The sequence below is a fragment of the Comamonas sp. FUJ_7 genome (genome assembly GCF_057369555.1).
Map to the genome: position 1 here is coordinate 1 of NZ_JBXXZI010000010.1, position 96,252 is coordinate 96,252.

83 protein-coding genes, 3 tRNA genes and 4 pseudogenes are annotated in these 96,252 nt (G+C 58.8%); 49 read left to right on the top strand and 41 right to left on the bottom strand.

Features of this window, described 5'->3' with window-relative positions; genetic code table 11:
* Together AC2I9W_RS14670 and AC2I9W_RS14675 are read right to left on the bottom strand one after the other, a co-directional pair.
* Nucleotides 1–305 (bottom strand): annotated as a pseudogene (locus AC2I9W_RS14670) (transposase); the annotation flags it as partial.
* A gap of 233 nt (nt 306–538) precedes the next feature.
* On the bottom strand, nt 539–913 hold the full coding sequence (locus AC2I9W_RS14675; protein WP_486410669.1) for a RidA family protein: 375 nt from the start codon (nt 911–913) through the stop codon (nt 539–541).
* A gap of 394 nt (nt 914–1,307) precedes the next feature.
* Between AC2I9W_RS14675 and AC2I9W_RS14680 the strand changes: the two are divergent.
* A pseudogene (locus AC2I9W_RS14680) lies at nt 1,308–2,327 on the top strand (Bug family tripartite tricarboxylate transporter substrate binding protein).
* Nucleotides 2,328–3,132: 805 nt separating this feature from the next.
* Here AC2I9W_RS14680 and AC2I9W_RS14685 read toward each other — a convergent pair.
* The 3 genes from AC2I9W_RS14685 to AC2I9W_RS14695 all read right to left on the bottom strand — a co-directional run bounded on the left by AC2I9W_RS14685 (nt 3,133) and on the right by AC2I9W_RS14695 (nt 8,194).
* Complete coding sequence (locus AC2I9W_RS14685) at nt 3,133–3,960, bottom strand: SMP-30/gluconolactonase/LRE family protein (RefSeq protein ID WP_486410670.1); 828 nt, start codon at nt 3,958–3,960, stop codon at nt 3,133–3,135.
* Nucleotides 3,961–4,035: 75 nt separating this feature from the next.
* The gene (locus AC2I9W_RS14690) at nt 4,036–6,162 is read right to left on the bottom strand and encodes an oxidoreductase (RefSeq protein ID WP_486410671.1); all 2,127 of its coding nucleotides are present in this window, start codon (nt 6,160–6,162) and stop codon (nt 4,036–4,038) included.
* Nucleotides 6,163–6,178: 16 nt separating this feature from the next.
* Nucleotides 6,179–8,194 (bottom strand): 2,4-dienoyl-CoA reductase FMN-binding domain-containing protein, encoded by a 2,016-nt coding sequence (locus AC2I9W_RS14695; protein ID WP_486410672.1) that lies wholly within the window; start codon nt 8,192–8,194, stop codon nt 6,179–6,181.
* 153 nt (nt 8,195–8,347) lie between these two features.
* Here AC2I9W_RS14695 and AC2I9W_RS14700 point away from each other — a divergent pair, with 153 nt between their 5' ends.
* Together AC2I9W_RS14700 and AC2I9W_RS14705 are read left to right on the top strand one after the other, a co-directional pair.
* Nucleotides 8,348–9,121, top strand: coding sequence for a 3-alpha-hydroxysteroid 3-dehydrogenase (locus AC2I9W_RS14700; protein ID WP_486410673.1), 774 nt, complete (start codon nt 8,348–8,350; stop codon nt 9,119–9,121).
* Nucleotides 9,122–9,273: 152 nt separating this feature from the next.
* Complete coding sequence (locus tag AC2I9W_RS14705; RefSeq protein WP_486410674.1) at nt 9,274–9,648, top strand: steroid Delta-isomerase; 375 nt, start codon at nt 9,274–9,276, stop codon at nt 9,646–9,648.
* A 212-nt stretch (nt 9,649–9,860) separates the two neighbouring features.
* Here the strand turns inward: AC2I9W_RS14705 and AC2I9W_RS14710 are convergent, their stop codons facing one another.
* Nucleotides 9,861–10,772 (bottom strand): bifunctional GNAT family N-acetyltransferase/nucleoside diphosphate kinase regulator, encoded by a 912-nt coding sequence (locus tag AC2I9W_RS14710; protein WP_486410675.1) that lies wholly within the window; start codon nt 10,770–10,772, stop codon nt 9,861–9,863.
* 319 nt (nt 10,773–11,091) lie between these two features.
* Entirely contained in the window at nt 11,092–11,904 is an 813-nt protein-coding gene (locus AC2I9W_RS14715) for an enoyl-CoA hydratase (protein WP_486410676.1), read from the bottom strand.
* Between the two features lie 109 nt (nt 11,905–12,013).
* Between AC2I9W_RS14715 and AC2I9W_RS14720 the strand changes: the two genes are divergently transcribed.
* From AC2I9W_RS14720 to AC2I9W_RS14785, 14 genes are all read left to right on the top strand, one after another.
* Complete coding sequence (locus AC2I9W_RS14720; RefSeq protein WP_486410677.1) at nt 12,014–12,805, top strand: SDR family oxidoreductase; 792 nt, start codon at nt 12,014–12,016, stop codon at nt 12,803–12,805.
* 18 nt (nt 12,806–12,823) lie between these two features.
* Nucleotides 12,824–13,777: a Zn-ribbon domain-containing OB-fold protein gene (locus tag AC2I9W_RS14725; RefSeq protein WP_486410678.1), complete on the top strand. Its 954-nt coding sequence runs from the start codon at nt 12,824–12,826 to the stop codon at nt 13,775–13,777.
* A 16-nt stretch (nt 13,778–13,793) separates the two neighbouring features.
* Nucleotides 13,794–14,900: an acyl-CoA dehydrogenase family protein gene (locus AC2I9W_RS14730; RefSeq protein ID WP_486410679.1), complete on the top strand. Its 1,107-nt coding sequence runs from the start codon at nt 13,794–13,796 to the stop codon at nt 14,898–14,900.
* A gap of 15 nt (nt 14,901–14,915) precedes the next feature.
* On the top strand, nt 14,916–15,332 hold the full coding sequence (locus AC2I9W_RS14735) for a MaoC family dehydratase (protein WP_158392390.1): 417 nt from the start codon (nt 14,916–14,918) through the stop codon (nt 15,330–15,332).
* Between the two features lie 31 nt (nt 15,333–15,363).
* A complete protein-coding gene (locus AC2I9W_RS14740) occupies nt 15,364–16,536 on the top strand; it encodes a lipid-transfer protein (RefSeq protein ID WP_486410745.1) in 1,173 nt (390 codons plus the stop codon).
* Between the two features lie 15 nt (nt 16,537–16,551).
* Nucleotides 16,552–17,733: an acyl-CoA dehydrogenase family protein gene (locus AC2I9W_RS14745; protein WP_486410680.1), complete on the top strand. Its 1,182-nt coding sequence runs from the start codon at nt 16,552–16,554 to the stop codon at nt 17,731–17,733.
* Nucleotides 17,734–17,793: 60 nt separating this feature from the next.
* The gene (locus tag AC2I9W_RS14750) at nt 17,794–19,635 is read left to right on the top strand and encodes a long-chain-acyl-CoA synthetase (protein WP_486410681.1); all 1,842 of its coding nucleotides are present in this window, start codon (nt 17,794–17,796) and stop codon (nt 19,633–19,635) included.
* Nucleotides 19,628–20,695 (top strand): MBL fold metallo-hydrolase, encoded by a 1,068-nt coding sequence (locus tag AC2I9W_RS14755; RefSeq protein WP_486410682.1) that lies wholly within the window; start codon nt 19,628–19,630, stop codon nt 20,693–20,695. The genes AC2I9W_RS14750 and AC2I9W_RS14755 overlap by 8 nt, the downstream gene beginning before the upstream one ends.
* A gap of 12 nt (nt 20,696–20,707) precedes the next feature.
* On the top strand, nt 20,708–21,901 hold the full coding sequence (locus AC2I9W_RS14760; RefSeq protein ID WP_486410683.1) for an acyl-CoA dehydrogenase family protein: 1,194 nt from the start codon (nt 20,708–20,710) through the stop codon (nt 21,899–21,901).
* 161 nt (nt 21,902–22,062) lie between these two features.
* The gene (locus AC2I9W_RS14765; RefSeq protein ID WP_486410684.1) at nt 22,063–23,190 is read left to right on the top strand and encodes an acyl-CoA dehydrogenase family protein; all 1,128 of its coding nucleotides are present in this window, start codon (nt 22,063–22,065) and stop codon (nt 23,188–23,190) included.
* A gap of 2 nt (nt 23,191–23,192) precedes the next feature.
* On the top strand, nt 23,193–24,905 hold the full coding sequence (locus tag AC2I9W_RS14770; protein ID WP_486410685.1) for a class I adenylate-forming enzyme family protein: 1,713 nt from the start codon (nt 23,193–23,195) through the stop codon (nt 24,903–24,905).
* Nucleotides 24,906–25,208: 303 nt separating this feature from the next.
* Nucleotides 25,209–26,588: a DUF1329 domain-containing protein gene (locus tag AC2I9W_RS14775; protein WP_486410686.1), complete on the top strand. Its 1,380-nt coding sequence runs from the start codon at nt 25,209–25,211 to the stop codon at nt 26,586–26,588.
* A gap of 22 nt (nt 26,589–26,610) precedes the next feature.
* On the top strand, nt 26,611–28,122 hold the full coding sequence (locus AC2I9W_RS14780) for a DUF1302 domain-containing protein (protein ID WP_486410687.1): 1,512 nt from the start codon (nt 26,611–26,613) through the stop codon (nt 28,120–28,122).
* Nucleotides 28,123–28,193: 71 nt separating this feature from the next.
* A complete protein-coding gene (locus AC2I9W_RS14785; protein WP_486410688.1) occupies nt 28,194–29,303 on the top strand; it encodes a dienelactone hydrolase family protein in 1,110 nt (369 codons plus the stop codon).
* 189 nt (nt 29,304–29,492) lie between these two features.
* Here AC2I9W_RS14785 and AC2I9W_RS14790 read toward each other — a convergent pair whose 3' ends face one another.
* The 3 genes from AC2I9W_RS14790 to AC2I9W_RS14800 are packed head-to-tail and all read right to left on the bottom strand — an operon-like array spanning nt 29,493 to nt 33,441.
* Complete coding sequence (locus AC2I9W_RS14790; RefSeq protein WP_486410689.1) at nt 29,493–29,951, bottom strand: nuclear transport factor 2 family protein; 459 nt, start codon at nt 29,949–29,951, stop codon at nt 29,493–29,495.
* Entirely contained in the window at nt 29,951–32,437 is a 2,487-nt protein-coding gene (locus AC2I9W_RS14795; protein WP_486410690.1) for an efflux RND transporter permease subunit, read from the bottom strand. Before AC2I9W_RS14795 ends, AC2I9W_RS14790 begins: the two co-directional genes overlap by 1 nt.
* Nucleotides 32,434–33,441: a WD40/YVTN/BNR-like repeat-containing protein gene (locus AC2I9W_RS14800; RefSeq protein ID WP_486410691.1), complete on the bottom strand. Its 1,008-nt coding sequence runs from the start codon at nt 33,439–33,441 to the stop codon at nt 32,434–32,436. The genes AC2I9W_RS14795 and AC2I9W_RS14800 overlap by 4 nt, the downstream gene beginning before the upstream one ends.
* A gap of 212 nt (nt 33,442–33,653) precedes the next feature.
* Between AC2I9W_RS14800 and AC2I9W_RS14805 the strand changes: the two genes are divergently transcribed.
* From AC2I9W_RS14805 to AC2I9W_RS14815, 3 genes are all read left to right on the top strand, one after another.
* Nucleotides 33,654–34,868 (top strand): thiolase family protein, encoded by a 1,215-nt coding sequence (locus tag AC2I9W_RS14805; RefSeq protein ID WP_486410692.1) that lies wholly within the window; start codon nt 33,654–33,656, stop codon nt 34,866–34,868.
* 4 nt (nt 34,869–34,872) lie between these two features.
* Complete coding sequence (locus AC2I9W_RS14810; RefSeq protein WP_486410693.1) at nt 34,873–35,817, top strand: bifunctional OB-fold nucleic acid binding domain-containing protein/MaoC family dehydratase; 945 nt, start codon at nt 34,873–34,875, stop codon at nt 35,815–35,817.
* A gap of 564 nt (nt 35,818–36,381) precedes the next feature.
* Complete coding sequence (locus AC2I9W_RS14815) at nt 36,382–36,591, top strand: hypothetical protein (protein WP_486410694.1); 210 nt, start codon at nt 36,382–36,384, stop codon at nt 36,589–36,591.
* A gap of 294 nt (nt 36,592–36,885) precedes the next feature.
* Here AC2I9W_RS14815 and tesG read toward each other — a convergent pair whose 3' ends face one another.
* From tesG to AC2I9W_RS14840, 5 genes are all read right to left on the bottom strand, one after another.
* Complete coding sequence (gene tesG, locus AC2I9W_RS14820) at nt 36,886–37,923, bottom strand: 4-hydroxy-2-oxovalerate aldolase TesG (RefSeq protein ID WP_486410695.1); 1,038 nt, start codon at nt 37,921–37,923, stop codon at nt 36,886–36,888.
* A gap of 15 nt (nt 37,924–37,938) precedes the next feature.
* Nucleotides 37,939–38,862, bottom strand: coding sequence for an acetaldehyde dehydrogenase TesF (gene tesF, locus AC2I9W_RS14825; protein WP_486410696.1), 924 nt, complete (start codon nt 38,860–38,862; stop codon nt 37,939–37,941).
* Nucleotides 38,863–38,868: 6 nt separating this feature from the next.
* The gene (gene tesE / locus AC2I9W_RS14830) at nt 38,869–39,663 is read right to left on the bottom strand and encodes a 2-hydroxyhexa-2,4-dienoate hydratase TesE (protein WP_486410697.1); all 795 of its coding nucleotides are present in this window, start codon (nt 39,661–39,663) and stop codon (nt 38,869–38,871) included.
* Between the two features lie 6 nt (nt 39,664–39,669).
* On the bottom strand, nt 39,670–40,509 hold the full coding sequence (locus tag AC2I9W_RS14835) for an alpha/beta fold hydrolase (protein WP_486410698.1): 840 nt from the start codon (nt 40,507–40,509) through the stop codon (nt 39,670–39,672).
* Between the two features lie 78 nt (nt 40,510–40,587).
* A complete protein-coding gene (locus tag AC2I9W_RS14840; protein WP_486410699.1) occupies nt 40,588–41,565 on the bottom strand; it encodes a flavin reductase in 978 nt (325 codons plus the stop codon).
* 289 nt (nt 41,566–41,854) lie between these two features.
* Here AC2I9W_RS14840 and AC2I9W_RS14845 point away from each other — a divergent pair, with 289 nt between their 5' ends.
* From AC2I9W_RS14845 to AC2I9W_RS14885, 9 genes are all read left to right on the top strand, one after another.
* A complete protein-coding gene (locus tag AC2I9W_RS14845; protein ID WP_486410746.1) occupies nt 41,855–43,042 on the top strand; it encodes an acyl-CoA dehydrogenase family protein in 1,188 nt (395 codons plus the stop codon).
* Nucleotides 43,043–43,149: 107 nt separating this feature from the next.
* The gene (locus tag AC2I9W_RS14850) at nt 43,150–44,880 is read left to right on the top strand and encodes an FAD-dependent oxidoreductase (RefSeq protein WP_486410700.1); all 1,731 of its coding nucleotides are present in this window, start codon (nt 43,150–43,152) and stop codon (nt 44,878–44,880) included.
* A 10-nt stretch (nt 44,881–44,890) separates the two neighbouring features.
* Entirely contained in the window at nt 44,891–46,630 is a 1,740-nt protein-coding gene (locus tag AC2I9W_RS14855; RefSeq protein WP_486410701.1) for an FAD-binding protein, read from the top strand.
* An 87-nt stretch (nt 46,631–46,717) separates the two neighbouring features.
* On the top strand, nt 46,718–47,785 hold the full coding sequence (locus AC2I9W_RS14860) for a 2Fe-2S iron-sulfur cluster-binding protein (RefSeq protein WP_486410702.1): 1,068 nt from the start codon (nt 46,718–46,720) through the stop codon (nt 47,783–47,785).
* 3 nt (nt 47,786–47,788) lie between these two features.
* Nucleotides 47,789–49,411, top strand: coding sequence for a FadD3 family acyl-CoA ligase (locus AC2I9W_RS14865; protein WP_486410703.1), 1,623 nt, complete (start codon nt 47,789–47,791; stop codon nt 49,409–49,411).
* A gap of 100 nt (nt 49,412–49,511) precedes the next feature.
* Nucleotides 49,512–49,587, top strand: a tRNA-Gly gene (locus AC2I9W_RS14870).
* Between the two features lie 99 nt (nt 49,588–49,686).
* Nucleotides 49,687–49,775, top strand: a tRNA-Leu gene (locus tag AC2I9W_RS14875).
* A 232-nt stretch (nt 49,776–50,007) separates the two neighbouring features.
* Nucleotides 50,008–50,637 carry a DUF6806 family protein gene (locus tag AC2I9W_RS14880; RefSeq protein WP_158392336.1) on the top strand — a complete coding sequence of 210 codons (630 nt, stop codon included), beginning with the start codon at nt 50,008–50,010 and terminating at the stop codon, nt 50,635–50,637.
* Nucleotides 50,638–50,713: 76 nt separating this feature from the next.
* Nucleotides 50,714–51,301, top strand: a complete 588-nt coding sequence (locus tag AC2I9W_RS14885; RefSeq protein ID WP_486410704.1) for a YgjP-like metallopeptidase domain-containing protein — start codon at nt 50,714–50,716, stop codon at nt 51,299–51,301.
* On the opposite strand, the gene murI is transcribed toward AC2I9W_RS14885, so the two are convergent.
* From murI to AC2I9W_RS14900, 3 genes are all read right to left on the bottom strand, one after another.
* Nucleotides 51,302–52,198 (bottom strand): glutamate racemase, encoded by an 897-nt coding sequence (gene murI / locus AC2I9W_RS14890; protein WP_486410747.1) that lies wholly within the window; start codon nt 52,196–52,198, stop codon nt 51,302–51,304.
* A 122-nt stretch (nt 52,199–52,320) separates the two neighbouring features.
* A complete protein-coding gene (locus AC2I9W_RS14895; RefSeq protein WP_486410705.1) occupies nt 52,321–52,863 on the bottom strand; it encodes a hypothetical protein in 543 nt (180 codons plus the stop codon).
* 108 nt (nt 52,864–52,971) lie between these two features.
* Nucleotides 52,972–53,550, bottom strand: a complete 579-nt coding sequence (locus AC2I9W_RS14900; protein ID WP_486410706.1) for a hypothetical protein — start codon at nt 53,548–53,550, stop codon at nt 52,972–52,974.
* A gap of 965 nt (nt 53,551–54,515) precedes the next feature.
* Here AC2I9W_RS14900 and AC2I9W_RS14905 point away from each other — a divergent pair.
* From AC2I9W_RS14905 to AC2I9W_RS14940, 8 genes are all read left to right on the top strand, one after another.
* Nucleotides 54,516–57,491, top strand: coding sequence for a monovalent cation/H+ antiporter subunit A (locus AC2I9W_RS14905; protein ID WP_486410707.1), 2,976 nt, complete (start codon nt 54,516–54,518; stop codon nt 57,489–57,491).
* Nucleotides 57,491–57,856: a Na+/H+ antiporter subunit C gene (locus AC2I9W_RS14910; RefSeq protein WP_158392324.1), complete on the top strand. Its 366-nt coding sequence runs from the start codon at nt 57,491–57,493 to the stop codon at nt 57,854–57,856. The genes AC2I9W_RS14905 and AC2I9W_RS14910 overlap by 1 nt, the downstream gene beginning before the upstream one ends.
* Nucleotides 57,853–59,673, top strand: a complete 1,821-nt coding sequence (locus AC2I9W_RS14915) for a monovalent cation/H+ antiporter subunit D (RefSeq protein WP_486410708.1) — start codon at nt 57,853–57,855, stop codon at nt 59,671–59,673. The genes AC2I9W_RS14910 and AC2I9W_RS14915 overlap by 4 nt, the downstream gene beginning before the upstream one ends.
* On the top strand, nt 59,670–60,170 hold the full coding sequence (locus tag AC2I9W_RS14920; protein ID WP_486410709.1) for a Na+/H+ antiporter subunit E: 501 nt from the start codon (nt 59,670–59,672) through the stop codon (nt 60,168–60,170). The genes AC2I9W_RS14915 and AC2I9W_RS14920 overlap by 4 nt, the downstream gene beginning before the upstream one ends.
* Nucleotides 60,167–60,445: a K+/H+ antiporter subunit F gene (locus tag AC2I9W_RS14925; protein WP_486410710.1), complete on the top strand. Its 279-nt coding sequence runs from the start codon at nt 60,167–60,169 to the stop codon at nt 60,443–60,445. Before AC2I9W_RS14920 ends, AC2I9W_RS14925 begins: the two co-directional genes overlap by 4 nt.
* Nucleotides 60,442–60,870 (top strand): monovalent cation/H(+) antiporter subunit G, encoded by a 429-nt coding sequence (locus AC2I9W_RS14930; protein ID WP_486410711.1) that lies wholly within the window; start codon nt 60,442–60,444, stop codon nt 60,868–60,870. The genes AC2I9W_RS14925 and AC2I9W_RS14930 overlap by 4 nt, the downstream gene beginning before the upstream one ends.
* 53 nt (nt 60,871–60,923) lie before the next feature.
* The gene (gene crcB, locus AC2I9W_RS14935; RefSeq protein WP_486410712.1) at nt 60,924–61,301 is read left to right on the top strand and encodes a fluoride efflux transporter CrcB; all 378 of its coding nucleotides are present in this window, start codon (nt 60,924–60,926) and stop codon (nt 61,299–61,301) included.
* A gap of 216 nt (nt 61,302–61,517) precedes the next feature.
* On the top strand, nt 61,518–62,396 hold the full coding sequence (locus AC2I9W_RS14940) for an LOG family protein (protein WP_486410713.1): 879 nt from the start codon (nt 61,518–61,520) through the stop codon (nt 62,394–62,396).
* A gap of 111 nt (nt 62,397–62,507) precedes the next feature.
* Here the strand turns inward: AC2I9W_RS14940 and AC2I9W_RS14945 are convergent.
* The 9 genes and pseudogenes from AC2I9W_RS14945 to AC2I9W_RS14985 all read right to left on the bottom strand — a co-directional run bounded on the left by AC2I9W_RS14945 (nt 62,508) and on the right by AC2I9W_RS14985 (nt 69,452).
* Nucleotides 62,508–62,992, bottom strand: a pseudogene (locus AC2I9W_RS14945) (DUF2199 domain-containing protein).
* A 48-nt stretch (nt 62,993–63,040) separates the two neighbouring features.
* A complete protein-coding gene (locus tag AC2I9W_RS14950) occupies nt 63,041–63,658 on the bottom strand; it encodes a DUF938 domain-containing protein (RefSeq protein WP_486410714.1) in 618 nt (205 codons plus the stop codon).
* A 54-nt stretch (nt 63,659–63,712) separates the two neighbouring features.
* On the bottom strand, nt 63,713–64,105 hold the full coding sequence (locus AC2I9W_RS14955; protein ID WP_486410715.1) for a hypothetical protein: 393 nt from the start codon (nt 64,103–64,105) through the stop codon (nt 63,713–63,715).
* Nucleotides 64,106–64,756: 651 nt separating this feature from the next.
* Nucleotides 64,757–65,125 (bottom strand): hypothetical protein, encoded by a 369-nt coding sequence (locus tag AC2I9W_RS14960; RefSeq protein ID WP_486410716.1) that lies wholly within the window; start codon nt 65,123–65,125, stop codon nt 64,757–64,759.
* 247 nt (nt 65,126–65,372) lie between these two features.
* Nucleotides 65,373–65,564, bottom strand: coding sequence for a hypothetical protein (locus AC2I9W_RS14965; RefSeq protein ID WP_486410717.1), 192 nt, complete (start codon nt 65,562–65,564; stop codon nt 65,373–65,375).
* Between the two features lie 637 nt (nt 65,565–66,201).
* Nucleotides 66,202–67,755 carry a fumarate hydratase gene (locus tag AC2I9W_RS14970; RefSeq protein WP_486410718.1) on the bottom strand — a complete coding sequence of 518 codons (1,554 nt, stop codon included), beginning with the start codon at nt 67,753–67,755 and terminating at the stop codon, nt 66,202–66,204.
* Nucleotides 67,756–67,910: 155 nt separating this feature from the next.
* Entirely contained in the window at nt 67,911–68,228 is a 318-nt protein-coding gene (locus AC2I9W_RS14975) for an EAL domain-containing protein (protein WP_486410719.1), read from the bottom strand.
* Nucleotides 68,188–68,697, bottom strand: a complete 510-nt coding sequence (locus tag AC2I9W_RS14980) for an EAL domain-containing protein (RefSeq protein ID WP_486410720.1) — start codon at nt 68,695–68,697, stop codon at nt 68,188–68,190. Before AC2I9W_RS14980 ends, AC2I9W_RS14975 begins: the two co-directional genes overlap by 41 nt.
* Nucleotides 68,664–69,452 carry an MHYT domain-containing protein gene (locus AC2I9W_RS14985; protein WP_486410721.1) on the bottom strand — a complete coding sequence of 263 codons (789 nt, stop codon included), beginning with the start codon at nt 69,450–69,452 and terminating at the stop codon, nt 68,664–68,666. Before AC2I9W_RS14985 ends, AC2I9W_RS14980 begins: the two co-directional genes overlap by 34 nt.
* A gap of 508 nt (nt 69,453–69,960) precedes the next feature.
* Between AC2I9W_RS14985 and fumC the strand changes: the two genes are divergently transcribed.
* Entirely contained in the window at nt 69,961–71,352 is a 1,392-nt protein-coding gene (gene fumC / locus AC2I9W_RS14990; RefSeq protein WP_486410722.1) for a class II fumarate hydratase, read from the top strand.
* Nucleotides 71,353–71,425: 73 nt separating this feature from the next.
* Here fumC and AC2I9W_RS14995 read toward each other — a convergent pair whose 3' ends face one another.
* From AC2I9W_RS14995 to AC2I9W_RS15010, 4 genes are all read right to left on the bottom strand, one after another.
* Entirely contained in the window at nt 71,426–72,628 is a 1,203-nt protein-coding gene (locus AC2I9W_RS14995; RefSeq protein WP_486410723.1) for a multidrug effflux MFS transporter, read from the bottom strand.
* An 84-nt stretch (nt 72,629–72,712) separates the two neighbouring features.
* Complete coding sequence (locus AC2I9W_RS15000) at nt 72,713–73,192, bottom strand: MarR family winged helix-turn-helix transcriptional regulator (RefSeq protein WP_486410724.1); 480 nt, start codon at nt 73,190–73,192, stop codon at nt 72,713–72,715.
* Nucleotides 73,189–73,350, bottom strand: a complete 162-nt coding sequence (locus AC2I9W_RS15005; RefSeq protein ID WP_486410725.1) for a hypothetical protein — start codon at nt 73,348–73,350, stop codon at nt 73,189–73,191. Before AC2I9W_RS15005 ends, AC2I9W_RS15000 begins: the two co-directional genes overlap by 4 nt.
* Nucleotides 73,351–73,381: 31 nt before the next feature.
* A complete protein-coding gene (locus tag AC2I9W_RS15010) occupies nt 73,382–74,077 on the bottom strand; it encodes a DUF3334 family protein (protein ID WP_486410726.1) in 696 nt (231 codons plus the stop codon).
* 124 nt (nt 74,078–74,201) lie between these two features.
* Between AC2I9W_RS15010 and AC2I9W_RS15015 the strand changes: the two genes are divergently transcribed.
* Nucleotides 74,202–74,717, top strand: coding sequence for a hypothetical protein (locus AC2I9W_RS15015; RefSeq protein WP_486410727.1), 516 nt, complete (start codon nt 74,202–74,204; stop codon nt 74,715–74,717).
* Between the two features lie 95 nt (nt 74,718–74,812).
* Here AC2I9W_RS15015 and proX (AC2I9W_RS15020) read toward each other — a convergent pair whose 3' ends face one another.
* The 6 genes and pseudogenes from proX (AC2I9W_RS15020) to AC2I9W_RS15045 all read right to left on the bottom strand — a co-directional run bounded on the left by proX (AC2I9W_RS15020) (nt 74,813) and on the right by AC2I9W_RS15045 (nt 82,031).
* On the bottom strand, nt 74,813–75,868 hold the full coding sequence (gene proX, locus AC2I9W_RS15020) for a glycine betaine/L-proline ABC transporter substrate-binding protein ProX (RefSeq protein WP_486410728.1): 1,056 nt from the start codon (nt 75,866–75,868) through the stop codon (nt 74,813–74,815).
* Between the two features lie 107 nt (nt 75,869–75,975).
* Nucleotides 75,976–77,031: a glycine betaine/L-proline ABC transporter substrate-binding protein ProX gene (gene proX, locus AC2I9W_RS15025; protein ID WP_486410729.1), complete on the bottom strand. Its 1,056-nt coding sequence runs from the start codon at nt 77,029–77,031 to the stop codon at nt 75,976–75,978.
* A gap of 89 nt (nt 77,032–77,120) precedes the next feature.
* Entirely contained in the window at nt 77,121–78,176 is a 1,056-nt protein-coding gene (gene proX / locus AC2I9W_RS15030) for a glycine betaine/L-proline ABC transporter substrate-binding protein ProX (RefSeq protein ID WP_486410730.1), read from the bottom strand.
* A gap of 31 nt (nt 78,177–78,207) precedes the next feature.
* Nucleotides 78,208–79,455 carry a glycine betaine/L-proline ABC transporter permease ProW gene (gene proW, locus AC2I9W_RS15035; RefSeq protein WP_486410731.1) on the bottom strand — a complete coding sequence of 416 codons (1,248 nt, stop codon included), beginning with the start codon at nt 79,453–79,455 and terminating at the stop codon, nt 78,208–78,210.
* Nucleotides 79,456–79,470: 15 nt separating this feature from the next.
* Nucleotides 79,471–80,766: a glycine betaine/L-proline ABC transporter ATP-binding protein ProV gene (gene proV / locus AC2I9W_RS15040; protein WP_486410732.1), complete on the bottom strand. Its 1,296-nt coding sequence runs from the start codon at nt 80,764–80,766 to the stop codon at nt 79,471–79,473.
* 719 nt (nt 80,767–81,485) lie between these two features.
* Nucleotides 81,486–82,031: pseudogene (locus AC2I9W_RS15045) on the bottom strand (YqhA family protein).
* A 496-nt stretch (nt 82,032–82,527) separates the two neighbouring features.
* On the opposite strand from AC2I9W_RS15045, the gene acs reads away from it, so the two are divergent.
* On the top strand, nt 82,528–84,519 hold the full coding sequence (gene acs / locus AC2I9W_RS15050) for an acetate--CoA ligase (RefSeq protein ID WP_486410733.1): 1,992 nt from the start codon (nt 82,528–82,530) through the stop codon (nt 84,517–84,519).
* 123 nt (nt 84,520–84,642) lie between these two features.
* A complete protein-coding gene (locus AC2I9W_RS15055; RefSeq protein WP_486410734.1) occupies nt 84,643–85,101 on the top strand; it encodes a LapA family protein in 459 nt (152 codons plus the stop codon).
* Between the two features lie 104 nt (nt 85,102–85,205).
* Here the strand turns inward: AC2I9W_RS15055 and argG are convergent, their stop codons facing one another.
* The 4 genes from argG to AC2I9W_RS15075 all read right to left on the bottom strand — a co-directional run bounded on the left by argG (nt 85,206) and on the right by AC2I9W_RS15075 (nt 88,380).
* Nucleotides 85,206–86,543: an argininosuccinate synthase gene (argG, locus tag AC2I9W_RS15060; protein ID WP_486410735.1), complete on the bottom strand. Its 1,338-nt coding sequence runs from the start codon at nt 86,541–86,543 to the stop codon at nt 85,206–85,208.
* Nucleotides 86,544–86,648: 105 nt separating this feature from the next.
* Nucleotides 86,649–86,966, bottom strand: coding sequence for a pyrimidine/purine nucleoside phosphorylase (gene ppnP / locus AC2I9W_RS15065; RefSeq protein ID WP_486410736.1), 318 nt, complete (start codon nt 86,964–86,966; stop codon nt 86,649–86,651).
* Between the two features lie 149 nt (nt 86,967–87,115).
* Complete coding sequence (locus AC2I9W_RS15070) at nt 87,116–87,892, bottom strand: glycine zipper 2TM domain-containing protein (RefSeq protein ID WP_486410737.1); 777 nt, start codon at nt 87,890–87,892, stop codon at nt 87,116–87,118.
* Between the two features lie 125 nt (nt 87,893–88,017).
* Nucleotides 88,018–88,380, bottom strand: coding sequence for an ArsC family reductase (locus AC2I9W_RS15075; RefSeq protein ID WP_486410738.1), 363 nt, complete (start codon nt 88,378–88,380; stop codon nt 88,018–88,020).
* Nucleotides 88,381–88,480: 100 nt separating this feature from the next.
* On the opposite strand from AC2I9W_RS15075, the gene folC reads away from it, so the two are divergent.
* The 8 genes from folC (at nt 88,481) to AC2I9W_RS15115 (ending at nt 96,169) form a co-directional block, all read left to right on the top strand.
* Nucleotides 88,481–89,806 carry a bifunctional tetrahydrofolate synthase/dihydrofolate synthase gene (gene folC / locus AC2I9W_RS15080; protein ID WP_486410739.1) on the top strand — a complete coding sequence of 442 codons (1,326 nt, stop codon included), beginning with the start codon at nt 88,481–88,483 and terminating at the stop codon, nt 89,804–89,806.
* Nucleotides 89,807–89,862: 56 nt separating this feature from the next.
* A complete protein-coding gene (locus tag AC2I9W_RS15085; RefSeq protein ID WP_486410740.1) occupies nt 89,863–90,777 on the top strand; it encodes an SPOR domain-containing protein in 915 nt (304 codons plus the stop codon).
* A gap of 24 nt (nt 90,778–90,801) precedes the next feature.
* Complete coding sequence (locus AC2I9W_RS15090) at nt 90,802–91,299, top strand: CvpA family protein (protein WP_486410741.1); 498 nt, start codon at nt 90,802–90,804, stop codon at nt 91,297–91,299.
* A gap of 50 nt (nt 91,300–91,349) precedes the next feature.
* Nucleotides 91,350–91,550 carry a hypothetical protein gene (locus AC2I9W_RS15095; protein ID WP_486410742.1) on the top strand — a complete coding sequence of 67 codons (201 nt, stop codon included), beginning with the start codon at nt 91,350–91,352 and terminating at the stop codon, nt 91,548–91,550.
* Entirely contained in the window at nt 91,495–93,003 is a 1,509-nt protein-coding gene (gene purF / locus AC2I9W_RS15100; protein ID WP_486410743.1) for an amidophosphoribosyltransferase, read from the top strand. The genes AC2I9W_RS15095 and purF overlap by 56 nt, the downstream gene beginning before the upstream one ends.
* A gap of 297 nt (nt 93,004–93,300) precedes the next feature.
* A complete protein-coding gene (locus AC2I9W_RS15105) occupies nt 93,301–94,515 on the top strand; it encodes an O-succinylhomoserine sulfhydrylase (protein WP_486410748.1) in 1,215 nt (404 codons plus the stop codon).
* Between the two features lie 105 nt (nt 94,516–94,620).
* Nucleotides 94,621–96,030 (top strand): glutamate--tRNA ligase, encoded by a 1,410-nt coding sequence (gltX, locus tag AC2I9W_RS15110; protein ID WP_486410744.1) that lies wholly within the window; start codon nt 94,621–94,623, stop codon nt 96,028–96,030.
* 63 nt (nt 96,031–96,093) lie between these two features.
* Nucleotides 96,094–96,169 (top strand) — tRNA-Ala (locus tag AC2I9W_RS15115).
* The last annotated feature ends 83 nt before the right edge of the window (nt 96,170–96,252 follow it).

Below are 96,252 nucleotides of genomic sequence, written 5' to 3' on the forward strand. Positions count from 1 at the left end.
TCAGGATAGTGCTCTCATCAGGCGTGGCACTGCCATGACAGGCTAGCGAATTCCCGAAACAAGGGCATGTCATGCAGTGCTTCTTCCATCGCTGGATCGCTGAGGTTGAACCACTGCTGCATGAAGTGAATGCGTAGCAGCATCTCCACAGGAAATGGAGGCCGCCCTTTGCGACCTTCAGGTGCATATGGCGCAATCAAGTCCACCAACTCTTGCCATGGAACGACTTGCTGCATCTGCTCCAGGAATTCGCGTTTACGTGTTTTTTTGGTGGAAAGGTTCAGGCCAAGATCAAATTGCTGCATAGGCCGGGATGCTGCCGCACCCGGCACGCATGTGCAAGCACATGCGTTGGGGACTTATGCAGAGGTTCCTTAAGCTCGACCTCATACTAAGTAAGTTCATCCTCCAATCAGACCGAAATGCGTCAGCTTTCAACGATAACCGAAGTAGCAAGGTGTCCAATTGGAGTGGTGAGCTGTCCACGAAATATTGGAACGGGTGTCCACATAAAGTGAAATCTGCAGCCGAGCAGTTCTTACTGCGCTGGCGAATAGGCTTGTGCTTCGATCTCTACGCCTACGCCGAATGCCAGTTTGGCCTCCACGGTGCTACGCACTGGGTATGCACCCTCTTTGAAGTAGGTGCGGTAGACCTCGTTAAATCGCTCAAAATTTCCAAGATCGCTCAACCAGATGGTGGTTTTAATGACCTGATCCATTGAACTTCCTGCTGCTTGTAGGCTGCTGGAAATTGTGGACAACACAGCATGTGTTTGTGCTTCGATGCTATCCAGCAGTGGTTTGCCATCTTGCAGCGGAATTTGCCCCGACAAAAATACGAAATCACCAATACGGATTGCCTTGGAGATAGGGAATGCTGCCGGGCCTTGGAAATATTCTATGGATTTCATACGGTGCTCTAAGCTGAATGCACCGGACTAATTTCGACATCTCTACGGTATGCCTGCGGAAGTCCGACACGGATTTAAAACGCTGGATTGTAAGATAATTTGCATATATGCAAAAACTGGCTATCATCCCGCACAGCTGATTTTTAAAAGCTAGATTGCTCGGCTTGAGTCGGCACTCCGTGCATTTCCCTGCTCATCTAGAGAGTGCGCATGGCACACCCGACGAGCATTAGGCTGGTCTGATATTTGCATATATGGAATTTTGCTGTGTACAAAAGTCACCAATAAGAGTGATCACTAAGCTTTATCAGGTAACACACCCGATGCGATTCATTCGCGTATTCGGGGCGTTTTGAAACTCTTCGGGATTCAAGGATTCAATATGAAAAAAGCGATGCATGTCCTTCACACGACATCGACTCGTCCACGCATCGTGGGTCGCGCACTGGCAATTAGTCTGGCGTCTGCCGCGAGCTTTTCGATAGCAACAACAGCGCACGCGCAAGAGGTGGCTTGGCCACAAAAACCCATCCGTTTGATTGTTCCCGCTGCGGCTGGCGGCGGCTCAGACAACATCGCTCGGATATGGGCAGATTGCATCGGCATGAAGGTAGGTCAACCCGTTGTTGTCGACAACCGAGGTGGTGCATTCGGCATTCCTGCGATCCAGGCGCTAAAGCAAGGGGCTGCAGATGGCTATACCTTGTTCTTTGCTGGCATGTCGCACTTTGCTATCACGCCGTATATCTATGCTAAACAGCCGTACTTCCCAGAAAAGGACTTTGAACCCATTTCTTTGCTGGTGACCGCTCCCTACATTCTGGCAACGAACCCCAATTCCAAGATTTCAGCTTTTGGTAATATTCCCAAAGCATCTCAGGCAACAGACGGCGGCTAGAATTTCAGTTCACCCGGCAATGGCTCGCCTGCACACTTGATGCAAGCTATTTTGTCCGCCAAGATGCAGACGAAATTTACCCACGTACCGTTCCAGGGGGAGCCTGCAGGCATTACCGCTTTAGCGGGCGACCAAATTGACCTCGGCTTGTTTGTGGCAAGCACTGCTTTGCCGCAAGCCGTAGCCGGAAAAATCAAACCACTGGCGGTGTTTGGCGAAAAGCGGATGCCTGAGATTCCCAACGTTCCAACCATTAATGAAGTTCTGGATGCGCCAGAGCTTTCCCGTGGCAGCTGGGGTGCTATTGTTGCGAAAAGCGGAACGCCTAGCGCCATCGTTAACAAGCTGCACGAACAAACCCAGCAGTGCTTGCAAGATCCTGCGTTAGTCAAACGATACGAAGCAGCTAAGCAAGTCGTAATTCTGGGGCCAGTGACTGAGCTGAAGAAGTACGCTGACCGTGATACAGCGATGTGGAAGCCCATCATCCAAAATCTTGGTGTGCGTAACGAGTAATTTCTGCACTCCCATAAAAATACCGGCTGAAAGCCGGTATTTTTATGGCGTCCTTAGTTTGTAGCGTTCTTTGCGTTAGCGTCAGCTTGAAACGTGTTTGAGTGGTGATGCCTCGACGCCCCCACATATTTGAACCGCACAGAACTTTGGAGTCCGATGAGGCCATTTAGCTGGTAGTGCATCAGTGTCTGCGCATAGACTGATGGCGTAAGCCCTCCAAGCGATCTCTTAGTCCACTGCTCGCTGTGTTCCCGGTGCCAAGCTTCAACGGGGGATTCGTGAACAAATGCGCACGAAGGGATTCATCGCGTAATCGTCCGGGACCTGACAGCTAGCTAGCCCGATCCGTGCTAGCTTCGTCATCTGAGTGTTGATACCAGTTCTAATGACCACTCGTTCCAATGTTTTGGGGACAGTGCGCTGAATTTTTTTGGGCGGCTCAGAACTCAACTTGGACAGTTAGCTACCGCTGCGAAGCAGACCATCGTAGTCAAATTGAGAGCGGAAGCAATGGGTCGAGGTTGCGTGAAAACCGAGTCATGAGCAAAGCAATTAGGACATCACGTTTTCAGAACCATCCAGGTCGATGGTTGTGCTGTCGGCAATGGTTTTTACTACTCAAAGAAACCTGATGTTTACGTGTTTTCACACAGCCTCGGTCGATTGCAGTCAGCTGCCAGTGACACAGCTCGCGCCGACTTCATTGAGAACACTTCTGCTTAATAGACTGAAATTCAATAAAAACAGCCTGTAGCCTAATCACTGAGAGCGATTAATGCTATTTAATAGATAGCAATCCTTGTTTTCAGTAGCGCCCCGCCACGGCGACTCGCATAGTCTCAATCTGGCTCTGCCGCAGTTCCAAAGCTTGCTCAGGCGCGCAGGTGGGGCCGCTGAGCATGAATAGTGTGTACCCATCTTCGCCGCCCAGGGCGCAGGCAATGGCCGGCGTGGTGCTGGGGATTCGGTTAGTGATTTCACCCCCTTCGCGCACGCGCACAAACTCTGGAGTGGAGGGGGACGCGACCCACAGCGCTCCCTCTGCATCAAGGCTTATGCCGTCGGGCATCAAGTGGCCCAGGTTGGCCCAGACGCGGCGGCCGCTCAGGCTGCCATCGGCGGCAATGTCAAAGGCCGTGAGCCGGTGTGCTATGGTCTCGGCGACGATCAGTGTTTTGCCATCGGGCGTGATGACGCTGCCGTTGGGGAACATCAGCTCATCGGCCACCACGCGGGCGCTGCCGTCGGGCTGTACCAAGATCAGATTTGTTGTGCAGGGCGGCGTGCTGCTGAAGACATCAAAGCCAAAGTTGCCCACATAAGCCCGGCCCAGAGCATCCACTACCATCTCGTTGCAGTGGGCGGGTGCAAGCTGCGAGAGGTCGGCGTGTAGCACCAGGCCTTCGGGATCTTGACGTAGTATGCAGCGCCGCTGCATGGAGACAAGCAGCAGGCGGCCATCGGGCAGCCAGCCCAGGCCTGATGGCCAGTCATCGAGCTGCAGCTCGGTGCGCAAGTCGCCGTTGCTGCCGATGCTGCACACGCGCTGCGCATACATATCGGAAAACCAGAGCCTGCCAGCATGCCAGCGCGGAGCTTCGGCAAAGGCAAGAGCTGTGGTGAGGGTGCTCAAGGATTCAGGCATCATCAAAAGTAAAAAGGCATGACGAGCCTTGCGAACTCGTCATGCCTTGGGTGAAGCAGAAAATCAGATCGCACGGCCTGCTGCGTGGCCCGAGTGCATGGCGCCTTCGATATAGCCCAGGTCGTTGCAGTCACCAATGCGGCGCAGAGGAATCTGGGTGATGGTCTGCAACTGATCGGCGACGGTGGAGTCGGCTTCTGCACCAATGGCCAGCACCACGGAGTCTGCGGGCGTGCGGTGTTCTTCGCCGTTCTTGTCGGTCCAGACGACTTCCTTGCGCTCGATCTTGGTCACGTTGGACTGCATCAGCAGCTTGCCGTGGGCCTTGACGGCGTCATAGACGCGCCAGCGGCGCACGATGGCGAGTTCGGTGCCCGGATGGGTGCCGGGGTCCAGCACGGTGACTTCACGGCCGCGATCGAGCAGGAACTCGGCCAGCTCCAGTCCGACCAGACCTGCGCCCACAATGACGACCTTCTTGCCCAGTGGCATCCACAGCTTGGACAGGTTCTGAATGGCTGCCGTGCTGTCGGTCACCTTGAGCATGCCGCCGGCCTTGAACAGCGCGCGCTCGGTCAGGCTGAGCTTGGCTTTGGCAATTTCGTCGGCGCGGTCGCCGGTCATCAGGCGGCGCAGCTCGTCGCCACTCCACACGTGACTCTGGTCTGCGCCTTCGATGGCGGGTGCTGCGCGCTTGGCGCCGGTGCCCACCAGAATCTCGTCGGGCTGCAGCTCGTTGATCAGCTTGGCATCCACGGTGGTGTTGAAGCGCACCTGGATATTGGGGTGATCCATCTGCTTGACCAGATAGTCCAGCAGGCGGCCGTTCTCTGGGTAGGCGAGAGCGGCAAAGAACAGGGTGCCGCCCAGGCGGTCACTGCGCTCGGCCAGAGTCACGCGATGGCCGCGCAGGGCGGCGACACGGGCGGCTTCCATGCCCGAGGGGCCGCCACCGACGATCAGCACATGCTTGGGCTTTTCGGCGAAGGTGATGGCCCTGGTCGCTTCGTGGCCGGTCTGAGCGTTGACCGCGCACTTGATGCCCTTGTTGATGAAAATCTCGCTCACGCAGGCATAGCAGTAAATGCAGGGGCGCACGCTCTGGGCGGTGTTGGCTTGCAGCTTGTTGGCAAGGTCGGGATCGGCCAGCAGCTTGCGGCCCATGGCCACAAAGTCGATCTCGCCATTGCTGATGGCGGCAGCGGCTGCATCCAGCTCCCAGCGGCCTGCCGAGATGATGGGAATGCTCACGGCCTTTTTGATGCCGATGGCGAATTCGCGATAGGCATTTTGCTTTTGCGGAATCGGTGCGTCGGTAAAAGCCGTGCCGGTGGGCAGGCGTGCATAGGCCGAGACGTTGATAGCATCCGCGCCCAGCTCTTCGCAGAGCTTGGCAGTCTTGAGAGCCTCGTCCATGGTGATGCCGCCGGGCGTGTGCATTTCTTCGGCGTCAATACGCACCCAGATGGGGAAGTCCGCGCCCACGCGTTCGCGCACGGCGGTCAGCACCTCGCGCAGCAGGCGGCTGCGGTTTTCATAGCTGCCGCCATATTCATCGGTGCGGCTGTTGAAGAAGGGCGAGAGGAAGTTGGCGATCATGTAGTTGTGCGCACAGTGCACTTCTACAGCGTCAAAGTTGGCCTGCTTGGCGCGCAGGGCGGCGGCGGCAAACCATTCCACCATTTGGGCAATATCGGCCTTGTCCATCACGCGGTAGCGGTCGGGGTGGGGGCCCACTCCCACAAAGGTCGAGAACTCCTTGGGCGTGACGGTGCGCATGGCTTCAGCCACGGGGCCGTTGGGCGGAATGGAGGACACCCACATCTCACGGCCGTGGGTGCGGTCGTTGGCGGCGACCTTGCCGCTGTGATTGATCTGGATGGCGACCTTGCCGCCGTGCGAGTGAACGCGGCGCGTGACTTCGGCCAGACCGGGGATGAAGTCGTCGTTGGAGATGCCCAGCTGGTGCGGCTCGCTGGTGCCTGTGGGCCAGGAGATGGCGGCCGTGCCCATGATGATCAGGCCGGTGCCGCCCTTGGCGCGCTCTGCGTAATAGTCCTGGGCGCGTTCGCCGCAGACGCCGTCGGTGCCACCGTAGTTCTCGCCCATGGGGGCCATGATGATGCGGTTTTTCAGCTCCATGGTGCCAATACGGCCCGGCTGCAGCATTGATGCGTGGGGATTGCTCATTTTGTTTCGCTGTCTCCTATAGTTGTCGGCCGAGTTCGGCCCCTTCCTCGATGGCGCGCGCTGCGTCAATTTTGTGAGCATTGCGCGCGCCTCCAATCACGGTGTGCGCAATGCTGTGTTCTTGGAGTCTGGCGGACCAGGGGTCGTGCGCATCCTGGCCGGCACAGATGACGATGTTGTCCACGCTCAGGCAGCGCTGCTCGCCGCGAATGCGCAGGTGCAAGCCGTTTTCGTCAATGTGGATGTACTCGGCGTCATTGAGCATGCGTGCATTTTTGCTCTTGACGCGGCTGCGCCGTATCCAGCCTGTGGTAGTGGGCAGGGTGCTGCCCATGGGGGACTTGCTGCGCTGCAGCAGCCAGATATGGCGTGGAGACTGCGTTTTCTCGCTGGCCTGAATGCCGCCGCGCTGCTCACGCTGCAGGTCTATGCCCCATTCGCGGCTAAAGGCCAGCACGCTGCCGTCGTCGGCTTTGTGGTGCGCCAGCAGCTCGGCCATGTCAAAGCCCAGAGGGCCGGCACCCACGATGGCAACGCGCTCACCCACAAAGCGCGGGCTGCGCAGGGCCTCCAGATAGTCAATGACTTTGGAGTTGTTTTCGCCCTCAATGCCACTGCGCCTGGGCGTGACGCCCGTGGCGACGACCACATGATCAAACCCCTTGAGCGCCGCGATGTCGGGCGTGGTGTTCAGCCGCAGCTCGATCCCCAGGCGCTGGATTTCGTACTCGAAGTAGCGCAGCGTCTCTCCCAGCTCCTGCTTTCCGGGCACTTTCTGTGCCAGAAAGAACTGGCCGCCTATGCGTATGCTGGGCTCGAACAGCGTGACCTTGTGACCGCGCTCGGCCGCTTCGCGGGCGCAGGCCAGACCCGCAGGGCCCGCGCCGAGCACGGCGACCCTGAGGGGCTTTTTCGCCTTGCCCTGAGGCCATTCCCACTCGCGACAGGCCCTGGGGTTGACCATGCAGCTGACTTGCTGGCGCGTGAAGATGCGGTCCAGGCAGGACTGGTTGCAGGCAATGCAGGTGTTGATGGCCGTGTTCTGGCCGGTTTGGGCCTTGCGCACAAAGGCAGGGTCAGCCAGAAAAGGACGGGCCATGGCCACCATGTCGGCATGACCCTGGGCAATCAGATCGTCGGCCACTTCGGGCGTGTTGATGCGGTTGCTGGCTGCCACGGGTACCTTGACGGCGTGTTTGAGCTGCTCGGCCGCCCAGCTGAAGGCAGCGCGCGGCACCATCATGGCAATGGTGGGAATGCGCGCCTCATGCCAGCCCACGCTGGTATTGAACAAGTCCACGCCCGCAGCTTCGAGCTGGCGGGCCAGGTCCAGCACTTCCTTCCAGTGGCTGCCATGCTCGACCAGGTCCATCAGCGACAGGCGAAAGCTGATGACGAAGTTGTGGGGCAGTGCGGCACGAATGCCTTGCACAATGCGCAGCGCAAAGCGGCTGCGGCCTGTGGCATCGCCCCCCCATTCATCGGTGCGGAAGTTGGTCAGTGGGGCCAGGAACTGGTTGATCAGATAGCCTTCGCCGCCCATGACTTCCACGCCGTCATAGCCTGCCTCATGGGCCAGACGGGCGCAGCGCACATAGTCGGCGATGATTTGTTCAATCTGCTCGCCACTGAGTTCGCGCGAGCTGCGGTTGCTGAGCTTGGAGAGCACGCTGCTGGGCGAGACGCCGCCGCTGCCGTGGTCGTAGCGGCCCACATGCAGCACCTGCATCAGAATGTGGCAGCCCTCGGCATGCACGGCCTCGGTGATGACGCGGTGGCGCGCCGCCTGCTCGTGGGTGCACAGCGTGGAAAACTCGGCGTGCTCGGGCATGCCAAGAGCATGCTCGTTGACGCCAAAGCCGCCGGTAACGATCAGCTGCAGACCTTCCCTGGCGCGCTCTACATAAAAAGTCGCCAGCTTTTCAAAACCCTGGGCCTGATCTTCGAGACCGGTGTGCATGGACCCCATCAAAATGCGGTTTTTCAGGGTCAGATGGCCGATACGAATGGGCTGAAACAAAGAGGGGTACATGAGAAGCGTAATGAACGAAGTCTTGCGCCAGTGTGAGATGCCCACAGTAGTTTTTCCATGGGGGAATCACATCGTCCGTTTGCATGTAGTGCGGCGCGCTGGCTTGGGCTTTGATGTGCGTCGCCAACAACCCAAGAAACAAGGAAGAGACAAATGAGCACTATCGTCATGAGCGGCTGCGCCACCGGCATTGGCGCGGCCACCCGCAAGGCCCTGGAAGCCGCTGGCCATCGAATCGTCGGTATCGACATTCGTGATGCGGAGGTGATTGCGGACCTCTCCAACTCCCAGGGCCGCAAGCAAGCCATTGCCGATGTGCTGGCCCAATGCAGCGATGGCATGGATGGTCTGGTGCTGTGCGCAGGGCTGGGTCCGCAGACCAAGGTGCTGGGCAATGTGGTGTCCGTGAATTACTTTGGTGCGACCGAATTGCTCGATGCCTTTTTGCCAGAGCTGCAAAAGAGCAAGAATGCGGCTGCCGTGGTGATCTCTTCGGTGGCATCGGCCCACTTGGCATTTGACAAGAATCCGCTGGCCGCTCCTTTGGAGGGCGGCGATGAGGCCAAGGCGCGTGCCATTGTTGAAAATGCGGGTGAGCACGGCGGCAATCTGGCCTATGCCGGCAGCAAGAATGCGCTGACGGTGGCCGTGCGCAAGCGCACTGCCGCCTGGGGCAAGGCCGGTGTGCGCCTGAACACCATTGCGCCCGGCGCCACGGATACCCCGCTGCTGCAAGCCGGTCTGGATGATCCGCGTTTCAGCGAATCCATCAGCAAGTTCGTGCCGCCGCTGGGCCGCCGTGCCGAGCCTTCCGAGATGGCTTCCGTTATCGCTTTTTTGATGAGCCCGGCCGCGGGCTATGTGCATGGTGCGCAGATCGTCATTGATGGCGGCATTGATGCGGTGATGCGTCCAACGGCATTTTGATTCCCCCTGAGCCGCTTTGCGCCTTCCTCCTCTCTCGCTTCGCGCAAGGGGAGCGATGGCCTTGCTGCGGGGCGCCCCTTGCTGGCCATCTCTTTGCTAGGCCGCTGTGACTTTGAATGGTGCGTTTGAAGTGCCGCCCGATTGGAGAAGAAATGAATACAGCAGAACATATGACCGCCGTGGTGCAACGCTATGTGGCGGCACTCAACGCCGGCGATTTGGAGGGCATTGTTGCCCTGTATGCCGATGACGCCACGGTGGAAGATCCCGTGGGCTCGGAGCCTCAGCGCGGTATTGAGGCCATTCGGGCGTTCTATGCCAACTCGCTCAAGCTGCCGCTGAAGGTGGCACTGACGCAGGAGGTGCGTGCCGTGGCCAACGAGGCGGCTTTTGCCTTTACCGTGAGCTTCGAGTACCAGGGCCGCCAGACCGTGATCGCGCCCATTGACCATTTCCGCTTCAATGAGGCCGGCAAGGTGGTCAGCATGCGGGCGCTGTTTGGCAAGGCCAATATCCACGCAGCCTGAGATGGGCGTCTAACGAGTCGCCATACCGGCTGGAATGTATGCCGGTATGCTCCTGAATTAAAAGCTGCTTGCGCTTGATTTCATTGAATTTCAGATGGATTTATATCTGAAATCAATGCTTATCAAGAGCAGGCAGCTTTCATTTTGATAGCGATGTCAGGGCTTGAGTGCGGAACGCTTGAGCTTTGTGCCCTTGATCTCGGGGTGGAAAGCTAGAGGTGAAAGTCACCCGCTGCCTCGGGCTGGTAGAGCACTTTGGCGATGGAGATATGGCAGGTGCGGTCATCCAGGCGCCAGTCAATCTCGTCGCCTTCGCGGTAGCCCAGAATGGCGGTGCCGACCTCCGAGAAAACCGACAGCTTGCCGGCACTGCTGTCGGCATCTTCCGGATACACCAGGCCCACGGACACTTCACGGTTGTCCAGATGCAAAAGGACCTGCGAGTTCATGGTCACCACATCGCGCTCTATCTGCTTGGGGTTGACCACGGTGGCTCGCTCGATCTCGTGCTCCAGATTGACCACGTCCGACTCATACTCCATCAGCACCAGATTCCTCAGGCGGTTCTGGTCGATCTCCGTGATGCAAATGTCAGAGGCCTTGCTGCGCGCCTGGGTGTGTAGTTGCTGCAGATAGCGCTCACTGCTCAGCGTGAAGGTTTTGAGCGAGACACTTTCGTGGTCCAGCTCAAAGCCGCAGCGCATAAAGGCTTTGATAGAGCGCGTGTTACTGCTGTGAATCTTGGCGATCAGCCGCTCGGCCCGCATCTCGAAGAAGGCCAGCTTCATGCCCTCGCGCAAAGCGCTGGCTCCGAGCTTGCGGCCCCAGTTGTCACGGTCGCCAATGACCAGCACGATCTCGCAGTCCGTGCCCGTCTTGATCAGGCGCACAAAGCCCACCGGTGCATCGTGGCGGTCGTAGGCCATGAAGAAACGCCCGCCCTGATTGAACAAATGGGTCAGTATCGGCAGCTGCACGCGGCCAATGACCTGCTCGATAAAGCGGGAGACGTGGCGCGAATCGCTCAGGTAGCGGGTGACGTTGTCGTCCTCCAGCCAGTCCATCAGATTCAGCGCATTGGCCCGGGTGATCTCCGGGCACAGGGAAATGAAAGGCTTGCTCATATCTTCACCACCACTGGTTGCAAGAATGAAAGCCTTTCATGGCCACGGCCATGGCCATGACGGTTCTTTCGACACAGCCGGTGATTCTAGGTCGCAGGGCGCTTTGAGACCTTGCGCGGCGTTTTATCTCGCACCTCATTGAGCTGTCTTTGGGCGAGCTACAAAAAGTCCGTGCCTTGTGAAGCGCGAGTTACCCAGTGCAGGGCAGCGATGACAGCGCTAGGGAGTGGGGGGGGAGTGCGCTGGAGTGGCAGCTTATGGCGCCGCTACTCCATGAGAAGGCCGAGGTGCTTTCATTGAACCAGTGGTCCGATCCCGTTTATTCACCCTTGAACACGGCCGGGCGCTTTGCAATAAAGGCATTCATGCCTTCCTTTTGATCCTGCGTGGCAAATAGCAGCTGATTGGCTTTGCGCTCCATCAGCAAGGCGGCATCCAGCGATGCATCCATGCCGGCGATCACCACTTCCTTGATCTGCTCCACGGCCAGTGGCGGCATGTGGGCAATGAGCTTGGCCATTTTCAGCGCCTCAGGGATTACCTGATCGTCTGGACAGACTAGGCTGACCAGACCCATGGCATAGGCTTCGTCGGCGCTGATGGGTTTGCCCGTCAGCAAGATGCGCATGGCCTGGAACTTGCCCACGGCGCGTACCAGGCGCTGGGTGCCGCCGATGCCGGGCATGATGCCGATGCGAATCTCGGGCTGGGCAAAGCTGGCGCCCTGGCCGGCAATGATGATGTCGCAGTGCATGGCCAGCTCCGAGCCACCGCCAAAGGCATAGCCGCAGACGGCGGCAATGATGGGCTTGGGGCATTTCTCGATGGGCGCCCAGACGCGCTCGGTGTGGCGCTTCATGATGTCGATGGGCCCGCACGAGTCCATGCTCTTGATATCGCCACCAGCGGCAAAGACTTTCTCCCCCCCCGTGAGCACGATGCAGCGTACGCTGTCATCACTGCCCAGTTGCAGAAATGTCTGTGACAGCGCGGCCTGCAGCGACAGACTCAGGGCGTTGGTGGCCTGAGGGCGGTTCATCTGCACAACGACGACGCCGTTTTCCTCACGCTGAACCAGTAGCTCCTGCGGGTCAGATTCTTTGTTTTCAATAGCAGTCTGTGGTTGAGTCATAAGGAGCTCCAAGGTTTCTAGCTGAGGGGGATGGTCGTTTTCCAAGAGGGGGGATACATCGTCCTTTTGGACGTATCTGCTGCGGGTGCTGAAACCTAAATTTGCAGCCATGGATACGAATAACGACTTTCAAGATCAGGTAGTGCTGGTCACCGGCGGTACCAAAGGTATCGGCAAAGGCATTGCCCAGGCGTTTCTGGCAGCCGGAGCAAAGGTGGTGGTCTGTGGCCGACAGGCTCCCGAGACACTGCCTGAAGCTGGCGGGCGTCAGGCCGAGTTTGTGGCCTGTGATGTGCGCGAGGCCCAGGCCGTCAAGGAGATGGTCGATGGCGTGCGCGAGCGCCATGGTCGTCTGGATGTGCTGATCAACAACGCCGGCGGCGCGCCCCATGTGGACGCTGCCACGGTGTCGCCACGCTTTCACGAGAGCGTGCTGCGCCTGAACCTTTTCTCGACGCTGCACGCCTCGCAGGCGGCCAATGCCGTGATGCAGCAGCAAGACAGTGGCGGCGTGATTGTCTGCATTGGCAGCATCAGCGCGCTGCGTCCCTCGCCCGGCACGGCGGCTTACGGCGCGGCCAAGGCGGCAGTGCTGAATCTGGTCAGCTCTCTGGCCGTGGAATGGGCGCCCAAGGTGCGGGTGGTGGCCGTGAGCCCCGGTCTGGTGCGCACCGAGCAGTCGCATCTGCATTTTGGCGACGAAGCGGGTATTGCTTCCGTGGCTCAGACCATTCCTGCAGGCCGCCTGGCCGAGCCTGAAGACATTGCCAATGCCTGTTTGTATGTGGCGTCCAAGCGCGCTTCGTATATGAGCGGCACCAATTTGCTGCTGCATGGTGGCGGCGAGCGTCCGGCATTTCTGAGTGCTTCGAACTCGGATTCCGTACAAAAAAACCACTGAATTTCAAAGGAGACAATCTTGACTGATCAAGACTGGATGGCAGAAGTCCGCACTTACGTCGGCAAGCAGTACGGGCGCGTCTATGCCTGGGATAAGGTCAACGCCCCCATGATTCGCCAGTGGTGCGAGCTGATGGGTGTGGCCGTGAAGACCAACAAGGAAGGCAAGACCATTGCGCCCCCAGCCATGCTGCAGGTCTGGTGCATGGAAGGTCCGGTTCAGAACAACTATCCGCCCGGCTCCACGACCGAGAACCCTTACGAAGTGCTCAAGCTGATCGAGGCGCACAACTTCCCCTCGACCGTGGCGGTGAACTCCGAGCTGACGTTTGAGCGCGATGTGGTGGAAGGCGAAGACCTTTACTACACCACGCGCCTGGAATCCATCAGCGAGGAAAAGACCACAGCCCTGGGCACGGGCTACTTTGTCACGCAGATCATGGATTACTTCTCGATCAAGGCCAAGAATGGCGAAGACGAGAAAGTGGGGCAGCTGATGTTCCGCGTCTTCAAGTTCCGCCCAGCACAAGTGCACACACCTGCACCCGCAGCCGCCGGTGAAGCCGCTATTCCCAAGATCAAGCGCCCTGCGCCCGGTGTGAGCGATGACAACCGCTTCTTCTGGGAAGGCGTCAAGCAGGGCAAGCTGCTGATCCAGCGTTGCAAGGGCTGTGGTGATCTGCACCATCCGCCCGGGCCCGTGTGCCCCAAGTGCCACTCCTTCGAGTGGGACACGGTGGAGTCCAGCGGCAAGGGCGAGGTGTATTCCTTCGTGGTCATGCACTACCCCGAAGTGCCTCCCTTTGAGTACCCCAACCCCGTGGGACTGATCGAGCTGGAAGAGGGCGTGCGCATCATCTCGCAGCTGATCGGCGTCAAACCCGGCGATGTGAAGATTGGTCAGAAGGTGCAGGTGGAGTTTGTCACCTTTGATGGCGATCTGACCCTGCCCCAGTTCCGTCCCGTGGCCTGATTGAGGGAGAAAAGTCATGGACTTTCAACTCAGTGAAGATCAGCGTGCGTTTGCAGACATGGCGCAAAGCCTGTTTGCCGACTACTGCACGGACGAGAAGCTGCGCGAGCACGACACCTCGGGCCAGCCCTATATGCAGGACTTGTGGCAGCAATGCGTGGCAGCCGGTCTGCACAGCATTCTGGTGCCCGAGTCGGCAGGTGGCCTGGGCCTGGGTGCAACCGAGCTGCTGGCGGTGCTGGAGCAGCAAGGCCGTGCACTGGCACAGGTTCCGCTTTGGCAACAGCAGGTGGCAGCCGCTGCGCTGGCCCAGTTTGGCGAGGGTGCGGATGCCGTAGTGCAGTCCGCCATGGAAGGCGAGCTGATTGCGCTGTCGCTGGAGTGCGTGGTGGCCAGCCGTGGCCCCGGCCTCAAGCTGCAGGGTAATGCACTGACCGGCAAGCTCAATGCCGTGGCACTGGGCGCCCAGGCGCCCGTGGCGCTGGTGGCTGCGCAGACGGATAGCGGCGCGCTGAAGCTGGTGCTGGTCAATCTGCAGGCTGCCGGTGTGCAGCGTACCGAAGGCATGCGTCAGGACTACTGCGGTGTGGCGGATATCTCCTTCAACCAGACACCTGTGATGGATGTGCTGCGCGGTCGCGCGCTGGACTGGGTGAGCGAGCAGGCCATTGCCTGCATGGCCAGCCTGCAGCAAGGCGTGACGCAGGAGCAGCTGCGCCGCACGGTGGAGTATGTGACCGAGCGCAAGCAGTTCGATCGCCCCATCGGTAGCTTTCAGCTGGCGCAAGGCCAGATGGCCGACGGCTACATCCTCATGCAAGCCCAGCGCAGCGCGTTGTGCCAGCTGGTGTGGCGTCTGGATGCCGGTCTGCCCTGCGTGCCGCAAGCCCACGCTGTGCGTGCCCAGTCCAACGAGCTGGGCCTGAAGGTCGGCCGCATGGCGCAGCACCTGCATGGCGGCATGGGCGTGGACGTGACCTATCACATCCACCGCTACATGTTCTGGAGCCGCGCTCTGGCGGCCGAGTTCGGTGGTTCGAACTACCACCTTGAGGCGCTGGGCCAGTGGCTGGCTGATAACGACAACCTCGGCTGGAAGTACGACCTGCCTGAAGACCGCTAAAGGAATACATACATCATGGCTAACCAAAACATTCGCTTTGAATCGGTCAACGTCGGTGACGAACTGCAGGCCGTTAGCGTGCCTATCACCGTGCCCCTGATTGCCGGCGGCGCGATTGCAACGCGTGACTACTTTCCCGGTCACCACGACCGCGATGCGGCGCGTGAGCTGGGCTCCCCCCATATCTTCATGAACATTCTGACCACCAATGGTCTGGTGCAGAGTTTTGTGGAAGGATGGGCCGGCCCCGAGGCGCGTCTGATGGATCTGAAGATTCGTCTGGGTGCTCCCAACTACCCCGGTGACACCATGAAGTTCACCGGCTCCGTGACCGAGAAGAACGATGCCACGCGCAGCGTGCAGATCACTTTGAAGGGAACCAACTCCATGGGTTCTCACGTCAGCGGCACTGTGCAAGTGGCGCTGTCTTAAAACAAGAAGCGGAGACATTCCTGTGAACGATATGAATATTTCCGGCCGCGCCGCCATTGTGGGTCTGGGCGCTACTGAATTTTCCAAGAACTCCGGTCGCACTGAGCTGCGTCTGGCGATGGAAGCTACGCTGGCTGCTCTGGAAGATGCGGGCATCGACCCCCGCGAGGTGGATGGCTTTTCCTCGTACACCATGGACAAGGTGCCCGAGTACGAAATTGCCCGCCTGCTGGGTTCGCGCAAGGTGAGCTTTTTCTCGCAAATCCCTCACGGCGGTGGTGCAGCCTGCGCGCCCGTGCTGCACGCTGCTATGGCTGTGGCCACAGGCATCGCCAAGACCGTGGTGGTGTACCGCGCCATGAACGAGCGCAGCTGGTATCGCTTTGGTACCGGTGACTACAACTTTGGCGACAAGCCTTTCTTCGACAGCGTGAACTACGGTTGGTACATGCCTTACGGCTTTCACACGCCTGCAGCCTGGGTGGGCATGTTTGCCCGCCGCTACATGCATGCCTATGGCGCAACCAGCGAAGACTTTGGCCGTGTAGCCGTTGCCGTGCGTGACTTTGCTGCTACTAATCCTGCAGCTTTCTTCTACGGCAAGCCCATCACGCTGGAAGATCACCAAAAGAGTAAGTGGATTGCCGATCCTCTGCACCTGCTGGACTGCTGCCAGGAGTCCGACGGCGCCGTGGCCATGGTCATCACCTCCAGCGACCGAGCCAAGGATCTCAAGGCCAAGCCTGTGTACATCAAGGGCGCAGCCCAGGGCATGAGCGAAGGCCAGCAATCCATGACCTCGTTCTACCGTAACGACATCACCGATCTGCCGGAGATGGGCCATGTGGCCAACCAGCTGTGGAAGCAAAGCGGCCTGACGCCCGACGACATTCAGACCGCAGTGCTGTACGACCACTTCACACCGTTTGTCATGACCCAGCTCGAAGAGTTCGGCTTCTGCAAGCGCGGTGAGGCCAAGGAGTTCGTGCGTGCCGGTATGCATGCCCGTGGCGGCCGTCTGCCAGTGAACACCCACGGCGGTCAGCTGGGTGAGGCCTATATCCACGGCATGAACGGCATTGCCGAGGGCGTGCGCCAGGTGCGCGGCAGCTCTGTCAATCAGGTGGACAACGTGCACAACGTGGTGGTGACCGCAGGTACGGGCGTTCCGACCAGCGGTCTGATTCTGGGCGATCGCGCCTGATCAAAGGGGGCAACCATGTTTATTGATTTGACCCCGGAGCAGCACGCACTGCGCCTGAAGTGCCGTGACTACTTCCAGACCCTGATGACTCCCGACCTGAAGGCTCGCATGCGCGGAGCTGAGGGCGGCGATGAGTTTCGCGAAACCATCCGCAAGATGGGGCGTGACGGCTGGCTGGCCATCGGTTGGCCCAAGGAATACGGCGGCCAGGGCCTCTCGGCGACTGAGCAGCTGATCTTCTTTGAAGAAGCCAATATTGCTGGCGCACCTCTGCCTTTTGTGACCATCAGCACGGTGGGCCCAGCCCTCATGGAGCATGGAACAGAGGCGCAGAAAAATGAGTTTCTGCCCGGCATGGCCACAGGCGACATCATTTTCGCCATTGGTTATTCCGAGCCCGGTGCGGGCTCTGATCTGGCGGTGCTCAAGACACAGGCCGAGCTCAAGGGTGACCTGGAAACCGGCCACTTTGTGGTCAATGGCCAGAAGCTCTGGACCTCGGGCATCGAGGCGGCTGACTACGTGTGGCTGGCCGCGCGTACCAGCCAGGAGCTGGCTCGCCACAAGGGTATCTCCATCATGGTGCTGGACACCAAGGCCAAGGGCTTTTCGCACACGCTGATCGAGACCGTGGGCAGCTACACCGCTGCGACGTACTACGACAACGTGGAAGTGCCTGCCACGCGCCTGATCGGTCAGCTCAACGGTGGCTGGCGCCTGATTACCTCGCAGCTCAACCATGAGCGCCTGGGTCTGGGAGCCTGGTCCGACAAGGTGTTTGCGCCTTTCACCAAGGTGCTGCAGTGGGCCAAGGCCAAGGATGAAAACGGCCGTCGTGCCGTCGATCAGGCCTGGGTGCGCCACAGCCTTGCGGAGTGCTATGCCCGCATTGAAGCCATGCGCTTGACCAACTTCCGCATTGCTGCAGGGCTGGAGGCGGGAACCATGGACGTCAGCCTGGCATCGGCGACCAAGGTCTATGGCTCCGAAGGCGTGATTGAGGTACTGCACCGTCTGATGGACATCGTGGGCAGCAGCTCTTTGGTGCGTGGCGATTCGGCTGCAGCTTTCCTCATGGGCGAGCTGGAGTTTGAAGTGCGTGCCGCGACGGTGAACACCTTTGGTGGTGGCACCAACGAGATTCAGCGTGAGCTGATTGCGCAGTTTGGCCTGGGCATGCCAAGGGCACAGCGCTGATTAATTGAATGCAATGACGTTTGGCCGATCCCGGCAAAGACAAGAAACAAGGAGACAGGGATGACCACAGCTACGATGACACGCGATGCCACCGCACCCAAAGTGCAGCTGGTCTCGCGTGAAGAAACCCAGCGCAAGCTGGATGGTCGCAGCGCCGTTGCCATGAAGTACATGGCCAACAATCCAGAAACGATCGCCGATCGCTTTGAAGAAAGCGCGCAGCGACTCGTAGACCGCCCCTTTTTGCTGGAAGGCGATATCACCTACACCTATGGTCAGCTCAATGGCCGTGCCAATCAGGTGGCTCGTGCCTTGCAAGCTCAGGGCGTGCGCAAAGGCGATGTCGTCGCCATGTCGCTGGAGAACCGGGCCGCCTTCTTCTTTGTCTGGCTGGCGATCAACAAGCTGGGCGCCATTGCAGCCTTTATGAACACCTACATTCAGGGTAAGCCGCTGGTGCATAGCCTGAATGTGACGAATGCCAAGTTTGTGGTGGTGGGCGAGGAGTGCGCATCGCTATATGCAGCAACGCAGGACTTGCCCGCGCTGACTTATATGCACTGGCCAGATGCGGAGCGCCCTGCTGACCCGGCGGTGCTGGCGCAGTTTGGCCCCAGTCTGGAGCAGCTGTGTGCAAATCTGGACACCAGCAACGGCCCTGCCGAATGGCGCGAGGGTTTGGTGGGCGGAGATACGGCCCAGTACATCTTTACGTCCGGCACCACAGGTCTGCCCAAGGCAGCGGTGGTCAGCCATGCGCGCTGGCTAATGTCTGGCGAATCCATGCAGGTGCTGTGGGAGATTACTCAGGACGATCGCTTCTACTGCTTCCTGCCCATGTACCACGCTGCAGCGTCTATGTCTGCAACGGGTACCGCCTTGTGCGCTGGTGCCAGTGTGGTAGTGCGACGCAAATTCAGCCGCAGCGAGTTCTGGGCCGATGTGCGCCGCTATGGCATCACGTTTTGCCAGTATGTGGGAGAAATTTGCCGCTTTTTGCTGAGCGCCGAGCCAACGCCCAATGATCGTCAGCACACATTGCGCAAGATGTCTGGCACGGGTATGACACAGGAGATATGGCAGCAGTGGTCCGAGCGCTTTGGCAGTAACTTCCAGATCTTTGAAGGATGGGGCAGTACGGAAGCCAATGCAAGCACCATCAACGTGGACAACCGTATCGGCTCCTGCGGTCGTGTGCCGTTTTGGGAAAAAACCAACCTGCGCCTGGTGCGCTACAACCAGGAAACGGGCGAGCACATTCGCGACGAAAACGGTTTCTTGCAGCTGGCGGGCGTGAATGAGCCGGGCGAGGCTTTGGGCATGCTGATGCAGCATCCGGGCGTGATGGCGGGCCGCTTCGAAGGCTATACATGCGCCGAGGCGACTGAGAAAAAGATTCTGCGCAATGTCTTCCAGGAAGGTGATGCCTGGTGGTCGTCTGGCGACTTGCTGCGCTGCGACGAAGATGGATATTGTTGGTTTGTAGATCGTATTGGCGACACCTTCCGCTGGAAGAGTGAGAACGTCTCGACCATGGAAGTGGCCGATGCACTGGGTGACTTCACTGGGCTGGATGCGGTGACTGTCTATGGTGTTCAGGTACCAGGTCATGGAGGTCGCGCAGGCATGGCGGCATTGGTCATGCAGGAAGGGGCACAGTTTGATCCCAAGGCGTTCTGGAGTCTGGCGCTCAAGCGTCTGCCGCGTTACGCAGCGCCTTTGTTTGTGCGCCTGATGGATACCCCCGACATGACAGGCAACTACAAGCTGCGTAAGGTCGACCTGCAAAAACAGGGCTATGACAGCACGCAGACCCGTGACCCCCTGTTTGTACGCAATGACAAACTGCAGACCTATGTACCGGTGACAGCAGAAAGCGTCGAAGAGGCCTTGCGTGCATAGGGATGCGGTCAAGGAGCGTGAGCGCATCAAGCCACCCGATGTGCTGAACTATCCGTTTGAGCCGCCAAAGCCGGACGGCAGTCATGTGGAGATTGTGCCCGGCCTGTTGTGGCTGCGCATGCCCATGCCCATGGCGCTGGACCATATCAATGTTTACCTGCTGCGTGATGGCGATGGCTGGGCATTGGTGGATACCGGGCTGGGTATTCCCAAGACCTTTGAGCTGTGGGAACAGATCTTTACGGAAAAGTTGGCAGGCCAGCCCCTGACCCGTGTGATCTGCACCCATTGCCACTACGACCATGCGGGTGCTGCCTGGTGGCTTCAGGAGCGTTTTGGCGTTCCGCTGTACATGACGTATGGCGAATTCATGATGCTGCGCTCTTTGATGGGGCCGCCGCCCGATCCGCTGCCGCAGTCACATGTCGGCTTCTATGCGCGAGCAGGAGTGATGCAGGAAGAGCTGGAAACCATGATCGGCGCCATGCGCAAAGACCCGTTCATGCCCAAACACCCCAGCCACTATCAGCGTATCCGCCCCGGGGAAGTGCTGCAAATTGGTGAGCGGCAATGGCGCGTGGTGCTGGGGGAAGGGCATTCGCCCGAGCATGCCTGCCTCTATAACGAAGCCGAAGGCATCTTGCTCGCAGGCGATCAGGTGCTGCCGCGCATTACCTCGAATGTGATGGTCAGCCCCATAGAGCCGGAGGGCAATCCGCTTAAATACTGGATGGAGTCTTTGCAGCGATTGCGTCAACTACCGGCTCAAACGCTGGTGCTGCCTTCGCACCAAGGTGTTTTCTATGGCTTGCATGAGCGGCTGGATCAGATTCGAGAGCACCACGAGCATGCCTTTGTTCAGATCAAAGAGCATCTGGAGCAGGTTGACAAGGCTACAGCGGTTGAATTAATGCGGGTGATGTTCCCCAAGCTGCGCGGCCCGGTCGACCGCCTGATGGCATTAGGGGAAACCATTGCGCATTTAAACCTGCTTCAACAGGCTGGGGAGCTGTGCAGCCAGACCGGCACAGACAAAATTGCATATTTTTCGTTGGCGTGAAGTGAGAGAGCGATGACGGAACTGGAAACATTCAAACAAGAAGTCGCGGCTTGGCTGGAAGAGAACTGCCCCGCCAGCATGCGCAGGCCTATCGTCTCGGAAGAGATGGTGTGGGGTAGCTCCAAGCTGCAGTTCTTGAACGAGGATCAGAAGCTGTGGTTTGAGCGCATGCGCGATCGCGGCTGGTTTGCACCTTCTTGGCCCAAGGAGTATGGCGGTGGTGGACTCTCCCCCAAGGAAGCCCGGGTTCTGGAAACTGAGATGGCGCGCCTGGGTTGCCGCCAGCCCCAGTACAACCTGGGCGTGTGGATGCTGGGGCCAGTACTGCTTGAAGTGGGCACGCATGAGCAAAAGCTCGAGCATCTGGTGCCCATGATGCGTGGTGAGCAACGCTGGTGCCAGGGCTTCTCAGAGCCCAATGCCGGCTCCGACTTGGCCAGCCTGAAGACTTCGGCGCGCAAAGTGTCAGACGAGCAAGGCGAAGCCTATATCGTCAACGGCGGCAAGATCTGGACTTCGGACGGAGACAAGGGCGATTGGATGTATGCACTGGTACGAACCAGCACCGAGGGCAAGAAGCAGGACGGCATCAGCTTTTTGCTGATCGATATGAAGAGCCCTGGCGTAACAGTCAAGCCCATCGAGCTGATCAGTGGCAAATCCAGCTTCTGCCAGGTGTTCTTTGATGATGTGCGCGTGCCGGTGCGTCAGTTGGTGGGCAAGGAAGGCGAAGGCTGGTCGCTGGCCAAGAAGCTGCTGCTGCATGAGCGTGCGGCCATGTCCAAGTTCACGGAAGGTGGCGCTCCTTCGCACGATGCGCTCAAGACCGCCTTGCCTTATATGGTGGATGAAAACGGCCACGTGAATGAGCCGGTGCTGCGCGACAAGCTGGCCAGCGTGTTGATGGATGCGCAGGCCTTTGCCCTGACGCACCGCCGCGTGACCGAAAAAGCGCTGGCACGACAGGATGTGTCCGGTCCCTCCAGCATCATGAAACTGGTGCAGACCGAGCAGGAAGTCGCCAAGTACGAGCTGTTGGAGCAGACCATGGGCCTGCGCGGGCTGGGCTGGGAGGGTGAGGACTTCAGCGCTGAAGAACTCGATGTCTGCCGGGCGTGGCTGCGATCCAAGAGCTACACGATTGCCGGAGGCAGCTCTGAGGTGCAGCTCAACATCATTGCCAAGCGGGTGCTGGAGTTACCTTAACCCGCTGAGGTGCTGCGCGCCTTCCCCCTTTATCGCTTCGCGCAAGGAGGGAATGACGCCCTCGCCGTGATGCGGCTCTTGCTCGGCGTCCCTGGATTGGGGCAAGCAGTCGTGGCTCAAGGCGATGCCTGCAAATAGAGAAATGAATTGGAGACAAGAATATGACCATGCTTTTGTCGCAAGAGCAGGAATTGCTCAAAGACAGTGCCGTGGCCTTTCTGGCTGAACAGGCACCTGTAGCTCAGCAGCGTCGTCTGCGTGATGAGAAGGTGGAGCTGGGCTTTGATCAAGGGCTTTGGCAGCAGATGGTGGAGATGGGTTGGCCTGTTGCCGTGTTGCCTGAAGAGCACGATGGTTTGGGCGCTGGCTATCTTGGAATGGGGGCAGTGTTTGAAGCCATTGGTCGAAACCTGTCGGCTCAGCCATTGTTGAGCCAGGCGGTGATGGCCCCTGAATTGTTGATTCGTGCGGGCTCCAGTGCTCAGCAGGCCAAGTGGCTGCCTTTGCTCGCCAGCGGTGAGGCACGCATTGCCTTGGCTCTGGATGAAAAGTCAGGTCGGCACCTGCCTGAACGCCTGGCGACGATTGCCGTGCAAAACAGTGCAGGCTGGAGCTTGAATGGCGAGAAATTCTTTGTGATTGACGGCGCAGGCGCAGATGCTTTTGTCGTGCTGGCAGCGTCTGGCGAAGGGGCTCCCGGTCTGTGGCTGGTGCCAGCCAAGGCGAGCGGAGTCAGCGTGCAGCGCACACACATGATCGACAGCCGAAACATGGTCAGGGTGCGCTTTGAGAATGTGGCGTTGACGGCCGAAATGGCACTGGTGAACATGCCGGCGCTGGAGGCACTCGATGAAGTGCTGGACCGTGCACGTGCCTGCCTGTGCTCCGAAGCCTTGGGCCTGATGCGTGAGGTATTCGAGCGCACGATTGCCTATCTCAAGGAACGTGTGCAGTTCGATGTGCAAATCGGCTCTTTTCAGGCGCTGCAGCACCGGGCCTCGCGTTTGTATGTCGAGCTGGAGTTGCTGGAGAGCTGTGTGCTGGCGGCGCATGAAGCCATTGATGCAGGCAAAGAGACCCAGGTGGCTGAGCTGGTGAGCCTGGCCAAGGCCAAGGCCTCGGACTTGTGCGAGAAGCTGTGCAATGAAGCCGTGCAGCTGCATGGCGGCATTGGTGTGACGGATGAGCTGGATATCGGCCTTTTCTTCAAGCGTGCGCGGACTTTGCAGTTGCTGCTGGGAGATGCTCGTTTCCATAGGGAACGCTACGCTCAACTGAAAGGGTTCTGACAATGACAAAAGAGACAAATTCCGCAGCCTCCATCGGCGACAAGATCAAGGCCATTACTGCACAGCTTACATCGCCCGGCGCACCGTTTGAGTTGCAGACTATGGAACTGCCCGATGGAAGAGTTGTCAAAGGCTATCGCAACGCCTTTCAGACGCTGCCGCAACTGATCAACGCCGGACGCGCTCATGGCGCGGCGGAGTTTATGGTTTATGGCGAGGATCGCTGGTCATTTGACCGCTTCTTCAGTGCTGTTGATGCTGTTGCCAGCCGCATGCAAAAGCAGCTGGGGCTGAAGGCAGGGGATCGTGTGGCGATTGCCATGCGCAACCGTCCTGAGTGGGCGGTTGCCTTTGCGGCTGCCGCCTTGGTAGGAGCTGTACCTGTTCCCGTCAACAGTTTTGGACTGGGCAGCGAGCTGATGTCCAACCTGGACGATACAACGCCAGCATGGCTGATTTGCGATGCCGATCGCTATGAGCGTGTCAAGCATGCAGTGGCCGGTTCGGCACTCAAGATCGTGGTAGTTGATGGCGAAGGCGGGGATGTGGCCTGGGCTGACTTGTTGTGTGCTGATGAAGGCTACGTCACGCCGCAGCAGCAGGGCGCAGATACGGCTCTGATTCTGTTTACCTCCGGGGCCACCAGCCGTGCCAAGGGGGTGGAGTCCACGCATACAGCGGTGTGCCAGGCCCTGTTCAATATTGACTTCATCGGTGCAGTGGCGGCCATGACATCGCCTGATGCCATTGCCACCATCATGGCCCGCCAGCTTCAGCCGACCACATTGTCTGCAGTGCCACTGTTTCATGTCAGCGGACTGCATGCACAGCTGCTGATCAGCTTACGTCATGGTCGTCGCTTGATCTTCATCCATCGCTGGGATCCTGCCCAGGCGCTGGAGCTGATTCGCAAGGAAAAAGTGACCCAGTTCAACGGCGCGCCCAGCATGGTTCAGCAGCTGCTGGCATTGCCGGGGTTCGAGCTGCCCGAGAACTCTGGCAATCTTTCGGGAGTTGGCTTTGGTGGCGGCGGTCTTCACCCGCGCTTGATTGAAGAAGTCCTGCAGAAATTCAGCGGTCGCATGTCGGGTATCGGCTTTGGCCTGACCGAGTCGAATGGTGTGTGTGCGGGAAGCTCTGGCCTCATGTTCGAGGTGAATCCGCGCAGCTCAGGGGTTCTCTCGCCCATCATCGATGTGCGCATTGCCGATCTGGACGGCTCGGCGCTACCGGTGGGAGAGCCTGGAGAGATTTGGCTCAAGGGTGTGAGCATCATGCAGGGTTACTGGGGCGAAAAAGAGGCTACCGAAAAGGCCATGCATGATGGTTGGTTCAAGACCGGAGATATCGGTGTTCTAGATGCCAACGGCTTTCTCACCATCGTGGACCGCATCAAGGATGTAATCAACCGCAGTGGCGAAAAAATTGCAGCGGCAGAGGTCGAGGCATGTCTGCTGCAGCACGAGCTTCTGGATGAGGCTGCGGTCTTTGCCATGCCCCATGAGGTGACTGGAGAGCAGGTGGTGGCAGTCGTGGTGGGCAAGCCCCAGTCCACACTGACGCCGGAAGACTTGCGTGCATTTGTGGCGCAGCGCTTGGCGGGCTACAAGGTCCCCAATCAGATCGTTGTGCGTCACGAGCCGCTGCCTCGCAACCCTGCTGGGAAAATGCTCAAGGCATCAATCCGCAAGGAGTGTGCGCACCTGATGCGTTGATGTGGTTTTGGGGGGCGCTGCAAAGCAGCCTAGGACTTTCCCCAGCCTCATGACAAAGCCTGCTTTCGCTTTGCGCGATTGCAGGCTTTTTCTATGGGGAAACCATGGGGAAAGCGGGGGGCTATTGCCTATGTGGACTAGATCTTTAGGGTCTGTCAGTAGTCTTCTCAGACGATGGGTGAAAGGGCTTGCTCAAGCAGTATGCGATTGCCTGAAAACGGCAAAACCATTGGGGTAGCGGCGGGGCAACGTACCTCGTTTGTAGCACCCATAAAAAAAAGTTCTAGAACCTAGGAGACATAGATGAAGTTTGCAAAAACCAAAACTCCACTGGCTATTGGTGTGGGTTTGATGGTGGCTACATCGGTATGGGCAAAGGTGCCGGCGAGCGAGGCGGACAAGCTGGGCAAGGAGCTGACTTGCGTTGGCGCCATCAAGGCTGGCAACAAGGAAGGAACGATTCCCGAGTTCACCGGCAAGTGGGTTGGAGCACCTGCAGGTGTGGCGCATGAGCAGTCCAGTGGCAAGCACCCTGTGGACATTTATGCCGACGAGAAGCCGCTGTTTGTGATCACCGCTGAGAACATGGATAAGTACGCTGACAAGCTCAGCGATGGCCAGAAAGCCATGTTCAAAAAATACCCCAAGACCATGCAGATTCCGGTCTACACGGGGCACCGTGATTTCCGTTATACAGACGAAGTCTGCGCTATCGCCAAGAAAAATGCGCTGGAGTCCGAAGTCGCTGATAACGGCCTGAGTGTGAGAGGTAGTTTCGGGGCAATCAACTTCCCGATTCCCAAGAACGGTGTTGAGCTGGTGTGGAATAACTTGCTGCCCACACGTGCATACACAGAGCAAATTGTCCGTGACATGGCCAATGTCATGTCTGATGGTTCCATTGCCTGGGGGCGTCAGGAAAATTTGAACCTGAGTATGGATAACAACCCCGCGAATGCCGGTAAGCCGGTGGAAGGGGTGATGGCCTATACCCGTACCAGAACCCTGGCTCCGCAGCGTGAGAAGGGCGGCGTTACGCACTCGGTGGAACCCGTGAATTTCGCTAAGGATAAACGCTTGGCATGGTCCTACGACCCGGGTACCCGTCGCGTGCGTCAGGTGCCTGAATATGGCTTCGATCAGCCTATGAGTGGAACCGGCGGCAAGATGACGATTGACTCTGATCGTTTGTCCAATGGCTCGCCTGAGCGCTACAACTGGAAGTTGCTGGGCAAGAAGGAGATGTACATCCCCGCCAACAACTACAAGATCCACCAGCCTACAGTGAAGTACGCCGACCTGCTCAAGCCCGGCCATGCCAATCCAGACTTCATGCGCTATGAGCTGCGCCGTGTCTGGGCGGTGGAAGGTTCTTTGAAAGAAGGTTACCGCCATATATACGGTAAACGTGTGATGTTCATTGATGAGGACACAGGACAGGCGGTTGCAGGCGACTACTACGATGCACGTGGTCAGCTCTGGCAGCATGCCTTCATCAACTATTACTACTCCCCAGATATCAAGGCGTGGCATGCAGGAACGTCCTTCTATCACGACCTGAACTCCGGCGGATACATGGGCTACAACTTGTTCCAGGAGCGTCCCAAGGGCCCAATCCTGAACAAGGGTGACTTGACACCTTCGATGTTCACACCCGAAGCCGCACGTAATGCAGGCAACTAAGTTTTATCAACGAGCGACGACTATGAAAAATAAGATGAAGAAACTCAGCCCCATTGCAGTGGCTACACTGCTGTCCTTGGGCATGGGTGCTGTTCAAGCGGGGGAGACTATCGAGCTGGGCGATGGTCTGAAGTTTGACTGGCGTCTGAACGTCAGTTATGGCTTGGGCGTACGCCTGGATAACCCATCGCCGGTTTTGAACTCCGACGGCAATAACAACTTCAAGAAGGGGGCGCTTACTGCCAACCGTCTGGGCGCTGTCTGGGAGAGCAAGCTGTCCAAGGGTAACAGCGGCTTTGTGCTGAACGCCAGCACCTTCTATGACGATGTGTACCACCATCGCAATGACAACCCGAATCAGTTGATCAGCACGGGTGGTGTGCCGAACCGTTTTACCCCGGCAGCCAAACGCTACGGCGGCGGCTATTCGCGTCTGCTCGACACCTATGCCTACACCAGCTTCAACATGGGCGAGAGCCGTGCCACGGTGCGTGTGGGTAAGCAGGTCGTGAACTGGGGCGAGTCCATGTACTTCGCCAATATTGCGGCAGCGCAGGGGCCCAGCGATGCGGCCAAGGCGGCCTCTCCAGGTGCAGAAATCAAGGAAATTCTGCTGCCTGAAGACCAGATCTCTGCATCTCTGGAAGTGAACCCCAAACTGTCGTTGTTGGCGCATTACCAGTTTGGCTTCCATGAAACACTGCTGCCTGCCGTGGGCATGTACACCAGCACGGCCAACGTGGTCGGACCTGGCAACTTCTGCGCGGCACCTAACGCTGGCACATGCCCTCCTGGCCTGGGTTACCAGGGTGACATTCGCCCCAGCAGCTCTGGACAGTGGGGTGTGGGTGGTCGCTATCGTGTGACCGATGAAACGGAAGTGGGCATCTACTACCTGAACTACAAGGATCGCTCTCCCAGTGTGATCTTTGGCGCAGATGGCTACCGCATCAAATATTTCGATGACATCAAGATGCTGGGCACCACAGTCAGCACGACTTTTGGCAAGTTCTCGGCTTTTGGTGAAGCCAGCTATCGCAAAGGCACGCCTGTGACCAGCGGTGGCAAAGTCTTGCGTGGCGATATTGTTCAGGCCAACGTTGGCGGTATTTACAACATTGGCCGCACGGGCATTGCTGACGACATGTCTCTGGCCGCTGAAATCTCCGGTTCTCGCATCATGGATGTCGACGGTGGAAGTACAGACTCTGCAGCACTGGGCAACAAAACCAGAAACTCTCTGGTCGCTGGCGCCACCCTGACTCTGGGTTACCCCGGCATTTTTGAGGGTTGGGACTTGTCCGTTCCCATTAGCTATCAGAGCCAGCTGCGCGGCCGCTCGACCGTTGGTACCTTCGGCGGTGGCCAAAGCGACAGCCGCCTGAGTATTGGTGCCACCTTTGTTCGCAAGAGCAACTTCTCCATCAACGTGGCTTACATCAACTACCTGGGCAACCCTTCGAACGATGCTTTGCGCGCTCGCCCCATGGCGGACCGCGACCAGCTGTCCGTGACGGCCAAGTACTCGTTCTAATCAGCGCGAACGAGCCTATCTCACAAAAGCCCGGCTCTCCGGGCTTTTGTGTTTGTGAGGAAAGCAAGCCAATGCAAATACTGACTCGGAAATGGTCCCGGCCCCTGGGAGCTGCGGCCCTGGTACTGATGGGCAGCACGGCATTTGCCCAGCATCTGTTCGATGCCTTGCCGCCACTGCCCAAAGTCGCGCCCCTGATGCCACCGACCGAACTGTACGGTGACACGCAAGGCGAAATTCGCTTCAAGTCCAGCAGCCCTTATGACCTCGATGTGCTGCTCAATCAGCCCGCCAAGGCCGAGGCGACCATGGGCATGGGCAAGCTGTTCTTGCCCAAGGGGGCCAGTGCAAAGAGGCAGGTGCCAGCCATGGTGGTGCTGCCGGGAGGTGCGGGAGCCATTCCTGGGCGGGAGAACGAAACGGCCCAGATGCTGGCCGACAACGGCATTGCGGCCTTGTTGGTGGACAACTTCAAGCCGCGTGGCATCAGCGAGGAGATGCCTTATGCCCTCAAGGTCATGGGCACCTCGGAGTTCGACGCGGTGGCCGATGCCTATGCCGCGCTCAAGGCCTTGAACAAGCACCCGGCCATTGATAGCTGGCGCATCGGGGTGATGGGCTTTTCCAAGGGCGGTATTGCCGCGCGCATGAGCATGGATGCCCGCATTCGCGACAAGCTGGCGCCGTTCATTCAGCCGTTTGCATTGCATGTGGATTTTTACGGGCCTTGCTACGCGCTGCTGCAGTCGCGCAAGACCACGGGCGCGCCCTTGCTGAGCTTCCGTGCTGGCGAAGATGCGTCAAACGATCTGGTGGCCTGTGCGCAGCAGGAAAAAATCTTGCGCGAGGCGGGCTCTGAAGTCAGCACCGTGGTCTACGCCAAGGCCGGACATGACTGGGAGAGCAACAAGCCGCGCGAGATGACGAACCGGCCGTATCTGGCCGGGGCCGGTTGCATCATTGAATTTAACGACAAGGATTTTCCGGTGTTCAACGGCCAGCCGCTGATTCCGGCTGGGGCGCAGACGGATCGGCAGACGCGCTACAAGATCCGGGTTGAGAGCGGCAAGGCGCTGGGAGACTGTGTCAAGGTGGGCTACTTGGCAGGCCGTGATGAAACCGCGCGTAGTCTGGCCAACAAGCAACTGCTGCAATTTCTCAAAGTAAAGCTGGTGCAGTAAGGCAATCAAAAACAATAAACAGGAGCTGCTAGTGCTTGTTGGTTATGGATTTCAGATGGTTTTATGCCTGAGATCAATGATTGACTTGCGCTTCCAGCTCCTTTTTTTGATGCTTTGAGAGCAGAAAAGAAAAAGCCGCTCAGCATGGGCTGTGCGGCTTGAGGAGGGGCTCAGAACGTGTTGACGTTCTCAGGCAGCAGGCTGAAGCACGCTGCGGTCTCCGATTTCCAGCAGCATGGTCATGCTGCGCTTTTGTATCCGCCAGCCCTCGGGCAGCTGGACCCACTCGTCTTCATAGAAGCCAATGGCGTCATAGCGCAGATGCGCTCGTTCGCCCAGGCCCTGATGGACGGCCCGAACCTGAATCTTGCTGCGTGGGCGCAGAGGATTGCTGGCGTCGACCTCCAGGTTGCCCAGCAGGTGCTGGGTGGGGCCGCAGCCGCCCAGGTGGGTGCTGATCATGCGGCGCACTTTGGGCACACCTTCGCAGATGTAGCTGCCGCCATAGACCGTGGTGCAGTCAGGTGTGAACACCTGCTGCAGCAAGTCCCAGTTGCGGCTGTCGCATGCCGTGGCATAGCGAGTCAGGGTCTGGGCCAGAGCATGCTCCAGAAGGAGCTGCTCCAGTGTGCTTGCTGCAGTCTTCATCACACTTTGCCGTTCACGGAGGACTGGGGTTCGGGCTTGAGCATGCCGCCGGTGTGGCTTGCGCCGCCCGCGCTGCTGCTGCCGGCTGCCGCCTTGGCGGGCTGCTTTTGCAGGCGCTTGATGCGGGCCTTGGATTCAGCCGTGCCCACATTGAGCCAGTAGGCCATGGCGGGCAGCAGGAAGATGGCACCCAGCATGTTCACCAGGAACATGAAGGCCAGCAAGATGCCCATGTCGGCCTGGAACTTCAGGGCCGAGAAAGCCCAGGTGCCCACACCGATCGACATGGTCAGCGCCGTGAAGATGGCCGCATTGCCGCGCTGGCGCATGGCTTCGTAGAAAGCCTCGCGCAGCGTGATGTCGCGCTCGCGCAGCTCATGCTGCATGCTCTCGAACAGGTAGATGCCGTAGTCCACGCCCACACCCACGCCCAGCGCAATCACGGGCAGGGTAGGTACCTTCAGGCCAATGCCCAGCAAGGACATCAGTGCATTGCACAGGATGGAGACGATGGCCAGAGGCACGATGATGCACAGCACGGCGCGCCAGCTGCGGAAGGTCCACCAGCACAGCAAGGTGATGGTGGTGAACAGGGCGCCCAGAATCTGGATTTCGCCCTTTTCCACGGCTTCGTTGGTGGCGTAGGCCACGCCTGCGTTGCCGCCGGCCAGCAGGAACTTGACGTTAGGCGTCTTGTCGGCCGCAATGAAGTCGCGCACTTCGTTGACCACATGAGTCAGTGTCGAGCCCTCATGGTCCTTGAGGAAGACCTGCATGTTGATGACCTTGCAGCCTTCGGTGTTCAGGCCCAGATCGGGAGACAGTGCCTTGGTGCCCGAGCGCAGAGCGGCTTCCGTGCGCTGCAGCGCGGCCCAGCGGGGGTTGCCTTCGTTGTTGCTGGAGGCTGCAATCTTGGACAGCCCGGAGACGGTGGACACGGATTGCACGCCATCGACACGGCGCATACGGGTTTCAAAGCGCTCGACCGCGTTCATGACCTGCCAGTTCAGGCAGCCTTCGTCGAGGTTGGAGGTCTCCACAAACACCGACAGCACATCCATGCCGATGGAGTAGTTGCTGATGATGTTGTCGTTGTCCAGGTTGTAGCGCGAGTCTGCGTGCAGCTCGGGCGCGCCTGTGCCAATGTCACCGGTGCGCAGGTGGCGCGACTGATAGGTGCCGGCAGCCAGAAGAGCAAGGGAGAAGATCAGCGTTATCGTGGCAGGGCGGGACTCGGCCATGGCCGAGACCTTCCACCAGGTGGGGTTGCGTCCGTTGACGTTACCGGACTTTTCTTCCATCGCCTTCTTTTCCAGGCGCAGATTGGCCAGCAGGGCAGGCAGGAAGACCTTGTTGGTGATGATCATCAGCAGCACGCCCAGGCAGGCGGTCACGCCCAGCTCGTGCACGATGGGGATGTCGATCTGCATGATGACCATGAAGCCCAGGGCGTTGGCCAGCAGGGCCAGTGTGCCGGGGATGGCCAGCTTGCGAATGGCGTTTTCAGCGGCCAGCTTGGCACCCAGGCCGTCGCGCATGTCCTGCTTCCAGGCGCCGGTCATCTGCACGGCGTGAGAGACCCCGATGGAGAAGATCATGAAGGGCACCAGAATCGACATGGGGTCGATGCCATAGCCGATCAGCGGCAGCAGGCCCAGCAGCCATATCACGGGCAGCAGAGCCACGGCCAGGCCCACCACGGTGAGGTTGGTGGACTTGGTGTACATGCGCAGCATGATGGCGGTGATGACAAAGGCGATGGCGAAGAACGTCATCACAGTGGTCAGGCCGTCCATCACATCTCCGAGCACCTTGGAAAAACCAATGATGTGAATGGAGATGTCCTTGCTTTCAAACTTGCTGCGAATCTCTTCCAGGCGCTGGGCAACCTTGTGGTAGTCCAGCTTCTCGCCGGTTTTGGGGTCGACCTCCAGCAGGTCGGCGCGCACCATGGCGCTCTTGAGGTCGTTGCTGACCAGAGAGCCAATCTGACCGGACTTGGCGACGTTGGAGCGCACCTTGGCCAAGCCTTCCTCATTGGCTTCAAAGCGCGAGGGAATGAGCACTTCGCCCACATAGCCGTCTTCGGTGATCTCGATGTACTTCACGTTGGGGGTGAACAGCGAGTACACCTGACCGCGGTTGACGCCTGGGGTGAAGAACACCTCATCGGTCACGCCGCGCAGGGTTTCGAGGAACTCTTCGTTGTAGATATCGCCTTGCTGGCCCTTCCACTCCACACTCACCAGAATGCGGTTGGCACCGGAGAAAGTGGCAGAGTGCTTGAGAAACGCCTCCATGTAGGAGTGGCGCATGGGAATCAGCTTGTTGAAGCCGGGATCCAGGTGGGTGCGCATGGCCGACACGGCCAGCAGTGCCGTGGCAATCAGCGTCAGCACGATGATGGATTTGCTCCACGAGATCAGCCAGCGCGCAGTGGCGGCAATGAACCGGTTCAGCAAGGTGGTGGGTTCGCTCAGAGTCATTGAGTTGCTCCTGGCTCAGCCTGTGGGGCTGCCTTGGCTTGTTGTGTGGGATGGAAGGGTTGCACGCCCGCGTCGCTGGATATCCAGCCGCTGTCCGGGCCCGTCAGCACAATGTCGGTCAGCGTGGCACGGCCCTGGGCTCGCTCCAGCGTGAAGTTTTTGCCGCCGTCCTTGCTCAGGCCCAGCATGCTTCCCTGGCCGACCAGGACAATGGTTCCGTCCTTTTCCTGTGCGTGGCCGAAGAAGGAGACCGGTGCAGGAATGTTGGATTTGACCCAGGCCTTGCCCGGGGCGGACTGCACAAAAGCGTTGCCGCGCATGCCGTAGATCAGCCAGCCACCTTCGCGCGTGGCCATGGCGTTGTAGAAGGAGCCGTTGTAGAACTCGGGCTCGATCTGCCAGCTCTGGCCTTCGTCATCGGACTTGATGACCAGGCCGCGTTCGCCCACGATCAGCCAGTGCTTGCCGTCTTCACTGCCGCTGATGCGGTTCATGTGCTTGTCTTCGACTTCGGCGGGCAGGCTCAGGGTTTCCCAAGTCTGACCATTGTCCTTGGAGGTGATGGCGCGGCCGAAGGCACCCACGCTGATCCAGTCACCGGAGGGCAGGCGGGCAATCGACATCAGTGGCTCGCCGTTTTCTTTGGAGAACGCCATTTCCTCCCAGGAGCTGCCGCCGTCCTTGGTGCGCAGAATCCAGCCTTCGTGGCCTACGGCAAAGCCGGTTTTCTTGTCGGGGGAGAAGGCCACGCTGATCAGCAGCGCCTGGCGGTTTTCGCTGAGCGCGGCAGACTTCCAATGCGTGCCCTTGTCATCGGAATAGAGGATTTCGCCAAGTGCTCCAGCAGTCAGCAAGCGGTCGCCGACTTGTGTGATGGCATTGAAGTGGGTGCGTTCAATACCTGTGGTGGTGGGTGCCAATGGTGGTGGGGTGCGATGTGCAAAGGCCAGCGCAGAGGCAAAGGCCACCAATGCTGCTGCGCCGATACCGACGGCTGTTTTCACGTTGTCTCCTTGTTGATTCGTGCACGCACGTACACGTACTGCAAACATGGGAGGAGGTTCTTGATTTGGAGCTCTAGCAACATCGTCCGAATGGACGTTTGCTCCGAGAATTAGGGGTATGTACGGGGGCTGGTTTTTTAGTCTCTACAGACGATGGATTTGGCCTGCTTCATTTACACAATGAATACACACTTTCTTGGTAAGGGAGACATATGGGTTTGCAAGGAAAAGCAGCGCTGGTAGGCGTTGCACAGTACAAGCCGGAGAAGTACGCAACGGCGCCGCGCATGTTCCACCTGGAGCAGGTGGCGGACCTGACGCTGCAAGCACTGGAAGACGCGGGCATGGAGCTGTCCGAAGTGGATGGCCTGATCACCAGCGGCGCGCACTTTCATGAAGCCAGCAGCTTTGTGCCGGCCATGGCGGGCGAATACCTGGGCATTCCGCTGAACTTTGCCGAGGTCGTGGACCTGGGTGGTGCCAGCTCGGTGGCCATGGTCTGGCGTGCTGCAGCGGCCATTGAAATGGGCCTGTGCAACACCGTCGCTTGCGTGCTGCCAGCGCGCATGACGCCGTACTCGGAATATGACGACCACTTCAAGGAAGTCATGAAAAGCAGCCGTTTTGGTGGGCACAGCACGCGTTTTGGTGCTCCTGAGGCCGAGATGGATCTGCCCTACGGTCACATGGCGCAAAACACCGGCTACGCCATGATTGCCCAGCGCTACAAGGCCGTCTATGGCTACGACCCGGCCGCCCTAGCGCGCATCAGCGTGGATCAGCGCTTCAATGCCTGCCACAACCCCAATGCCATGTTCTACGGTCAGCCGATCACGGTGGACGACGTGCTGAACTCGCGCATGGTGGCCGAGCCCCTGCGCGTGCTGGAAATCGTGCTGCCCGCAGCCGGCGGCGGTGCCATGATCGTCACACGCGCCGACCGCGCCAAGACGACCAAGAACCGACCCGTCAGCATTGTGGGCTGCGGCGAGCATGTCAGCAGCAAGTCGCCTACCTACATGGCAGACATGCTCAAGACGCCCATCGGCCCGGCATCTGCCAGGGCGTTCGAGATGGCAGGCATGAAGCCTTCGGATATGCACATGGCGCAGATCTATGACTGCTACACCATCACCGTGATGCTGTCGCTGGAAGATGCAGGCTTTTGCGAAAAGGGCAAGGGCATGGACTTCCTGCGCAACAACGATTTCACCTTCAAGGGCAACTTCCCCATGAACACCCACGGCGGTCAGCTGAGCTTTGGCCAGTCCGGCACGGCGGGCGGTATGTCGCAGGTGATCGAAGCGGTGCATCAGATTCAGGGTCGTGCGGGCGAGCGTCAGCTGGGCCGCAATGACCTGGCCTATGTGTCCGGCACCGGTGGTGTGATGAGCGAGCAGGGCGCCTTGATCCTGCGGGGAGCATAAGAACATGGCTTGGAACAAACCTCTGCCCCGTCCCACGGAAATTTCTGCACCGTACTGGGAAGGGCTCAAGGCCCACGAAGTGCGTATTCAGCAGTGTGACCGTGGGCATTCAATATTTTTCCCGCGCACCCATTGCCCTGTCTGCGGATCTCGCTCTCTAAAGTGGACCAAGGTCTCGGGTGAGGGCACGCTGTACAGCTTCACCATTGCGCGCATTCCCACCATGCCCGAGTTCACGGATGAGATGCCTCAGGCGCTTGCCGTGGTCGAGCTCAAGGAGGGCGTCCGTATCAACACCACCATGGTGGGCGTGGATCCTGAAGCGCTGAAGATCGGCATGGAAGTGCGCCCGGTGTTTGACGATCGCCCCGGCGAAGTCACGCTGCTGCGCTTTACCGACCATGCCGGTAGCTACCCTTCGGTCATCAAGGCCGAAGAGGAGGCTGCACCTGCTGCCGCAGTGGAGGAGGAGAACGCAACGCCCAAGCGCAAAGTCTCCGTCAAGGACATCGAGGCCATGAAGTCGCTGGTGTCCGAGGAGTACAGCCCCTGGTCCAATGAGTTCGCGGTGACGCAGGAAGTCATCAACGACTTTGCCAAGCTCTCGGGCGACGACTACTGGATTCACACCGACCCCGAACAGGCGCGCGAAAAGAGCCCGTTCGGCACCACCATCGCCCACGGTGCGCTGGTGCAGGTGCTGACCAGCCAGCTCAAGATTCCGCTGGACTACGAGGTGGTGGACTTCAACAACATCGTCAACTACGGCTCTGACCGCCTGCGCTTTCCGACGCCTGTTCCCTCGGGCTGCAAGATTCGCGCCCGTGCACGGGTCAAGTCCGTGGAGCAGATCAAGAGCGGCGTGCAAGTCATTTTGGAGATCAATATCCATGTAGTGGGCCAGGAGCGTCCGTCGGTCATCAACGACCTGGTCATGCTCTACATGTAATTAGCGAGCTCGAAAGACTGCCATGGGTATGACCCCCAAGCCTTGGAATATGGTCGTACCTATGGTGGCTGCCAGCCTGGCGTCCACCATTGGCGGTCTTCCGCTTAATACCTAGCCGGTGCTGCAGGGCAGTCTGGCAGACAGCTTTCACTTGCCGCCCAAGCAGGTGGGCTGCTTGGCTCCTTTTGCTTTGGCGGCTATCTGGTGGGCACGCTGGGCGCTCCGGTGTGTATGAATAGGCTCAACTGGCGCTGGCTGACCGCGTTGGGTGCCATTGGGTGCCCAGCAGGGGCGCCTTTGCTGAGCTTCTTGCTGCCCATAAAATGCCGCTCAAACCTCGGGGAAGTGGTTGCTGGGTAAGCGCATTGTGCTATTCAATTGATATCTCAAGAGCTTTGTCTGATTTGAGCTCTCTCGGCTGAAGCAAAGAAGGGTAATGGTTTGCTCCCTAGTGTTGCACCCTAGGTAGATACCTGCTCATTAAAACGGACGATGTTTGCATTTTTGGCATGGCGATACTCGGAGCAAAGGGGACAAAGAGCCTCAGCTTTCAAGGAGACACCGATGAAAAAGCCTTTCCGCCTGATCAATGTTTTTCGTAGCCTGATGATCGGGGCCGCTGTGCTGGCGGTCTATCTGCCTATCAAGAATCTGCCTAGCGCTGGGACGTCCGATGTTGGCGAGGCGCAGTCCAACCAAGCCAAGCTACCCCAGGGCATTCAGGTTGCCAGTGCACAGAACTCCTGGCAGGCGGTATTTGCTGCAGGCTATTGACGCTTGACGGTGTGATGCCCAGCTCCGAGGCAGGTGGCCGGTGGCCACATGCCTCATGTGCAGGTCTTTTCTGATTTTCTGATATTGATTGGAGCAATTCCGAGTGTCTCGGCATTGCTCCTTTCTTATTTGATAGCTGCTTTCTCAATACTGAGAGGCTTTTGGGTCTGCTTTGTTGATGTTTTTCAAACGGCTGGCCAGCGTTTTTGTCCATTACGGGCGAAAAAAAAGTCCAGAGCCATTGGCATGGCGCTGGACTGAACTTGAAGTGGAAATGAAAAACTGACAGCCGGATCAGGCGGCCACGGCCTCCTTGCGGTTACGGACCATGGTCAGGGCGGTGTCCTCGATCATGTCTTCTTGGCCGCCCACCATGCCGCGACGGCCCAGCTCCAGCAGCAGCTCGCGTGCGGGGATGCCGTACTTGGCTTCGGCACGCTTGGCAAACAGCAGGAAGCTGCCGTATACGCCTGCGTAACCCAGGGTCAGAGCATCGCGGTCAATGCGGATAGGGAAGTCCATCAGCGGCACGACCAGATCTTCGGCCACGTCCTGAATCTTGAACACGTCCACACCGGTTTCGATCCCCATGCGGGCGCACACGGCGACCAGCACTTCCATGGGGGTGTTGCCCGCACCGGCGCCCAGGCCTGCGGCAGCAGCGTCAATGCGGTTGGCACCGACTTCGACAGCCGCCAGAGAGTTGGCGATGCCCATGGCCAGGTTGTGATGGCCGTGAAAGCCCAGCTCGGTCTCGGGGTTCAGAGCCTGGCGCACGGCGGACAGGCGCTCCTTCACGTCATCGGGCAGCATGTAGCCGGCCGAGTCGGTGATGTAGATGCAGTTGGCGCCGTAGCTTTCCATCAGCTTGGCTTGCTTGACCAGACCGTCGGCGCTGTTCATGTGGGCCATCATCAAAAAGCCCACGGTGTCCATGCCCATCTTGCTGGCCATGGAGATGTGCTGCTCGGAGACATCGGCCTCGGTGCAGTGCGTGGCCACGCGGATGGTGGACACGCCCAGGTCGTGGGCCATCTTCAGGTGATCGACGGTGCCGATGCCGGGCAGCAACAGGGCCGAGACCTTGGCCTGCTTCATCAGCGGGATGACGGTGGACAGGTATTCCTCGTCCGTATGGGCGGGGAAGCCGTAGTTGACCGAGCTGCCGCCCAGGCCGTCGCCATGGGTGACTTCGATCAGGGGCACACCAGCAGCGTCCAGGCCGCAGGCCACGGACTTCATCTGCTCCAGCGACATCTGGTGGCGCTTGGGATGCATGCCGTCACGCAGCGTCATGTCGTGAACGGTGATTTTTTTGCCTTTGAGGGACATGTATTTCTCCTAGGGTCAGGCGGCAACAGCAGCTTCAGCCAGCTCAAAGCGGCCAGCCAGGATTTCTTCGGCAAACATCTCGGCCGTGCGTGCAGCGGCGGCGGTCATGATGTCCAGGTTGCCGGCGTACTTGGGTAGGTAGTCGCCCAAACCTTCGACTTCCATGTAGATGGAGACGCGGTTGCCGTCGATCACGGGGCCGTTGACCAGCTTGTAGCCGGGGACGTATTTCTGCACTTCCTTGATCATGTCCTGCACGGACGCTTCGATCTCTTCCTTCTTGGGCGTATCCACGGTCAGGCAGTGGATGGTGTCGCGCATGATCAGCGGAGGCTCAGCAGGGTTGATGACGATGATGGCCTTGCCCTTTTGTGCGCCGCCAATCTTTTCCACGGCACCGGCTGTGGTGCGGGTGAATTCGTCGATGTTCTTGCGGGTGCCGGGACCGACCGACTTGCTGGAGACGGTGGCCACGATTTCACCGTAGCTCACGGCCTGCACGCGGGACACGGCTGCCACCATGGGGATGGTGGCCTGGCCGCCGCAGGTAACCATGTTCACGTTCATGGCCTTTTCGGCAACCTTCTCGGCCAGGTTCACGCTGGGCACGCAGTAGGGGCCGATGGCGGCGGGTGTCAGGTCGATCATCAGCACGCCCAGCTCATTGAGCTTGCGGCTGTTTTCGGCGTGAACGTAGGCGCTGGTGGCGTCGAAGGCGATCTGGATGCCGTCTTCCTTGACGAAGGGCAGCAGGCCGTCCACACCTTCGGCGGTGGTCTTGATGCCCATTTCGCGGGCACGCTTGAGACCGTCGGATTCGGGGTCGATACCGACCATCCACACAGGCTCCAGAATGGGGGAGCGCTGCAGTTTCATGAGCAGGTCGGTGCCGATATTGCCGGGACCGATCAGTGCGCACTTGATCTTTTTTTGCGTCATGGTTTCTTACTCGGTGAATTGAATGGAACAAGTACCCATGCCTTCGATGACCATATCGAAACGGTCACCGGCGGCGGCGGGCACCAGGGGGGCGAGAGAGCCAGAGAGAATCACTTCACCGGCTTTGAAAGGAATGCCAAAAGCGCCCAGGGTGTTGGCCAGCCAGGCCACGGCTTCGGCGGGGTGGCCTTGCACGGCACTGCCCAGGCCCGAGCCTGCAGGCTCGCCGTTCTTGGTCATCTGCATGGCAGCGGCGGCCAGATCCAGCGCGGCAGGATCGGTGTGCTGCTTGCCAATGACAAAGACGCCGCAGGAGGCGTTGTCGGCCACAGTGTCCTGAATCTTGATCTTCCAGTCGTTGATGCGCGAATCGACGATCTCGAAGCAAGGCGCAACCCACTCGGTGGCGGCCAGCACATCTTCCTTGGTCACGCCTGGGCCTTGCAGGTCTTTCTTAAGCATGAAGGCGATTTCGCCCTCGGCGCGGGGCTGGATCAGACCGGCGGCCTTGAGCGAGACGGCAGCGCCATCTTCAAACTCCATGCTGTCGGTCAGAAAGCCGAAGTCGGGCTGGTGCACGTTCAGCATATCTTGCACGGGCTTGGAGGTCACGCCGATCTTCTTGCCTATTACGCGTTCGCCCGATGCTTCGCGCAGGCGCAGCATGTGCAGGGAGATGTGATAGGCGTCCTCCACCGTCATCTCGGGGTGGCTGTCGGTCAGCGGTGCCAATGTCCTGGCGGTGCGCAGCGCCTCATACAGGCGCTGGCCTTGCTGTTCGATGAATTGTTTGTCACTCATGGCTCTTCAACCGTTTTTCATGAAGTCGATGCAGGTGCGGTTGAACATCTCGCGGTGCTCTACCTGTACCCAGTGGCCGCACTGGTTGACCAGCACGACGCGGCAGTTCTTGATGCCCTTGGCCAGCTTGTCTGCGCCGCCCACGGGGTTGAAGGCGTCCTGCATGCCCCAGAAGCCCAGCACATTGCACTTCAGCTCGGGCAGTTGCTCGGTCATATTGGGGATGTACAGGCGCTGGCGCGAAGCCTCGGTCTGGGTCAGGGCGATAGGAGCGCGCTCGTTGATGATTTCGTCGGTCAGCAGCGACTGGTCCACCACTTGCATGCTCATGACGGCACGCATGGCTTCGGGGCCGGTCTTGCCTTGCTTGTAGACGTTGAACATATTGGCAATGCCGGGCATGGCCATATAGGTTTCAAACTCTTCCACGCCGCCTGGAGCCATAAGGATCAGGCTCTTGACGTCTTCGGGGTACTTGAGCGCATAGCCCAGTGCCACGGCGCCGCCCAGCGAGTTGCCCAGCAGCGTGATGTTCTTCAGCCCCAGCTGGTCCACCAGGCCTTTGACGCCGGCAATGAAGAAGTCCATGTCGTACTGCTTGGGCTCTTCGGTCTTGGAAGACAGGCCATAGCCCAGCAGGTCGGGAACGATGGAGCGAAAACCCGCAGCCGCAAACTCGGGGTAGTTGCCCTTGAAGTTGCTGTAGCCGCTGGCACCTGTGCCCGCGCCGTGCAAAAAGATCACGGGATCGCCAGAGCCTTGCTCATGGTAGTGAACGCGCTGAGGGTGACCGGCCACATTGCCGATATCCACATACTTGCCTTCTGGGATGGAAAATTGGCTCATCTCTGTTCTTTATGGTTGGAGTGGAAGGCGAAGGCTGTCTCCTGCCTTCGGGTGAGGAATCGTTGACGGCTCGTCTCTTCAGGCCTTGGCTTGCCAGAGCTTGGGCAGGCCGGGGTCTGTGGCCGCAATGGCTTTCTTGAGCAGGTTGCGCAGCGTGGCGGCTTCTATTTCGCCCAGGCTGTCGATGAGGTCGGTTTCTACGGCCTTGGCTGCGGCCAGCACATGCAGGATGGCTTCATTGCCTTGAGGGGTCAGTTGCAGCGATTCGGCGCGTTCGCGGCTTTCTTCCACCCAGCCTTTGCTGATCAGCGACTGCAGCGCCACGGTGCCGATGTCGGTGCCGGTGTAGGCCATGTGAGAGGCAATCTCGGCCGGCGACTGGGGTTGCTGAATGCTCAGCAGCGACAGCACATAGAAATCTGCGTCCGTCATGCCGTAAGCCGCCATGGGCTTGCGCAGACCGCTCAGGAATTGGAAGTGCGCACGCCCCATCAAATAGCCGATGAGGTTTTCTGAGTAAGCCGTGTTGGTGTCGGCTGCAGGTTCGCTGGCCACTGCGCCCGCCATGCGTGAGGCCAGGGCATAGCCGCCAGTCACATACAGCAGCGGGGGACGGGGAGTGGCGTCATAGCCGGTGACCTCGCCCACAAAGATGATGTGGTCGCCGCCGTCATACTGAAAGGCTGTCTTGCACTGAAAGCGTGCGCTGCAGTCCTGCAGCAGCGGGGCATGGCCTTCTTCCGAGTCCAGGGGCAGGCCCGAGAACTTGTCTTCACCAGCGCGGGCAAAGCGGTTGGATAAGGCTTCCTGCTCGTTGGAGAGGATGTGCACATTCCATGTCTGGGCATTCTGGAACACGGGCAGGCTGCGGGCGTTCTTGGCAAGACTCCACAGAACCATGGGGGGTTCGAGCGAAACGGAGTTGAAGCTGTTGGCGGTGATTCCTACAGGCTCACCATTCTCGGCACGGGTGGTGACGATGGTGACCCCTGTGCCGAACATGCCCAGGGCGCGGCGGAAGTCTTTGGGGTCGAAGGTTGCTGCAGTACTTTGCATAGGGTGAATTTCTCCTTGCTGCAAGAGTGCTGCTAATGGGCTTTTGCTGAATCCTTCACATGGACTAGCAGAGAGAAAAGGGGCTCGGTATTTGTCCTAGGTCGATGTTTTTGGCTGCACTTAGTCAGCCCTCTGAGATGGATCTTTGGGGCTTGTTTTGTCGTTAGTCTGATCGGACGATGAGCACAAAATTGCATGGTGAGAGCATTTCTGTCATAGGCGAAAAAGCCTTGCCCACCACACCACTAGCCGTCCGGTGGAGCGGCAACTGGAGACCTGAATGAACACAATGACAGACAACTACCTCACCCCCGATGCACTGGCCGTGATCGAGCGTGCCAAGGCTCTGGCCCCTAAGCTGGCAGCCCGCGCGCAGCAGGCTGATCGTGATGGAGCCATCAGCGATGAGACCATTGCAGAGATGGCCGAGGCAGGACTGTTCCGCGTGCTGCAGCCCAAGCGCTGGGGCGGCTACGAGATGGACCCGCGAGTGTTCTACACCGTACAGATGGAGCTGGCCAAGGGCTGCATGTCCACTGCCTGGATCTATGGCGTGGTGGGCGTTCACCCCTGGCAACTGGGTCTGTTCCCTGCACAGGCGCAGGACGATGTCTGGGGCAAGGACTCCGGAGTGCGCATTGCCTCGACCTATATGCCCACCGGTAAGGCCGAGCCTGTGGAAGGAGGTTTCAACTTCAATGGCCGCTGGAGCTTCTCCACCGGCTCCAAGCACTGCGACTGGCTGTTCCTGGGCGGCTTGCTGCCCAAGCGTGACGGCACACCAGGCCTGGAGCATGTGACCTTTTTACTGCCAAAGTCGGACTACCGTATCGAAGACAACTGGGATGTGCTGGGCCTGCGCGGCACGGGCAGCCATGACGTCGTGGTGGAAAATGCTTTTGTGCCTGCGCACCGCATCCATTACACCAATGACCATAGCGATGAAGGCTGCCCCGGTCGCAAGGAAAACACCAGCTGGCTGTTCCGCATTCCCTTTACCCATGTGTTCCAGCGTGCCGTGTCCACGGCTTGCCTGGGCGCACTGGAAGGCACGATCGAGACCTTTACGCAGCGCGCCAAGGATCATGTCGGCAAGCACGGCAACAAGATGGCCGAGGATGTGAATGCCCAGACCGCGGTGACTGAAGCCACTATTGCGCTGGATCAGCTCAAGCTGGTGCTGTTCCGCAACTACGCCCGCATTGTGGATGCCGCCAAGACCGGTATTCAGCTGTCTCTGGAGGAACGTCTGCTGCAGCGTGCGCAAGCCTCGTATGTGCCCAAACTGAGCGCCTATCACGTCAATGAAATGATGCGAGCCTGCGCTGCCAGCGGTACGTTCAAGAACAACCCTATCGAACGCGTGTTCCGTGACATCCACCAAGGTCGCACTCACATTGCCAACAACACGGACGCTTACGTGCGCGCTTATGGCTCACATGTGCTGGGCATCCCCAATCAAGAGCCTTTCGTCTGATCGGCCCTGATTGAGAAAAAGCGGCGGCAACCGGTTCAAACGGTTGTCGCCGCATAGCTGCTTTTGAGACAGACCATCCAATACAAAAAATATTCCGGAGACAAGGTATGGCAGAAAAAGAATATGACCTGATCGTCGTGGGTTCCGGCGCAGGCGCCTTACTGGGCGCCATTCGTGGGCAGGAGCAGGGACTCAAGACCTTGGTGGTCGAAAAGACGGATCTTTTCGGGGGAACCTCGGCCTTGTCCGGCGGTGGCATCTGGATTCCCGTCAACTACGATCAGAAAAATGCCGGTGTCAAAGATGATTTGGAAACTGCTTTCAGCTACATGAAGCGTTGCGTGCGTGGCATGGCCACCGATGATCGTGTGCTGGCCTATGTGGAAACGGCTAACAAGATGGCGGAATACCTGCGTCAGATTGGCATTCCTTACCGTGCCATGGCCAAGTATGCGGACTATTATCCGCATATCGAGGGCTCCAAGCCTGGGGGGCGCACCATGGACCCGGTGGACTTCAATGCAGCGAAATTGGGTTTGGCTGCGCTGGAAACCATGCGTCCAGGCCCGCCCGGAAACCAGCTGTTTGGTCGCATGAGCATCAATGCGTTCGAGGCCCACTCCATGCTGTCGCGTGAATTGAAGTCTCGCTTCACCATCATCGGCATCATGCTCAAATATTTCCTCGATTACCCATGGCGTAACAAGACCAAGCGTGACCGTCGTTTGACGGGCGGTCAGGCATTGGTGGCTGGTTTGTTGACTGCGGCCAATAAGGCAGGTGTAGAGATGTGGCGCAACTCTCCGCTCAAGGAGCTGGTGCAAGATGCCTCGGGCCGTGTCACGGGAGTCATCATTGAAAAGAATGGTCAACGCGTGCAAGTCAATGCCAAGCGTGGCGTGCTGCTGGGTGCCGGTGGCTTTGAGCGCAACCAGGAGATGCGTGACCAGTATCTGAATAAGCCTACCAAGGCTGAATGGACGGCCACACCCGTGGGGGGCAATGAAGGCGATGCCCACCGTGCCGGACAGGCCGTGGGTGGGCAGCTGCACCTGATGGACTGGTCCTGGGGTTGCCCCACTATGGATGTGCCCAAGGAGCCGGCGTTTCGCGGCATTTTTGTCGAGCGCTCGCTACCCGGCTGCATGGTCGTGAATGACAAGGGACAGCGCTTTCTGAACGAATCCGGCCCTTACCCTGAGTTTCAGCAAGCCATGCTGGCCGAACATGCTAAGGGCAACGGCGGCGTGCCTGCGTGGATTGTGTTTGACGCCAGCTTCCGGGCCCAGAATCCCATGGGCCCTCTGATGCCTAGCTCGGCCGTGCCTGACAGCAAGGTGCGCAAGAGCTGGCTCAACAATGTCTATTGGAAGGGTGAAACATTGGCGGACCTGGCGGCCCAGATTGGTGTGGATGCAGCGGGGCTGCAGGACAGCGCACGCCGCATGACCGAATATGCCAAGACCGGCAAGGACCTGGACTTTGATCGCGGCGGGAATGTTTTTGACCGCTACTACGGCGATCCTCGCCTGAAGAATCCCAATCTAGGTCCCATCGAAAAAGGTCCGTTCTATGCCATGCGCCTGTGGCCAGGTGAGATCGGCACCAAGGGTGGCCTGCTGACAGACCGCGAAGCCCGTGTGCTCAATAAGCAAGGTGAGGTCATCGAAGGCCTGTACTGCGTGGGCAACAACTCTGCCTCGGTAATGGGTCCTGCCTATGCGGGCGCAGGCTCCACTTTGGGGCCAGCCATGACGTTTGCCTTCCGTGCTGTCGCGGACATGTTGGGTAAGCCGTTGCCTTTGGAGAATTCCCATCTGCTGGGTAAAGCGGTCTGAGGAGCTTGATATGGCGACGAATTCCAAAAAACACATCAGCACTATCAATCCAGTGGGAGCGGCACTGGAAGTACAGTCTGCCGATGAGATCCAATGGGCGGATAGCTCAGATGTGGTCGTAGTTGGCTGGGGAGGGGCTGGGGCCAGCGCAGCTATCGAGGCGCGTGAGCAGGGAGCCGAGGTCCTGGTCATTGATCGTTTCAGCGGTGGGGGGGCCAGCGTTCTATCGGGTGGAGTGGTCTACGCCGGGGGGGGGACCAAGTACCAAAAGGAAGCAGGCTTTGAGGATTCCCCCGAGGCCATGGCCGCTTATCTTAAGCACGAAGTCAATGGGGTGGTCAGTGACGAGACCCTGGCTCGTTTCTGCCGTGATAGCGTAAAGAATCTGAACTGGCTAGAAAAGCAAGGGGCGACCTTTGCCTCCACCATGCCTGCGTACAAGACTTCGTACCCAGCCGACGGTATGTATTTGTACTACTCAGGCAACGAGGTGGTCCCCGCTTATGGCAACCCGACGCTGACCACTAAGCCAGCTCCGCGAGGCCACCGGGTTGTGGCCAAGGGGCAGTCGGGCGCCACGTTTTTTGCTGCGCTCCAAAAGTCCACCTTGTCGCACGGCGCACGTACGCTGACTCAGGCGCGCGTGCAACGACTGGTACGCGAGAAGGAAACGGGTCGGGTCGTGGGTGTTGAGGTCATGGTCTTACCAGCAGGCGATGCGCGTACAGAGCGTCATAAAAAGCTTGATGAATTGGTGGCGAAATGGCGTCTGTATCAGGCACCACGCGCTCAGGCCGCTCGTCGTGAAGCGGCTCAAATTGAGAGCGAGATTGGCGAAAAGCGCTATATTCGCGCTCGCAAAGGCGTGGTGCTCTCTACCGGCGGCTATATCTTCAACTCAGAATTGATGGATCAGCATGCGCCTGCCTACAAGCCAGGCTGGCTGACCGGAGCAGCAGGATGCGATGGCTCAGGCCTGCGCCTGGGCCAGTCGGTTGGCGGAGTGGGTCATGATTTGCACAATATTTCTGCCTGGCGCTTCATTACTCCTCCCTCGGTATGGCCCAAGGGGATAGTGGTCAATACTAAGGGTGAGCGCTTCTGTAATGAGCAGGTTTATGGTGCCAAGCTGGGCTACGAGATGATGGAAAAGCAGGGCGGCAAGGCCTGGCTCATTATTGATAGCAAGCTGCGCAGGCAGGCCGCCTGGCAATGCCTCTTTGGAGGGCTGTGGGCCTTCCAGGCCATGCCCGCGCTGGCGCTGATGTACAAGGTGGCTATAAAGGGCAAGTCTGTGGCCGATCTGGCCAAGAAGCTCAAGATGGATGCAGCTGTGTTGCAGCGTCAGTTTGACAGCGCCAATGCTGCGGCCAGGGGGGAGGCAGAGGACCCCATGGGCAAATCTCAGGATATGCGCCATGAGTTCAAGGGCGGCTCTCTTTTCGCGATCGATATCTCCATCAGTCAGAAGATGTTCCCGCTGGCAGTTCTGAGTCTTGGTGGCCTCAAGGTCAACGAAAGCAATGGCGCGGTGATCGATGCAGCGGGAAGAGATATTCCCGGCTTGTACGCAGCGGGCCGCACGGCAATCGGTGTGGCTTCGTCACGCTATGTCAGTGGTCTGTCGTTGGCAGACTGCATTTTCTCTGGCCGCCGAGCCGGCAAGGCCGCGGCCCAGGGCGAAGCCCAGGCTGCGCAGCAGGCCTCTTCAGTCGCTGTCCCAGCGGCTGTGGAAGCCGTGATTTCCTGACCCCGTAGATGTGGGGGCGATCAAGGGCTGGGGCGCCGGGCCTTGATCGCACAACAAAAGTGAGAGTGAGTAAGGGGTAATAAAAAAATGAGCAGTGAAGCCACAACCAGCGCATCGCGTTATCACCCGCTACGTGTGCGAGCAGTGATTGACGAGACGCACGATACCAAGTCCATTGTGTTTGATGTGCCAGAAGCCTTGGCGGAGCAATTCAGCTATCGCCCGGGCCAGTTTCTGACGTTGAGGCTGCCTATCGAAGGTCGCTATGTGCCCCGCTGCTACTCCATGTCCAGTGCGCCGACTCTCGATGATGCGCTGCGCGTCACAGTCAAGCGCGTGGACAAGGGGCGTGGCTCCAACTGGGTATGTGACAAAGTGCGCGTGGGCGACTCCATTGAGCTGATGCCGCCTTCCGGCCTGTTCTCTCCCAAGAATCTGGCGCAGAACTTCCTGCTGTTGGCCGGCGGCAGTGGCATTACGCCGGTGTTCTCCATTTTGCGCACGGTGCTCAAGCAACACCAAGGCAACGTGGCCTTGTTCTATGCCAATCGTGACGAGCGCTCGGTCATTTTCAAGAAAGACCTGCAGCAGTTGGCCGCAGAGTACCCGGATCGTCTGCAAGTCGTTCACTGGCTGGATTCGGTGCAAGGCGCCCCTTCCCAAAAGCAGCTGTCTGCCTGGGCCAAGCCATGGGTAGGGGATGCAGGTCAGGCTTTTATCTGTGGGCCTGGTCCTTTCATGGATGCCGCCCAGACGGCAATGATTGATGCAGGAATGCCTGCCGATCAGGTTCATGTAGAGCGCTTTGTCTCTTTGCCCGACGAAGAAATGCTGCAGCAGATGCAGGAGGCAGCTGCCTCGGAGGAGGCGGCAGTCGAAGAAGCCGTAGTGCACCTGCGTCTGGATGGCGAGGAGTACGAGTTCACCTGCAGCGGTAACGAAACCATTTTGGAGGCGGGCCTGCGTGCAGGTGTCAATGTGCCGTATTCCTGCCAGGCGGGAATGTGCGCATCCTGTATGTGCCAGGTGCAAGACGGCTCGGTCCACCTGCGACACAACGAAGTGCTCGATGCCAAGGACTTGTCCAAGAAATGGACTCTGGCCTGCCAGTCCGTCCCCACCAGCGAGAAGCTGCGCGTCAAATTCCCGGAGTAATAAATGTCGAATACCAACCAGAATGCGTTGCCGGAGTCTTCTCTGACTTTGCCCGGCATGCTGGCCCATGTGGTCAGCCGCTTTGCCAGCCGTGCCGCGATTGTCGAAAATGGTCAATCCATCAGCTATGAACAGCTGCAGCAACTGAGCCGTCAGGCCGCTCGAGCCTTGATGACGGTGGGAGTGCAGGCCGGCGACCGCGTTGCGCTGTGGGCTCCCAACCTCAGTGAGTGGATTGTGGCTGCTTGCGGCGTGCATGCCGCTGGTGGAGTGCTCGTTCCGCTCAATACCCGTATGAAGGGCGCAGAAGCCGCTGACATTCTGGAGCGCAGCCGCGCCAAAGTGCTGGTATGCGTAGGGGATTTTCTCAATAACTACTACCCTGACTTGCTCAGTGGCTTGCGCCCCAGCACGTTGGAGCAAGTCGTGGTTTTGGGTGACAAAGTCCTACCCAGCGCAGACTTGAGCTGGGCGCAGTTCCTTGCCAAGGCGCAAGGCACGACGGCTGAAGCCCAGCAGCAGCGTGAAGCCCAGATCAAGCCTGACGATACAGCCGATCTGATGTTCACCTCTGGCACCACGGGGCGTCCTAAAGGCGTGATGTGCGGGCATCGTCCGACGATCCTAGCGTTCAAGGCTTGGTCGGATGTGGTGGGGCTGACAGAGGGTAGCCGCTATTTGATCGTCAACCCCTTCTTTCACACCTTTGGCTACAAGGCAGGCTGGGTTGCAGCTTTGCTGCAAGGCTCCACGGTTTATCCCGAGCAGGTGTTTGATGCCGAAGCCATCTTGCGCCGCATTGAAAGCGATCGCATCAGCTTCATGCCCGGCCCGCCCACGCTGTTTTTGTCTATGCTGGCCCACCCCAGGCTCAAGGAGTTTGACTTGAGCTCGCTGGAGTCATCCGTTACTGGTGCATCGACCGTGCCTCCCATTCTGATCAAGCGCATGCGTGAAGAGTTGGGTATCAAGAACGTGACTACGGCCTATGGACTGACCGAATGCGGTGGCTGTGCAACGCTGTGCGATCCCGCTGACGACGTGGAAACCGTTGCTAACACCTGCGGCAAGGCCTTGCCTGGCACCGAAGTTCGCTGTGTTGATGAGCAGGGTCAGTCCGTGGCTGCGGGCGAGGCGGGTGAAGTGCTGCTGCGTGGCTATCACATCATGCAGGGCTATTTTGAAGACGAAAAGGCCACGGCAGAAACCATTGACGCCGATGGCTGGCTGCATACAGGGGACGTGGGCGTGCTCGACGAGCGCGGCTACCTGCGCATTACGGACCGCCTCAAAGACATGTTTATCGTGGGCGGCTTCAATTGCTACCCGGCAGAAATTGAGCGAATCCTCTCCAATCACCCTGACGTGGCACAGATTGCCGTCATTGGCGTGCCGGATGAACGAATGGGCGAAGTGGGCTGTGCCTGTGTGGTTGCGCGCAACGGCGTGTCGTTGGACAAGGATGCCTTCATTGCCTGGTGCCGAGCCAATATGGCGAATTACAAGGTGCCTCGCTTTGTCTTGCAACTGGACACTCTGCCTGTCAATGCCTCTAACAAGGTGCAAAAACGCGATCTGCAGCAAATCGTCAAGGCGAAGCTGGAATCCGCAGCGCAGCCTGCCTGATCAAGGAAAACGACTAAAAGCTGCACGGCTTCTCAAAGCGGCTTGAAATCGTGGCTATAATTCGAGTCTGCTCTGTGAGGCGTACAGCTTTTCAGAAGATGCGGGAATAGCTCAGTTGGTAGAGCGATACCTTGCCAAGGTATAGGTCGACGGTTCGAACCCGTTTTCCCGCTCCAGATTTTGAAAAGGGAAGCAAAAGCTTCCCTTTTTTATTGCTTCGGTCTTATGGCTGGTGCAATACTTCTCGCCAGTGCCCTGTACTGGTTGTGAAGTGGGCCTCGATGGTGAAATTGGTAGACACTGCAGACTTAAAATCTGCCGCCCCTAACGGAGCGTGCCGGTTCGATTCCGGCTCGAGGCACCAGAATTAAAAAGCCTGCTATCTCTTGCATAGCGGGCTTTTTTGTTGGCGGCCCGATTAGCCGCTTGTGCCCAGCAGCTATGCGTAAGGTGGGAAAATCCTCTTCACTGTGATGCTGGCTCTATGGCTTGGCAAGCCGGGTGCGCTGCAAGAAGCTTGCAACAGCCCAGGCTTCGGCACCATATGGCTCGCAGTTCTGTCATGCTGATGGAGCCTGCACTCCAAGAGAATAAAGATGTCTGTTTACAACGCTGCTTTTGAAATTCATGTCCACGGTCAGATTCTGCTCCGTGCGGATGTCACGTATGAGCAGTTGCAAGATGCACTGCGCCCTTTGTGGGCCTATGCAGGTGCTCGCTCCTTGACGGATGGTGAAGCAAGCCTTTACGAGGAAGAGCCGGGAATCCAGTTCAACGACAAGGAGCATGTGCTGCAGATGTGCTGGACGGTGCGTGGTGACGATGATTTTCGCCAGGCTCTGGACGATATGTGCATGGGGCTGAATGAACTGGCCGAGCAGGGTGCTGCCATTGAGGTGACCTTCTACGACACCGAGTTTGACGAAGAAGAGGCACCTGCTGAAGCACAAAGCCGTGATGATTTCCTCATGCTGTTTGTCGGCCCCAACCCTGCAGCCATCATGCAGGTGCAGCGTGACCTGCTAGTGCAGGACGTCATCAACATGATGGAGCGCCACTTCGACAGTGCTGAGCTGGGTGGTGTGGTGCAGGAAATCGACAAGCTGTTTTCCGAGCGCTTTGAGGCGCTTGTCAGCTCTCTGGAGCTGGGCAAGCCGCCGCGCGGTGGCTCTGGCGGCTCTGCCTCTGGTCATGGTGGCAACCGCCGTCCACGCCACCTGCACTGATCACTGTTGCTGAGCTGAGCTCTCTTCAGCCCTCCGCTGCGCTGCAGTTGCCGCTTCGCAGGGTTTGCTACTGGATATGAAACCTATCCCCACGCCCAAGTACACGGGCTCCGTCACCGCACAGCTGCGCAAGGACAAAGCGGCGGCTGCGTCGCCGCTGGCTTTGCCTTATCTGGCCAGCTATGCGCCTTCTTTGCAGCAGCAGGCGCTGAACTGGCTGCACAGCGGCAAGGCCGTTGACTGGTTGTTGGGCAAATATCCGCAAGCCCATGCTGTGCGTACGGACCGGGCGCTGTACGACTATGTCGACGAGCTCAAAGGTGAATATCTGCGCAATGCCGGCCAGTTGCACAAGGTGGCTTACGACAGCAAGATTCATGCGGTGCGCAATGCGCTAGGGCTGCACACGCGACGTGCCATAGCCCATGGTGGAAAGCTTAATGCCCGGCATGAGATCCATGTGGCCGCCATGTTCAAGCAGGCCCCCGATGCTTTCTTGCGCATGATTTGTGTGCATGAGCTGGCTCATATTCGTTTCATGGATCACGACAAGGCCTTCTATCAGCTGTGCATGCACATGGAGCCTGCCTACCATCAGCTGGAGTTTGATGTTCGCTTTTATCTCAGCTATCTGGATACGGGCGCCGAGCCCCTTTGGCGCTGATCAGCTGGCAGTGGCTGCGCTGACTGGACTGGGCACATCGACATGCCGGCAGCAATGGGCTGGCAGGTCTAGCCAGCGCTGGACCGCTGCCTGCAGGGCGCTCAGTCTGCCGGTGGTCATGAGCTGAATTTGCGGGGCCTGGGCCAGATCTCTGGCGGCATCCGTTTCCGGTGCGAGCAAGTTGCGCTGCGCCAGCATGCGCCGGGTCTGGCGGGCGACAGGGGCACCTGTGTCCAGAAACTGAATGTCTGGTCCCATCAGGGCGCGCAGGTCATCTTTGACAAAGATGTAGTGCGTGCAGCCAAGCACCAGCGTATCCATTTGTCCCGTTTTCTGGCCAAAACTACCTAAAGCGCTTGTGTACTTTGCGCAGAGTGCTCTGATCTCGGTAGCTTCCGGATTGTTGGGCAGCTCCTGCTCGGTACTTTGCTCAATCGCCCGGGCCAGACCGTCGCAGGCCTGCAGATGGAATTGCGCTCGCTGCCCATGCTCGGCCACTAGGCGTGCCACGCGCTGACTGCTGATGGTCGCGCGGGTAGCCATCACACCCACATGATGGGTCTGGCTGGAAAAAGAGGCCGGCTTGAGGGCTGGCTCTACGCCGATCAGCGGCAGCTGCGCCATGCGCTCGCGCATCAGCTCCACCGCTGCGGCGGTGGCGGTATTACAGGCAATAACCAGAATCTTGATGTCGTGATGGGTCTGCAGGTACTGCGCAATCGCCAGGCTGCGCTCCTGCACGAAGGCATCGCCGCGCGCGTCGCCGTAGGGCGCATTGCCACTATCGGCCAGATAGACAAAGCGCTCCTGTGGCAGCTCATGGCGCAATGCCTGCAATACGCTGAGACCGCCCACGCCGCTGTCAAAGATACCGATGGGAGATTGAGGGCTGGGCATGGCGCGGGCTGGACGGTGCAAGTGTGGGCAGGAGGGGGTTAGGTCGGTAAGTATGCGCCCCTTGGTGTTGTGAGCACGCTACTGGGGCTTTGGTGCAGTGCGCTGCTATGAGGGCGCAGTGTTCACAGAGGGTCTTGTCCGCTCTGTGCGGTGGGCAGGCCGCACAGAGAGCAAAACTCATCCTCATGCGCGACCTCGTGGCCTGCCGGGCAATGCTTGGTGCGCAAGAGAAAGGGACGTTGCCAGGTAGAGTAGAAGATGCAAAACGCCAGGCCGTAGAACATCATCCAGTGGCCGGAGAAGGCACGCAGGCCTTGCTGGTTGCTCATCTGTTCATGTGAAATGCTCAGGAAAAAGTTGCCGATGGCATAGGCAAACAGACCGTAGCCTGTGTAGCGCATCCAGGTGGGGCAGCCGGCCAGAACCTTTTTCCAGGAAAATTTCAGTCGATTGCCGTTGTTGATGCGCTGCGCAATCAGCACGGCAGGCGCCCAGACCAAGAAAATTCCCAGCATCATGCCCGCCATGAGCTGACCTATCTGGTCATCGGACAGAAGTGCGGCAAAGCGATCACTGCTTCCTGTCAGGGCAAAAAGGTGCATCAGCAGGCTCAGGCTCAGGCCCAGACCGGCGATCAGCATCAGTGGCAATAGAAAAAAACGCATATGAAGGAAGGTGGAAAGGTAAAAAAAGGAGCTGAGAGCGCTTGCCAGTAAAAGGTTTCAGGTGCTTATAAAGCCAGATTCCTTATATGGAAAGGGGAAGGTGCTCATTTATTCTCTTGGCATCGCCAGTCGCACACTTTCAACCCTCATACCGAAGTAAGTCTGGCGTACAGAAAGCAGGGCGGGCATAGGCTGCTCTGGCAGGCGCTCGAACCTATCTTCAGCCACACAGAATTCGAAAAAAAGATAGTTAATGTCTTGCAGCTTGAGCTGGTGGCTGCAGGATCGGCGGCCGGAGCCGCGCTTTTTCTCGGCCATGGACTCCAGGCTGCTTTCTGAACCCATCCAGTGGGTGTAGACCATGGGCCAGCTCACGGCCAGGTTCAGCCAGACGATCAAAATGGTAAAAGCCACGCACATTGGAGCCATCAGCATGCGCTTGACGGGGCCATAGTCCAGCCAGGGGCCGGCGGGCTTCCATTGACCGCTCTTGTATGAGCGGCGCAACCACAGCAGGCCCGCGCCGGTCAAAAAGACAGACAGATACAAGGCCCGCAGCTGCCAGGCATCGCTGGGCACAAAGCTGCGCCACAACATGGGCGGCAGCGCCCCAAGCATGAACAGCAAAAGAAGGCTGATCAGCCATTTCTGAGAGCGCGAGGTGTTGGGGCTCCATAAGACGTTCATCGTTTCGTCTTTCTGATCGAGGCTGCAATGCGGTGTGTCTGCCGCGTGCTTGCGGTGTGTCTAAGAGGGGGGCTGCTATTCGTAATATTCTCAGGCGCTGAGCATTGCGGTGGCCAGCGCCTTGTCGCCGGTAAAGCGCGATAAAGCGTCAAGCACCCGAAGTCTGCCTTGGGGCGTGAGTCCGTCTTGCCACCAACGCACAGGCCTATGCCTATAGGCCCGACGGATTCGTGGATGATCTCGCCCCATGCGCCTATCTGCGCGTAAAAGTCGGCTATTTCTTGCGGCAAGGCATGAGGCTTGCCTTGCCATTGGCTTCGGTCCTGAGGGCGTAGCTCGCCCCAGGGCAAGAGCAACTGGCGGATTTCATCACTGCTGTGCATCTGAGTGGGCTGTGAATTTCACAATATGGAGTTCATTGAGCAGCTTGCCGTGCCGGCTGGCGGCCAGCTGGCGGTGCCAAGGCAAAGCCGCCGCGAACTTGAAAATGGGGTCAGCGAGGCTGAACTTGCGAGGAAGCCGCTCCATAGCTTGCTAATGCGAGAGTGCCTGAATATATTCCATCAGCCATATGTCTGGCGATCAGGCTGCTTGGATTAGCTGCTATGAAAAAGTGATTGATGCGGCCATGGTTGGCAGCTGCACACTCGCAGAAGCTGAAATTGCTCAGCCGGGGTTACACGGGGCCGGGCACTCTGTACGACGCTATTTCGACACCGGCCGGTTGCTTCGTGTATGCATGGCTTGGCAGACGAATGAAGTTTGGCAAGAATGACTGAATCTGAGCGCGCAGTTGCATGCACAAGGGCCGAAGTCCGCATTGACGGACTTGATTATTTGCATCTAACCCGCTGTTTTGATGGATTTTCTGTCCTCAATTGAAGGTGAAAAGCAGTCTAAAGTCTGTGAAATGCTCAGGTTTTTATAGCGGTAGAAATGATGCGACCCTCTAAAATAATCCGCCCATGCCCTTGATTTACCTCATCCTCCTCCCCTTTGCAGGCAGCCTTTTGGCTGCCTTGTTGCCTGCAAATGCGCGCAATACGGAATCCACTCTTGCAGGTGTCATTGCGCTGATATGTGCAATACAGGTGGGAATGCTATTCCCGGAAATGGCCGATGGTGCCGTGCTGAGGCAGGAGGTTTCCTGGCTGCCGGCTTTAGGCTTGAATCTGGTGATTCGCATGGATGGCTTTGCCTGGCTGTTTTCCATGCTGGTCTTTGGCATAGGGGCGCTGGTGGTGCTGTATGCGCGCTACTACATGTCGCCCACGGATCCGGTACCGCGCTTTTTCTCGTTTTTTCTGGCCTTCATGGGGGCCATGGCGGGTGTGGTGCTATCGGGCAACATCATCCAGCTGGTGTTCTTCTGGGAGCTGACCAGTCTTTTCTCCTTCTTGCTGATCGGCTACTGGTATCACCGCAAGGATGCACGACGGGGCGCGCGCATGGCCCTGACGGTGACGGGAACGGGCGGCTTGGCCATGCTGGTGGGTATGCTGGTGCTGGGTCATATCGTGGGCAGCTATGACCTCGACAATGTGCTGGCAGCGGGGCAGCAGGTTCGCGATAGCCACCTTTATCTGCTGGCATTGGTTCTTATCTTGCTTGGTGCCCTGACTAAAAGTGCGCAATTTCCGTTTCATTTCTGGCTTCCCAATGCCATGGCAGCGCCGACTCCGGTGTCGGCTTACCTGCATTCGGCGACCATGGTCAAGGCCGGTGTGTTCTTGCTGGCGCGACTTTGGCCGGTGCTGGCGGACACGGATGCCTGGTTCTGGATGGTCGGCGGCGCTGGTGCGCTGACACTGCTGATTGGCGGCTATTGCGCGATGTTCCAGCATGATCTGAAGGGATTGCTGGCGTATTCGACGATCTCGCACCTGGGTCTGATTACCTTGCTGCTGGGCCTGAACAGCAAGCTGGCCGCAGTGGCCGCCGTTTTTCACATCATGAATCACGCGACCTTCAAGGCTTCGCTGTTCATGGCGGCCGGCATTGTCGATCATGAAAGCGGCACGCGCGATATACGGCGATTGTCGGGACTGCGTTTCATGATGCCTATCACCGCCACGCTGGCCTGTGTGGCGAGCGCAGCTATGGCGGGCGTGCCTTTGCTCAACGGCTTTATCTCCAAGGAGATGTTTTTTGCCGAAACCGTTTATCTCGATGCGGCTCCCTGGGTAAAGACCGTGCTGCCTGTGGCGGCGACCGTGGCGGGCATGTTCAGCGTTGCCTATTCGCTGAGGTTCACGGTCGATGTGTTCTTTGGCCCCAAGGCCACCGACCTGCCGCATGAGCCCCATGAGCCACCCCACTGGATGCGGGTGCCGGTGGAGCTGCTGGTACTGGGATGCTTGGTGGTGGGTATTTTCCCCGCCTGGGCGGTGGGCGGCTTTCTCGCGGCAGCGGCTGCGCCAGTGGTGGGCGGTAGCTTGCCCGAGTACAGCCTTGCCATCTGGCACGGCTGGAATATGCCGCTCATCATGAGTCTGGTGGCGCTGGTTGGAGGTATTGTGCTCTACACCATGCTGCGCTGGCAGCGTACGGCCGGTCACTTTGACACGACCCCTGTGCTGGGGCGCATCAGCGGACGTCAGATCTTCGAGAACCTGCTCGCTCGCATCACTTGGCTGGGGCGTGCAGGGCGGCGCAATCTGTCCACACGCCGCTTGCAGTGGCAAATGCTGTGGCTGATCTGCATTGCCTTGGCCGCCGCCGCGTTGCCGCTGTGGCTGTGGGGCATGAAGCTGGGCAACCGCGGCACTTTGCCGGTGTCTTTTGCTTTTGTGCTGCTGTGGGCGATTGGCTGCCTTTGTGCACTGGGCACGGCCTGGAAAGCCAAGTATCACCGTATGACGGCGCTGATCATGCTGGGCGGTACAGGTCTGTGCACGGTGTTGACATTCTTGTGGTTCTCCGCGCCTGATCTGGCATTGACTCAGCTGGTGGTGGAGGTGGCGACGACGGTACTGATTTTGCTGGGCCTGCGCTGGCTGCCCAAGCGAGACAAGAATATGCGCACGGCAGACAACGCCGATGCCCGTGCCAAAGCGCGTCGCCTGCGTGATCTGGTTTTGTCGTTGATTGCCGGTGGCGGCATGGCCTGGCTGGCCTTTGCCATGATGAGCCGTCCTTTCTATGAAAGCAGCTCTACCTTCTTCCTGGAGAACGCCCTGGGCGGCGGCGGTGGTACCAATGTGGTGAACGTGACGCTGGTGGACTTCCGAGGCTTTGATACCTTTGGTGAAATCGTGGTGTTGGGCATTGTGGCGATGGTCATCTACGCACTGCTCAGGCGCTTCCGTCCAGCACGTGAAGCCATGGATATCCCCGAGCAGCAGCGCTATGTCCCTGGCGACTTGCAGACCGACTTGCTCAACCCGCGCAATGCCAGCGATACGGCGGTGGGCTACCTCATGGTTCCGGCGGTGCTGGTTCGCTTGCTGCTGCCTTTTGCGACGCTGGTGGCTGCCTATGTCTTCATGCGCGGGCACAACCAGCCTGGTGGCGGGTTTGTGGCAGGTCTGGTGTTTTCGGTGGCCTTGCTGCTGCAATACATTATTTCCGGCACGCATTGGGTGGAGGCGCATTTGCCGCTGTATCCGCGCCGCTGGATTGCGGCCGGTCTGCTGTTTGCATTGGGAACAGGTCTTGGGTCGCTGGTTGCTGGCTACCCCTTCCTGACCAGTCACAGCTTTGATCTGCATATGCCCCTGATTGGCCATGTGCACATTGCCAGCGCCACTTTCTTTGATATTGGCGTGTTTGCGCTCGTGGTGGGCTCCACCATGCTGATTCTGACGGCGATTGCTCACCAGTCGGTGCGCGGCCATCGTTTCCACGCGCGTTTGCTCGAAGAGCAAGAACAAGAGGCCAAAAAGGCGGAGGCCGCGGTGCAAGCTGCTACGGCCCAAGCACTGGCCCGGGGAGGTATGTAATGGAAATTATTCTGGCCATTGCCATCGGTGTGCTCACCGGATCGGGCGTCTGGTTGCTGCTGCGTCCGCGCAGCTATCAAGTCATCATGGGCCTGGCTTTGCTGTCGTATGCGGTCAACCTTTTCATCTTCTCCATGGGGCGCCAAGGACTTTCCATCAACAAGGTGCCGGTACTGCAAAACGGTGTCCCCACCGATTTGTCCCACTATGCCGATCCCATGCCACAGGCATTGGTGCTGACGGCCATCGTCATCGGCTTTGCCATGACAGCGCTGTTCCTGGTGGTGTTGCTGGCCTCGCGCGGCTCCTCAGGTAATGACCATGTGGATGGCCTGCATTCGCGCACCGAACAGGAAATGCTATGAGCGGCTGGATTGATCGTTTGATGCCGCATCTGATGCTGGCCCCCATCATGCTGCCCATGCTGACGGCAGCGCTGATGCTGTTTTTGCGGGAAGAGCGCCAGCGGTTGAAGCTGGGCATGAATATTCTGTCCACCAGCGTCAGTCTGGTGATTGTGGTCATGCTGCTGAGCTGGACCAACCAGGCTGGCTCCACGGTCACCATGGCGGTCTATATGCCCGGCAATTGGCCCGCGCCGTTTGGCATTGCGCTGGCACTGGACAGGCTCACCGCCTTGATGCTGTTGGTCACTTATGTGGTGGCTCTGGGGGCATTGGTGTTCTCTGCTGCGCGCTGGCACAAGGCAGGAGTGCACTTCCATCCGCTGTTTCAGTTGCAGTTGATGGGCTTGAGCGGGGCTTTCATCACCGCAGACCTGTTCAACCTGTTTGTGTTTTTCGAGATCATGCTGGCGGCCTCTTATGGCTTGCTGCTGCATGGCTCTGGCAGTACACGCATTCAGGCGGGGCTGCACTACATCGCGATCAATCTGGCAGCGTCTTCGCTGTTCCTGATTGGGGTGTCCATGCTCTACGGCATCACGGGCACCCTGAACATGGCGGATCTGGCCCGCGCCATTCCGCAGGTGCAAGAGGCCGACCGGGGCTTGCTGCACGCCGCAGCGGGTGTGCTGGGAACGGCGTTTTTGATCAAGGCCGCGCTATGGCCGCTGAACTTCTGGCTGGTTCCCGGTTACAGCGCCGCCACGGCACCGGTAGGTGCGCTGTTCGCCTTGATGACCAAGGTGGGCGTCTATGTCATCTTGCGGCTGTGGACGCTGATGTTCAGCTCTGAGGCTGGAGCGTCGGCGCTGTTTGGCAGCACCTGGCTGATTTTGGGCGGCATGCTGACCATGGCGTTCGGTGCTATTGGCATGCTGGGCTCGCAGCGACTGACCCACCTGGCCGGCTTTGCGGCCATTCTGTCATCGGGCACGTTGCTGGCTGCGACGGGCTTTGGACAGAACTTGCTGACCGCGGGCTTGCTGTACTACCTGCCGGGCTCGACCCTGGCGGTGGCTGCCTTGTTCCTGATTGCTGATGTGGTTGACCGCTGGCGTGTCGATGATGATGCGGGCGAGCCCTATGAGGACGATGAGGCTCCTTTCCTCAATGCCGAGCTGCTGCCGACCCAAGGCTTCAATCTCGACGATGACGAGGAGCTCATCATCGGTCGTCCCTTTCCGGCAGCTGCAGCATTTCTGGGCCTGAGTTTCATGGCCTGCACTTTGCTCATCTCAGGGCTGCCGCCTTTGGCGGGCTTTGTCGGCAAGTTCGCCATGCTGACCAGCTTGCTCAACCCTCTGGGCATCGGGCCATCCAGCGGCATGAAGGCTGGCGCGTTGGGTTGGACCATGGTGGCTTTGCTCATCATCACCGGCCTGATGGCCTTGATTGCGCTGACACGGGCAGGTATTCGGCATTTCTGGGCCAATCCTGAGCAAGGCGCGCCGTCGCTCAAGGTGGCGGAAGGCTTGCCCATCGGAATGCTGCTGGTCTGCTGTGTGCTGCTGACGGTCAAGGCTGATGACGTCATGCGCTATACCCAGCGTGCCGCCAATGCACTGCATTCGCCCGATGTTTATGTACGCACCGTCATGGGCCAGACTCCAGTGCCGCCGCCCAAGGACAAGAAGGCTCAGGAAGCGGCTGGTGTTGAGGGGGCAGCCCGTGCCGCAGCACTGGAGATGCAGGCCGAGCCAGTGGCCGGTATTGAAGCCGAGGCAGAACCAGACGCTGCAGCACCGGCAGATATCGCCAAGAAAGAAGAGCGTCCATGAAAAAGTTCATGAAATCGATTTTTCCTGCGCCGCTGCTGTCGGCGGCCTTGCTGGTGCTGTGGCTGCTGCTGAACCGCTCGATGAGCGCTGGGCAGATTTTGCTGGGCTTGATTCTGGGGCTGTCCATTCCTGTGCTGCTGCGTGGCCTGCGCCCTTTGCCGGTGCATGTCAGTCATCCTCTGACCATCTTGAAGCTAGCGCTGCGTGTGGTGTGGGATACCTCCGTGTCCAACTTCAACGTGGTGAAGTTCTTGCTGTTTCCACGCCTGCGCCGCCAGAAAGCGGCCTTTGTGCATATTCCGCTGGAGTTGCGCGACCCCAATGGTCTGGCTGTGCTGGCCATGATTGTTTGCATTACCCCCGGCACGGCCTGGGCGGAGATTTCGCGTGACCGATCCATGCTGCTCATCCATGCGCTTGAAGTGGGAGAGGTGCAGCAACTGGTGGACCATATCAAGCAGCGTTACGAGCGACCGCTGATGGAGATTTTTGAATGAACCCCTGGTTTTATTGGGTGTTGATGGCTTCCATGGGCATGCTGCTGGCGGCCATGGGCTGCTCGGTGCTGCGCTTGCTCAAAGGTCCGCATGCACAGGACCGTGTGCTGGCGCTGGACTGCATGTATCTCAACGGCATGCTGGCCATGCTGGTCATGGGCATTCTGTATGACAGCATGCATTACTTTGAGGCAGCCTTGCTGGTGGCTCTGTTCGGCTGTGTGGGCTCTACCGCCATGGCCAAGTTTCTGCTGCGTGGTGAGGTGATCGAATGAGTACCGAAGTCATGGGCGTTGACCTGCCTTTGTGGGCGCAGATTCTGGTGGCGGCTCTGGTGTTCGGTGGTGCGCTGATTGCGCTCATGGGCTCCATGGGGCTGTGGCGGCTCAAAAGCTATTTCGAGCGTGTTCATGCACCGTCCATCATCGCCACCATGGGCTGCTGGCTCATCATGCACGCCACCTGGATTTACTTTTCTGTCAGCGGGCAAGGCTTTGTCATGCACTCGGTGCTGATTGCCATCTTCATCGCTGTGACCGTGCCTATCACCACCATCTTCCTCATGCGCGCAGCGCTGTTTCGCTCTCGCCGTGCGGGCGAGAACGTGCCTCCTACGCTCAGCAATCTGGTGCTCAACGAGCCGCTGGAGGAAGAGGAAGCGGCCGAACTCGAAGAGAAGCCATTGGCTGCCAAAAAATGAAAGAGAGCCGCTGCTACTGTCCGGGGTAGACGTCTTGCGCTAGATTGGCAGTCATGCTCAATATTTTTGCCATTTGCCTGGGGGCCAGCTTGGGCGCCCTGTCGCGCTGGGGGCTGGGGCTGTGGCTGAGCGTCGGGGGCACAATGCCCTGGGGTACCTTGGCAGCCAATCTGATCGGAGGCTATCTGATCGGCGTTTTCATCGCGCTGTTTCAGTCCGTGCCTCAGCTTGATCCAGCCTGGAAGCTGGCCATCATCACCGGCTTTCTGGGGGCGCTGACCACGTTTTCCAGCTATTCGGCGGAAGTCATTGGCTTGCTGCAGCAGCAGCGCCTGCTCGCGGCGGCGGCCTGGGCTGGCGTGCACCTGCTCGGTTCTTTGTGCATGACGTATCTGGGCTTGCTGAGCTTTGGAGCCTGGCTGGGGCGCTGAGCACCTGGCACCATTGCGCACTATGGCGACAAACTGCTTCATCGCGCATGGGTGAAATACTCTGATGGGCTATAGCTTTGTGAGCGTATAGTGCAAGCATCATCTGCACTACAGGTGTATTTGATATTGAAGTGTTTGACGGATGGGCGGTCAGTGCTACTAAATCTTTATGGATGAGTGGCCCGTATTGCCCAGCATTCCAAGAATTGAGGCGCCATGCAAATTTCTTCACCTCTGTCCGATACCGATCTGGCCAATGCTTGGGCAGAACTGCACAACCAGGCGCATAACGGCAAAGAGCTGGAACCTCAGTCGAATCGTCTGGCTTTTGCCGACCCCGAGTTCATGTTCCGTCGCGAAACCCGTGGCATCCGCATGCAGCTGGAAATGCTCAAACCCGATCTGACCCAGATCGAGCGTGGCATCGAGCATACGGTGGTGGTGTATGGCAGCGCCCGTTTTGTCGATATGGAGCAGGCGCGCAGCCAGCTGGAAGAAGCACGAGCCAGCGGTGATGCGCAGCGCATGGCGCTGGCCGAACGGGGCATGCGCAACGCCGAGCGTTATGAGGCCGCCCGCGCCTTTGCCCGCATTGTGGCTACCGAAGGCATGAAGCAGGCGCCTAGCGAACGCTTCTACATTTGCACCGGCGGTGGCCCCGGCATCATGGAGGCCGCTAATCGCGGTGCGCATGATGCGGGAGCGCCCAATGTGGGGCTGAACATCTATCTGCCCCATGAGCAGCATGGCAACCCCTACATCACGCCGGAGCTGAGCTTCAAGTTCCATTACTTTGCGCTGCGCAAGATGCATTTCATGATGCGTGCCAAGGCGCTGGTGGCCTTCCCCGGCGGATTTGGCACCATGGACGAGCTGTTCGAGGTGCTGACACTGGTGCAGACCCACAAGAGCAAGCCTGTGCCCGTGATCCTGTTTGGCACGGAGTTCTGGAAGCGGGTGCTGAACTTCGATGTGCTGGTGGAAGAGGGCACCATCTCGGCCAAGGATCTGAACCTGTTTCGCTATACCGACGATCCGGCCGAGGCTTGGTCGTTCATTCAGCAGTTCTATCAGACCGGCTGGAACAACGCATAAGCGAGCAAACCATGCAAAAAGCCGCCGGAAGACTTTCTTTCGGCGGCTTTTTTTGCTCATGAATATGTAGCTGCTAGCGCTTGATGGATAAGCGTTTGAGTCTTTTTTTGCTTAAACTCCGTGCAGAGACTGCTCGGCCAGTTGTTGGGCGCGTTCGATAGAAATGCCTTCATGCTGATCGATGACCAGGGCGTCGCTTTCCTCATCGCTGCGGTGCAGCAAAACAAGTGGGCGAGTGCCATTGGCCTGAATGTGCACATCGGCAGGGCGTGACTTTTGCGTGGGATAGACGGCAATCAGGTTGGATAGCCAGCCAAAGAAGATGGGTCTTCGGGCGGCCTGTCATAGGAGTCCAGATAGCGGTGAAAGCTGGCTTCACTGGCCGACACCCTGAGGCCCCAGAAAAAGGGCTGGTCCACGCCGTGAATCGGCACTTTCAGAATGGCGCGCACAAAGTATTGCGTGCCTTCGGGGTGGGCGATGACGCAGAGGTCGTCGCTCAACTCGGCCCATTCCTCGCGTTCTTGCTCGCTCAGGCGTCGGTAAGGGGAAGGGGGCGTCGAAGGCAAAGCTTGGCGATCCTTCGTGGATCTCATCCCACTTGCGGCACCGGTAGGCGAAGATGACAGCCATGCTCTGTGGCTTCAGTGCTTGCGAAAGACCAGCGTGCGGTTATTGGCCGGCATGGCCTGGTCGAGTTGTAGAACCATTCCCTGCTCTTGGGCCAGAGCGGTGATGGCTTCAAAGTCGCGGATGCCGCTGGCTGCATCACGCTGGCGCAGCCAGGCATCAAAGGCCCGATTGCTCTCGCTGGCGAACTGGCCGTTGTAGTTGAACGGGCCGTAGATGGCAAACACGCCGCCCTTGGGCAGATTCTGGCCCACCAATGCAAACATGCGCTGCACCAGCGCCCAGGCCACGATGTGGCAGGTGTTGCTGGTGAAGACGGCATCAAAGCCAGGCTGCGAGGCACCTGCGGGCCAGGGGCTGTCAGACAGGTCAAACACCAGAGGGTCTCGCAGGTTGGGTGAGCCGTGCGCGGCATGCCAGGCCTGAATGCCGGCATGGTTTTCAGGCAGGTCACTGGTCTGCCAGATCAGGTGCGGCAGGCGAGGCGCAAAGTAAACGCTGTGCTGGCCGGTACCGGAGCCGATTTCCAGCACATGCTGGCGCTGCTGAAAAGCAGTTTCCAACACTTGAAGAATAGGGCCCTGATTGTTTTCGCAGGCCTGTGAAAAAGGCAGGTTGGAGTAGGTGTTCATGAGTGTCGACAAGGGCTGGCGATGGTCGCCATCATGCCAATCTTGGCGACATCATTAGTGGAGATGGCGAAAAGACACACACAGGCTACAGACCCGGTAGGTGTAGGCCTGGCTTTGGCAGGCCTCACGCCTGCATGGTGTCCGTGGCTCTGCTTGCAATTGTGCAATGGCTCCCCAGTAGCCTTGCAGGTACTTGCTTCGTGTCTGCTCAGCCAGAGCCGGCCATTGAGAACTGGGCAGGCTCAGTGAACCGGGTGGGATTTTTCTGGCGAACTGAGGGTCTCGGGCTGCCTGCACGGCTTGCATGCCATGCAGATTGATCCAGCGAGGATCGTAAGAATAAGGCGCGTGTCTGTCCCATTCCACGACCCCTGTGATCAGAGCGCTGGCTTTTTCCAGGTCTTGGAACAGGTAGCGGCTGATAGGAGGCCCGAAATTCTTGTTCATGACACCCAGTGCTTGCGCGGCCGTAGCGTCGCTGCAGCGGTTGGCGTCGAATCGAGCGCGCAATTGTCCCGCATAGAACCAGAAAGCGGCCTACTTATGTTGCCCTGCTTTGAGCAGCACTTGCGAGAGCACATACAGGACAGGCCGCTGAAATTGTCCGGGGCTGGCACGTACACGCTGCAGCGTGTGCTGCTGTTGCTGTGAACTTCCCCGGGAGAGGAGACGCAGAGCCTCTTGCCCCAGCCGGGTGTCAATCTGTGTGTACACCCCTTGCGGGGGGAGCGTGGGGGCAGAGGGCGGGAGCGAGGATTTTGCAGGGGCAATGGGAGGCTGTTCTTGCCCACCCGGATGCCTAGCTCCAGCAAGCCTATGGCGTGGGCTGGATTGGCTGCTGCGACGATACGGTAACCCTGCTCAATCAGTACCATGGAGATGGCTTGACGCACGGCTTCATCATCCTTGATCAGCAGCACGGAGCCGGCAAAGCCTTTGGCGGTTGGCAAGCGCAAGGGTGCATCTGTCTCTTGCACTTCCTCGGGTTATGCGCCGCTGCCAGCCGGTGCTGAAGCTCAGGCTGGTCTGCTGAACATCATCAGGGTGAATCTTGGCCATGTGCTCTTGATGGCCGAGCTGTGTTACTTCAGGCGCACCTTAGGCGTATTTCTTGGATGCTCTGTTGGTCCAGAAAATCTCTCCATTCATCGAGCAGGCCCAGGTGGTGTAGGGAAGGCTGCTGAGCGCATCCTCTGCAAACCCAGGGGAGCGAGAAAACTCTAGGCTGAACAGCTTATAGAGCAAAGCGAGTTGCAGGCTGCCATCCACATGCTGCAGCTGCACGGGGAGCAACTCTATAAGGCTGTCCCATTGCGGTAGTTCACAGCTGATAGCTTTGAGCTCTCGGCAGCACTGCTCCATGGCGGACTGTACGGATGAAAAATCCTGCAGTGGATTTTTCCCGCTCTTGAGCTGAAAGTCCTTGATGGAGAGCTCAAATGCCCGGTTGCCGTAAATGACTGTCAATGTCTCTGGATCGACAAAGCCGACTGTCTCACGGGAGTTGGCAAAGTAACCGACAAGCTCTGCGAAGGGTTAGACAATCATGGTGGTCAAAGTGTTGAGTCTGCAGGGGCGTGCTTTATGGGCGCTAACAGCTCAGTATGCTTCATCCGGCATGACCGCTGACGGCGCAGCAGTCACAGAAGGGGCGGACTCATACTTAACTTTTCTTGGCGGCTGTTCTCGACGTATCGTGCTTGATAACAGGGTCTCAGGGCTGATACCACTGAGGCTTGCGAACGGAGCGAACTTTCAGCATTCCTTCATCAGAGCTGTCAGGCTTGTCTTTGAATGGCTCCAGCTCGCCTATAAAGTCAGCCTGTACTTCCTTGGTGTTGTCTATGCTGATGCCTGCGTCCTCAAAAGGTTGAACCGCAGCCTCTGACATCAGCTCTGCCAGCATGACATGCTGCTCTGGGTTGGCATCGGCCTCCTTGAGCTTCCCGCAAGAGTAGAGCAGAACATGATTGGAGCGAGAGTGGCCTGAGGACATGGGCAAAAGAATGCATGCCCTGATCATGACTGGTGAAGTGAACTGTGCGAAGCTGCGTTTGGCCTGTTCAATGCTTATCTGGGGCGGCTCGGCACCATGTGCTGCGCTCCAGGTCAAAAAACTGGTACATGCCAAGGTGGCGCTAAGAAAGTGACGCAGCATATGTCTCGTTGGATTTCTGTAGAGCTTTGGAAGGGGGCCTCTCTTTGCGAAGCCAAGTGGCCGAGCTTTGAGGGTGAAACAGCATGAAGCCTACAAGAGCTTGAGGCGTGCCGCAAATTTTGGTCAGTACGTCTGTACATTGGGTGCCTCCAAGGGCTTAGAGGCTTAAGTGTGAGGGTCGGATGTTGCACCATGTAATGTGACTCTGTTACTTGGAAGAGGAGGAGCGATTGCACCGGCGCGAATTCCTCACACATGCTGCAAACTTCCTAAGACCACTCAAAGGCAGCTGCCAAGTCCCCTTGGAGAACATGCTGGAACGGTGCGTCCCAATAAAAAACCGCCCGAAGGCGGTTTTTATATTGCAAGGTGCAGTCTGCGGTGCTTATGCGCCGGCCACAGCAATGCCCTTGAATTCGCCCGTAGCAATCTTTTCTTTCCAGATCGCAGGGCCGGTGATGTGGGCGCTGGTGCCGCCGGCATCCACGGCCACGGTCACGGGCATGTCGACCACGTCGAATTCGTAGATGGCTTCCATGCCCAGGTCTTCAAAGCCCACGACCTTGGCGTGCTTGATGGCCTTGGAGACCAGGTAGGCTGCGCCGCCCACGGCCATCAGGTAGGCACTCTTGTGCTGCTTGATGCTTTCGATAGCGACAGGGCCGCGCTCTGCCTTGCCCACCATGGCGATCAGGCCGGTCTTCTCCAGCATCATGTCGGTGAACTTGTCCATGCGGGTGGCGGTGGTGGGGCCAGCAGGGCCCACGGCTTCGTCACGCACGGCATCGACCGGGCCGACGTAGTAGATGATGCGGTTGGTGAAGTCCACGGGCAGCTTTTCGCCCTTGGCCAGCATGTCCTGAATGCGCTTGTGGGCAGCGTCGCGGCCCGTCAGCATCTTGCCGTTAAGCAGCAGCGTGTCGCCGGGCTTCCAGCTGGCGACTTCTTCCTTGGTCAAAGTGTTGAGGTCCACCTTCTTGGACTTGTTGTAGTCGGGGGCCCAGTCGATCTTGGGCCAGGTGTCCAGCGATGGGGGATCGAGGTAGACGGGGCCAGAGCCATCCATCACAAAGTGGGCGTGGCGGGTGGCAGCGCAGTTGGGGATCATGGCCACGGGCTTGGAAGCCGCGTGCGTGGGGTACATATTGATCTTGACGTCCAGCACGGTGGTCAGGCCGCCCAGGCCTTGGGCGCCAATGCCCAGGGCGTTGATCTTTTCGAACAGTTCCAGGCGCAGCTTTTCGACGTCGTCCAGCTCGGCACCGCTGGCCGCTTTTTGCTGCAGCTCGTACATGTTCAGGTCTTCCATCAGGCTTTCCTTGGCCAGCAAGACGGCTTTTTCTGCCGTGCCGCCAATGCCAATGCCAATCATGCCGGGAGGGCACCAGCCCGCGCCCATGGTGGGGATGGTCTTGAGCACCCAGTCGACCAGGTCGTCGCTGGGGTTCATCATGATCATCTTGGACTTGTTCTCGGAGCCGCCACCCTTGGCCGCCACGGTCACTTCCACGGTGTTGCCGGGAACGATCTGCACGTTGATGACGGCAGGCGTGTTGTCCTTGGTGTTCTTGCGCTTGAAGTGGGGGTCAGCCACCACCGATGCACGCAGCGTGTTGTCGGGGTGGTTGTAGCCACGGCGTACGCCTTCGTTGATAGCGTCTTCCAGGCCCATGGTGAATCCGTCCCACTTGACGTCCATACCCACCTTCAGGAACACGTTGACGATGCCGGTGTCCTGGCAGATAGGGCGCTGGCCGGTAGCGCTCATCTTCGAGTTGGTGAGGATCTGCGCCATCGCGTCCTTAGCCGCAGGGCTTTGCTCGCGCTCATAGGCGCGGGCCAGGTGCTGGATGAAGTCCGGCGTGTGGTAGTAGCTGATGTACTGGAGGGCACCTGCGATCGAATCGATCAGGTCCTGCTGGCGGATGGAGGTCGTCATCGTGAAGCTTCTCGGGGTTGCAATGAGTACGCGTTTGGTACGCATGGGGGAGCGTACGGTAAACCCTGAGATTATGGTGCCAGATGCCAAGCTTTGCAGCCCATAACCCGCAAGTCTTATATATGACTCAAAAGCAGGACCGTACTGTCAGTTGCTCAATGCACCCATGATGGATGCTGAAAAAACGGCCTGGGCATCCTGCTTGTCGCCACGGGCCCAGGCCAGCAGGTGTTCTGCGGGCATGGGCTTGGCATAGCGGTGCCAAAGTCGTTAATGGAGAGGTAGACACCGATATGGCGCAGCTTTTCAAAGGAGCGGTGCGTGGCCTGTGTGTCTTCCATGGCCACGGACTCGGTGATCTCGCACAGCAGTTGATGGGCTTGGAGCTTGTGGCGCTGCAGGGCCAGGGTGATGCGCTCGGCCAGACCGCTTTCACGCAACTGGTGTACAGAGATGTTGATGGCCACGCGCATGTGCAGTCCCAGATCGCGCCATTCGGCGAACTGGCGGCAGGTTTCCTCCAGAACCCAGTTGCCCCGGGTGGTTGATCATGCCAAAGCGCTCGGCCAGGGGAATGAAGATATCGGGCGCGATCATGCCGCGCTCGGGGTGGTGCCAGCGCAGCAAGGCTTCGACACCAATGATGCAGTCGCGTTCGCCGTCAATCTTGGGCTGATAGTGCAGCAAGATCTGCTGGCGCTGTATGGCGTGACGCAGGTCGTTTTGCAGCTCCAGCTGCTCGGCGGCATCGCTGCCCACGTGGGGCTCAAAGACGACAAAACTATTGCCGCCGTTGCGTTTGGCGGCATCGTCAATCAGTTGATCGTGGTCTCCATAGTCTGGATAGACCACGATGCCGATGGAGCAAGTGATTTGCAGCTCCTTGTTGCCCAGCTTGAAGGGCTTGCTCAGGCTGTCGATGATGCGATTGGCCACGGCCATGCAAGCTGCCGTGTCATGGGGGTCTTCAGCAGCAGCAAAAATTCATCGCCACCCACGCGGGCCACCGTATCGCTGCTACGGGCCTGCGAGAGCAGGCGGTTGGGTAGACCGGTCAGAGGGTCGGCAAAAGCGCGCTGGCGCAGCTCGCTATTGGCCAGTTGCAGCTTGGCATTGCTTTCCTGCAGCGACTGGTTGAGCTGAAAGGCGGTGGATTGCAGCCTGGCATCCAGCAAGGTGCTGAACAGGGCGGCAATCAGCAGCATGCTGGTGATGATGATGGACGCCAGCTCGGGGCCGTTGAGTGCCCCGGCGCTGAGGCAGACCGAGCCGCTGGCATAGATGGCTGCCGACATGCCGGTGTAGTGCAGGCCGCAGATAGCCGCACCCATGACAACAGCGGCCAGTGCCTGCATCAGCCACAGTCGCTTGCCCGAGAGGGTAAACAAAAAGCGAAACAGATTCAGTGCTGCGGCGGAGGCCAACACGGCAATCAATGCCGATACCGTGATGAGGTGCCAGTCCCAATGAATGGGCAAAGACATCTCCAGCGCCAGCATGCCCAGGTAATGCATGGCGCAAATGCCGCCGCCCATGGCAAGCGAGGCGAGCAGAAACTGTGGCCAGCGGTATTGATCGCGGGCAGCAACACCAAAGGCAATGGCCGACGCCGCCACGGCAGCGGCCCAGGAGGCCAGAGTCATCGCGCCGCCGTAGCCCATCACCATGGAGCCGACCAGCCACCAGATATGGCCCATGTGGCCCGTGGCCGTGTGGACGCTACGAGCTAGGCCCAGCGTGACAAACTAAGTATGGCGATGACGATGAAGAGTCCAACGGTTACTAGGTCATAGCTGGATGCGAGGAAGCTGCCTAGAACAGGTGGAAAAAATTCGGAAAGTATTGAGATGAAAAATTCAGCCTGGCTGAGCGGTTTATATGCCCTTGGGTGACTTAGAACCGCGAACAGAACCCTTGATGTGGTGTTGCTTTGCCTTTCGTACTTTTGATACTGCCTTGGGCCTTACGCCTTGTCTCAAGCGCAAATCTGCGACTTGCTGAGTTTTATTAACGGGCCTTAATGTAACTATCTATTTCAAGCTTTGAAGGGGCAAGGGTGAGGAATTGGCTTTTGTTAACGGTCATCAGTGCTTGACCTGTATCGTGAAGATCAAGCCGGTATGCTGTTTCGCGTCAAAAAAAGCCCTCAAGCCTTTAGCATGCTTGGAACGCCTGCCTGTGTTGCCTGTATTGCAAGGAGCTTTCATGACCGATATTCGCCAGGAAAAAGATACCTTCGGCCCCATTGATGTGCCGGCTCAGCGGCTGTGGGGCGCGCAAACCCAGCGCTCGTTGCAGAACTTCGACATCAGCGGCGAGCAGCAGCCACGCGAAATGATTGCCGCGCTGGCCCAGGTCAAAAAAGCGTCGGCTACGGTCAACCATGCACTGGGCCTGCTGGATGCTCAAAAATGCCAAGCCATCAATGCCGCTGCCGATGAGGTGCTGGCGGGCCTGCACCCTGACGAGTTTCCGCTGGTGGTCTGGCAAACCGGCTCTGGCACCCAGACCAATATGAATGTCAACGAGGTGCTGGCCAACCGCGCCAGCGAAATCCTTGGCGGAGAGCGCGGCCAGGCGCGACTGGTGCATCCCAATGACGATGTGAACAAATCCCAGTCCAGCAATGATGTCTACCCCACGGCCATGCATGTGGCGGCGGTTGGCGCCATTGAGCACAAGTTGCTGCCAGCCATGGCCCAGCTGCGCGCCACCTTGCAGCTCAAGAGTGAGGCCTTCAAGGACATCGTCAAGATTGGTCGCACTCATTTGCAAGATGCCACGCCGCTGACGCTGGGCCAGGAAATCTCCGGCTGGGTGGCCCAGCTGGCGCATGGAGAGAGCCATGTGCGTGCTGCGCTGCCGCATCTGTATGAGCTGGCGCTGGGCGGAACGGCCGTGGGCACAGGCCTGAACGCACCCAAGGGCTATGCCGAAGGCGTGGCTGCCGAGCTGGCCCGGCTGACCGGCTACCCCTTCATCACCTCACCCAACAAGTTTGAGTCTTTGGCCAGTTGTGACGCCTTGGTGCATGCGCATGGTGCTCTGAAAACGGTAGCTGCCAGCTGCATGAAGATTGCCAACGATGTGCGCTGGCTGGCATCGGGGCCGCGCAGCGGGCTGGGCGAGCTGTCGATCCCGGAGAACGAGCCGGGCTCATCCATCATGCCGGGCAAGGTCAACCCCACGCAGTGCGAAGCCATGACCATGCTCTGCGTCCAGGTCTTTGGCAATGATGTGGCCATCAACTTTGGCGGCGCTTCGGGCAATTTCGAGCTGAACGTGTTTCGCCCCTTGGTGGCCCATAACTTTTTGCAAAGCGTGCGACTGCTGGCCGATGGCATGGTCAGCTTCAACGAGCACTGCGCCGTGGGCATTGAGCCCAACCGCGAGCGCATTGAAGAGCTGGTGGGGCGGTCACTGATGCTGGTGACCGCACTTAATACTCATATTGGCTACGACAAGGCGGCCTTCATCGCCAAGAAGGCGCACAAGGAGGGCACAAGCCTGCGCGAAGCGGCTCTGGCCAGCGGTCATGTGAGTGCCGAGCAGTTCGATCAGTGGGTGGTGCCGCAACAAATGGTGGGTAATTTGTGAGCGCCATCCGCAGGTGAATCAAGGAACTCAGCATGAAAGAATGCTGAATTCCTTTTTCTTTCAGCGGTAGCTGCTATGAAATTGAAGATGCTTTCAAGGAATGACACAGCGCATAGCGAAAGCAGATCTGGCTGATGATCCCAGCGGTACACAGCACGGCAAAGGCCGACAGGGCGGGGTTCTGCCCCAGACTGGCGGCCAATGTGCAGATGCCGCCGACCACCATCTGGATGAAGCCATAGACACCGGCGGCCGATCCCGTCAGCTCGGGGCGTATGCCCAGAGCCTTGGTCAAGGCGGCCGGGCTGGCCAGGCCGGAGCCCAGGGCAAACAGCGTCATGAGCGAGACGGCCAGCCAGACATTGAGCTGCTGCATCAGCGTCAGCACCAGCAGCACGGCCACGCAGCCCAGGCTGAGCAGGTTGCCGCCCAGAATCAGCTGCTGCAGCGGCCGGTGGCGAATCAGCTGGCGTGCCAGCACATTGCCCAGGGCCATGCCGACCATGATCAGCCCCAGGTAAAGGCCTAGCTCGGCTTTGCTGCTGTGGAGCTGGTGAATGAAGATAAAAGGCGCCGCTGCAATAAAGCCATAAATGGAGGTGGTGGCACTGCCGCCGCCCACAGCAAAGCTGAGAAATGAACGAGAGCCGAGCAGGCTGCGGTAGTCTGAGCCGACGGTGCGCCAGTTGAGCTGGCCCGTGGGGCGGCCGGTTTCGGGCAGTTGGCGCCATACGCACAAAGCGGTGATCAAGCCCATCAGCGCCAAGGCCGCAAAAATGGCGCGCCAGCCAAAAAGAGCATCAAGCCCCGAGCCGATGGAGGGCGAGATGCCCGGGCCGACCATCATCATCAGATTGAGCAGGGCCAGGCTGCCTACGGCGTTTTCGGGCGTCGCCGTATCACGAGCAATGGCGCGGCCCAGAGCCAGTCCGGCGCAGCCGCCCAGAGCCTGCAGCAGGCGAGCGCCTATCAATGCGTTGGCGCTGGGCGCCAGAGCCGCTGCCAGGCTGGCAGCGGTGTAGATGATCAGGCCGGTCAACAGCACGGGCCGACGTCCGAGGGCATCAGACATGGGGCCATAAATCAGCTGACCCAGCGCCATGCCGACGATGTAGACGGTAATGGTTTGCTGCATTTGGGCGCTGCTGCTGCCAAAGTGCTGAGCCGCATCGGGCAGCGCCGGAATGAACATGTGCATGGCCAGCGTGCCGCCAATGGTGACCAGGGCCAGCAGCCACAGGGGCGCTTTGATGAGAGGAGAGGCGGGGCTTTGCATGGAGAGCGATGAAAGAGGAGGACAAGGAGCGCAAGGCTGACGAGCGAGGCTGGGCTTTTCGGCGGGCCGGTAGCCTGTAGCCAGTCAGGCGCTTGGAGCAGATGCCAGTGCGGTGGCTTCCAGTGCGGCCATCTTGTCCAGCATGGTGTCCATGGCGCAGAGGGCCTGGTCCAGCAGCTCCTCGGGCATGCCTTGCATGACTACGCTGCGCACCTCGGTGACAACGGCTTTCACGGACTCCACCTGGGCCAAGCCTGCAGGCGTGAGCTGGATGCGCTTGACGCGCCGATCGGCATCGTCCAGACGCTCCACCCAGCCCTGGGCCTGCAGGCCATCAATGAGGCGCACGATGGAAGAGCTGTCCAGCGCCAGCGCCTGAGCCAGATCTTTTTGGCGCATGGGGCCCTCACAACGCTCCAGATGCACCAGCGGCAGCCACAGTGCCTGCGTCAGGCCCAGCGGAGCCAGCAGCCGGTCCAGCGTGCGGCGCCATTGCTTGTTGACCTGCGCCATGACAAACATGAGTTGACGCTGGCGGCTGGAGAGTGGGATTGAAGTCGTCATAAAGGTTGCAACAAACTAATTTGAATGCCAATTATTTCAATGACATTGATTTGTCTTGCAAAAAGGGTTTTTGGGCTGCTTGCCGTGGTGCAGGCAGAGCCAGCAGGCAGGACTTTTTGCCCAGCAAAAAGGCGACCGCTTCGGGTCGCCTTTTTCATGTTCGCGGTGTCAATGTGGTTGTGTACGGGCTTACAGACCCAGGGACTTCAGCAGATCATCGGTGTCGCTATGAGATGCATCGGTGTGAGCAGCAGCGGCTTGACTGGACTGGGCCTGATGGGTTTGTGCCATGACAAGGTCGGGATCCGGCTTTTCCTGGGCGTCGAAGTCCTTGATCTTGATGAACTCCATGTGATCGACCGCCATCTCCAGGTAGAAGATGTTGTTGTTGCCCGTGTAGAAGGTCACGCGGCGGGCCTCGGGGGCGTCCAGGTTGGCGTCCACACTCAGGTTGACCTGTTTGTTCAGGCGGATCATCTTGGGCTGGCTTTGCGAGATATGGGTCTGCAACTCGCGCTGCACCTTGCTGGTGAAGTCACCGACGACCTGGTTCATCAGCTCACCCATAACGTTGCTGACGTCGTCCGAGGTATAGGCGTTGGCCAGATCGCTCTCGGCTATGCCCATGGACAGCAAGTAGCTGCGGTACAGCTCCATGGCGGCTTCGGCCGAGAAGTTGAGGATGATGAGCGCCGAGAAGCCGCCGTCGATCAGCACAAAGCAGCCGATATCGGGCTTGAGGCTGGTTTTGGTGATGCGCTGCACCATGCCCGAGTACTGGATCGGACACTGAGCGGCGACATGCAGCACGCGCGAGACGGAGTTGCACAGAGCAATCAGCACATCTTCAGTGCCGTGAATGATGGGGGCGGTTTGTGGGCTCATGGCTGCATTGGTTCAGGAGATGTCCGATTATGGATGCAACACTTTGTTGCATTCAGCGGTCTGCTGCAATGAGACCCCTGCGAGGTCTGTTAACGTGCCTGCTTTTGAAAAAACAGAGGTATGCATGCAAAGCAAGCTGTGGCGCTTGGCAGCCTGTGCCATCGTGGTGACGAGTTTGAGTGCCTGCTCCACCATGTCCGGCATGACCGACAAGGTCTCTCAGACTTGGGACAAAACCTGGAGCAGCCTGACCGGCAAGAAGTCGGCTGAGGGCGGGGCGGTGCAAACCAGTGCTGCTGCGGTGGCTCCTGCGGGCCTGAAGCCCAGCACGGAAACCGGCCGCTGGCAGGGGCTGTACAGCCTGGAGGCAGAGGAAGGGCGCTTTCAGGAGTGTGAAACGGGCCAGAGCATTGCGGTCTTGCCCGAGGGCGACAGTGTGCTGCTGGAGCAGGCGTATCTGAATACACGCAGCGCCACCACGCTGGCCATGCTGGCAGAGGTGCAAGGCCGTGTGGTGGAACGTCCCGTGCCTGACCCCGTGCTGGCCCGCCAGGGGCAGACCATGCTGGCGCTGCGCGTGGAGCGCTTTGTCACGCTGTCCAGCAAGGCCGCGTGTCGCAATGCCAAGGCGAACTGGTAGCGGGTAATCAGTAGCCGGTCATCAGCGGTCGCTATTTATTAATTTTGATAGCTTCCATCGCTTTATCCGTAAGCTCTGGAAGCTGTTTTTACTAATTATTTTGCGGCCGCACGGGCTTGTTCGAGCCAGCCATCAAAGCGCGCTTGGTGGGCTTTGATCCAGCCGTCCACATGGCGGTTGATGTCCGCCATGCTGCTCTCTCCCTGGCGCATGCGCATGTTCTGGGCGTTGATGTCTTCAATGGACAGTTGCATCACGGAAAACAGCTTGGCGGCTGCGGGATTTTTCTCGGCCCAGGCCTTGTTGGCCAGTATGTATTGCTGGTTGAGCTTGAAGCCATAGTTCTTGCCATTGGCCAGCTGTGTCTGATCGTCGCCCTGAGCGTTCGGGATATTGGGCACTTCCAGCCAGCTCACCTCTTTGCCGGGGCGCAGAACGGTGTTGACCCAGAAGGGCGTCCACACGTAGTAAAGAACGGGCTTGCCGGCTTTGTAGCGGGTGATGGTGTCGGCAATTAGGGCCTGATAGTTGCCTTGCTTGTGGTTGATGCTGGATGAAAGATCCAGCCCCTGCAGGTGTTTGTTGATGGCCAGCTCGCAGCCCCAGCCGGGGTTGCAGCCCGTCAGGTCGGCCTTGCCGTCGCCATCGGTGTCGAACAGTGCGGCCAGCTTTGGGTCCTTGAGCTGCATGATGCTGGTGATCTGGTACTTCTCGGCCGTGGCCTTGTCGATCAGATAGCCTTGCACGGCATTGCGCGAATAGACGCCCGCGCGGTAGTAACTTTTGTCGCCCCCATTGTTTTCGTAGAAAGCCTGGTGCAGTGGCATCCAGTGGGTGGCGGTAAAAGTGGCATCGCCCTGCGCGATGGCGACATGCTGGGTGCCATTTTCCAGACTCTTGATGGGCTGCACCTGGTAGCCCAGTTTTTCCAGGGCTCTAGAGACCAGCAGGGTCTGGAACATTTCCTCGTCCACCGTGCCTTTGAGCGGCTGCACCATCACGCCTTTGCCGGGTTGCTGGGCTGTGGTGGCGGGCTGGGCCTGTACGGTACCAATACCTATGCTCAACAGCGCTGCGGCTGCCATGAATCTGAGCGTGGGGCGGCTCAGGCTTGCTGGATGGAAAGGGGTGACCAAAGTGGTGCTGCTCATAGATTGCTCCTTGGGTGTTGGGTGCCTACCCCGAAATCGGCATGAAAAAGCGCAAGAGAGGAATAAAAAAACGGCGCCCGAATCGAGTTCGGTGCGCCGTTGGTTCATCAGGACTTCAGTGCTGCGGCCTTGGCCTGGGCAATCCATCCATCAAAGGTTTTCTGGTGGGCCTTGATCCAGGCATCGACATGGCGGTTGATGTCCGCTGGCTTGCTCTCCCCTTCGCGCAGCAGCTGGTTCTGGCGGCTGATGTCGTTGATGGGGATCTGCATGATCTCGAACAACTTGCCGGCAGCCGGGTTTTTTTCTACCCAGAGCTTGTTGGCGACGATGTATTCATTGTTCAACGGGAAGCCGTAGTTGCGGCCGTTGGGCAGCTTGGTGTCCGTGCCGGCCTGCACGCCGGGCATGGACGAGTAAGGTACCTGCAGCCACACGACTTCCTGACCGGGGCGCAGCACATTGCTGAGCCAGTAGGGCGTCCAAGCGTAATACAGTACGGGCTTGCCAGCCTTGAAGCGCGCCAGCGTATCGGCGATCAGGGCTGGGTAGTTGCCCTGGGTGTAGGTCACGGTGCCCTGCAGGCCAAACTCCTTGATCTGGTGGGCCACCACGGCCTCGCCGCCCCAGCCTGCGTTGGGGCCGATCAGGTCGGCCTTGCCATCGCCGTCGATATCGAACAGGGCTGCCAGCTTGGGGTCCTTGAGCTGGTCAAGGTGCGTGATCTTGTGGGCTTCGGCTGTCTTCTTGTCGATCATGTAGCCCTGAGCGGCACCTGCGGAGTACACGCCCTTGCGGGACAGCTTGGCATCGCCGCCGGCCTGCTTGTAGAACTCGGCATGGTGCGGGTTCCAGTGGTTGGCCATGAAGGTGGCATCGCCGTTGGCCACGGCGACGTGGATCAGCGGGTAGTCCAGCTCTTCCCAAGGCTTGACGGTGTAGCCCAGCTGCTGCAGCGCCTTCATGACCAGCAGGGTCTGGAAGTTTTCTTCGGCCAGTGCGCTTTTGACGGGAAGCACCGTAATACCCTTGCCGGGCAAATTCGGATCGGCAGCCCAGCTGAATGTGGGGCCCATGCTCAATGCCGCAGCGCCTGCGGTGCCGAGCAGCAGCTGGCGCCTGGTGTGTTGGGAATGGTTCATGGTCTGCACAGATTTGCTCATTGCGCTTGTCTCTCCTTGTTAAGGCAGGGCATTTGCCCGGTGAAAAAAAGGCGGCCACCGAAGTGGTCGCCGCTTCTATGGGAAGGGAATCAGGACTTCTTGGCGGCAGCCAGCGCTTGATTGATCCAGCCGTCGAAGGCCTTCTGGTGGGCCTTGATCCAGCCGTCGGTGTGGCGCTCGATGTCGGCGGCCTTGTTCTGGCCCTGGCTCATCATGTAGTTCTGGGCGTTGATGTCGCCCACGGGCAGCTTGATGATTTCAAACAGCTTGGCGGCTGCGGGGTTTTGCTCTGCCCAGGCCTTGTTGGCCACGATCTGCTGGTTGTTGGCGATAAAGCCGTAGTTCTTGCCGTTGGGCAGTTTGGTGTCTGTGCCAGCCTGCTCGCCGGGCAGTGAGGAGAACGGCACTTCCAGCCACACTACGTCTTTGCCGGGCTTGAGCTCATTGCTCACCCAGTAAGGTGTCCAGGTGTAATAGAGGATGGGCTTGCCCGCCTTGTAGCGAGTGATGGTGTCGGCCATCAAGGCAGAGTAGGTGCCTTGCTTGTGGGTGACGCTGTCTTTGAGCTTGTAGGCGCCGAGCTGGTGCTCGATCATGGCCTCGCAGCCCCAGCCTGGCGTGCAGCCCGTCAGGTCGGCCTTGCCATCACCATCGGTATCGAACAGCTTGGCAACCTCTGGATTCTTGAGCTGACCCAGGTTGGTGATTTTGTGTGCGTCGGCTGTCTTCTTGTCGATCAGATAGCCTTGGGCGGCATTGGCCGAGAACACACCCTTGCGGTAGAGCTTGGCATCACCGCCGGCATTCTTGTAGTAATCGGCGTGCAGCGGGTTCCAGTGGTTGGCCATGAAGGTGGCGTCGCCATTGGCCAGTGCAATGTGGGCTGTGGGGTATTCCACTTCCTTCATGGGTTGCACGTCGTAGCCCAGCTTTTGCAGGGCCTTCATGACCAGCAGGGTCTGAAAGCTTTCTTCGGCAATCGAGCTCTTGAGGGGCTGCACCTTGATGCCCTTGCCGGGCAACTCATCTGCCGCAAAAGCGCCGGTGCTGACCATGGACAGTGCCATGGAGGCGGCGGCTGTGCTGGCAAAGAGCCAGCGACCCAGGCTGCGCTGGAGGCTTGGCGTGTTGTGAGAGGCGTTCATATATTTTCCTTGTTCTTGTTTCTCATGCGTTTCAGGCAGAGGCGGGCTTGGAGGAGGGCTGGTTTTGCTCAGGAGCAGGCGCCACACGCTTGTTGCCCAGGGTACGCATGAGCAGACCGACAGGCCCGGTGGCCCACCAGCGGGCGCTGCCGCGCTTGGGCTCGCCCATGGCCTGGGTGATGCGGTCCAGCACGATGGCCAGCAGCACAATGCCCAGACCGCCCACGGTGGCCAGACCCATGTCCAGACGGCCAATGCCGCGCAGCACCATCTGACCCAGGCCGCCCACGGCAATCATGGAAGCAATCACAACCATGGACAGCGACAGCATCAGTGCCTGGTTGATACCCGCCATGATGGAAGGCATGGCCAGGGGCAGCTGGACTTTCCACAGCAGCTGCATGGGCGATGCGCCATAGGCGCGGCTGGCTTCGATCAGGTCGGGGCGCACCTGGCGGATCCCCAGGTTGGTGAGGCGAATCAGCGGTGGCAGCGCAAACACAATGGTCACGATGACGCCGGGCACGTTGCCGATACCGAACAGCATCACCACGGGCACCAGATAGACAAAGGCTGGCGTGGTCTGCATGGCGTCCAGCAAGGGGCGGGTCCAGCGCTGGGCACGGTCGCTGCTGGCCAGGAAAATCCCGGCGGGCAGACCGATCACGATGCAGAAGAACAGCGAGGTCAGAACCAGAGCCAGAGTCACCATGGCTTCGGACCAGATGCCCAGCAGGCCCACCAGCAGCAGTGAAATGGCCGAGCCAATCGCCAGCTTGCGCCCGGCAAACTGCCAAGCCAGCAGGGCAATCAGCAGCACCAGTGCAGGCATGGGAATGGTTTGCAGTACCTCGGTGACGCCGTTGAGCGTGGCATCGATAGGGGTGCGGATGGCCTGAAAGAAGGGTCGGAAGTGATCCACCACCCAGGTCAGGCCGTTGTTGATGGAGTCCTGCACTGGCAGGCCTTCGGTGGTGATCTGGTGCCAGAGCTGGCCCAGGCCGTTGCCAGACTCGGAGATATCGGCGGAAGAGGGGGTGCTGAGCCAGTCGGAGCTGCTGACTGCGTCGGAGGCATCGCCGCTGCCGCCCCAAGGATCAGCGCTGGCTGCGGAGTCGCTCTGGGAAGAGGCGGCCCAGGGATCTGCGTCGGTGTCGGCGCTTGTGGCGGTGGCAGCACTGTCAGCGGGAAGCTGTGGCTCGGATGCTGCTGCCCATGGATCGTCAAAAGCGGCGCTGCTTGCGTCGGCGGTGGTGTTGTTCAATGCGTTGTCGTTCAAATCGGCTCCCTCCTTTTATTGCACTGCATGCTGGGCAGCGGATGTGTCTTGGGCGGGCTGGAAGTTTGGGTCCAGCTTGACGGGCGGAATTTCCTTTTGAGGCGGCGGCACGGGAGGAGTGGCGCGGTCCAGGAACTTGAGCATGGTGGTGCGGCTGATCACGCCCAGATATTTGCCGTCGTCATCGACCACGGGCAGCGGATAGGCTGGCGTGGCCACTGCGCCGAACAGCTCGGCTACCGGCGTGCTGCTGGCAATGGGCTGCACGTCGGGAATAAAGGCATGCTTGAGACCCAGCATCCCATCGTGACCATGCAGCGCATCCTGCAGCGACTGTGACGAGACCACGCCGAGAAAGCGCTTGCGGGCATTGAGCACATAGGCGTAATCGCGGTCCGAGTCTTCGAGCAGACGCAGTGCGGCACGGCAGCCGCGGTCGCTGTGTTCGGAAATCACGGTCAGCGCCTGGCGGGCGATATCGGAGGCCTTGAACACTGCAGCCGCATCCACGCCCTGGATAAAGGTGCGTACATAGTCATTGGCCGGGTTGCGCAGGATTTCATCGGGCGTTCCCACTTGCTGGACCATGCCGTCCTTCATGATGGCAATGCGGTCGCCAATGCGCATGGCCTCGTCCAGGTCGTGCGAGATGAAGACGATGGTGCGGCGCTTGATCTCCTGCAGACGCAGCAGCTCGGACTGCATTTCGGTGCGGATGATGGGATCGAGTGCCGAGAAGGCTTCGTCCATCAGCAAGATGGAGGGGTCGGATGCCAGCGCACGGGCCAGGCCTACGCGCTGCTGCATACCGCCCGAGAGCTCGTCAGGATAGCTGGCGCCCCAGGCCCCCAGGCCCACTTGCTCCAATGCATCCTGCGCTTGCTGCTGGCGGGTGGCACGGTCCACGCCGGCCAGCTCCAGGCCAAAGGCCGTGTTGTCCAGCACGCTAAGGTGGGGCATGAGTGCGAACGACTGGAACACCATGGAGATGTCCTTACGGCGCAGAGCTCGCAGCTCCTTGTCGCTGAGCTCATTGATGTCCTGGTTGTCTACCAGAATGCGGCCACTGGTGGGCTCGATCAGGCGATTAAGCATGCGCACCAGCGTGGACTTGCCTGAGCCTGAGAGGCCCATGACGACGAAGATTTCACCGGCTTCAATGGTGAAGTTGGCATCGAATACGCCAATGGATTGCCCGGTCTGGGCAAGGATCTCTTGCTTGCTTCGACCCAGCTTTACCAGGTTGAGCGCGGTTTTCGGATCGTTGCCGAAGACCTTGAAGACATGATCGATAGCGATTTGCTTGGCCACTGTGGCGTTCTCCTTTTGGATGAGATGGAACACAGTCCAGCGCCCACATCCGGCAAATGCCGCGGGGCGCTGGCGCGCAAGCCAAAATAAAAGCTCTGATGCTGCGGCTCAACCCGGCCTTTTGGGTGGGTTGCGCAATACAGTTGGCGCAGTGAAGCACCGGTCAATCAGCCCGAATGGCACAACAAGTTGTGCGCGAGAGCGTCAAAGCGAGGAGAAGCGGGTAACAACGACTGTGTTGGGTACCGACTGGCACACCGCAGCGTTACTTCTCAATTGAGCCATTTCCAGCTGAAAGCTAGAAAGAGCTATTTGCATCAGAGCCGTGTTTCGGCCCGGTTGACGGGGCGGAGTGCAACTGGTGCGTAGCACCTGAAGCTGTACACCGCTCTCCCGCCGGGAAAATAGATCAGCCGCATTCATAAGAATGGGTGATGACCTGCAAGACAGGTCGTAAATGACTTTTTAATATATCGAATTGAGTTTTATGCGTCAAATAGAGCTGTAAGCAATGGGTCTAATTAGCCCCTGATTTCGCAACGATGAAGTAGCCTGAATTTCAAAAACAATAGCTGTATGCGATTGATATCAAAGCGTTTGAAGGCAATTCGGTCCCAATTTCTGTAACTTGTCAGCTTTTGTGAAAATAACCGTGCTTGTGCGCATGAAAAAGCCCCGGCATGGAGGGGATGCGGGGCTTGAGGGAGTCAAATGCGTGATCAGTGGTGGTGGCTGCTGCTGGTCAGCCTGTCCGTGTAGGCTATGGCCAGCGCGCTCATCAGGAAGACGACGTGAATGATGGTTTGCCACATCAGCACCTGTACTTCGTAGCTGCCGGCGTTGATAAAGCTCTTGAGTAGATGAATCGAGCTGATGCCGATAATGGACAGGGCCAGCTTGACCTTGAGCACCGAGGCATTCACATGGCTGAGCCATTCGGGCTGGTCGGGGTGTGAATCCAGCCCAGGCGGCTGACAAAGGTCTCATAGCCGCCCAAGATGACCATGATCAGCAGGTTGGAGATCCATGACCACGTCGATCAGCGCCAGCACGACCAGCATGATGACGGTCTCATTGAGGTGGGTCAGCGTCACATCGCTCTTGTAGCCGATATTGGAGATCAGCGCCTGCAAGGCCTCCTGGTTGCCGAAGACGGCTTCAACCAGATGCCATAGCTCCAGCAGAAAGTGCCATACATAGACGGCCTGGGCAGCGATCAGGCCCAGGTACAGCGGCAGTTGCAGCCAGTGGCTGGCAAAGATCAAGGCAGGAAGGGGCGAATGGCAGCGGGAGATTGGTAGCTGGCGGGGCGTGGCTGTGCAGCGTCGGTGGTGTCAGCGTCGGCGGAGTGATGGCGACTCATGATGGCAAGTGGGCTTGCCGCAGGGGTACGACAGGCCCCCAAGTGGCGAGCGAGTCATCTGCGGCGATGCGAGGTCTGAGAGTCAGAAAAAAGATGGACCGCAGTGTTGAAATGCTTTTGCGCAGCCTGTGAATTGGCTGCTGCCAAGGTGAAATACCTATGAGTGAAAACACGCTTTGCAGCAGGCGCGCGATTTTAAGGGTTTGCGCCAATATTTTTGAGGTAAATCATGCTCAAGCACAGTTAAATCATGCGATGAGCGCTTCAAAGTTGTGAGCAATTTTTTCGATTTAATGCCCCTGTAATAGCAGCCCAAATTTCAGTCAGTAGCGTGTAAGACCGAGCGTTGACAGTACACCCACAATAATTTCATTGAGAAGCATCAGGAGACAACAAAGATGAGCACAACCTCTGCAATCGAGTCGGTGCTGGTGGAAAACCGTGTGTTTCCCCCTCCGGCAGACTTTGCTGCCAAAGCCCGCATTGGGAGCATGTCTCAGTACCAAGCCTTGTGCGATGAAGCCGAGCGCGACTACGAAGGCTACTGGGCCCGCCTGGCCCGCGAGAACGTGGTCTGGACCAAGCCTTTCACTCAGGTGCTCGACCAGAGCAATCCTCCGTTCTATCAGTGGTTTGCCGATGGTGAGCTGAACGCCAGTGCCAACTGCCTGGACAAGCACATGGGCACGCCGGTCGAGAACAAGACGGCCATCATTTTTGAAGCCGACGGCGGTGAAGTCACCAAGGTCACTTACAAGGAGCTGCTGGCCCGTGTCAGCCAGTTCGCCAATGCGCTCAAGGCGCGTGGCGTGAAAAAGGGCGACCGAGTCCTGATCTACATGCCCATGACCATTGAAGGTGTGGTGGCCATGCAGGCCTGTGCACGCATCGGTGCCACGCATTCCGTGGTGTTTGGCGGTTTCTCGGCCAAAGCCGTGCAGGAGCGCATCGTGGACGTAGGCGCCACGCTGGTGGTGACGGCCAATTACCAGATGCGTGGTGGCAAAGAGCTGCCTCTGAAGGCTATCGTGGATGACGCCATCGCCCTGGGCGGCTGCGAAGCCGTCAAGAGCGTGCTGGTGTATGAGCGCACGGCCACCGCCTGCAATATGGTCGCCGGTCGCGACATCACATTTACCGAGGCGTTGGCCGGCCAGTCCACCGAGTGTGAGGCCGTAGCTGTCAATGCGGAGCATCCGCTGTTCATCCTCTACACCAGTGGCTCCACTGGCAAGCCCAAGGGCGTCCAGCACGCCACGGGCGGCTATGTGCTGTGGGCCAAGCAGACTTTCGAGTGGAGCTTTGACGCCAAGGACAGTGATGTGTTCTGGTGCACGGCTGATATTGGCTGGATTACTGGCCACAGCTATGTAGCCTATGGTCCGCTGGCCGCAGGTGCCACGCAGATCGTGTTCGAAGGCGTGCCCACATACCCTAATGCGGGCCGCTTCTGGCAGATGATCGAGCGCCACCAATGCAGCATCTTCTATACCGCACCCACGGCGATTCGCTCGCTGATCAAGGCCGCTGAGTCGGATGACAGCGTCCACCCCAAGAACTGGGATCTGTCCAGTCTGCGCCTGCTGGGCTCGGTGGGTGAACCCATCAACCCCGAAGCCTGGATGTGGTACTACAAGAACATCGGCAAGGAAAAGTGCCCCATCGTGGACACCTTCTGGCAGACCGAAAACGGTGGCCACATGATTACGCCGCTGCCAGGTGCCACGCCTTTGGTCCCCGGCTCCTGCACTTTGCCGCTGCCCGGCATCACGGCAGCCATCGTCGATGAAGCTGGTGACGAGATTCCCAATGGATCGGGCGGCATTCTGGTTGTCAAAAAGCCCTGGCCTTCGATGATTCGCAATATCTGGGGTGACTCTGAGCGTTTCAAAAAGAGCTACTTCCCCGAAGAGCTCAAGGGCTACTACTTGGCCGGCGACGGCGCGGTGCGCAGCGAAGACCGTGGCTACTTCCGTATCACTGGCCGTATTGACGATGTGCTCAACGTCTCAGGGCATCGCATGGGTACGATGGAGATTGAGTCCGCGCTGGTGGCCAAGACCGATCTGGTGGCTGAAGCCGCTGTGGTGGGGCGCCCCGACGATGTGACCGGCGAAGCCATTTGTGCCTTTGTGGTGCTTAAGCGCGGCAAGCCTACGGGCGAAGAGGCTCGTCAGATTGCCAATGAGCTGCGCAATTGGGTCGCCAAAGAGATTGGCCCGATTGCCAAGCCCAAAGACATCCGCTTTGGTGACAACCTGCCCAAGACCCGCAGCGGCAAGATCATGCGTCGCTTGCTGCGCTCGCTGGCCAAGGGCGAGGCGATTACGCAGGACACCAGCACGCTGGAGAATCCAGCCATCTTGGAGCAATTGGCCGAGACTAACTGATCTGTTTGCTCAATGACGACAAAGCCGCTGGAGACAGCGGCTTTGTCGTTTCTGGTCTCGGCTGACTTGCTGGCGTGGCTTCTTGGGTTAAAAACAAGCCATTTCAGTGACAAGGAGAAGAAGATGAACTTTCGCACCATCTGTATCGCCATCATCGTGGCCATGATTGGCGTACTGGCCGCTTTCAACTGGACGGCCCTGTCCACGCCCACTGTGGTTTCGCTGGGAGTGACCGAAATTCAGGCGCCACTGGGTGTGCTGATGCTGGCGCTGACCATTTTGCTGAGCGTGTTCTTCATTGCCTATGTGCTGTGGATGCAGGGCTCGGTGCTGATGGAGGCGCGCCGCCATGCCAAGGAGATGCAGGCCCAGCGTGATCTGGCGGATAAGGCCGAGGCTTCGCGCTTTACTGAGTTGCGCGGTGTTCTGGAAGCCCTGCACGCCAGGGGTAAGGATGACGTGATGGCGCGCCTGGATGTGCTGGAGGCGCACTTGGTGCAAAGAGCCCAGGAGTCGGACAACAGCACGGCAGCCTATGTGGGGCAACTGGAGCAGCAGGTCCACCAGATCAGTCGCTCTTGATTCAATATTGATAGCTGCTTGCGCATGATGCATAAGCGTTGGCTGCCAAAAAGATGTAAAAAAAGCCGCTGCAGTGCAGCGGCTTTTTGTGGGCATGATGCGAATTATTTCTTGTCGTTGCCCAGCTGGGGCAGGGCGTTGGCGCTGCTCACGCTCAGCAGGCCGGCCTTGGAGTAGATGGCTAGCTTGTCGCGGGTGTCGATCAGGTCCAGGTTGCGCATGGTCAGCTGGCCGATGCGGTCGATGGGGCTGAACGGTGCGTCTTCGACCTTCTCCATGGACAGACGCTCGGGTGCGTAGGTCAGGTTGGGCGACTCGGTGTTCAGGATGGAGTAGTCGTTGCCGCGGCGCAGCTCCAGCGTCACGGTACCGGTCACGGCGCGGGCCACCCAGCGCTGCGAGGACTCGCGCAACATGATGGCCTGAGGGTCAAACCAGCGGCCCTGGTACAGCAGACGGCCCAGGCGCAGACCGTTGATGCGGTACTGCTCGATGGTGTCTTCGTTGTGGATGCCGGTCACCAGACGCTCGTAAGCGGCGTGCAGCAGGGCCATGGCGGGAGCTTCGTAGATGCCGCGGCTCTTGGCTTCGATGATGCGGTTTTCGATCTGGTCGCTCATGCCGAAGCCGTGGCGGCCGCCGATGCGGTTCAGCTCCAAGAACAGTTCCACGGCATCGGCATATTCCTTGCCGTTGATGGCCACGGGGCGGCCTTCGTCGAAGGTGATGGACACTTCTTCCGCCTTGACTTCCACTTCAGGCTTCCAGAAAGCTACGCCCATGATGGGGTTCACGATGCGGATGCCGGAGTTCAGGAACTCCAGGTCTTTGGCTTCGTGGGTGGCGCCCAGCATGTTGGAGTCGGTGGAGTAGGCCTTTTCGGCCGACATCTTGTAGCCGAAACCTTCCTTGGTCATGAATTCCGACATCTCGGCGCGGCCGCCCAGCTCGTCGATGAAGTGGCTGTCCAGCCAGGGCTTGTAGATCTTCAGCGCGGGGTTGGTCAGCAGACCGTAGCGGTAGAAGCGCTCGATGTCGTTGCCCTTGAAGGTCGAGCCGTCACCCCAGATGTTGACGTCGTCTTCCTTCATGGCGGCCACCAGCATGGTGCCGGTCACGGCGCGGCCCAGGGGGGTGGTGTTGAAGTAGGTCACGCCACCGGTGGTGATGTGAAAGGCACCGGACTGAATGGCGGCAATACCTTCGTTGGCCAGCTGGGGACGGCAGTCGATCAGGCGGGCCTTCTCTGCACCATATTCCATGGCCTTGCGAGGAATCTCGTCGTAGTCGGCTTCATCGGGCTGGCCCAGGTTGGCCGTGTAGGCGTAGGGCAGGGCGCCCTTGTTCTTCATCCAGCGCAGAGCGGCTGAGGTGTCCAGGCCGCCGGAGAAGGCGATACCGACCTTTTGGCCGACGGGAACATGTTGCAGAATGGTTTCCATGAGATTCTCTTCAAAGTGATAGCTGCAAGCGCTTGATGGGTAAGCGTTTGGGGCTGAAAATGCTTTAAATATCCGGCGCTGGATCAGGCACAGATCACGCGCAATTTACGCGTAATGGCAGATGTAGTGATAAGCCTCGGTCACGCGAATGTCGAATTTGGAGTTCGCGGGGATCTGGAAGCTCTCGCCAGCCGAGGATGTCTTCCACTCGTCGCTACCGTCGAGTTTGTATTCGCAGGAGCCGCCCACGCATTCCATGATTTCTGCGGCGGCCGTGCCAAAGGTCAACGTCGCAGGCAGCACCACGCCCACCGACTTCTTGGTGCCATCGGCCAGGGTAAAGCTGTGGCTGACGCACTTGCCGTCAAAGTAAACATTGGCCTTGGTGGTGAGGCTGACGCCTGCAATGGTTTCGGTGGTCATGAAGAAAGTACGCGGTGCGTGGTCGAAGGTCGAAAGCACTGATTTTAGGCCACGGGATTTGTGCCTGTGCGAATGCCTGGCAAAGGCTGAAAAAACAAGAGCCCCATATCGGGGCTCTTGGACAGTAGAGATGCGGGGCTTGGCGTGTATCAGCGGCGCCAGCCGTGGCCGCCATGACCACCGTGGCCAGGGCGATGGCCGGGACGGTAGCCGGGGCGATAGTGATGGTGGCTGGGGCGTGTTGCGTAATAGGCACCTGCGCCAATGACTGCGCCTATCAGCAAAGGGGCTACATAGTCTGAGCCAGAGTAGGCGGAGCCGCTGGAGTAGACGGGTGCAGCTGGCTGAGGGGCGTAGTAGCCGCTGTCGTAGTTCTGGGGGTAGCTGGTGCTGTAAGCCCCTTGGGGGGCAGCCTGGCTGCTGTAGTAGCCGTTATTGCTGTAGACCGGGTCGTTGGTCACGGGTTGCACGTTCAGCGCAATCCACTGGCCGGGCGGGTTGGTGGTTTGCGTGGTGTAGCTGCGACCATTGTACTCGTAGGTTACGTTGTAGCCTACAGTACGGTTTTGGTAGAAGGTCTGCGTGCTGCACTGGCGCACGGTTTGATACTGCGCGGGGCCGTTAGATTCGACCTGATTGCCCAGCATGGCTCCGCCGATCAGGCCTGCGCCGGTGGCGGCTGCGCGCCCACCGCCACCCCCAATCGCATTGCCGATCAGACCGCCTGCGATAGCGCCGACCACGGCACCTGCTCCGCTGGGGCGCGGAGCAACGGCTACCTGCTGGTCGTTACAAACCTGTTGTGGCACAGCCACTTGCTGGGTAATGGGGGTCGAAGACAGCACGCGGCCTCGCTCCTGGGCGAATGCCCCGGTAGCGGTTACTGTGGCCGCGGCGGTCAAGGTCAAAACTGCCAGAGTTCTCATCAACATCTCTCCTGTCTCTGAAGCTTTAACGCACCAGATCACTTAAAAGTTTAGGGGAGTTGCGTAAATTCAAGCACTCTGCACCGTAAAACTAGGTAAAGCTCTGTATGAATGTGAGCGTGTGCTTATGGGTTGAGCATTGCATTCCAGTCATCGGCCTTGAAGCCAACGGTGATCTTGCCGTCAGCCCACTCCACCACCGGGCGTTTGATGGTGCTGGCATGCTCTTGCATCACGTTGGCGGCGCTTGGTGCATCCACGGCACTGGCCTTGGTCGCATCATCGAGCTTGCGCCATGTCGTTCCCTGGCGGTTGAGCAGCTTCTCCCAGCCCACCGCCTGCATCCAGGCTGGCAAGCGTTCGCCGGGAACGCCTTGCTTTTTGAAATCGTGGAACTGGTAGTCAATACCTTGCTCGCTTAGCCAGTTGCGTGCTTTTTTGACGGTGTCGCAATTGGGGATTCCATAGACGGTGGTGATCTTGTTCATGGTGTTCGAGGTCAGTGAAACGGTTGGAGTCAGATGTAACGCATTTGCCAAGTGCCAGCAGCCATAGGGCCTCTGGCGGTGCGCGACAATAGCGCCCAGTATGCACACCACATTTCCCACATTGGATGCTTGGCTGACTTATTGCGAGCGCCTGCATCCCCAGAACATTGCCCTGGGTCTGGATCGCGTGCGTGAAGTCGCACAGCGCATGGGCCTGAAATTCGATTGCCCCGTCATCACTGTGGCGGGCACCAATGGCAAAGGCTCAACCTGCGCCATGCTGGAGGCGGTAGCTTTGCAGTCAGCCTATCGGCCCGGCGTCTATACCTCGCCGCATCTGGTGCACTTTGAAGAGCGCTGCCGCGTGGGCGGTGAAATCGTCAAGTCCGAGGAGTTGATTCCTCACTTCGAGGCGGTGGAGCAGGCCCGCGTCCAGGACGGGCAAGAGGTCGCGCTGACCTATTTCGAGTTCACCACGCTGGCTATCCTGCGCCTGATGAGTCTGTCCAAGCTGGATGTGGCGATTCTGGAGGTGGGACTGGGCGGACGACTGGATGCGACCAACATCATCGATACCGATTGCGCCATCATCACCAGCATTGACCTGGATCACATGGACTTGCTGGGACCAGATCGTGAAAGTATTGGCCGTGAAAAGGCCGGCATCATGCGCCCCGATCGTCCTGTCATTGTCAGTGACCCTGTGCCGCCCCAAAGCGTGATCGACCATGCAGCGGAGATCGGCGCAGACCTCTGGCGCTTTGGCACGGACTTCAACTACGACGGCGACAAGCAGCAATGGGGCTGGGCAGGGCGCGGTCGTCGCTATGCGGGCCTGGCTTACCCGGCGCTGCGAGGGGCGAACCAGCTGATGAATGCCTCTGGCGTGCTAGCCGCCTATGAGGCCATTCGTAACAAGCTGCCGGTGACGGCTCAGGCCGTGCGCACAGGTTTGTCCATGGTGGAGCTGCCCGGGCGTTTCCAGATCGTGCCGGGTCAGCCTACGTTGGTGCTGGATGTGGCGCACAACCCGCATTCCGTGGCAGCCCTCACCGCGAATCTCGATGCCATGGGCTATTTTCCGACCACGCATGCCGTATTCGGAGCCATGCAGGACAAGGACTGGGAGCATATGCTCGGCAAGGTCGGCCCTCTGGTGGATCGCTGGTATTTCACCGACTTGCCCACGCCGCGTGCGGATACTGCGCAGAATCTCAAAGCCAAGTTGGAGCGCCTGCAGGCTGAAGGGGTGATTCGTAAGGACGTGAGCCTTCAGACCTTTGCTAGCCCTCAGCAAGCGCTGGACGCAGCAGTCGCAGCGACGGAGGCGGCTGATAGAATCGTGGTCTTTGGCTCGTTCTTCACAGTGGGCGGAGTGTTGCAAAACGGCACGCCTCGTCTGAACGCCAAACACCTGGCTCATTGAGCCAGTGGCCTGTCCGTCGACTGAGTTTGCGGGCAGGCCTCAACAAGTCCTCACTCATGGCATTTTTCAATTTCCGTTGGCCTGGCAAAAAAGACGAAGCCGAGTCCGTGGCTGGAGCCAAGCGCCCCAGTCGCCTGGCCCAGGGCGAGAGCGTGGAAGCCATGCGCCGCCGCGCTCGCCACCGCCTTATGGGTGCAGCAGTGCTGGTGCTGGTCGGTGTGGTGGGCTTTCCGCTGCTGTTTGATACGCAGCCACGCCCCATCCCTATCAATATTCCGATTGAAATTCCCGATCAGGCCAATACGGCTCCTGAGGTGATTCCTGGCACGCAGGTGGCCAGTCAAAATGCAGCCCCTGCGGGACGCGTGGCGGCCAATGCCTCTTTGGATGATGGCGAAGAAGTGCTGTCTCCGGCTTCACCTGCATTGCCTGCGGCGGGTGCAGTGACGGGTGCAGCTGTGGCGCCTGCTTCACAAGCCAAACCAGAACCCAAGTCTGAAGTCCAGCCACAGCCAAAGCCAAAGCCCGAGGTGAAGGTGGAGCCCAAGCCTGAGCGCAAACCTGATCCCAAGCCGGAAAAAACGGAAAAACCCAAGGCTGAGATAAAAAAGCCTGAGCCCAAACCCGAGCCAAAGCCTGAGGTCAAGCACAAGCCTGATACATCCAAAACGGATGAAGCTGCCCGAGCCCGCGCTCTGCTGGAGGGGCGCAGTGCACCTGATACCGCTGCGGCAAAGGAGCCTGCTAGCAACGAGCGCTTCATTGTGCAGATTGGTGCCTTTGCGGAAGCCAGCAAGGCCAATGAAATCAAGGCCAAGCTGGGTGGTGGTGCCTTTACGCAAACCGTGGATACCAAAGATGGCAAGCGCACTCGCGTGCGCATGGGGCCTTTCAAGAGTCGTGAAGAGGCTGACAAGGCTGCAGCAAGGGCCAAGAGCCTGGGGTTGCCGGCATCAGTGTTCAAGGGCTAGTTCGTTTTCACCTCGGCCTGAGTCATGACTTCGCTGGACTGGATTTTTGTAGCCGTTGTGCTGGGCTCCATGCTGTTGGGCGCTTGGCGTGGGCTGGTGTATGAAGTCCTGTCTTTGCTGGGTTGGGTGGTGGCCTTCATGGTGGCGCGAACCTGGGCACAAGAGGTAGCCGTGTGGTTGCCCCTCGATGGCTGGGACATGCAACTGCGTTATGCCGCAGGCTTTGTATTGCTGATCGTGGGGGCCATGTTTGCCTGGGGTGTTATCTCCTGGTTGTCAAAGCAGTTGATTGAGGCGGTGGGGCTGAGGCCGGTAGACCGTACGCTGGGCGCATTGTTTGGTGTCTTGCGCGGTGGCTTGCTGTTGCTGGTGCTTGCTTTGGTGATTCAGTACACGCCGCTGCATACCGCGCTGTGGTGGCAGGAGTCGAGTATGGCGCCTTGGCTAACGCAAGGCTTGGGCTGGGTGCTGCCGGCTTTGCCTGAGGATTGGGGGCGATATCTGCCCCTGGGGTCTTCTTGAAGCGAGTTTAGGGCTGCAACTGACTTTAGGGTTGGGTGTGGCTGAGGCTCTTGCTGTTGATGGCGGCAAGGGCTGAAAAAGGGTTTGGTGTTGGCGTGACCGCCATGCCGGATATCAAAGCGCAGGCTAGCCAATGGGTGGCGAAGCAGGCGAGTGTGGCGAAGGGCAACTTTCGCAAACAGATGGAACGCAACTATGTGTGGAATCGTTGGTGTGGTGAGCACCGCACCCGTGAATCAGCTGATTTATGACGCTTTGCTGCTGCTGCAGCACCGTGGGCAGGATGCAGCCGGCATCGTGACCCAGCAGGAACGCAAGTTCTTTATGCACAAGGCCAAGGGCATGGTGAAGGATGTGTTCCGCACCCGCAATATGCGCGCTCTGCCCGGTGATGTGGGCTTGGGGCAGGTTCGCTACCCCACGGCAGGCAGTGCATCCAGCGAAGAGGAAGCTCAGCCTTTTTACGTGAATGCCCCCTTTGGCATCGTCATGGTGCACAACGGCAACCTCACCAATGCCAAGCAACTGCGTCGCGAACTGGCTGAGACGGATCACCGTCACACCAATACCGAGAGCGATTCCGAAGTGCTGCTGAACGTGCTGGCGCACGAAATCGGCCGTGCTTCCAGCGGCGCACCTCTGCAAACCGAAGACATCTTCAAGGCAGTTCGTGCGGTGCACAAGCGCATCAAGGGCTCGTATGCCGTGATAGCGCTGATTGCCGGCTACGGCCTGCTGGCGTTTCGTGACCCTTATGGTATTCGCCCTTTGTGCATGGGGCACGGTCCTGATGGCACCGTGATGCTGGCCAGCGAGTCGGTTGCCCTGGAGGGTACAACCCAGGTTTTTGATCGCGACATCGCTCCGGGCGAAGCCGTGTTTGTGCACAACGATGGCCGTATCGAAAGCCAGCAGTGCGCAGAAAAAACGCATCTGAACCCCTGTGTGTTCGAGTTTGTCTATCTGGCCCGCCCAGATTCGACGATGGACGGTATCTCGGTCTATCAGGCGCGCCTGAACATGGGTGAGACGCTGGCCAAGCGCGTGGTCTCCATGGTGCCGCCGAATGAGATCGATGCGGTGATTCCTATTCCTGAATCCAGCCGCCCCAGTGCCATGCAACTGGCCCAGTTGCTGGGCAAGCCCTACCGCGAAGGCTTTGTGAAGAACCGCTACGTCGGACGTACCTTCATCATGCCGGGCCAGGGGGCGCGCAAGAAGTCTGTGCGCCAGAAGCTCAATGCCATCGGCAGCGAGTTCAAGGGGCGCAATGTGCTGCTGGTCGATGACTCCATCGTGCGCGGCACAACCTCCAAGGAAATCGTGCAGATGGCACGTGATGCGGGTGCCAACAAGGTGTATCTGGCTTCGGCTGCGCCTCCTGTGCGCCACCCCAATGTGTACGGCATCGACATGCCCACCCGCTCCGAGCTGGTGGCCCATGGCCGCACGATCGAAGAGATTCGCCAGGTGATTGGCTGTGATGCCCTGATTTATCAGGATGTGGATGCCATGAAGCAGGCGGTGGGCAAGATCAACGCCAAGGTGGATGGCTTTGAGGCCTCTTGCTTTGACGGTGTCTATATCACCGGTGATATCTCTGATGATGAGGTGACTGCGCTCAACGAAGGCCGTAACCGCAGTGGCGACGAAGAGGAAGAAGACACTTCGCGCTTGTCTCTGCCCAATGCCCAGGAAAACTGAGCATCAAACTGTAGTGAATGACTGAGTGTGAAAGGGTTGCTGAGGCAACCCTTTTCATTCAGGAGGACAATGACATAGCCGTACGGTGATGGTGCTCTTGAAATAAGAGCTGCCAGCGCATGACTATCAAGCGTTTGAGCATGATTTTGCTTGAAGTTGATGGGCGCTCCGAGTGCGGCATCTTCAAAGACCGGCGGTGACTGCCTTCGGTCAAGCTGGTGGAGTTCATGTGCGCAAGTCGGATTTGCGGACTGCGGCGGGCTCGTGACCAGTACCAACCATCTGGATTTGACGATTGTGACCAACAAGACATTACCCGAAGGTTTGCATCCTGAGACTTTGGCCGTGCGTGAAGCGGTAGAGCGCAGCCAGTGGGGCGAGCACTGCGAAGCCCTGTATATGACCAGCAGCTTTGTGCAGCCCGATGCAGCCACTGCCGCTCGCCGCTTTGCCAATGAAGAGCCAGGCTACACCTATAGCCGCACCACCAATCCTACGGTGACCAGCTTCGAGCGCCGCCTTGCAGCCATGGAAGGCACGGAATGCGCTGTGGCCACCTCCACGGGCATGTCGGCCATTTTGCTGGTGGCGTTGACGGCATTGAAAACGGGTGATCATGTGATCTGCTCGCAGTCCATGTTTGGCTCCACCATCAAGCTGCTGGGCACGGAAATGGCGCGCTTCGGTGTGGAAACCACGTTTGTTTCGCAAACCGATATCGAAGCCTGGAAGGCCGCCGTCAAGCCCAACACGCGCATGCTGTTTGCCGAGACGCCCACCAATCCGCTGACCGACTTGTGCGACATTGCGGCCCTGGCAGAAATAGCGCATGCCAACAATGCTTTGCTGGCCGTGGACAACAGCTTTGCCACGCCCATACTGCAGCAACCTGCCAAGTTCGGTGCCGACATCATCGTGCACTCGGGCACCAAGTTCCTGGATGGCCAGGGGCGTGTGATGGCGGGCGCTGTCTGTGGCTCCCTTGCGCTGGTGGACAAGGTCATGGGTGCCTTTCTGCGCAGCGGCGGCTTGAATATTGCCCCCTATAACGCCTGGACGGTCATGAAAGGTCTGGAGACCTTGGCGCTGCGCGTCAAGGCACAAAGCGCGGCGGCTCTGGACTTTGCGGCCTGGCTGGAGGCGCATCCCAAGGTTGCACATGTCTACTACCCTGGCCTCAAAAGCCATCCTCAGCATGAGCTGGCCATGCGTCAGCAAAACGGCATGGGCGGGGCCGTGCTGGCATTTGATGTGGTGGGTGAGGGCGCAGAACAACTGCGAGCCAATGCCTTCCATGTCATTGATCAGACGCAGGTTTGCTCCATCACCGCGAACCTGGGCGATGTGAAGACCACGATTACGCATCCCGCAAGTACTTCGCATGGCCGCCTGACCGAAGCACAGCGCCAAGCCGCAGGTGTGGGGCAAGGCCTGATTCGCATCTCTGTGGGGCTTGAGCATCTGGACGACCTCAAGGCTGACCTGTCGCGTGGACTGGATAGTTTGAAGTGACCGCTTGAGTGATGGCGCTTCTCCAGCAGAGTCTTATCAAGAAGGCTGGAGCGAAGCATTTACATTTCGGTCACACGCGCTTGGTAGCGCACAAGGATTTTTGATATGACAACCAACAAGATTCGTACTCGTTTTGCTCCGTCGCCCACAGGCTTTATCCACTTGGGCAATATTCGTTCAGCTCTTTATCCTTGGGCTTTCGCCCGCGCCAATGGCGGCGACTTCGTGCTGCGCATCGAAGACACGGATCTGGAGCGCTCTACTCAGGCTTCGGTGGACGTGATTCTGGAAGGCATGGAATGGCTGCAACTGAGCCATGACGAAGGTCCGTTCTACCAGATGCAGCGCATGGAGCGCTACAAGCAAGTGTTGGCCACGTTGCAGGAAAAAGGCTATGTCTACCCCTGCTATATGAGCATGGAAGAGTTGGATGCGCTGCGCGAAAAGCAGATGGCGGCCAAGGAAAAGCCCCGCTATGACGGAACATGGCGCCCCGAAGAAGGCAAGGTGCTGCCCGCCATCCCTGAGGGCGTGAAGCCTGTGCTGCGCTTCAAGACGCCCAAGACCGGCGTCGTGGCCTGGGAAGACAAGTGCAAGGGGCGTATCGAGTTCCAGAACTCCGAGCTGGACGACTTGGTGATTGCTCGCCCAGATGGCACGCCCACCTACAACTTCTGCGTTTGCGTAGATGACATGGACATGAACATCACCCACGTCATTCGTGGCGATGACCATGTCAACAACACTCCGCGCCAGATCCACATCTTCGAAGCGCTGGGTGCTGCGGTGCCGACTTTTGCTCACCTGCCTACCGTGCTCAACGAGCAAGGCGAGAAGATGAGCAAGCGCAATGGCGCCAAGGCTGTGACCCAGTATCGTGATGAAGGCTATCTGCCTGATGCCATGGTGAACTATCTGGCGCGTTTGGGCTGGAGCCACGGTGATGACGAAATCTTCTCTCGTGCGCAATTCCTGGAATGGTTCAACCTGGATCACCTGGGCCGCAGCGCCGGTCAGTTTGACGAAGCCAAGTTGCGCTGGGTCAATGCCCAGCATCTGAAGGCCATGGATGACGCAGAGTTGGCCAAGATGGTCAAACCTTTTGTCATCAAGGCGGGCGTGGCAGAGAGCCTGGTCGATGCCGACGACCGTCTGGTGCGTATTGCAGCCTTGTTCAAGGATCGTTGCGAGACACTGGTGGACTTGGCCAACTGGGCCAAGGTCTTCTACGTGGATGAAGTGGAGCGCAATGCAGAAGACTACGCCAAGCATGTGACAGAAGCTGCCAATCCTGTGCTGGATGCATTCACTGCTGTGATCGAAAGCGTGGAATGGAGCAAGGAATCCATTGCTGCCGCCATCAAGGAACTGCTCAAGGCCCAGGGTGTGAAGATGCCTGTGCTGGCCATGCCGGTTCGTGTTTTGACGGTGGGCACAGCGCATACGCCTTCGGTAGATGCAGTGTTGGAATTGCTTGGACGTGAAAAAGTTCTTGCGCGTTTGAGAAATCGCTAAAAACCTGTCTATAATTCGAGTCTCTGCAAAACGCGATTGAAAAATCAAGTCTTGCAGAGATTGGGGGGTATAGCTCAGCTGGGAGAGCGCTTGCATGGCATGCAAGAGGTCATCGGTTCGATCCCGTTTACCTCCACCAAAATTTAACGGTCAGCAGCAATGCTGAAAGTTCTAGGAATTGACCCTATCGTCTAGAGGCCTAGGACACCACCCTTTCACGGT

What these genes read in the sequence shown, in the direction of transcription:
- AC2I9W_RS14675 (WP_486410669.1), bottom strand. Translation starts at nt 913, where the DNA reads ATGAAATCCATAGAATATTTCCAAGGCCCGGCAGCATTCCCTATCTCC.
- AC2I9W_RS14690 (WP_486410671.1), bottom strand. Translation starts at nt 6,162, where the DNA reads ATGAGCAATCCCCACGCATCAATGCTGCAGCCGGGCCGTATTGGCACC.
- AC2I9W_RS14695 (WP_486410672.1), bottom strand. Translation starts at nt 8,194, where the DNA reads ATGTACCCCTCTTTGTTTCAGCCCATTCGTATCGGCCATCTGACCCTG.
- AC2I9W_RS14700 (WP_486410673.1), top strand. Translation starts at nt 8,348, where the DNA reads ATGAGCACTATCGTCATGAGCGGCTGCGCCACCGGCATTGGCGCGGCC.
- AC2I9W_RS14705 (WP_486410674.1), top strand. Translation starts at nt 9,274, where the DNA reads ATGAATACAGCAGAACATATGACCGCCGTGGTGCAACGCTATGTGGCG.
- AC2I9W_RS14710 (WP_486410675.1), bottom strand. Translation starts at nt 10,772, where the DNA reads ATGAGCAAGCCTTTCATTTCCCTGTGCCCGGAGATCACCCGGGCCAAT.
- AC2I9W_RS14715 (WP_486410676.1), bottom strand. Translation starts at nt 11,904, where the DNA reads ATGACTCAACCACAGACTGCTATTGAAAACAAAGAATCTGACCCGCAG.
- AC2I9W_RS14720 (WP_486410677.1), top strand. Translation starts at nt 12,014, where the DNA reads ATGGATACGAATAACGACTTTCAAGATCAGGTAGTGCTGGTCACCGGC.
- AC2I9W_RS14730 (WP_486410679.1), top strand. Translation starts at nt 13,794, where the DNA reads ATGGACTTTCAACTCAGTGAAGATCAGCGTGCGTTTGCAGACATGGCG.
- AC2I9W_RS14735 (WP_158392390.1), top strand. Translation starts at nt 14,916, where the DNA reads ATGGCTAACCAAAACATTCGCTTTGAATCGGTCAACGTCGGTGACGAA.
- AC2I9W_RS14740 (WP_486410745.1), top strand. Translation starts at nt 15,364, where the DNA reads ATGAATATTTCCGGCCGCGCCGCCATTGTGGGTCTGGGCGCTACTGAA.
- AC2I9W_RS14745 (WP_486410680.1), top strand. Translation starts at nt 16,552, where the DNA reads ATGTTTATTGATTTGACCCCGGAGCAGCACGCACTGCGCCTGAAGTGC.
- AC2I9W_RS14750 (WP_486410681.1), top strand. Translation starts at nt 17,794, where the DNA reads ATGACCACAGCTACGATGACACGCGATGCCACCGCACCCAAAGTGCAG.
- AC2I9W_RS14760 (WP_486410683.1), top strand. Translation starts at nt 20,708, where the DNA reads ATGACGGAACTGGAAACATTCAAACAAGAAGTCGCGGCTTGGCTGGAA.
- AC2I9W_RS14765 (WP_486410684.1), top strand. Translation starts at nt 22,063, where the DNA reads ATGACCATGCTTTTGTCGCAAGAGCAGGAATTGCTCAAAGACAGTGCC.
- AC2I9W_RS14770 (WP_486410685.1), top strand. Translation starts at nt 23,193, where the DNA reads ATGACAAAAGAGACAAATTCCGCAGCCTCCATCGGCGACAAGATCAAG.
- AC2I9W_RS14775 (WP_486410686.1), top strand. Translation starts at nt 25,209, where the DNA reads ATGAAGTTTGCAAAAACCAAAACTCCACTGGCTATTGGTGTGGGTTTG.
- AC2I9W_RS14780 (WP_486410687.1), top strand. Translation starts at nt 26,611, where the DNA reads ATGAAAAATAAGATGAAGAAACTCAGCCCCATTGCAGTGGCTACACTG.
- AC2I9W_RS14785 (WP_486410688.1), top strand. Translation starts at nt 28,194, where the DNA reads ATGCAAATACTGACTCGGAAATGGTCCCGGCCCCTGGGAGCTGCGGCC.
- AC2I9W_RS14790 (WP_486410689.1), bottom strand. Translation starts at nt 29,951, where the DNA reads ATGAAGACTGCAGCAAGCACACTGGAGCAGCTCCTTCTGGAGCATGCT.
- AC2I9W_RS14795 (WP_486410690.1), bottom strand. Translation starts at nt 32,437, where the DNA reads ATGACTCTGAGCGAACCCACCACCTTGCTGAACCGGTTCATTGCCGCC.
- AC2I9W_RS14805 (WP_486410692.1), top strand. Translation starts at nt 33,654, where the DNA reads ATGGGTTTGCAAGGAAAAGCAGCGCTGGTAGGCGTTGCACAGTACAAG.
- AC2I9W_RS14810 (WP_486410693.1), top strand. Translation starts at nt 34,873, where the DNA reads ATGGCTTGGAACAAACCTCTGCCCCGTCCCACGGAAATTTCTGCACCG.
- AC2I9W_RS14815 (WP_486410694.1), top strand. Translation starts at nt 36,382, where the DNA reads ATGAAAAAGCCTTTCCGCCTGATCAATGTTTTTCGTAGCCTGATGATC.
- tesG (WP_486410695.1), bottom strand. Translation starts at nt 37,923, where the DNA reads ATGTCCCTCAAAGGCAAAAAAATCACCGTTCACGACATGACGCTGCGT.
- tesF (WP_486410696.1), bottom strand. Translation starts at nt 38,862, where the DNA reads ATGACGCAAAAAAAGATCAAGTGCGCACTGATCGGTCCCGGCAATATC.
- tesE (WP_486410697.1), bottom strand. Translation starts at nt 39,663, where the DNA reads ATGAGTGACAAACAATTCATCGAACAGCAAGGCCAGCGCCTGTATGAG.
- AC2I9W_RS14835 (WP_486410698.1), bottom strand. Translation starts at nt 40,509, where the DNA reads ATGAGCCAATTTTCCATCCCAGAAGGCAAGTATGTGGATATCGGCAAT.
- AC2I9W_RS14840 (WP_486410699.1), bottom strand. Translation starts at nt 41,565, where the DNA reads ATGCAAAGTACTGCAGCAACCTTCGACCCCAAAGACTTCCGCCGCGCC.
- AC2I9W_RS14845 (WP_486410746.1), top strand. Translation starts at nt 41,855, where the DNA reads ATGACAGACAACTACCTCACCCCCGATGCACTGGCCGTGATCGAGCGT.
- AC2I9W_RS14850 (WP_486410700.1), top strand. Translation starts at nt 43,150, where the DNA reads ATGGCAGAAAAAGAATATGACCTGATCGTCGTGGGTTCCGGCGCAGGC.
- AC2I9W_RS14855 (WP_486410701.1), top strand. Translation starts at nt 44,891, where the DNA reads ATGGCGACGAATTCCAAAAAACACATCAGCACTATCAATCCAGTGGGA.
- AC2I9W_RS14860 (WP_486410702.1), top strand. Translation starts at nt 46,718, where the DNA reads ATGAGCAGTGAAGCCACAACCAGCGCATCGCGTTATCACCCGCTACGT.
- AC2I9W_RS14865 (WP_486410703.1), top strand. Translation starts at nt 47,789, where the DNA reads ATGTCGAATACCAACCAGAATGCGTTGCCGGAGTCTTCTCTGACTTTG.
- AC2I9W_RS14880 (WP_158392336.1), top strand. Translation starts at nt 50,008, where the DNA reads ATGTCTGTTTACAACGCTGCTTTTGAAATTCATGTCCACGGTCAGATT.
- AC2I9W_RS14885 (WP_486410704.1), top strand. Translation starts at nt 50,714, where the DNA reads ATGAAACCTATCCCCACGCCCAAGTACACGGGCTCCGTCACCGCACAG.
- murI (WP_486410747.1), bottom strand. Translation starts at nt 52,198, where the DNA reads ATGCCCAGCCCTCAATCTCCCATCGGTATCTTTGACAGCGGCGTGGGC.
- AC2I9W_RS14895 (WP_486410705.1), bottom strand. Translation starts at nt 52,863, where the DNA reads ATGCGTTTTTTTCTATTGCCACTGATGCTGATCGCCGGTCTGGGCCTG.
- AC2I9W_RS14900 (WP_486410706.1), bottom strand. Translation starts at nt 53,550, where the DNA reads ATGAACGTCTTATGGAGCCCCAACACCTCGCGCTCTCAGAAATGGCTG.
- AC2I9W_RS14905 (WP_486410707.1), top strand. Translation starts at nt 54,516, where the DNA reads ATGCCCTTGATTTACCTCATCCTCCTCCCCTTTGCAGGCAGCCTTTTG.
- AC2I9W_RS14910 (WP_158392324.1), top strand. Translation starts at nt 57,491, where the DNA reads ATGGAAATTATTCTGGCCATTGCCATCGGTGTGCTCACCGGATCGGGC.
- AC2I9W_RS14915 (WP_486410708.1), top strand. Translation starts at nt 57,853, where the DNA reads ATGAGCGGCTGGATTGATCGTTTGATGCCGCATCTGATGCTGGCCCCC.
- AC2I9W_RS14920 (WP_486410709.1), top strand. Translation starts at nt 59,670, where the DNA reads ATGAAAAAGTTCATGAAATCGATTTTTCCTGCGCCGCTGCTGTCGGCG.
- AC2I9W_RS14925 (WP_486410710.1), top strand. Translation starts at nt 60,167, where the DNA reads ATGAACCCCTGGTTTTATTGGGTGTTGATGGCTTCCATGGGCATGCTG.
- AC2I9W_RS14930 (WP_486410711.1), top strand. Translation starts at nt 60,442, where the DNA reads ATGAGTACCGAAGTCATGGGCGTTGACCTGCCTTTGTGGGCGCAGATT.
- crcB (WP_486410712.1), top strand. Translation starts at nt 60,924, where the DNA reads ATGCTCAATATTTTTGCCATTTGCCTGGGGGCCAGCTTGGGCGCCCTG.
- AC2I9W_RS14940 (WP_486410713.1), top strand. Translation starts at nt 61,518, where the DNA reads ATGCAAATTTCTTCACCTCTGTCCGATACCGATCTGGCCAATGCTTGG.
- AC2I9W_RS14950 (WP_486410714.1), bottom strand. Translation starts at nt 63,658, where the DNA reads ATGAACACCTACTCCAACCTGCCTTTTTCACAGGCCTGCGAAAACAAT.
- AC2I9W_RS14955 (WP_486410715.1), bottom strand. Translation starts at nt 64,105, where the DNA reads ATGAACAAGAATTTCGGGCCTCCTATCAGCCGCTACCTGTTCCAAGAC.
- AC2I9W_RS14965 (WP_486410717.1), bottom strand. Translation starts at nt 65,564, where the DNA reads ATGCTGGCAGAGCTGATGTCAGAGGCTGCGGTTCAACCTTTTGAGGAC.
- AC2I9W_RS14970 (WP_486410718.1), bottom strand. Translation starts at nt 67,755, where the DNA reads ATGACGACCTCCATCCGCCAGCAGGACCTGATCGATTCGATCGCAGGT.
- AC2I9W_RS14975 (WP_486410719.1), bottom strand. Translation starts at nt 68,228, where the DNA reads ATGCGCGTGGCCATCAACATCTCTGTACACCAGTTGCGTGAAAGCGGT.
- AC2I9W_RS14980 (WP_486410720.1), bottom strand. Translation starts at nt 68,697, where the DNA reads ATGGCCGTGGCCAATCGCATCATCGACAGCCTGAGCAAGCCCTTCAAG.
- AC2I9W_RS14985 (WP_486410721.1), bottom strand. Translation starts at nt 69,452, where the DNA reads ATGGGCCATATCTGGTGGCTGGTCGGCTCCATGGTGATGGGCTACGGC.
- fumC (WP_486410722.1), top strand. Translation starts at nt 69,961, where the DNA reads ATGACCGATATTCGCCAGGAAAAAGATACCTTCGGCCCCATTGATGTG.
- AC2I9W_RS14995 (WP_486410723.1), bottom strand. Translation starts at nt 72,628, where the DNA reads ATGCAAAGCCCCGCCTCTCCTCTCATCAAAGCGCCCCTGTGGCTGCTG.
- AC2I9W_RS15000 (WP_486410724.1), bottom strand. Translation starts at nt 73,192, where the DNA reads ATGACGACTTCAATCCCACTCTCCAGCCGCCAGCGTCAACTCATGTTT.
- AC2I9W_RS15005 (WP_486410725.1), bottom strand. Translation starts at nt 73,350, where the DNA reads ATGAAAAAGGCGACCCGAAGCGGTCGCCTTTTTGCTGGGCAAAAAGTC.
- AC2I9W_RS15010 (WP_486410726.1), bottom strand. Translation starts at nt 74,077, where the DNA reads ATGAGCCCACAAACCGCCCCCATCATTCACGGCACTGAAGATGTGCTG.
- AC2I9W_RS15015 (WP_486410727.1), top strand. Translation starts at nt 74,202, where the DNA reads ATGCAAAGCAAGCTGTGGCGCTTGGCAGCCTGTGCCATCGTGGTGACG.
- proX (WP_486410728.1), bottom strand. Translation starts at nt 75,868, where the DNA reads ATGAGCAGCACCACTTTGGTCACCCCTTTCCATCCAGCAAGCCTGAGC.
- proX (WP_486410729.1), bottom strand. Translation starts at nt 77,031, where the DNA reads ATGAGCAAATCTGTGCAGACCATGAACCATTCCCAACACACCAGGCGC.
- proX (WP_486410730.1), bottom strand. Translation starts at nt 78,176, where the DNA reads ATGAACGCCTCTCACAACACGCCAAGCCTCCAGCGCAGCCTGGGTCGC.
- acs (WP_486410733.1), top strand. Translation starts at nt 82,528, where the DNA reads ATGAGCACAACCTCTGCAATCGAGTCGGTGCTGGTGGAAAACCGTGTG.
- AC2I9W_RS15055 (WP_486410734.1), top strand. Translation starts at nt 84,643, where the DNA reads ATGAACTTTCGCACCATCTGTATCGCCATCATCGTGGCCATGATTGGC.
- argG (WP_486410735.1), bottom strand. Translation starts at nt 86,543, where the DNA reads ATGGAAACCATTCTGCAACATGTTCCCGTCGGCCAAAAGGTCGGTATC.
- ppnP (WP_486410736.1), bottom strand. Translation starts at nt 86,966, where the DNA reads ATGACCACCGAAACCATTGCAGGCGTCAGCCTCACCACCAAGGCCAAT.
- AC2I9W_RS15070 (WP_486410737.1), bottom strand. Translation starts at nt 87,892, where the DNA reads ATGAGAACTCTGGCAGTTTTGACCTTGACCGCCGCGGCCACAGTAACC.
- AC2I9W_RS15075 (WP_486410738.1), bottom strand. Translation starts at nt 88,380, where the DNA reads ATGAACAAGATCACCACCGTCTATGGAATCCCCAATTGCGACACCGTC.
- folC (WP_486410739.1), top strand. Translation starts at nt 88,481, where the DNA reads ATGCACACCACATTTCCCACATTGGATGCTTGGCTGACTTATTGCGAG.
- AC2I9W_RS15085 (WP_486410740.1), top strand. Translation starts at nt 89,863, where the DNA reads ATGGCATTTTTCAATTTCCGTTGGCCTGGCAAAAAAGACGAAGCCGAG.
- AC2I9W_RS15090 (WP_486410741.1), top strand. Translation starts at nt 90,802, where the DNA reads ATGACTTCGCTGGACTGGATTTTTGTAGCCGTTGTGCTGGGCTCCATG.
- purF (WP_486410743.1), top strand. Translation starts at nt 91,495, where the DNA reads ATGTGTGGAATCGTTGGTGTGGTGAGCACCGCACCCGTGAATCAGCTG.
- gltX (WP_486410744.1), top strand. Translation starts at nt 94,621, where the DNA reads ATGACAACCAACAAGATTCGTACTCGTTTTGCTCCGTCGCCCACAGGC.